This window comes from Methylorubrum rhodesianum (assembly GCF_014199985.1).
Taxonomy (GTDB): Bacteria; Pseudomonadota; Alphaproteobacteria; order Rhizobiales; family Beijerinckiaceae; genus Methylobacterium; species Methylobacterium rhodesianum.
The window spans coordinates 456288-561883 of record NZ_JACHOS010000001.1; the positions used below are offsets into that span (position 1 = coordinate 456288).

General features: G+C 68.6%; 103 protein-coding genes, 1 tRNA gene and 4 pseudogenes (1 of these 108 only partly in view). 42 read left to right on the forward strand and 66 right to left on the reverse strand.

Features of this window, described 5'->3' with window-relative positions; genetic code table 11:
• The 12 genes from HNR01_RS27995 to HNR01_RS01975 all read right to left on the reverse strand — a co-directional run.
• On the reverse strand, positions 1 to 181 hold the 5' portion of the coding sequence (locus HNR01_RS27995) for a curlin repeat-containing protein (RefSeq protein ID WP_183666290.1). The gene continues 149 nt to the left of window position 1, outside the view; only the first 181 of its 330 coding nucleotides appear in the window; it begins with the start codon at positions 179 to 181; its stop codon lies off the left edge, out of view.
• A gap of 414 nt (positions 182 to 595) precedes the next feature.
• Complete coding sequence (locus tag HNR01_RS01925) at positions 596 to 898, reverse strand: cytochrome C oxidase subunit IV family protein (protein ID WP_183666292.1); 303 nt, start codon at positions 896 to 898, stop codon at positions 596 to 598.
• On the reverse strand, positions 895 to 1584 hold the full coding sequence (locus HNR01_RS01930; RefSeq protein ID WP_183666294.1) for a cytochrome c oxidase subunit 3: 690 nt from the start codon (positions 1582 to 1584) through the stop codon (positions 895 to 897). Before HNR01_RS01930 ends, HNR01_RS01925 begins: the two co-directional genes overlap by 4 nt.
• The gene (gene ctaD / locus HNR01_RS01935; RefSeq protein ID WP_017483035.1) at positions 1581 to 3272 is read right to left on the reverse strand and encodes a cytochrome c oxidase subunit I; all 1692 of its coding nucleotides are present in this window, start codon (positions 3270 to 3272) and stop codon (positions 1581 to 1583) included. The genes HNR01_RS01930 and ctaD overlap by 4 nt, the downstream gene beginning before the upstream one ends.
• 34 nt (positions 3273 to 3306) lie before the next feature.
• Entirely contained in the window at positions 3307 to 4395 is a 1089-nt protein-coding gene (gene coxB, locus HNR01_RS01940; RefSeq protein ID WP_183666296.1) for a cytochrome c oxidase subunit II, read from the reverse strand.
• On the reverse strand, positions 4395 to 4883 hold the full coding sequence (locus tag HNR01_RS01945; protein WP_017483037.1) for a hypothetical protein: 489 nt from the start codon (positions 4881 to 4883) through the stop codon (positions 4395 to 4397). The genes coxB and HNR01_RS01945 overlap by 1 nt, the downstream gene beginning before the upstream one ends.
• The gene (locus HNR01_RS01950; RefSeq protein ID WP_183666298.1) at positions 4876 to 5832 is read right to left on the reverse strand and encodes a hypothetical protein; all 957 of its coding nucleotides are present in this window, start codon (positions 5830 to 5832) and stop codon (positions 4876 to 4878) included. The genes HNR01_RS01945 and HNR01_RS01950 overlap by 8 nt, the downstream gene beginning before the upstream one ends.
• Positions 5829 to 6356 carry a c-type cytochrome gene (locus HNR01_RS01955; RefSeq protein WP_183666300.1) on the reverse strand — a complete coding sequence of 176 codons (528 nt, stop codon included), beginning with the start codon at positions 6354 to 6356 and terminating at the stop codon, positions 5829 to 5831. The genes HNR01_RS01950 and HNR01_RS01955 overlap by 4 nt, the downstream gene beginning before the upstream one ends.
• A complete protein-coding gene (locus HNR01_RS01960) occupies positions 6353 to 6871 on the reverse strand; it encodes a DUF3341 domain-containing protein (protein WP_183666302.1) in 519 nt (172 codons plus the stop codon). The genes HNR01_RS01955 and HNR01_RS01960 overlap by 4 nt, the downstream gene beginning before the upstream one ends.
• Positions 6868 to 8238, reverse strand: coding sequence for an NrfD/PsrC family molybdoenzyme membrane anchor subunit (nrfD, locus tag HNR01_RS01965; protein ID WP_183666304.1), 1371 nt, complete (start codon positions 8236 to 8238; stop codon positions 6868 to 6870). Before nrfD ends, HNR01_RS01960 begins: the two co-directional genes overlap by 4 nt.
• Positions 8235 to 11045 (reverse strand): 4Fe-4S dicluster domain-containing protein, encoded by a 2811-nt coding sequence (locus HNR01_RS01970; protein WP_183666306.1) that lies wholly within the window; start codon positions 11043 to 11045, stop codon positions 8235 to 8237. Before HNR01_RS01970 ends, nrfD begins: the two co-directional genes overlap by 4 nt.
• On the reverse strand, positions 11033 to 11692 hold the full coding sequence (locus HNR01_RS01975; protein WP_183666308.1) for a cytochrome c3 family protein: 660 nt from the start codon (positions 11690 to 11692) through the stop codon (positions 11033 to 11035). The genes HNR01_RS01970 and HNR01_RS01975 overlap by 13 nt, the downstream gene beginning before the upstream one ends.
• 845 nt (positions 11693 to 12537) lie before the next feature.
• Between HNR01_RS01975 and HNR01_RS01980 the strand changes: the two genes are divergently transcribed.
• Positions 12538 to 13368 carry a hypothetical protein gene (locus tag HNR01_RS01980; RefSeq protein ID WP_183666417.1) on the forward strand — a complete coding sequence of 277 codons (831 nt, stop codon included), beginning with the start codon at positions 12538 to 12540 and terminating at the stop codon, positions 13366 to 13368.
• 23 nt (positions 13369 to 13391) lie between these two features.
• On the opposite strand, the gene HNR01_RS01985 is transcribed toward HNR01_RS01980, so the two are convergent.
• The 10 genes from HNR01_RS01985 to recQ form a co-directional block, all read right to left on the reverse strand.
• Positions 13392 to 13607 (reverse strand): hypothetical protein, encoded by a 216-nt coding sequence (locus tag HNR01_RS01985; RefSeq protein WP_153873322.1) that lies wholly within the window; start codon positions 13605 to 13607, stop codon positions 13392 to 13394.
• A 185-nt stretch (positions 13608 to 13792) separates the two neighbouring features.
• On the reverse strand, positions 13793 to 14677 hold the full coding sequence (locus tag HNR01_RS01990) for an SMP-30/gluconolactonase/LRE family protein (RefSeq protein ID WP_183666419.1): 885 nt from the start codon (positions 14675 to 14677) through the stop codon (positions 13793 to 13795).
• A 110-nt stretch (positions 14678 to 14787) separates the two neighbouring features.
• The gene (locus HNR01_RS01995) at positions 14788 to 15690 is read right to left on the reverse strand and encodes an NAD(P)/FAD-dependent oxidoreductase (protein ID WP_183666310.1); all 903 of its coding nucleotides are present in this window, start codon (positions 15688 to 15690) and stop codon (positions 14788 to 14790) included.
• A gap of 72 nt (positions 15691 to 15762) precedes the next feature.
• Positions 15763 to 16098: a Grx4 family monothiol glutaredoxin gene (grxD, locus tag HNR01_RS02000; protein WP_017483048.1), complete on the reverse strand. Its 336-nt coding sequence runs from the start codon at positions 16096 to 16098 to the stop codon at positions 15763 to 15765.
• Positions 16099 to 16170: 72 nt separating this feature from the next.
• Positions 16171 to 16407 carry a BolA family protein gene (locus HNR01_RS02005; RefSeq protein ID WP_017483049.1) on the reverse strand — a complete coding sequence of 79 codons (237 nt, stop codon included), beginning with the start codon at positions 16405 to 16407 and terminating at the stop codon, positions 16171 to 16173.
• A 27-nt stretch (positions 16408 to 16434) separates the two neighbouring features.
• Complete coding sequence (gene purL, locus HNR01_RS02010) at positions 16435 to 18660, reverse strand: phosphoribosylformylglycinamidine synthase subunit PurL (RefSeq protein WP_183666312.1); 2226 nt, start codon at positions 18658 to 18660, stop codon at positions 16435 to 16437.
• Positions 18661 to 18849: 189 nt separating this feature from the next.
• Positions 18850 to 20034, reverse strand: coding sequence for a hydrolase (locus HNR01_RS02015; RefSeq protein WP_183666314.1), 1185 nt, complete (start codon positions 20032 to 20034; stop codon positions 18850 to 18852).
• A 146-nt stretch (positions 20035 to 20180) separates the two neighbouring features.
• A complete protein-coding gene (gene recD2, locus HNR01_RS02020; RefSeq protein ID WP_183666316.1) occupies positions 20181 to 22382 on the reverse strand; it encodes an SF1B family DNA helicase RecD2 in 2202 nt (733 codons plus the stop codon).
• A 120-nt stretch (positions 22383 to 22502) separates the two neighbouring features.
• On the reverse strand, positions 22503 to 23189 hold the full coding sequence (locus HNR01_RS02025) for a hypothetical protein (RefSeq protein ID WP_017483053.1): 687 nt from the start codon (positions 23187 to 23189) through the stop codon (positions 22503 to 22505).
• Between the two features lie 206 nt (positions 23190 to 23395).
• The gene (recQ, locus tag HNR01_RS02030) at positions 23396 to 25243 is read right to left on the reverse strand and encodes a DNA helicase RecQ (protein ID WP_183666318.1); all 1848 of its coding nucleotides are present in this window, start codon (positions 25241 to 25243) and stop codon (positions 23396 to 23398) included.
• Positions 25244 to 25343: 100 nt separating this feature from the next.
• Here recQ and HNR01_RS02035 point away from each other — a divergent pair, with 100 nt between their 5' ends.
• Both HNR01_RS02035 and HNR01_RS02040 read left to right on the forward strand, forming a co-directional pair.
• Positions 25344 to 25583 (forward strand): type II toxin-antitoxin system VapB family antitoxin, encoded by a 240-nt coding sequence (locus HNR01_RS02035; protein ID WP_183666321.1) that lies wholly within the window; start codon positions 25344 to 25346, stop codon positions 25581 to 25583.
• Complete coding sequence (locus HNR01_RS02040; RefSeq protein WP_183666322.1) at positions 25583 to 25987, forward strand: type II toxin-antitoxin system VapC family toxin; 405 nt, start codon at positions 25583 to 25585, stop codon at positions 25985 to 25987. Before HNR01_RS02035 ends, HNR01_RS02040 begins: the two co-directional genes overlap by 1 nt.
• Positions 25988 to 25990: 3 nt before the next feature.
• On the opposite strand, the gene recF is transcribed toward HNR01_RS02040, so the two are convergent.
• The 4 genes from recF to rpsT form a co-directional block, all read right to left on the reverse strand.
• Positions 25991 to 27145 carry a DNA replication/repair protein RecF gene (recF, locus tag HNR01_RS02045; RefSeq protein ID WP_153873316.1) on the reverse strand — a complete coding sequence of 385 codons (1155 nt, stop codon included), beginning with the start codon at positions 27143 to 27145 and terminating at the stop codon, positions 25991 to 25993.
• Between the two features lie 40 nt (positions 27146 to 27185).
• Positions 27186 to 28307, reverse strand: coding sequence for a DNA polymerase III subunit beta (dnaN, locus tag HNR01_RS02050; protein WP_183666324.1), 1122 nt, complete (start codon positions 28305 to 28307; stop codon positions 27186 to 27188).
• Positions 28308 to 28647: 340 nt separating this feature from the next.
• Complete coding sequence (dnaA, locus tag HNR01_RS02055; protein ID WP_017483059.1) at positions 28648 to 30153, reverse strand: chromosomal replication initiator protein DnaA; 1506 nt, start codon at positions 30151 to 30153, stop codon at positions 28648 to 28650.
• Positions 30154 to 30828: 675 nt separating this feature from the next.
• Positions 30829 to 31095 carry a 30S ribosomal protein S20 gene (rpsT, locus tag HNR01_RS02060; RefSeq protein ID WP_017483060.1) on the reverse strand — a complete coding sequence of 89 codons (267 nt, stop codon included), beginning with the start codon at positions 31093 to 31095 and terminating at the stop codon, positions 30829 to 30831.
• Between the two features lie 284 nt (positions 31096 to 31379).
• Here rpsT and HNR01_RS02065 point away from each other — a divergent pair.
• Positions 31380 to 31454: transfer RNA gene (locus HNR01_RS02065), tRNA-Thr, on the forward strand.
• An 838-nt stretch (positions 31455 to 32292) separates the two neighbouring features.
• Positions 32293 to 33144: a PAS domain-containing protein gene (locus HNR01_RS02070; RefSeq protein ID WP_183666326.1), complete on the forward strand. Its 852-nt coding sequence runs from the start codon at positions 32293 to 32295 to the stop codon at positions 33142 to 33144.
• A gap of 112 nt (positions 33145 to 33256) precedes the next feature.
• Here the strand turns inward: HNR01_RS02070 and HNR01_RS02075 are convergent, their stop codons facing one another.
• The gene (locus HNR01_RS02075) at positions 33257 to 34048 is read right to left on the reverse strand and encodes a Crp/Fnr family transcriptional regulator (RefSeq protein WP_183666421.1); all 792 of its coding nucleotides are present in this window, start codon (positions 34046 to 34048) and stop codon (positions 33257 to 33259) included.
• A gap of 445 nt (positions 34049 to 34493) precedes the next feature.
• Here HNR01_RS02075 and HNR01_RS02080 point away from each other — a divergent pair, with 445 nt between their 5' ends.
• The 3 genes from HNR01_RS02080 to HNR01_RS02090 are packed head-to-tail and all read left to right on the forward strand — an operon-like array spanning position 34494 to position 37880.
• Entirely contained in the window at positions 34494 to 36437 is a 1944-nt protein-coding gene (locus tag HNR01_RS02080; RefSeq protein WP_183666328.1) for a sensor histidine kinase, read from the forward strand.
• A complete protein-coding gene (locus tag HNR01_RS02085) occupies positions 36391 to 36837 on the forward strand; it encodes a response regulator (protein WP_026105321.1) in 447 nt (148 codons plus the stop codon). The genes HNR01_RS02080 and HNR01_RS02085 overlap by 47 nt, the downstream gene beginning before the upstream one ends.
• A complete protein-coding gene (locus HNR01_RS02090; protein ID WP_183666330.1) occupies positions 36834 to 37880 on the forward strand; it encodes a response regulator in 1047 nt (348 codons plus the stop codon). The genes HNR01_RS02085 and HNR01_RS02090 overlap by 4 nt, the downstream gene beginning before the upstream one ends.
• 336 nt (positions 37881 to 38216) lie before the next feature.
• Here the strand turns inward: HNR01_RS02090 and HNR01_RS02095 are convergent, their stop codons facing one another.
• Positions 38217 to 38483 carry a hypothetical protein gene (locus tag HNR01_RS02095; protein ID WP_017483067.1) on the reverse strand — a complete coding sequence of 89 codons (267 nt, stop codon included), beginning with the start codon at positions 38481 to 38483 and terminating at the stop codon, positions 38217 to 38219.
• 131 nt (positions 38484 to 38614) lie between these two features.
• Positions 38615 to 40576: a cytochrome C oxidase Cbb3 gene (locus HNR01_RS02100; protein ID WP_183666332.1), complete on the reverse strand. Its 1962-nt coding sequence runs from the start codon at positions 40574 to 40576 to the stop codon at positions 38615 to 38617.
• Between the two features lie 285 nt (positions 40577 to 40861).
• Here HNR01_RS02100 and HNR01_RS02105 point away from each other — a divergent pair, with 285 nt between their 5' ends.
• Positions 40862 to 41608 carry a sigma-70 family RNA polymerase sigma factor gene (locus HNR01_RS02105; protein WP_017483069.1) on the forward strand — a complete coding sequence of 249 codons (747 nt, stop codon included), beginning with the start codon at positions 40862 to 40864 and terminating at the stop codon, positions 41606 to 41608.
• Positions 41609 to 41655: 47 nt separating this feature from the next.
• On the opposite strand, the gene HNR01_RS02110 is transcribed toward HNR01_RS02105, so the two are convergent.
• The 4 genes from HNR01_RS02110 to ilvN all read right to left on the reverse strand — a co-directional run bounded on the left by HNR01_RS02110 (position 41656) and on the right by ilvN (position 45863).
• Positions 41656 to 42495 (reverse strand): class II glutamine amidotransferase, encoded by an 840-nt coding sequence (locus HNR01_RS02110; RefSeq protein ID WP_017483070.1) that lies wholly within the window; start codon positions 42493 to 42495, stop codon positions 41656 to 41658.
• Positions 42496 to 42628: 133 nt separating this feature from the next.
• A complete protein-coding gene (locus tag HNR01_RS02115) occupies positions 42629 to 44398 on the reverse strand; it encodes an N-acetylglutaminylglutamine amidotransferase (RefSeq protein ID WP_183666335.1) in 1770 nt (589 codons plus the stop codon).
• Positions 44399 to 44612: 214 nt separating this feature from the next.
• On the reverse strand, positions 44613 to 45257 hold the full coding sequence (locus HNR01_RS02120) for a glutathione S-transferase family protein (RefSeq protein ID WP_183666337.1): 645 nt from the start codon (positions 45255 to 45257) through the stop codon (positions 44613 to 44615).
• A 63-nt stretch (positions 45258 to 45320) separates the two neighbouring features.
• Positions 45321 to 45863 (reverse strand): acetolactate synthase small subunit, encoded by a 543-nt coding sequence (gene ilvN, locus HNR01_RS02125; RefSeq protein WP_017483073.1) that lies wholly within the window; start codon positions 45861 to 45863, stop codon positions 45321 to 45323.
• Between the two features lie 106 nt (positions 45864 to 45969).
• Between ilvN and HNR01_RS02130 the strand changes: the two genes are divergently transcribed.
• The gene (locus HNR01_RS02130) at positions 45970 to 46875 is read left to right on the forward strand and encodes a methyltransferase domain-containing protein (RefSeq protein WP_183666339.1); all 906 of its coding nucleotides are present in this window, start codon (positions 45970 to 45972) and stop codon (positions 46873 to 46875) included.
• Between the two features lie 66 nt (positions 46876 to 46941).
• On the opposite strand, the gene HNR01_RS02135 is transcribed toward HNR01_RS02130, so the two are convergent.
• From HNR01_RS02135 to HNR01_RS02150, 4 genes are all read right to left on the reverse strand, one after another.
• A complete protein-coding gene (locus HNR01_RS02135) occupies positions 46942 to 48717 on the reverse strand; it encodes an acetolactate synthase 3 large subunit (RefSeq protein ID WP_183666341.1) in 1776 nt (591 codons plus the stop codon).
• A gap of 335 nt (positions 48718 to 49052) precedes the next feature.
• Positions 49053 to 50708 carry a methyl-accepting chemotaxis protein gene (locus HNR01_RS02140; RefSeq protein ID WP_210313017.1) on the reverse strand — a complete coding sequence of 552 codons (1656 nt, stop codon included), beginning with the start codon at positions 50706 to 50708 and terminating at the stop codon, positions 49053 to 49055.
• Between the two features lie 180 nt (positions 50709 to 50888).
• On the reverse strand, positions 50889 to 52385 hold the full coding sequence (locus tag HNR01_RS02145) for a protein adenylyltransferase SelO (RefSeq protein WP_183666344.1): 1497 nt from the start codon (positions 52383 to 52385) through the stop codon (positions 50889 to 50891).
• A gap of 367 nt (positions 52386 to 52752) precedes the next feature.
• Entirely contained in the window at positions 52753 to 53256 is a 504-nt protein-coding gene (locus tag HNR01_RS02150; RefSeq protein WP_003598253.1) for a YciE/YciF ferroxidase family protein, read from the reverse strand.
• 325 nt (positions 53257 to 53581) lie between these two features.
• Here HNR01_RS02150 and HNR01_RS02155 point away from each other — a divergent pair, with 325 nt between their 5' ends.
• Positions 53582 to 54874, forward strand: coding sequence for an MFS transporter (locus HNR01_RS02155; RefSeq protein WP_183666346.1), 1293 nt, complete (start codon positions 53582 to 53584; stop codon positions 54872 to 54874).
• A gap of 226 nt (positions 54875 to 55100) precedes the next feature.
• Here the strand turns inward: HNR01_RS02155 and HNR01_RS02160 are convergent, their stop codons facing one another.
• On the reverse strand, positions 55101 to 55481 hold the full coding sequence (locus tag HNR01_RS02160; RefSeq protein WP_210313018.1) for a hypothetical protein: 381 nt from the start codon (positions 55479 to 55481) through the stop codon (positions 55101 to 55103).
• Between the two features lie 435 nt (positions 55482 to 55916).
• Here HNR01_RS02160 and HNR01_RS02165 point away from each other — a divergent pair, with 435 nt between their 5' ends.
• The 7 genes from HNR01_RS02165 (at position 55917) to HNR01_RS02195 (ending at position 65186) form a co-directional block, all read left to right on the forward strand.
• Positions 55917 to 56246, forward strand: coding sequence for a hypothetical protein (locus HNR01_RS02165; protein WP_183666351.1), 330 nt, complete (start codon positions 55917 to 55919; stop codon positions 56244 to 56246).
• Positions 56247 to 56351: 105 nt separating this feature from the next.
• Complete coding sequence (locus tag HNR01_RS02170; protein ID WP_246417359.1) at positions 56352 to 56729, forward strand: hypothetical protein; 378 nt, start codon at positions 56352 to 56354, stop codon at positions 56727 to 56729.
• Between the two features lie 219 nt (positions 56730 to 56948).
• The gene (locus HNR01_RS02175) at positions 56949 to 57347 is read left to right on the forward strand and encodes a hypothetical protein (RefSeq protein WP_183666355.1); all 399 of its coding nucleotides are present in this window, start codon (positions 56949 to 56951) and stop codon (positions 57345 to 57347) included.
• Between the two features lie 82 nt (positions 57348 to 57429).
• Positions 57430 to 59157, forward strand: coding sequence for an efflux RND transporter periplasmic adaptor subunit (locus HNR01_RS02180; RefSeq protein WP_183666357.1), 1728 nt, complete (start codon positions 57430 to 57432; stop codon positions 59155 to 59157).
• Positions 59158 to 59169: 12 nt separating this feature from the next.
• Complete coding sequence (locus HNR01_RS02185; RefSeq protein ID WP_183666359.1) at positions 59170 to 62388, forward strand: efflux RND transporter permease subunit; 3219 nt, start codon at positions 59170 to 59172, stop codon at positions 62386 to 62388.
• A 526-nt stretch (positions 62389 to 62914) separates the two neighbouring features.
• A complete protein-coding gene (locus tag HNR01_RS02190; protein WP_017483083.1) occupies positions 62915 to 64411 on the forward strand; it encodes a tyrosine-type recombinase/integrase in 1497 nt (498 codons plus the stop codon).
• A 232-nt stretch (positions 64412 to 64643) separates the two neighbouring features.
• Positions 64644 to 65186 (forward strand): metallophosphoesterase family protein, encoded by a 543-nt coding sequence (locus HNR01_RS02195; protein WP_238254715.1) that lies wholly within the window; start codon positions 64644 to 64646, stop codon positions 65184 to 65186.
• On the opposite strand, the gene HNR01_RS02200 is transcribed toward HNR01_RS02195, so the two are convergent.
• The 6 genes from HNR01_RS02200 to HNR01_RS02225 form a co-directional block, all read right to left on the reverse strand.
• On the reverse strand, positions 65183 to 65749 hold the full coding sequence (locus tag HNR01_RS02200) for a hypothetical protein (protein WP_157228086.1): 567 nt from the start codon (positions 65747 to 65749) through the stop codon (positions 65183 to 65185). The genes HNR01_RS02195 and HNR01_RS02200 overlap by 4 nt on opposite strands.
• An 88-nt stretch (positions 65750 to 65837) precedes the next feature.
• Complete coding sequence (locus HNR01_RS02205) at positions 65838 to 66113, reverse strand: hypothetical protein (protein ID WP_017483086.1); 276 nt, start codon at positions 66111 to 66113, stop codon at positions 65838 to 65840.
• The gene (locus HNR01_RS02210; RefSeq protein ID WP_017483087.1) at positions 66110 to 66619 is read right to left on the reverse strand and encodes a hypothetical protein; all 510 of its coding nucleotides are present in this window, start codon (positions 66617 to 66619) and stop codon (positions 66110 to 66112) included. The genes HNR01_RS02205 and HNR01_RS02210 overlap by 4 nt, the downstream gene beginning before the upstream one ends.
• 505 nt (positions 66620 to 67124) lie before the next feature.
• Positions 67125 to 67337: a hypothetical protein gene (locus HNR01_RS02215; protein ID WP_017483089.1), complete on the reverse strand. Its 213-nt coding sequence runs from the start codon at positions 67335 to 67337 to the stop codon at positions 67125 to 67127.
• Positions 67334 to 67525 (reverse strand): hypothetical protein, encoded by a 192-nt coding sequence (locus HNR01_RS02220; protein WP_017483090.1) that lies wholly within the window; start codon positions 67523 to 67525, stop codon positions 67334 to 67336. The genes HNR01_RS02215 and HNR01_RS02220 overlap by 4 nt, the downstream gene beginning before the upstream one ends.
• A complete protein-coding gene (locus tag HNR01_RS02225) occupies positions 67522 to 67926 on the reverse strand; it encodes a hypothetical protein (RefSeq protein ID WP_017483091.1) in 405 nt (134 codons plus the stop codon). The genes HNR01_RS02220 and HNR01_RS02225 overlap by 4 nt, the downstream gene beginning before the upstream one ends.
• A gap of 257 nt (positions 67927 to 68183) precedes the next feature.
• Between HNR01_RS02225 and HNR01_RS02230 the strand changes: the two genes are divergently transcribed.
• On the forward strand, positions 68184 to 69065 hold the full coding sequence (locus HNR01_RS02230; RefSeq protein WP_017483092.1) for a hypothetical protein: 882 nt from the start codon (positions 68184 to 68186) through the stop codon (positions 69063 to 69065).
• Between the two features lie 58 nt (positions 69066 to 69123).
• Positions 69124 to 69717: a hypothetical protein gene (locus HNR01_RS02235; protein ID WP_017483093.1), complete on the forward strand. Its 594-nt coding sequence runs from the start codon at positions 69124 to 69126 to the stop codon at positions 69715 to 69717.
• A 173-nt stretch (positions 69718 to 69890) separates the two neighbouring features.
• Here the strand turns inward: HNR01_RS02235 and HNR01_RS02240 are convergent, their stop codons facing one another.
• The 7 genes from HNR01_RS02240 to HNR01_RS02270 all read right to left on the reverse strand — a co-directional run bounded on the left by HNR01_RS02240 (position 69891) and on the right by HNR01_RS02270 (position 73733).
• A complete protein-coding gene (locus HNR01_RS02240) occupies positions 69891 to 70172 on the reverse strand; it encodes a hypothetical protein (protein WP_017483094.1) in 282 nt (93 codons plus the stop codon).
• Between the two features lie 333 nt (positions 70173 to 70505).
• On the reverse strand, positions 70506 to 71324 hold the full coding sequence (locus HNR01_RS02245; RefSeq protein WP_183666361.1) for a universal stress protein: 819 nt from the start codon (positions 71322 to 71324) through the stop codon (positions 70506 to 70508).
• Positions 71325 to 71395: 71 nt separating this feature from the next.
• A complete protein-coding gene (locus HNR01_RS02250) occupies positions 71396 to 72385 on the reverse strand; it encodes a glucokinase (protein WP_017483096.1) in 990 nt (329 codons plus the stop codon).
• Positions 72386 to 72416: 31 nt separating this feature from the next.
• The gene (locus HNR01_RS02255; protein WP_017483097.1) at positions 72417 to 72665 is read right to left on the reverse strand and encodes a hypothetical protein; all 249 of its coding nucleotides are present in this window, start codon (positions 72663 to 72665) and stop codon (positions 72417 to 72419) included.
• A gap of 41 nt (positions 72666 to 72706) precedes the next feature.
• Positions 72707 to 73051 (reverse strand): c-type cytochrome, encoded by a 345-nt coding sequence (locus HNR01_RS02260; protein WP_017483098.1) that lies wholly within the window; start codon positions 73049 to 73051, stop codon positions 72707 to 72709.
• Positions 73048 to 73422, reverse strand: a complete 375-nt coding sequence (locus HNR01_RS02265; protein ID WP_017483099.1) for an SPW repeat protein — start codon at positions 73420 to 73422, stop codon at positions 73048 to 73050. The genes HNR01_RS02260 and HNR01_RS02265 overlap by 4 nt, the downstream gene beginning before the upstream one ends.
• A gap of 71 nt (positions 73423 to 73493) precedes the next feature.
• A complete protein-coding gene (locus HNR01_RS02270) occupies positions 73494 to 73733 on the reverse strand; it encodes a biotin/lipoyl-containing protein (RefSeq protein WP_017483100.1) in 240 nt (79 codons plus the stop codon).
• A gap of 184 nt (positions 73734 to 73917) precedes the next feature.
• Here HNR01_RS02270 and HNR01_RS02275 point away from each other — a divergent pair, with 184 nt between their 5' ends.
• The 7 genes from HNR01_RS02275 (at position 73918) to HNR01_RS02305 (ending at position 78445) form a co-directional block, all read left to right on the forward strand.
• Entirely contained in the window at positions 73918 to 74436 is a 519-nt protein-coding gene (locus tag HNR01_RS02275; protein WP_017483101.1) for an ion channel, read from the forward strand.
• Positions 74437 to 74519: 83 nt separating this feature from the next.
• On the forward strand, positions 74520 to 74735 hold the full coding sequence (locus HNR01_RS02280) for a hypothetical protein (RefSeq protein WP_017483102.1): 216 nt from the start codon (positions 74520 to 74522) through the stop codon (positions 74733 to 74735).
• A gap of 10 nt (positions 74736 to 74745) precedes the next feature.
• The gene (locus HNR01_RS02285) at positions 74746 to 75003 is read left to right on the forward strand and encodes a hypothetical protein (protein ID WP_017483103.1); all 258 of its coding nucleotides are present in this window, start codon (positions 74746 to 74748) and stop codon (positions 75001 to 75003) included.
• Entirely contained in the window at positions 75000 to 76328 is a 1329-nt protein-coding gene (locus HNR01_RS02290; protein ID WP_183666364.1) for an NRAMP family divalent metal transporter, read from the forward strand. The genes HNR01_RS02285 and HNR01_RS02290 overlap by 4 nt, the downstream gene beginning before the upstream one ends.
• Positions 76329 to 76398: 70 nt before the next feature.
• A complete protein-coding gene (locus HNR01_RS02295; RefSeq protein ID WP_026105328.1) occupies positions 76399 to 76854 on the forward strand; it encodes a response regulator in 456 nt (151 codons plus the stop codon).
• A 48-nt stretch (positions 76855 to 76902) separates the two neighbouring features.
• A complete protein-coding gene (locus HNR01_RS02300) occupies positions 76903 to 77550 on the forward strand; it encodes a BON domain-containing protein (RefSeq protein ID WP_017483106.1) in 648 nt (215 codons plus the stop codon).
• A gap of 82 nt (positions 77551 to 77632) precedes the next feature.
• Entirely contained in the window at positions 77633 to 78445 is an 813-nt protein-coding gene (locus tag HNR01_RS02305) for a universal stress protein (RefSeq protein WP_017483107.1), read from the forward strand.
• 336 nt (positions 78446 to 78781) lie between these two features.
• Here HNR01_RS02305 and HNR01_RS02310 read toward each other — a convergent pair whose 3' ends face one another.
• The 4 genes from HNR01_RS02310 to HNR01_RS02325 all read right to left on the reverse strand — a co-directional run bounded on the left by HNR01_RS02310 (position 78782) and on the right by HNR01_RS02325 (position 81092).
• Positions 78782 to 79642, reverse strand: coding sequence for a universal stress protein (locus tag HNR01_RS02310; protein ID WP_017483108.1), 861 nt, complete (start codon positions 79640 to 79642; stop codon positions 78782 to 78784).
• 15 nt (positions 79643 to 79657) lie between these two features.
• Positions 79658 to 79990: a c-type cytochrome gene (locus HNR01_RS02315; protein WP_017483109.1), complete on the reverse strand. Its 333-nt coding sequence runs from the start codon at positions 79988 to 79990 to the stop codon at positions 79658 to 79660.
• On the reverse strand, positions 79990 to 80805 hold the full coding sequence (locus HNR01_RS02320) for a universal stress protein (RefSeq protein ID WP_017483110.1): 816 nt from the start codon (positions 80803 to 80805) through the stop codon (positions 79990 to 79992). Before HNR01_RS02320 ends, HNR01_RS02315 begins: the two co-directional genes overlap by 1 nt.
• A 77-nt stretch (positions 80806 to 80882) precedes the next feature.
• Positions 80883 to 81092 (reverse strand): hypothetical protein, encoded by a 210-nt coding sequence (locus HNR01_RS02325; protein ID WP_157228087.1) that lies wholly within the window; start codon positions 81090 to 81092, stop codon positions 80883 to 80885.
• A 238-nt stretch (positions 81093 to 81330) separates the two neighbouring features.
• On the opposite strand from HNR01_RS02325, the gene HNR01_RS02330 reads away from it, so the two are divergent.
• The 3 genes from HNR01_RS02330 to HNR01_RS02340 are packed head-to-tail and all read left to right on the forward strand — an operon-like array spanning position 81331 to position 82279.
• Positions 81331 to 81552: a hypothetical protein gene (locus HNR01_RS02330; RefSeq protein ID WP_017483112.1), complete on the forward strand. Its 222-nt coding sequence runs from the start codon at positions 81331 to 81333 to the stop codon at positions 81550 to 81552.
• Positions 81549 to 81713 (forward strand): hypothetical protein, encoded by a 165-nt coding sequence (locus HNR01_RS02335; RefSeq protein WP_017483113.1) that lies wholly within the window; start codon positions 81549 to 81551, stop codon positions 81711 to 81713. The genes HNR01_RS02330 and HNR01_RS02335 overlap by 4 nt, the downstream gene beginning before the upstream one ends.
• 35 nt (positions 81714 to 81748) lie before the next feature.
• Positions 81749 to 82279, forward strand: coding sequence for a cytochrome b (locus tag HNR01_RS02340; protein ID WP_017483114.1), 531 nt, complete (start codon positions 81749 to 81751; stop codon positions 82277 to 82279).
• Positions 82280 to 82505: 226 nt separating this feature from the next.
• Here HNR01_RS02340 and HNR01_RS02345 read toward each other — a convergent pair whose 3' ends face one another.
• From HNR01_RS02345 to HNR01_RS02360, 4 genes and pseudogenes are all read right to left on the reverse strand, one after another.
• The gene (locus HNR01_RS02345; RefSeq protein ID WP_017483115.1) at positions 82506 to 83225 is read right to left on the reverse strand and encodes a Crp/Fnr family transcriptional regulator; all 720 of its coding nucleotides are present in this window, start codon (positions 83223 to 83225) and stop codon (positions 82506 to 82508) included.
• Between the two features lie 209 nt (positions 83226 to 83434).
• Positions 83435 to 84420 (reverse strand): annotated as a pseudogene (locus HNR01_RS02350) (zinc-dependent alcohol dehydrogenase family protein).
• A gap of 9 nt (positions 84421 to 84429) precedes the next feature.
• Positions 84430 to 85077, reverse strand: coding sequence for a BON domain-containing protein (locus HNR01_RS02355; RefSeq protein WP_017483116.1), 648 nt, complete (start codon positions 85075 to 85077; stop codon positions 84430 to 84432).
• A gap of 28 nt (positions 85078 to 85105) precedes the next feature.
• Positions 85106 to 85306 (reverse strand): hypothetical protein, encoded by a 201-nt coding sequence (locus HNR01_RS02360; RefSeq protein ID WP_017483117.1) that lies wholly within the window; start codon positions 85304 to 85306, stop codon positions 85106 to 85108.
• A 131-nt stretch (positions 85307 to 85437) separates the two neighbouring features.
• Here HNR01_RS02360 and HNR01_RS02365 point away from each other — a divergent pair, with 131 nt between their 5' ends.
• From HNR01_RS02365 to HNR01_RS02375, 3 genes are all read left to right on the forward strand, one after another.
• Positions 85438 to 87990: a phosphoketolase family protein gene (locus tag HNR01_RS02365; RefSeq protein WP_017483118.1), complete on the forward strand. Its 2553-nt coding sequence runs from the start codon at positions 85438 to 85440 to the stop codon at positions 87988 to 87990.
• A gap of 9 nt (positions 87991 to 87999) precedes the next feature.
• Positions 88000 to 89148: an acetate/propionate family kinase gene (locus HNR01_RS02370; protein WP_183666366.1), complete on the forward strand. Its 1149-nt coding sequence runs from the start codon at positions 88000 to 88002 to the stop codon at positions 89146 to 89148.
• Positions 89149 to 89266: 118 nt separating this feature from the next.
• The gene (locus tag HNR01_RS02375; protein ID WP_017483120.1) at positions 89267 to 89497 is read left to right on the forward strand and encodes a polyhydroxyalkanoate synthesis regulator DNA-binding domain-containing protein; all 231 of its coding nucleotides are present in this window, start codon (positions 89267 to 89269) and stop codon (positions 89495 to 89497) included.
• A gap of 257 nt (positions 89498 to 89754) precedes the next feature.
• On the opposite strand, the gene HNR01_RS02385 is transcribed toward HNR01_RS02375, so the two are convergent.
• The 4 genes from HNR01_RS02385 to HNR01_RS02400 form a co-directional block, all read right to left on the reverse strand.
• Complete coding sequence (locus tag HNR01_RS02385) at positions 89755 to 90231, reverse strand: hypothetical protein (RefSeq protein WP_017483122.1); 477 nt, start codon at positions 90229 to 90231, stop codon at positions 89755 to 89757.
• 11 nt (positions 90232 to 90242) lie between these two features.
• On the reverse strand, positions 90243 to 90893 hold the full coding sequence (locus HNR01_RS02390) for a BON domain-containing protein (protein WP_183666367.1): 651 nt from the start codon (positions 90891 to 90893) through the stop codon (positions 90243 to 90245).
• 51 nt (positions 90894 to 90944) lie between these two features.
• Positions 90945 to 91289, reverse strand: a complete 345-nt coding sequence (locus tag HNR01_RS02395) for a DUF1476 domain-containing protein (RefSeq protein ID WP_026105329.1) — start codon at positions 91287 to 91289, stop codon at positions 90945 to 90947.
• Between the two features lie 383 nt (positions 91290 to 91672).
• A protein-coding gene (locus HNR01_RS02400; RefSeq protein ID WP_183666369.1) for an IS3 family transposase occupies positions 91673 to 93024 on the reverse strand; the annotation gives its coding sequence in 2 pieces (ribosomal slippage) (positions 91673 to 92688 and positions 92688 to 93024; 1353 coding nt in all).
• A gap of 127 nt (positions 93025 to 93151) precedes the next feature.
• On the opposite strand from HNR01_RS02400, the pseudogene HNR01_RS02405 reads away from it, so the two are divergent.
• Positions 93152 to 93376, forward strand: a pseudogene (locus tag HNR01_RS02405) (sigma factor-like helix-turn-helix DNA-binding protein); the annotation flags it as partial.
• A gap of 63 nt (positions 93377 to 93439) precedes the next feature.
• On the opposite strand, the gene HNR01_RS02410 reads toward HNR01_RS02405, so the two are convergent.
• The 3 genes from HNR01_RS02410 to HNR01_RS02420 all read right to left on the reverse strand — a co-directional run bounded on the left by HNR01_RS02410 (position 93440) and on the right by HNR01_RS02420 (position 98157).
• Positions 93440 to 93655: a hypothetical protein gene (locus HNR01_RS02410; RefSeq protein ID WP_017483128.1), complete on the reverse strand. Its 216-nt coding sequence runs from the start codon at positions 93653 to 93655 to the stop codon at positions 93440 to 93442.
• A 118-nt stretch (positions 93656 to 93773) separates the two neighbouring features.
• Positions 93774 to 96914, reverse strand: coding sequence for an efflux RND transporter permease subunit (locus tag HNR01_RS02415; protein ID WP_017483129.1), 3141 nt, complete (start codon positions 96912 to 96914; stop codon positions 93774 to 93776).
• Positions 96915 to 96921: 7 nt separating this feature from the next.
• Entirely contained in the window at positions 96922 to 98157 is a 1236-nt protein-coding gene (locus HNR01_RS02420) for an efflux RND transporter periplasmic adaptor subunit (RefSeq protein WP_017483130.1), read from the reverse strand.
• A gap of 322 nt (positions 98158 to 98479) precedes the next feature.
• Here HNR01_RS02420 and HNR01_RS02425 point away from each other — a divergent pair, with 322 nt between their 5' ends.
• From HNR01_RS02425 to HNR01_RS02455, 8 genes and pseudogenes are all read left to right on the forward strand, one after another.
• Positions 98480 to 99157 carry a response regulator transcription factor gene (locus tag HNR01_RS02425; RefSeq protein ID WP_017483131.1) on the forward strand — a complete coding sequence of 226 codons (678 nt, stop codon included), beginning with the start codon at positions 98480 to 98482 and terminating at the stop codon, positions 99155 to 99157.
• On the forward strand, positions 99150 to 100532 hold the full coding sequence (locus tag HNR01_RS02430; RefSeq protein ID WP_017483132.1) for a sensor histidine kinase: 1383 nt from the start codon (positions 99150 to 99152) through the stop codon (positions 100530 to 100532). The genes HNR01_RS02425 and HNR01_RS02430 overlap by 8 nt, the downstream gene beginning before the upstream one ends.
• A gap of 504 nt (positions 100533 to 101036) precedes the next feature.
• Positions 101037 to 101791 (forward strand): annotated as a pseudogene (locus HNR01_RS02435) (peroxidase family protein); the annotation flags it as partial.
• Between the two features lie 106 nt (positions 101792 to 101897).
• Positions 101898 to 102248, forward strand: coding sequence for a transposase (locus tag HNR01_RS27450; protein ID WP_017482586.1), 351 nt, complete (start codon positions 101898 to 101900; stop codon positions 102246 to 102248).
• A pseudogene (locus tag HNR01_RS02440) lies at positions 102236 to 103045 on the forward strand (IS3 family transposase); the annotation flags it as partial. The gene HNR01_RS27450 and the pseudogene HNR01_RS02440, both read left to right, overlap by 13 nt.
• A 206-nt stretch (positions 103046 to 103251) precedes the next feature.
• A complete protein-coding gene (locus tag HNR01_RS02445; protein ID WP_017483136.1) occupies positions 103252 to 104055 on the forward strand; it encodes a Dps family protein in 804 nt (267 codons plus the stop codon).
• A gap of 31 nt (positions 104056 to 104086) precedes the next feature.
• The gene (locus HNR01_RS02450; RefSeq protein ID WP_026105331.1) at positions 104087 to 104674 is read left to right on the forward strand and encodes a cytochrome b; all 588 of its coding nucleotides are present in this window, start codon (positions 104087 to 104089) and stop codon (positions 104672 to 104674) included.
• A gap of 5 nt (positions 104675 to 104679) precedes the next feature.
• The gene (locus HNR01_RS02455; RefSeq protein WP_017483138.1) at positions 104680 to 105375 is read left to right on the forward strand and encodes a VIT1/CCC1 transporter family protein; all 696 of its coding nucleotides are present in this window, start codon (positions 104680 to 104682) and stop codon (positions 105373 to 105375) included.
• Positions 105376 to 105596 lie beyond the last annotated feature (221 nt).

Here is a 105596-nt window from a genome sequence, read left to right on the forward strand (position 1 = left end):
CGTAGAAGGCATTGCCCTGGCCCGGCGTCGGCACGCTGTCGGAGGGCGGTGAGACGCGGTTCATCGTGTTCCGCAGGGCGCCGTTCTCGATATCCTGCATCGTCACGTCCGACCGTGCCATCAGGGCGGACAGGTCCTGCGCCGACGCGGAGACCGACATCGGTACCAGGGCAGTGAACACGGTAACGAGCGGAACGATTCTTCGCATCGGATGGCATCCTTTTCGCCGCCCGACCATCGGTTTTGTCCGTTAAGAAAGCTTCAAGAGACACGCGGTCTTTAGACAAGGCCGGCTGTTTTCGGGATCGACGATCACGACCTCAAATGATTGCGGGCGGCTCGGACGATCGAATCCTGAAAATGAGTCCAGACTAGAGGAGGCTCCCCCGACATGCCTGATCCTGGAACGGCCGGGCAGTCGCATCGGGGCCTGTGCCACTTCCTGCCCAGCGGTTCGGCCGCCGCTCCGACCTTCCGCGGCGCTGATGGCCTGAACTCAGCATCGCCGAGTCCGGCGCCCCGACCGTCGGGCCACTCGGGTTCCGCCTGGAACGCAGTGGGCACGAAAAGACCCGCAGGATCATCGAACGCGGCATCAGGAGTTGGCGAGGCGGCTCAGCGTGTCGGTCAGGGTCAGTGCGAACAGGATGGCGAGCCAGAACAATCCGCAAGCCGCCGCCAGCCGAACTAGGGCATCGGCCCGGTCGAGCCGCATCAACAGCAGCGCCACGAGGGCGGCCTGGGTCGCGGCGATGCCGAAATTGATGGGCGCCGCCCAGGATGCGGGGGCGGCGTAGGCGGCGAAAAGGCTCAGGGCCAGAAATGCGAGCAACAGAACCCAAACGATAAGGCCCCGCCGCCAGATCCTGCCGATCGACGTCCGCGACCGCTCACTCATCCGGCGCGTCCATCGAGATAGAGCATGGGGTAGAGGACGATCCAGATCATGTCGACGAACCCCCAGTAGAGCATCGCCACCTCGACCTGCGGACTCTCGAACAGAAAGCCGGGCTCGCGCCATTCTTTCCAGATCAGGCGAACGACGAGGGCGATCCCGATCGAGAGATGGATGGCGTGGATCGAGGTCGCGAGCCAGTAGAAGCCGAAGAACAGCTGCGTTGTTGGCTCCTTCAGCGCGAAGCTCGCCCCGGGCAGGAGGTGCTTCTCGATGTCCTCGCGATACTCCACGCCCTTCACCGCCATGAAGGCGAGGCCGAGAAGGACCGTGGCGCCGAGGCACCAGAGCGTCAGACGCTGAAGGCCCTTCTGTTCGGAAGCCTGCGAAGCGATGGCGGCGCAAAGCCCACTCGTGAGGAGGAGGGCGGTGTTGAGCGTGCCGTAGACGATGTTGGTCTCGCGCGCCGCGATCGCGAAGTCCGCCGCGTGCTCCAGCCGCATCGCCGTGTAGAGCAGGAACAAAGCCCCGAAGAACAGCACCTCGCTAGCGATGAAGATCCAGATGCCGAAGGTCGCCCCGGCACGCTGGTAAGCGAAGGCCCGGTCACCCGCGAGACCGAGTTCGTCCCACGGCTCGCGGAGGTGCCGCTCGGCGGTCTTCTCGATAAGATCGCCACCCGCGCTCACGTCAGCGCCCCCTTCTCGGCGATGCGCGGCTCGTCACCCGGCGGCGTGGCCTCCGGATGGTAGTCGTAGGGCGGCGCGAGAACCTGCGGATTGCCGAAGAAGTTCTGCCGCGGCGGCGGCGAGGTGGTGCGCCATTCGAGGCCCGTGGCGTTCCAGGGATCGTTGAGGGCGCGGCCTCCGAAGAACAGCGACCAGGTGAGGTAGCCGAGGGGCATCAGATAGGCCACGGCGAGCACCGCCGCGCCGGAGGAGGAGAGCACGTTCCAGACCTGGAACTCCGGCGGATAGGTGTAGTAGCGCCGCGGCATGCCGAGATAGCCGGCGATGAATTGCGGGAAGAAGGTCAGATTGAAACCGAAGAACATCAGAAGAGCGGCGAAGCGTGCCCAGCTCTCCGGGTACATCCGCCCCGTCACCTTCGGCCACCAGAAGTGCAGGCCGGCGAAGTAGGCCGACACGGAGGCACCGACCATAATGTAGTGGAAGTGCGCGACGACGAAGTAAGTATCCTGCACGTGCACATCGATCGGTACGGAGGCCAGGAAGAGACCGGTCAGGCCGCCCATGGTGAACAAGCCCAGGAAACCGAGTGCGTAGAGCATCGGCGACTCGAAGCCGATCTGGCCGCGGTAGAGCGTGGCGGTCCAGTTGAACACCTTGATGGCGGAGGGCACCGCCACGATGAAGGACAGGAACGAGAACACCAGGGCGGCGAACGGCGACATGCCCGAGGTGAACATGTGGTGGCCCCAGGTGAAGAAACCGATCACCGCGATCGCCACCAAGGCGTAGACCATGAAGGAATAGCCGAAAATGCGGCGCCGGGCGTAGCAGGTGATGACCTCCGAGATCACGCCCATGGCCGGAAGGATCATGATGTAAACGGCCGGGTGCGAGTAGAACCAGAACAGGTGCTGGAACAGGATCGGGTCGCCGCCGCGGGCTGGATCGAAAATCGGCAGGTTGAAGGTGCGCTCGGCGATGACGAGGACGAGCGTCAGAGCCAGCACGGGCGTGGCGAGCACGAAGATCAGGCTCGTCGTGTACATCGCCCAGACGAAGAGCGGCAGGCGGAACCATGTCATGCCCGGCGCCCGCAGGTAGTGGACCGTGGCGATGAAGTTGACGCCCGTCGCGATGGTCGAGAAGCCGGAGACGAATACCCCGAGCACGGCCAGCGTCACGAAAGTGTTCGAGAACACCGTCGAGTAGGGAACGTAGAAGGTCCAGCCGGTATCGATGCCGCCCGCCAGCACGGCCGCCAGCGTCAACAGCCCGCCGGCCATGTTGAGGTACCACGAGATCAGGTTGAGCTTGGGAAAGGCGAGGTCGCGCGCGCCGATCATCAGCGGCAGCAGGAAATTCCCCATCGTCGTCGGGATCGACGGAATAAGGAAGAACCACACCATGACGATGCCGTGTAGCGAGAACAGCTTGTTGTAGGTGTCCGCGCCGACGATGTTGCCCTCCGGCGTGAACAGTTCCAGCCGCACGAGCGTGGCGGCCGCGCCGCCGATGAAGAAGAAGAAGGTGATCGACAGCGCGTAGAGGATGGCGATGCGCTTGTGATCGGTCGTGAACAGCCAGGAAGCAACGCTGCGCCCCTCGGCGAGATAGCTGACCGGCAGTCCGAGATCCAACTCCCGGGGGTTGGCGAGCGTCGAGGCATCGGAAGAGGCGCCGCTCATCGGGCGAGACTCCGGGCGGCGTGAGGCATGGGCGTCATGGTGGGGTGTCTCCCGAAGCGGGCGCGCCGGGCACCATGGCGGGGCTGCGCAGAGACTGGTTCGGCGCGGATTCCGGCGGCGTCTGTCCGGGTGCGCAGATGTTCTGCGCCGGCGCGAGGTTGAGCGAGCCGATCAGGTCGAACCGGTCGGTGCCGTGGCGGATATAGGCGGTCAGCGCCTGGATCTCGCCGTCGGAAAGCTTGCCCTCGTAGCTCGGCATGATCGGCTCGTAGCCGGCCACCACGTCGCGCTCGGGCTGGAGGATCGAGTCGCGGACATAGGCCTCGTCCACGGTGGCGGTACGCCCGCCCTCCAGCGGCACCGACTGGTTCCAGATCCCGGCCAGTGAGGGCGCGTGCACCTTCGATCCCGCATTGTGGCAGCCCGAGCATCCGCGCTCCGAGAACAGCCGCGCACCGAGTTCGGCGAGACCGTCGCGCTCGGGCTGCCTCGTGAGCCACTGCGCGTAGTCCTGCGGCTCCATCACGATGATCCGGCCGACCATGCGCGAGTGATCGGTGCCGCAATACTCGGTGCAGAGCAGGTGGTAGGTGCCCGTCTTGGTGGCCTGGAACCACGTTTCCGTCTGCTGGTAGGGCAGGGCGTCGCGCTTGAGGCGGAAGGCCGGCACGTAGAACGAGTGGATCACGTCCTGCGAGGTCAGGAGCAGGCGGACCGGCGCGCCGACGGGAACGTGCAGTTCGTTGATCTCTCGGGTGCCGCTCGGACCCTGCGTCTTCCACATCCACTGCTTGCCGACGACATGGATCTCGATGGCGTCCTTCGGCGGCGAGAAGGCACCGATTTCGACCGAGGCCGCCCACCAGAAGATGAAGACGAAGATGAACAGGGTCGCGGCGGTCCAGCCGACCTCGAACTCCCGCGAGACGATGGTCGGCATCTCGCCGCGCTTGGCCGACGAGCCGCGGCGGTACCGGATCGCGAAGGTCACGACGAGGCCGACGACGAGGAGGACGATGGCCGAGGAGATCAGCAGGAGGCCGATGAAGATGGCATCCACCTTCGCCGCCTGGACGGAGGCGGATTCCGGTCGCAGGAAGGCGGGGATCAGCGCGTCGAGCATCACGGCGTCCCTGTCCCCGGCCCGGCACCGGACGAGAGGACGGGACCTGACGCTCCGCCGCGGCTGCCGAGCGGAGGCGTGCGCTCCGGCTGGATCGGTGCCGCGTAGGCCGCGTTGCCGCGCACGGCCAAGCGCCGCATGGCCTCCTCGATCGGCATGCGGGCGATCCCCTTCTCGCGGTCGATCCAGGCATAACCAGCGAGCTTGGCGCGCTGGTCCCTCAGCATCGCCGCAAGGTCGGCCTCGGGGCTTTGCTGCAGCCGGGGCGCCGGGAAAACCCGTGCCTGCTGGACAAGCGGTCCGAGACCCTGGCGGTTGTAGTAGAAGCGTAGGCCCCCGATGGTGACGGCCGTGAAGAGGACGATGAACAGTCCGGTCAGCAGCAGCGGCTTGAGCCGGATATCAGGAGCCTCCGTGCCGGGCGGCGCGTGGCCGACGACATCGTCGTGGACCCTCGTGTGGAGCTGACCACGCGCCGCATCAGACATGACGAGGCCTCGCGACGCGACGGACGATGAGCCGGGAGACGGAGCCCGAGAGGAGCACCAGCGCGAAGAGGGCGAGCACGGCGACTGCCGCAGCGGCGGCGGCACCCTCGCCGTAGGCCGGCAGGACGAGCCAGGCGAAGTGAACGGTCACGCCGATCAGCAGGAGCAGGCCGACGCCGCGCAGCAGCGCAGGGCTCTTCCGCACGGCCGAGAACAACAGAGCCAGGAAGGGAACGATTCCGCCGAGGAACAGGGTGGCGACGAGGACGCCGCCCCAGGGGCTCGCACCGCGCTTGAGGTACCACTCCGCCTTGGGCGGAAGGTCGCCGTACCATGCCACGATATAGGACATCAGCTCGAGGTAGAGCACGCCGAGGAGCGTCGCGAGCATCAGGCCGGCGAGGTCGGAGGCGCCGCGTGCGTCGAGGCTCGGCGGGCTCACAAGCGCGGCGAAGGCCAGGGCCGCCAGGATCTGGTGGAACGCGACGTCGGCGGCAAAGGCCGAGGAGTTGAAGCCGGGCTCGACCGAGAGGATCCAGTCGATCGAGACAAGGCTGATGGTCAGGCCGTAGAAGGTCAGGCCGAGGCCGGCGACCAGAGTGCCGGCACGTCCGGACAGGAACAAGCCCGCGAGCACCGACCAGCCGAGCAAGGTCACGGCCGCGCGGACGAGGAACAGCACCGGGTCGAGATAGAGCCGCAGGACATCCGGCGCGGCGCCGGTCCCGGCGGCCCAGGGAAAGGCCGCATGGAGCCCGAGGGCGACGCCGAGGAAGGTGAGCGCGGCGAGCGGCACGAGGGCCGTCGCCGGTCGCAGGGCGGGCGCCAGGGTCTCGCCCCAGCGACCGCCGGTCACCGCATGGATCATTACGAGGACGAGGGCGCCGAACGGCACCGCGCTCCACACGATCCAGGCGAGGAGCCAGCCGCGAAACAGGGCATCGCTCACGGCAGCTTCTCCGCGAGATCGGGGGCTTCGGCGACGCGGGCGCCCTGCGAAAGCTGCAATGCGCGGATGTAGGCGGCGATCGCCCAGCGGTCGCGGGGCTCGACCCGGTTGGCGTAGACGTACATCACCCCGTAGCCGCGGGTGATGACGTCGACGAAGTAGGCGGCCGGGGCCGCCCGCAAGCGGTCCTCGTGATAGGAGGGCGGGGCGGGAAAGCCGCGCTGCACCACCATGCCGTCGCCGTGGCCGGTATAGCCATGACAGGGTGTACAGATGGCGTCGTAGCGCTGGCGTCCGCGCTCCAGCAGCGCGGCATCGACGGGCGGCGGCTCGCGCAAGGCGGTCTCGCGGGCGAGTGCGCCGACCGCCACGGTGCCTTCCGGCGGACGGCGCGCCTCGGCGTGGTCGGGAAAGAGCGGTGCCTTGCCATAGACCTCGTAGCGGTTCTGCACCCGCATCGACTGGTCTTCGCAGGCAGCCAAAGCGGCCAGCAGCGGCAGCAGAAGGGGGAGCACGCGCCTCACGGGTGCATCTCCGCGACGAGAAGGGCACCGGCCCGTTCCAAACTGCGGCGCAGGGCGCTCGCATCCGCGTCCTTCGGCGCGATGAGGAGCAGGAAGCGGTCCTGGCTCGCGCGTTCGAATTGCGGGATCGCGAAGAGCGGATGGTGCAGGCGCGGCAATCCGCAAACCCAGAACAGGGTGACGAGTCCGGCAATGGCCGCGATCAGCACTCCGAACTCGAACGGCACCAGTAGGAAGACCGGCCAGGAATGGAGCGGACGCCCGCCCGTGTTGAGTGGGTAATCGATCACCGACGAGTACCATTGCAGGGCGTACATCGCCGCCGCCGCCCCGAAGCCGGCCAGAGCCATCACCGGCCGCACCGGGTTGCGTTTCGGCGCGAAGGCGTCCGTGAGGTCCGGTACCGGGAACGGCGTGAAGGCGTCGAGGGTACGGTGGCCGTCGGCGGCAGCGAGCCGCATCGCCCGCACCAGTGCCTCGGGGCTATCGAATTCGGCGAGCAGCGGGGCGCTCATGCCGTGCCCCTTCTCGCCGCGCCCTCGTCATGGGCAAGTTGGCTGACCTCATGGATCGAGACGATCGGGAAGATCCGCGCGAGCACGAGGAAGCCGAACGCGAACAGACCGAGCGGCGCGATCAGGATCACCACGTCGTAGACGCTGACGTGATAGGTCCGCCACAGGCTGACGGCGTGACCGTGCGACAGCGTATTCCAGACGATCAGGATCCGCTCCAGCCACATGCCGAGATTGATCACGATCGAGATGATCGCGAGCGCCCAAAGGTTGAGGCGTACGCGGGCGAACCAGAGCGCCTGCGGCGCGAGGCAGTTGCAGAACAGCAGGCTGTAATAGAGCCAGCGATAGTCGCCAGTGAAGAAGTAGCTGATGACCGTACGGTCGGCGTGCTCGCCGCCGTACCAACCCATGAACCACTCCGTGGCGTAGGAGATCGTCATGACGAGGCTGGCGAACAACATCACCTTCGCCATGGCATCGAAGTGGGACGGGGTGATCACCGCCTGCAGGTTCAGGCCCCAGCGGATGACAATGGCCAGCACCACCACCATGGCGAAGCCCGAATACATCGCGCCGACGACGAAGTAGGGCGGGAAGATCGATTCCTGCCAGCCGGGCATCAGGCTCGCCGCAAAGTCGAGGCCGACGATGGAGTGGACCGAACAGACCAGCGGGACGGCGAGCGCCGCCATGGTCTTGTGGAAGGTCTCGTAGGCGGCCCAGTGCCGGGCCGAGCCGCGCCAACCGAGCGCCATCGCGCCGTAAATCCGCCGTCCCATACGCGATCGCGCCCGGTCGCGCATGGTCGCGAGATCGGGCAGCAGGCCGGTGAACCAGAAAATCAGTGAGAACAGCAGGTAGCTGAGGATCGCCCAGAAGTCCCAGACCAGCGCCGAGCGCCATTGCGGCCAGAGATCCATGGTGTTGGGGTAGGGCGCGAGCCAGTAGGAATAGAGCGGACGCCCGAGATGGATGATCGGGAAGATACCGGCGATGGCGGCCGCGAACAGCGTCATCGCCTCGGCGAAGCGGTTGATCGAGGCGCGCCAGTGCTGGCGCGTCAGCAGCAGCATCGAGGAGATCAGCGTGCCCGCGTTGCCGATGCCGATCCACCAGACGTAGTTGGCGATCGAGAACCCCCACACCACCGTCGTGTTCACGCCCGACAGGCCGATGCCGACGGTGAGCACCGCGCCGATGGCGACCACGGTGGCGAGCACCAGGGGCATCACCCCGAGGAAGGCGATGACCCAGGCGCGGCCCGGCCCGCGCCGCTGGATCGGGTCGGCGACCGCGGCGCAGATCTCGCCGTAGCCGAGGCGATCACGGTCGATCCATCGGTGCGGCTGCGCCGGCCCGCTCACGAACGATCCTCCTTCAGGTCTGAATTCGGGGCGCGGAGGTTCGCGAGGTAGGTCGTGCGCGGGCGGGTGTTCAGTTCCTCCATCAGCGCGTAGTGGCGCGGGTCCTGCCGCATCTGCGCTATGGCGCTGCCGGGCTTGGCAAGATCGCCGAAATGGATCGCCCGCGTCGGGCAGGCGGATTGGCAGGCGGTGGCGACCGCCTCCATCTCGCGCCCGTCGCGCGCGGCCGCCTGCCGTTCAGTGGCGATGCGCTGGATGCAGTAGGTGCATTTTTCCATGACGCCGCGGGCGCGGACCGTGACGTTGGGGTTGCGCTGCGCCTTCACCGACTCCGCGCCGAGATTGGCGTAGGGCTGGCCGTCGGCGTAGCCGAAGAAGTTGAAGCGGCGCACCTTGTAGGGGCAGTTCGCCTCGCAGAAGCGGGTGCCGACGCAGCGATTGTAGACCTGCAGATTCAAGCCCTCTCCGTCATGGACCGAAGCCGCGACGGGGCAGACCGGCTCGCAGGGCGCGTGCTCGCAATGCATGCAGGGCACGGGCTGGAACCCGGCCCGCGGTGCTTCCGGGCTCCCTTCGTCGTAGATGTCGATGCGCAGCCAATGCATCATCCGGCCTCGCGCGATCTCCTCCGGGCCGACCACGGGGACGTTGTTCTCGGACTGGCAGGCGACGACGCAGGCGTTGCAGCCGATGCAGGCATCGGTGTCGATCACCATCGCCCAGGCATGGCCGTCGGCATCCCCCTTCCATGGCGCGAGCAGGCTCGGCTGAGCCGCGCCGACGCCCTTTGGCTCGGTGCTGGCGAGCGCGGCGAGGTCGATCTGCCGGTACAGCTTTTTGGTCTCGCCCTCGATCTCGACATAGTTCTGCGTGCGCAGGATCGTTTCGGTTCTGTCGGATTTCGCGAGATCGACGCCGGTCACGAGCCAGGGCGAGGCGGCGCTCGCGAGAGCGTACGCGTTCGCGCCGATGCCATTTCCGATGGCTCCGGCCCGCTCGCGGCCGTAGCCGAGCGTCAGCACGCCGACGCCCTCGGCGACACCGGACTCGATGACGACCGGCACCTCGATCGAGCGTCCACCCGCGCTCGCGCGCACCACGTCGCCAGCCTCGAGCCCGCGTCGCCCTGCCTCCGCGCGGGACAGCGCGAGCGCGTTGCCCCATACCTGCTTCGAGATCGGCTTCGGACATTCCTGAAGCCACGCATTGTTGGCGAAACGCCCGTCCCAGAGACAGGGGTCCGGCCGCAGCTCGACCGTCAGGCCCTCGCCCCGGCCGCCGTCGGGCAAAGCAATCAGGCGCGGCTCGCCGGGGTCGAGGATCGCCGCCGCCGTGCCCTCGATGAGGCCGTCATGGAGGCCGCGGCGCCACCAGCCCTCGAAGTCGACTCCGCCGCGTTCGCGCCACGTCTCACGGACGAGAGCGTAGCCCGCCGTCGCCGTGCGGCCGGAGAAAAGTGGGAGGATCTCGTGGAGCGAGCGCCCGTCGTAGAGGGGGCGCAGCAGCGGCTGAACGAGGCTCACGGTCCCGTCCGTGGCGCGAAGGTCCGACCAGCTCTCCAGTTCGTGGGTGAGCGGCAGGTGCCAGTGGGTGGCGCCCGCCGTCTCGTCGCCGTGCAGACCGGCATGGACGCTGAACCGGGCACGCCCGATGCGCTTGGCGAGATCGAGATCGGCCGGCGCCGTCGCGACCGGATCGCCACCCAGGATCGCGAGGCAGGTCACGTCGCCGCGGTCGAGGGCGTCCGCCAGCTCGAGGAGGCTTGCCGGCCTGCGTCCCTCGATGCCTTCGGGCGGCAGGATGAAGTCCACCGGCGCCCGCAGGCGCGCGTTGATCCAGTGCGCGAGGGCGTGACACTCCGGTGCGAGCGCGACTCCGACCAGCACCAGCGCGCGGCCCTGCTGTGCCATGAGGTCGTCGGCGGCAGCCTGGGCGAAGAGCCGCGTCGCCTCGGACAGGGCGGGCGCGGGCAGTCCGGCGCCGAGGGCGTTGGCGACGATCGTCAGGATCGCCGGCTGATCGAACGGATCAACGGCCCGGCGCGCATCCGCCTTGACGCCGGTCAGCGTCAGGGCGGCCTCCGCCACGTAGAGCCGGCCGAACCGCGCCGTGTCGCGCCGCCGGCCGATCAGCGCGTTCGAGAGCCGGATCTGATCGGGTCCGGGCCCGAGCGGATCGGCGCCGACGCACAGGATGGTCTCGGCCCGATCGAGCTGGGGCAGGGCGCGGAGGCGTCGGCCGAATGCGCGTTCGGCTCCGCGCTCGGCATTGTCCTCATCGACTGCCTCGTGAAGATGCCACACGGCCTCCGGCAATTGACCGAGCAGGAGGTCGATCTGGCGCGCGAGGGTCGGTGAGGTGACGCGGCCGGTGACGAGATGCAGACCGCGCCCGCGTGCACCGCGAACCGTTGCGAGTGGTCCGTTCACCGCCCGCTCGAACATGTCCCAGGAGGCGATGCCGTTGACCCGCTCGGTCACCGTACGCGAGCGATCGGGATCGTAGAGGTCGAGGATCGCGGCCTCGGCGAAGACGTCGGTCGCGCCGAGGCTTCCCGGATGCAGCGGGTTACCTTCGATCTTGATCGGCCGGCCGTCGACCGCGATGGCGTGGACACCGCGTGCCCAACCGCTCAGGGAGAGTGCCGTCGCGTAGCGCACCGGCACGCCGGGCAGGAGCTCTTCGGGCGAGCGCACATACGGCACGATCGTCTCGACCGGCTTCGAGCAGCCGCCCGCGGCGAGGGTGATGCCGGCACCGAGAAGGCGCAGCGCGTCGCGGCGCGAGAGCGGAGTCAGCGGTGGCATATCGAGCACTCGCTCAGCCGCTCGGGCGACTTGATGCTGCGCTCCTCCATGAAGCGGGCGCCGATCACCGCCTGATCGGCCGGCGGCTTCCAGGTCATATCGAAAACCGCCTCGTGCGGCCGGAGGTTCGGCGCGGGGTCGCGATGGCAGTCGAGGCACCAGCCCATGGTGAGCGGCGCCGACTGCCGCATCAGCTTCATTGTCTGAACCGGGCCGTGGCAGGTCGAGCAACCGAGCCCCTTGGCCACGTGAACCGCGTGGTTGAAGTACACATAGGCCGGCAGGTTATGAACCCGGTTCCAGATCAGGGGCCGCCCCTCGGCGAGGCTCTGACGCACCGGCGCCAGCATCGGCGCGTTGGTCCATTCCTGCGAGTGGCAGCTCATGCAGGTCTCGGTCGGCGGGATGCCGGCAAAGGCCGCCTTCTCCACCGACGTGTGGCAGTAGCGGCAATCGATCCCAAGACCGCCGACGTGGTGCTCGTGGCTGAACGGCACCGGCTGCTCACGGGTCACGTCCTGGGCCGTCGCGTAGGGCGAGCGCCAGAGCGTGTAGGCGAGGCCCACGGCGAGAACCGGTGCGGCACCGATCGAGGCGAGGATGACGCGGGCCACGGTGTCCGCGCCCGGATGAAAGATCTGCACCATCCCGCGCGAGACGCCCTTTCCACATTCAATCCGGCATCGGCTCAGCGCGAGACTGATCCGGCGCGGCAGCGACTGCAAGCAAAAATGCTTGGTTTTTCTTCCAGATCATCAGATCAGTTCACGATCGGACGCACCATGCAGATCATACATGCGAAATATAATGGACAAATTGAGCGCAACCTCAAGTGCAGTCACAGCATTGCCTACGGAGCGCCGCCCCATACTCCCATCTCCGCTTCGAGACGCCTTGCCCGGTGAAGACCACCGCGCCGCTGCTGACGCATCACAGTGTCAACGGCGCGGGCTGGCGCACCATCCCGAACGGCAACTTTCAGCATGCGAGAAAGATCAATCGGAGCCGTAGCGTCGTGCAAACGGCCGCAGGACGAAGGCTTGAGCGGGCACACCGACCAAGGGGCCGATGCGTCTGGGTTGGGTCGTTCCGAAAAGGTGGATGCCGGATCGGCGAAAGAATGCGTACGGAAATCGGGCCCGTGGGACGTCAGGCCAACGTGATCGGCCCTGCTGCGGACCCTGATCGGGGCAAGATCCGGAATTGTCCTCACGGCGCCAGCCGAACGGGATGATCTCAAGCGCCGGAAAGCGGGCTCGTTGCGAGCCGGTAACCTTTCAGTAAACAAACATCGTTAACAAACTTCTCGAATGCTCGCTGGAACGTCTATCGGTTGACTGTCGTCCCACTGCCGAGACCGGGCGGCGCTGATCTTCCGATTGGGGGCCCGAGCCGGTTGCGCCGACGGTCCGAAGTGCTCCGCTTCCGGGCCGGCGGATCGCGTGAATCATCGTTTGAGGCTTGGCGGCCTCGTCAGCGGAAGGCCTTTGCCATGTCGGAGACGGTCCAAGCGGGCAAGAGGGCGGCGAACGCGCCGGCCGGGACGGTGTCGCCCGAGGAGATGCTGAAGCAGGCGGTTGTTGGCGCAAAGGCCGCACCGGCCGCAGCGCCGGTCGCGCCGCCCGCTCGCAAGACCATCCGTCTCGGCGCCAATGGACGGCTTGCCGCGGCGAGCGCGGCCGCCCTGATCGGCGGTCTCAGCCTCGGTCTTCTGGCGGCGCCGCAGGATCGTTCCGGCGAGGTGCTCGCACAGGTGCAGGCCGAACTCTCGAAGGGGCGGCAGGAAACGGCCCGCCTCTCCCAGGAGCTCGACCGGGTGGCCCGCACCGCAACGGCTCTGCGCGAGGCCAGCGAGGCCGCCCGCAGCGAGACCAAGTTGCTTGCAGCCAGCCTCGGCGATCGGATCACTCGCAGCGAACAAGCACTCGACAAGCGGCTCACGGGCCTGTCCGAGACGATGACCCGCAGCGAGCGCGAGCAGAGCGAGCGCATCGCCGGCATGATCGCGCAATTGGACAAGAAGGTGCCGGCCGCCGGTTCCGCAGTCCCGACCAAGCCCGATCCGAAGACGGAGGCACGCGCGCCGGAGCCGACACAGACCGGCAGTCTCCCGGACAAACCGAAGACCGAGACCCTCGATGGGTGGGCGCTGCGTGACGTCTACGACGGTGTGGCGATTCTCGAAGACCGCCGCCGCCGGCTCGTCGAGGTCGGGCGGGGGGACTCGGTGCCGGGGATCGGACGGGTGGAGGCGATCGAACGCCGGGGCCGGCAATGGGTCGTGGTGACGCGCCAGGGCCTTATCACGCCCCAGACGTGGTGAGGCGGCGCTGCATCAGCGCCGCGTCACGTCACCGGCAGGATCACGACCGGCGTGACGGCAGCCAGCCCCGCGCCCGACGCGGCGGACTCGCGTTCAGCGAGCATGGTCGCCCGCTCGGCACGAATCCGACCACGCGCCCGCGCCTCGTCCCGCGCACGCGGTGTGGCGTGGAGTATCGTCGCGAGAAGGACCTCGCCGTCGCCCTGTTCTGTCAAACTCTTCGCATCGAAGACTGGCATGACCCGCTCCCGCCCTCGACAAGGGCACGCGGTTTGCGAGCGAAAGCTCGACCGTTTGTGAAGAACTAGCGAATTGGGGATAAGTTCCACCAATCCATCGACTTTAACCGCGCTTTCATATTTGCGCCGCAGCAGAAGCTACTGCGGTGCGAAACCGCACGCTACAGCATCAATAGTTGTACGACTCAGGTGTCGGACAGATCCAGAAGATTTGGCGCGACCCCACGGAAGTCCGTTTCGATCCGATAGAGGTGACCTGCCATCGGATCGATTGTCGGATCCCGGCCTCGCAGGCAGGTCGTGACATACAGGGTCGAGAAGTCGTCTCCCCCGAAGGCACATTTGGTCACGAGCGGCGTCGGCATCGGCACGACATAGGCGACCTGCCCATCCGGTGCGAAGCGGGTGATGCGCCCGGCGCCGTAATGGCAGATCCAGAGGTGATCCTCCGCGTCGAGCGTCAGGCCATCCGGCTTGCCCCATCCGTCTTCGAACCGGAGGACGGGACGCCCTTCACCGATCCGGCTCTCATCGAGGTCGTGGACTCGCACGACGCCGTTTGCGGTATCGATCGTATAGAGGCGGCGGCCGTCCGGACTCACGACCGGACCGTTCGTCACGGCGGCGGCGCTGCCGAAGGTCTCGAGGCGGGTCCCGTCCCAGCGATGGAAGCGGCCGGTCTCCGCTTCTTCCGCGTCATCCATGCTGCCGAAGTAGAGACAACCGTCCGGCCCGACCTGTCCGCTGTTGAGCCGGTTGCCCTCCGGATAATCGTCCGGACGCACGAGTGGCGTGCGGGATCCGTCCGACAACCGCAAGGCGGCAACACCTGATTTGAAGCCGGCGACGACGCGATCCGGGTCCCGAGTCAGGAGGGCGAAGCCGATCTTCTCATCGAGGGGCAGGCGGACGGTTTCATTCGTCGCCGGCCAGTGCCGCCAGACCGCCGGATTCTCGATATCGACCCAGAGCAGAGATCCATCGCGAACATCCCACACCACCTCCTCGCCGAGGGCGCAACCGCAGGCGACCGCAACGCGCGGCGTCTTGGGATGAACGGGTGGGGTCATCATGGCTCCGGAGTTCGAAGGGAAGGGGCGCAGGGCGCTCGCGTCGAACAACGCGCCGTTCCGCCGCTTTTTCCTTCAGGTCGCGAACCGGACGGCCGATCCGGGCCGCACTACCGGGTCGCTTCCGCCACGAACTCGGCATTGATCGCGAAGGCGGCCATCGCGCCCTCCGCGGCGGCGACGACGGCGAACTGGACGCGCCGCGACGCGTCGCCCGCCACGTAGAGACCGGGGACGTTGGTCTTCTCGTATTCCTGTGTCGGAACCACGCTTCGGGTCTCGTCGAGCTCGCAGCCGAGTTGTGCGATGAGCGGCGAGGGGCTGCAGGCGAAAGGCATCAGGAAGAGGGCGGCACAGGCCGTTTCGCTGCCATCGCGAAAACGGAGGCAGGTGGGACGTCCCCCCTGTCCCTCGAGCCGCGCGATCTCCGCCTCGTTGACGCGAACCCCGTTTCGTTCGAGCCGGTCGCGGTCCTTGTCCGAGAGTTCGCCGTCGCCGCCATTGGTGCAAAGAGTGACGTCGTGGCTCCAGCCGGTCAGCTCGAGCGCGAGACCGCACCCGCCATGCCCGCGGCCATACACGATGAGCGAACGGTCCCGGACCTCGAAGCCGTCGCAATAAGGGCAGGAATGGACACCCGTGCCCCAGTAGGTGTCGAACCCCTCGATGTCGGGGATATCCTGAGCGAGGCCGGTGGCGAGGATCAGGCGGCGTGCCCGCTCGCGGCGACCGTCAGCCAGGACGATCGTGAACCCGTCGGCCTCGCGCGCGGCATGCGTGACCGCGATCTCACGGCATTCGACGGTGTCGTACCGGTCGAGGTCGGCCCGGCCCTGCGCCCTCAGATCGAAGGGAGGGGTCCCGTCACGGGTGAACAAACCCCAGGTGCGGGGGGTCGCGGCGTTGCGCGGCTCCCCCGCATCGCAGAGCAGCACCTTGCGGCGAGCCCGTCCGAGGATCAGGGCTGCGTTGAGCCCGGCCGGGCCACCGCCCACGATGATGACGTCGTGCATAGGGAACTCCCGGCGTGTCCGCCGAGAGACAAGCCCGACGAGGGGCGAAGAGTTTCCCGAAAGGGGCGCCGCTCAGGCGGCGGTCTTCACCGGCACGCCCTTCTCGGACAGGAACTGCTGCAGTTCGCCCGACTGGAACATCTCGCGGGCGATATCGCACCCGCCGACGAACTCGCCCTTCACGTAGATCTGCGGAATGGTCGGCCAGTTGGAATAGGCCTTGATGCCCTCCCGCACCGCCATGTCGTCGAGCACGTTCACGCCCTTGAACGGCACGCCGAGGTAATTGAGGATTTGAACGACCTGTCCGGAAAAGCCGCACATCGGGAATTGCGGCGTTCCCTTCATGAAGACGACCACGTCCTGAGAGTCGATCTCGTTCTTGATGGCGGTGTTGACGTCGGTCATCGCACGGTCCTCGTTGTCTCTTCGTCTCGGCGAATGAGAAATCAGGCCTGTCCGCCCGATTTCAAGATCGGCTCAATCCTGGGGAACGCCGGTGGTCAGCGCAAGGGCGTGGAGCACGCCCCCCATCCGTCCTTGGAGCGCGCCGTAGACCATCTGGTGTTGCGCCACGCGGGTCTTGCCCTTGAAGGCGGACGAGATGACGGTCGCGGCGTAATGGTCGCCGTCGCCCGCCAGATCCTTGATCTCGACCCTGGCATCGGGCAGCGCCTCGCGGATCATCGACTCGATCTCGCGCGCATCCATCGGCATTGGGGCTCTCCGCTCGCTCTCGTCTCGTTACGCCGAAGGCGCAGCCGGCTGGCTTGCCATGTAGGCGGGGAACCAACCCTCGTGCGCGGCCTTCAGCGAGGCCACGGATATGGTCTCCTCGCCCGGCAACACCAAGTCGTCGCCGCCGACGATGCCGACGGTGGTGGCGTCGATCCCCTGCGCCGAGGCGCTGTAGAGGAGATCGGCCGCCGCCTCCGCAGGCACGGCGATCAGGTAGCGGCCCTGGTCCTCGCCGAAGAGGAAGGCGTGGACCGGCACGCCGTCGGGCGCGGCGGGGAGCGCCGCACCGATCCCGCCGGCCATCGCCATCTCGGCGAGCGCCACGGCCAAGCCGCCGTCGGAGAGGTCGTGCACCGTGTCGGCGATGCCGGAAACGATCAGGCTGCGCACGAAATCACCGTTGCGGCGCTCGACGGCAAGATCGACGGGCGGCGGCGCGCCCTCCTCGCGGCCCGCAATTTCCGAGAGGTAGAGCGACTGGCCGAGCCAGCCCTCGGTGCGCCCGATCAGCACCAGAACGTCGCCCTCACGCTTGAGCGCGACCGTGGCGTGGCGCTCCACGTCGTCCATGACGCCGACGCCGCCGATGGTCGGCGTCGGCAGGATGCCGATGCCGTTGGTCTCGTTGTAGAGCGAGACGTTGCCGGAGACGACGGGGAAGTCGAGGGCCAGGCAGGCCTCGCCGATGCCCTTCAGGCAGCCGACGAGCTGACCCATCACTTCGGGCTTCTCTGGATTCCCGAAATTGAGGTTGTCGGTGATCGCCAGCGGGCGCCCGCCCACAGCGGTGATGTTGCGCCACGCTTCCGCGACCGCCTGCCGGCCGCCCTCGACCGGATCGGCCTCGCAGTAGCGCGGCGTCACATCGGTCGTCAGCGCGAGCCCCTTGGGGCCGTCCTCGACGCGCACGATCGCCGCGTCGCCACCGGGCTTCTGCACGGTGTTGCCGAGGATGAAGTGGTCGTACTGCTCGTAGACCCAGCGCTTCGAGGCCAGTTCGGGCGAGCCGACCAAGCGCTCGAGCGCTCGCGCGTTCGGCACACTCGCCTCGACGCTCGCGGCGGCGATGACCGGCTGATGCGTGTTGGCGATGTGCGGCCGGTCGTAAAGCGGTGCCTCGTCGCCGAGCTCCTTGATCGGCAGGTCGGCGACGGTCTCGCCGTTGTGCTTGATGACGAAGCGCAGCGTATCGGTGGTGTGGCCGATGACGGCGAAGTCGAGGCCCCACTTGACGAAGATCGCCTCGGCCTCGGCTTCCATGCCGGGCTTGAGCACCATGAGCATGCGCTCCTGGCTCTCCGACAGCATCATCTCGTAGGGGGTCATCCCCTCCTCGCGGGTCGGCACCTTCTCGAGGTGCAGCTCGACGCCGAGATTGCCCTTGGCGCCCATCTCGACGGCCGAGCAGGTCAGACCCGCCGCGCCCATGTCCTGGATCGCGATGACGGCACCCGAGGCCATCAGCTCCAGGCAGGCCTCCAGCAGCAGCTTCTCGGCGAAGGGATCACCGACCTGCACGGTCGGGCGCTTCGACTCGCTGGCCTCGTCGAACTCGGCCGAGGCCATGGTGGCGCCATGGATACCGTCGCGGCCGGTCTTCGAGCCGAGATAGACGATCGGATTTCCCACGCCGGTGGCCGCCGCGTAGAAGATCGCATCGGCCCGCGCGAGGCCGACCGCCATGGCGTTGACGAGGATGTTGCCGTCGTAGCGCTTGTGGAAGCCGACGAGGCCGCCCACCGTCGGCACGCCGAAGGAATTGCCGTACCCGCCCACGCCTGCGACGACGCCCGAGACGAGGTGGCGGGTGCGCGGATGGTCCGGCGAGCCGAATCGCAGGGCGTTCAGCGCCGCGATCGGCCGCGCGCCCATGGTGAACACGTCCCGAAGGATGCCGCCGACACCGGTCGCCGCGCCCTGATAGGGCTCGATGAAGCTCGGATGGTTGTGGCTCTCCATCTTGAAGACGCAGGCTAGGCCCTCGCCGATGTCGATGACGCCTGCGTTCTCGCCCGGTCCCTGGATTACGTGGGGACCTGAGGTCGGCAGGCCGCGCAGGTGCTTTCGCGAGGACTTGTAGGAGCAGTGCTCGTTCCACATCGCGGAGACGATGCCGAGTTCGGTCAGTGTCGGCTCGCGGCCGACGAGGGCGCGGAAACGCTCGTACTCGTCGGGTGTCAGGCCGTGCTGGCGCACCAGCTCGGGAGTGATCGGAACATCGTTGCGAAACATCCGAGGGCCCTGTCCCAAACCTCTCTCGCGTGTCGTTCCGGCCCCACCCGGAGCCGGTCGGCGGCGAACCCGAGGGGCTCGCTGCGAGGCGAATTGACTTTGTGCACCGCTCTAGAGCGGATCAGTACCCGCTGCAAAGGGCGCGTACGCCCGCGGTCGGGTTGCGCACAAGCCGGTTCCGCCTTTCTCTCAGGTGAATTCCGGGCTCGCGGCCACGGCACGCTGCCCTCGACAGCGCTCCACCGCCTCATGGACCGGCTCGGGTCCCGCCACGAAGGCAATGTAGTCGAAGCTCTCCCGCGACCGGCTCGACATCAGGAGCTGAAAATGCATGCGGAACAGGTTCCAGCGCCGCCGCGCGACGAGCGCCGGCTCGACCAGATCCTCGATTTCGACGCGCATCACCGCGAAGCGACCGCGGGGCGGGGCGGGCAGGCCCGAGGCGCTGACCGGATCACGCAGATGAATCGAGAGCCAGTCCCAGTTAGCGCGGATGTCGAGCCAGCCGATCGCGCCATCGCGGCCGATCCTGTCGAGGGCGCGCCGCGTCTCCACCGCCTGCGGATCAAGGGTGATCCAGGGGATGACGCTGCCGATGGTCACCAGCGTCACCGGCGTCCCGCGCCGGCCGAAGCCGGGATCGGATGCTAGGATGCGGTCGAGGCATTCGAAGGCGAGAAAGCTCGACGAGGAATGCCCGATCACCACGATCTCGGCGGCCCGTCCCTCCGCCGCGCGGATGCGCTCGGCCCAGGGTTCCAGGCGCTCGCGCATCGCGGTCTCGCGCCCCGAGGCATGGTCGTGGGTGAAGGCGGTGTCGTCGACGAGATGGGTGACGTAGAGCGGCTTTCCACGGGTCAGCTGCGTGAGGAGCGCCAGGATCACGTAGGCGAGCACCGGAACGAGGGCCGCGCCGGCCAGGGGAGGCACCTGCGCCAACGGCGTCAGCGTCACCGCTGCGACGGCGAGCGCGAGGCTGGCGAGGACGAACACCAAGTAGAATTGATGGACGCTGGCGATGACCCGGTAGAAGCGTCGCGCCTCGCGCTGGAGCTTTTTCATGTAGCCGGCCCGCGCCAGGCGCCAACCCAATCCCGGCAGGCTTGCGAGCCGGCGGAGGTTGGAGCGGGGAAAGCGAGCGCGGACGATATCGTCCCAGCGCAGGAGGCTGTAACGCACCCGCGTCTCGACGCCGTCGGCCTCGCTTTGCACATCCCAATCGAGGCTGATGCCGTCCGCCGAACGGACCGGCTCGCCGACGGCGATCGCCATTCCGCGCCGCTCCGCCGTGAGGCGGCTCTCGCGGCGGAAAAGCCCCCAATAGGTCTCGGGCTCGCGGGGATCGAAACCCGGCAGATAGAAGACCTGCCGCACCGGCTGCGTGTGGTCGGGATTAGGAATGGCGGACCGCCGTTCTCGAAGTCGGGGAGGTCGAGCGTCTCGGCGAGGCGCTTCGTCGTCCGCTGCCTACACGATGCGGCGGGGCCGGCGCGAGGATAAATCGCTGGCCGGAGCCCGCCTTAGGCGGTCGCGAGCCATTCCCGCAGCTTCGTCCAGCGCCGTCGCGAGGCCGTTTCGCGGATCGCCATGGCGATCGCCCGGCGCTGGCCGACCAGAACCACGAGGCGCCGACCGCGGGTGACACCGGTATACAGCAGGTTGCGTGCGAGCATGGTGCGGTGCTGCGTCACTACCGGAATGACCACCGCCGGGAATTCGGAGCCCTGAGCCTTGTGGATCGTGGTGGCGAAAGCGGGAACGAGCGTGTCGAGCTCGCCGAAGGGGTAGATCACCGGGCGGCCGTCGAAATCGACAACGAGCGCCTCCTCCTCCGCATCGATGGCGCTCACCGTGCCGAGATCGCCGTTGAACACGTCGCGGTCGTAGTCGTTGCGGGTCTCCATCACCCGGTCGCCGGGGGCGAAGCGCCAGCCGAAGCGCTCGACCTGCGCCGGCGGCGACGGATTCAGCACGCGCTGCAGGGCGTGATTGAGGTTGCGGCTGCCGAGCGAGCCACGGATCATCGGGGTGAGCACCTGGATGTCGCGGGTCGGATCGAGGCCGAATCGACGCGGGATGCGCCGGGCCACGAGCTCGACGAGCCGGTCGACGCCCTCATCCGCGTCCTCGATCTCGACGAGGTAGAAGTCGCTCGCTTCCCCCTTCGGCGCGGATGCCGGCATGCGGCCGGTGTTGATGCTGTGCGCATTGACGACGATCCGGCTCTCCGCCGCCTGCCGGAAGATCTCGGTGAGGCGCGCCACCGGAATCCGGCCGGAGGCGATCACGTCGGCGAGGACTTGGCCGGGGCCGACGGAGGGCAATTGATCGACGTCTCCGACAAGGATCAGGCCGGCATGCTCCGGCACCGCCTTGAGCAGGGCGTGCATCAGCGGCACGTCGACCATCGAGGTTTCGTCGACGACGAGGAGATCACAGTCGAGGGGATTGCCTTCGCCGCGCTGAAAGCCGCCGTTGTGCGGGTCGATTTCGAGCAGGCGATGGAGGGTGCGTGCCTCCAGCCCGGTCTGCTCGGCCATGCGCTTGGCCGCCCGGCCGGTCGGAGCCGCGAGCAGCACCCGCACGCCTTTAGCCGTGAGGAGGCGCAGGATCGCATCGAGCGTGCTGGTCTTGCCGACGCCTGGCCCGCCGGTGAGCACGCACAGTTTCGAGCGCAGGACCAGCCCGATCGCCTCGGCCTGGGAGGCCGAGAGGGTCTTTCCGGTCTTGGCTTCCACCCAGGGACGCGCCAGCGCGAGATCGATGGCCGGCCAGGGCGGAGCGCCGGCGGCACGCTCGGCGAGCCGCATCGCGATGGCGCGCTCGGCGCCATGGAGGCCTTTGAGGAACAGGCAGGGTTCGTCGCTCAGATTGTCCGCAACGACCTCGCGGCCCTCGCGCAGAGCGAGCGCCGCGGCGATGCGGACGAGGTCGGGTGCCACGTCGAGCAGTTCGGCGGCGAGATGCACCAGCCGCGCGGCAGGCAGGCCGCAATGCCCCTCGTCCATCGCCGTCTGCAGCGCGTAGGACACGCCGGCAGCGAGCCGTTGCGGCGCGTCGCGGGCGAGGCCGAGGCGCAGAGCGATGGCATCCGCCGTGCGGAATCCGATGCCGCGGATGTCGCGGGCGAGGCGGTAGGGGTCCTCGGCCATCACCTTCAGCGCGTCATGGCCGTAGGTGCGGAAGATGCGGGTCGCCCGCGCCGTGCCGACGCCGTGGGCGTGCAGGAAAATCATGATTGCCCGCACCGCCTTCTGCTCGGCCCAGCCCTTGACGATGCGGGCGGCGCGCTTGCGGCCGATGCCCTCGACTTCCGTGAGACGGGCCGGCTCGGCCTCGATGATCTCGAACACGGCCTCGCCGAAACGGGCGACGATGCGCTTGGCCATCATCGGGCCGATGCCGCGCATCTGCCCCGAGGCAAGGTAACGCTCGATGCCCTCGATCCCCGTGGGCGGGGTCACTTGGAGCGTGTCGGCACGGAACTGGAGGCCGTGCTCGCGATCCGTGACCCATCGCCCCGAGGCCGTCAGCCACTCCCCGGCGGCGATCGCGGGAGCGTGGCCCACCACCGGCACGAGGTCGTGCCGGCCGCGGGCGTGAACTTTCAGGACGCAGAAGCCCGTCTCGGCGCTGTGGAACGTCACCCGCTCGACCGAGCCGGCAAGCACGTCGAGCGAGGCGGCGCCATCGATGGCGGAGGACCGGAGGGGCTTGTTCATGCGCTCGCCTCTTCAGGGCGCCGAGAGGCCGAGACCCTTCGCCGGTCCATGGCGGAGCCCCAATCGTCGCCGTGGGTCCGCCCCGGTGCCCCGCCGAAGTGACAGACCTTCGGGACCTCGTTACGCGGCGCGGCTGCCGCGACCACCTTTCTTGGCCGGCGGCCAGCCGAGCGCCCGCAGCCGCGCCTTGGCGTAGTCGCGGACCTCTTCGCGGGTGCCGTGCGGCATGGCGTTGAGGATGCCCTGCGTGCGCTCGTCGAGCATCAGGTCGGTCACCGCGTTGATCGACTCCGCCTCGTCGATCAGACGCTTGAGATCCGCCTCCTGCTCGGTCACCTCGTCGAAGGCGGGGGTTGCGTCGAAATCCTCGTCGACGGCGCGGATCGCCATCGGCTGGTTCTGCCGGAACTCGTCGGCTTCCTCCTCGGAATAGACGAGGCCGTGCAGCTCGATCAGCTTGAGGATGACCCGGTCCTTCGCCCGCTTCTCGGCCATGGCGTAGACATAGGCCGCCTGGCGGCCGGAGACGCGATAATTCACGTTCACCAAGGCCTCGCCGATCGACCACTCGATCCGCTCCTCGCCCGCCTTCTCGCCGGGCATGCGGCCGGTGACGAGGATCACCGCCTCGTCGCGCTCGCTGCGCAGCAGGGTGGGTGGGTCGAAGCGGATCTTGGTATGGGCGGCGATCCGCTCCAGGGTCTTGTGGTAGATCACGGCCGTGCCCTGCACGCGCCAGACATTGCCCGCGAAGGGCTCGCCGTAGCGCACGAGGATGTCGGCGATCTGCTTGTCGGCGGTTCTCATGGTGCGTCCCCAGGATGTGGACAGGGCCCGTGAGCGGAAGCGGGTCGCCTCTGCCGGCGACCTGTGTTCGCGTTATGTTCTTTCTGTGGACAATATGTGGATAACCCTTGCATGGCAAGTCCGCAGGCCTGCGACGGGCAGTCCCGGCGAGTCGCCGCTCGACAGGGGAGGGTGAATCGGCGCCGGGAAGGGCTGGCGGAGGCGCCTCAGCCGGCCTTCTTGGTGTCGTCGAGAAAGTCGCGGATCGCGTCGGTGAACCGCTCACCGTAGGCCTCGCGCTTGCGCTCGCCGACACCGTGGACCGAGCGCAGCGCCCAGAGATCGACGGGCTTCGAGCGCGCCATCTCGATCAGGGTGCGATCGGGGAACACCATGAAGGCGGCAATGCCCTCGGCGCGGGCGATGGTGGCACGCAGGCCGCGCAAGTGCTGGAACAATGCCTCGTCGGTCTCGCTCAGCGCATTCGCCTCGTCGTCGCGGGCCGCGGGACGGCGGCTGCGCGGCTCGGCCTTCTTGGGCTCGGGATCGGGCCTGACCTCGATCGCCTCGCGCCCGAACAGGATCGCCTCACCCTTCTCGGTCATCACGAGGCCGCCGTAGCCGTCGGTGTTCTCGGCGACCGCCCCGGCGGCGAAGAGCTGGCGCAGCAGGGCGCGCCAGGCTGCGACCGGCTTGTCGGCGCCGACGCCGAAGGTCTTCAGCGCGGCGTGCCCGTTGCGGCGAATCTGCTCGCTCTCCTTGCCGTGAACCACGTCGCAGACGTAGGCCGCGCCGAAGCGCTGGCCTGTGCGCACGATCGCCGAGAGCAGTTTCTGCGCCGCCACCGTCCCGTCGATGAGCGAGACCCCGCTGCGGCACAGGTCGCATCGGCCGCAACGCTCGCTCGTCTCACCGAAATAGCCGAGCAGCGATTGGCGGCGGCAGGCGGCGCCCTCGCACAGCGCGATCATCGCCTCGAGCTTGCGCCGTTCGACCCGGCGGCGCTCCTCGGAGATCTCCTTCTCGTCGATCTGGCGGCGGCGTAGCGCCATGTCGTCGAGGCCGTAGAGCGTCAGGGTGTCGGAGGGCAGCCCGTCGCGCCCGGCGCGGCCGATCTCCTGGTAATAGCCCTCGATGTTGGTCGGCATGTCCGCGTGGCAGACGTAGCGCACATCCGGCTTGTTGATGCCCATGCCGAAGGCGATCGTGGCGGTCATCACCACACCGTCCTCCTGCAGGAAGGTGTCCTGATTTCTCGCCCGTGTGCCCTGGTCGAGCCCGGCGTGGTAGGGCAGGGCGTTGAAGCCGTCCGCCTTCAGGCTGTCGGCGAGCTGCTCCACCCGCTTGCGCGACGAACAGTAGATGATGCCGCTCTCCGCGCGGCGGTCGCGCAGGAAGCGTTCCAGCTGCCGGGTCGGGTTGTCCTTGGGCTGGAAGGTCAGCCGGATGTTCGGCCGGTCGAAGGAGTGGACGAAGGTCTTGGGCGGCCGCCCCGCCGGAAACAGCCGCTCGGCGATCTCGGCGCGGGTCGCCGCGTCGGCCGTGGCGGTGAGCGCGAGGGTCTGGACGTTGCCGAGCGACTCGCGGGCCCGGGCGATTTCGCGGTATTCCGGGCGGAAGTCGTGGCCCCATTGCGAAACGCAATGTGCCTCGTCCACCGCGAGCCGCCGCACCCCGGCCCCGCGCAGGGCCTCCATGCAGCCCTCCATCAGCAGGCGTTCGGGCGAGACGAACAGGAGCCGCAGGTCGCCGGAGCGGATCTTGCGCCAAGTCTCCCGCGACGCCGTCTCGGCCACCGTCGAGTTCAGCGTCGCGGCCTCGATGCCGAAGGCATGCATCTGCTGCACCTGATCGTGCATCAGCGCGATCAGGGGCGAGACCACCACGGTGAGCCCTGCATCGACCAGCGCGGGCAGCTGATAGGTCATCGACTTGCCCGAGCCGGTGGGCATCACGGCGAACACGTCCGCACCGTCGAGCACAGCACCGATCACCTCGTCCTGACCCGGACGGAAATCGTCGTAGCCGAAGGTTTTTTTCAGCGCGGCGCGGGCCTCGTCGAGGCGAGCTGTCATCGGGTCACTTGCTAGGGCGAGGGGCGAACGAAGATCCAGTCCGTCTTGCGGGCCAGCCGTGTAGGCAATGGCTTAGGGCTGTCTACACATCGAGCTCGTCATGCCTCTGAACATCCGCAGCAAGGAGGTGAATCGCCTCGCCGAGAAGCTGGCATCGCGGGCTCGCGTGAGCAAGACCGAGGCGGTGCGTATCGCACTCGTGAACGAGTTGGAACGGCAGGAGCGCCGCATCCCGTTGGCGGAGCGGTTGCGCCCCCTGCTCGAGCGGGTCGATGCCGTGCCGAATACCGGACTGCCGGCGGACAAGGCGTTTTTCGACGACCTGAACGGGCAGCCGTGATGTTCGTCGATGCCTCGGCCATGGTGGCGATACTGATCGGGGGGCCGCAACGCAGCGCGTTGCTCACATGCCTGGACGGCGCCTCAGCGCCCATCACTTCCGACATCGCCGTGTTCGAGACCGTCGCGGCATTGACGCGGAGGCGAGCGCAGCCCGCAGAGGCTTCGACGGCGCAGGTCCATGAGTCCATGAAGGTTGCCGGTATCGCGACCGTGCCAATCACGGACGCCGAAGGGCGCACTGCCCTCACCGCCTTCGCTCGTTTCGACAAGGGTCAGGGTCATCCGGCGCAGCTGAACATCGGGGACTGCTTCGCCTACGCCTGCGCCAAGACGCGCAGCGTCCCGTTCCTCTTCGTCGGCGACGACTTCTCGCAGACCGATATCGCGGCCGCAGCGTCCTGAGTTTCACGCGCCGGCCGGCGCGATCCGCCCGTCGGCGATGCCGATCAGGTCGGCACGGCCTTCCAACTCCGTGAAAAGAGCCGGATCCGCGCCCGTCATCCAGACCTGCCCTTCGAGCGCTTCGAGCGCATCGAACAGGCCGGCGCGCCGCCGCGGATCGAGATGGGCGGCCACCTCGTCGAGGAGGATGAGGGGCGTGAGCCCGCTCATGGCCCGCACCAGACGGGCATGTGCCAGGACGAGGCCGATCAGCAGCGCCTTCTGCTCGCCCGTGGAAGCGGTGGCGGCGGGCACGTCCTTGGGGCCGTGCCGCACGACGAGATCGGTGGTCTGCGGTCCGATCAGGGTTCGGCCCGCGGCACGGTCGCGGTGCCGGCCCTGCACCAGAGCGCGGCGGAAGCGATCCTCCGCCTCCAGGGCCGGCCAGACGGCGACGAGGTCGTCGAGGTCGCCCTCCAGCCGCAAAGAGGCCCACGGGAAGGGCGCAGCATCGTCCCGCGTCTCGGCAATCAATCGATCGAGGCGCTCCACGGTCTCGCGCCGGGCGAGCGCCACGGCGACGCCGAGTTCGGCCACTTCGCGCTCCACCGCATCGAGCCAGCGGCCATCGTCCGGCCGCTCGTCGAGCAGGCGGTTGCGCGACCGAAGGGCTCGCTCCATCGCCGAGACCCGGGCACCGTGGCCGGCGTCAACGGCAAGGACCAGACGGTCGAGAAAACGGCGCCGGTCGCCGGCCGCTCCGCGGAACAAGCCGTCGAAATCCGGCGTCAGCCAGACGATGCGCAGAAATTCCGAGAAGGCGACGGGGGAGGGCGCGGGCGCCCCGTCGATGCGGCAGACCCGGGTGCCGCGGCCGTCATAGCCCGGCGGCTCGTAGCCGGAGCCGAGCCGGTGCTCGGCTTCCCCCGTCTCCAGCGTTGCCGACACGGCGAAGCCGCCCGGACCGCCGACACGCGCCATCGTCGCGAGATCGGCCCGGCGCAAGCCGCGCCCGGGGCAGAACAGCGAGACGGCCTCCAGGATGTTGGTCTTGCCCGCCCCGTTCTCGCCGATCAGCGCCACGAAGCGGCGCGCGGTGGCGAGATCGAGGTCGACGTGATTGCGAAAGTCGCGGGCGATCAGACGGGTGAGGCGCGTGCCTCCCGGCAGAGTGTCCATGGGGGCGATATAGCCGATCCGGCGGGCGCCGGAAGCGGACTCACACGCGCATCGGCATCAGCACGTAGAGCGCCGGCGCCCCGTCCCGGTCCTGGATCAACGTCGGTGAGCCGGGATCGGCGAGCTTGAACAGCGCCGTGTCGCCCTGCAGCTGCGCGGTGATGTCGAGGAGGTAGCGGGCGTTGAAGCCGATATCGAGGGCGGAGGCCTCGTAATCGACGTCGAGTTCCTCGGTCGCCGAGCCTGCATCGGGGTTGGTCACGGAGAGGGCAAGCCGCCCGTCGCCCATGGCGAGCTTCACCGCGCGGCCACGCTCCGAGGAAATGGTCGAGACGCGGTCGACCGCCTTGGCGAAGGCGTCGCGTTCCACGGTCAGGCGCTTGTCGTTGCCCGTCGGGATCACCCGCTGATAGTCGGGGAAGGTTCCGTCGATCAGCTTCGAGATCAGGGTGACGCCACCGGCGAAGGTCAGGCGGATCTTGGCCGGCGACAGCTCGACCTGCACGCTCTCGCCGCCATCGTCCACGAGCTTCTGGATCTCGGCCACCGCCTTACGCGGCACGATGATGCCCGGCATGCCGCGGCTGCCCTCCGGCGCCTCGGTCTCGACCCGGGCAAGCCGGTGACCGTCGGTCGCAACCGCGCGCAACTTCAGCGCGCCCTCAACCTCGACGGTGTGGAAGTAGATGCCGTTGAGGTAGTAGCGCGTCTCCTCCGTCGAGATGGCGAACTGCGTCTTTTCGATCAGCTGCTTCAGCTCGGCCGCCGGAATGGCGAACGAATGCGGCAGCTCGCCCGCGGCGAGATCGGGGAAATCGCCCTCGGGCAGCGCGCCCAGCGCAAAGCGCGACCGGCCGGAGCGAATCGTCATCTGACCCGTCTCGCCGGAGGTCTCCAGCGAGACCTGCGCGCCGTCGGGCAGCTTGCGCACGATATCGTAGATGACGTGGGCCGGAACGGTCGTGGCACCGGCATCGAGGACGTCGGCGGCGACGGTCTCGGTCACCTCGATGTCGAGGTCGGTCGCCTTCAGCTGCAGGCCGCTCTCGCCCGTGCGGAGGAGGACGTTGGAGAGGATCGGGATCGTGTTGCGCCGCTCCACCACCCGGTGGACGTGGCCGAGCGATCTCAGGAGGGCCGCGCGCTCGACTGTGACTCTCATCGGAAAACCCGTCGTCTCTTGAACAATCGGCCCGTCCGCCATCGGTCAGGCCGGATAACGGAGCCTCTCCCGCGAAGCGCCCAACCCGCCATCGCGGCCGGAGGGCTGGTCGGTGACCGGGCGTTTCGCGAAGCGCTCCGTAGCGGAACGGGCTCGGCAGCTTGGCGAAGCGCCTCTGCGAAGGCAAGGGCGACATCCGCACTGTCCCGCCCCGCGCAGGCGCGAGGCCCCAAGGCTCGGTTCGCAGAGGCCGGACCCATCCCGCCCTAAGCGAAACGGCCGGCCACGAACGCAAGGGGGGTGCCGGGACCAATCCTGTTCCACCCCTGGGATTCGGCGATCAGTCTTGGAGCATGCGCTTGAGCAGCTCGACCTCGTCGCCGAGCACCGCGTCCTCGCCGATCTGCTTCTCGATCTTGCGCACCGCGTGCAGGACAGTTGTGTGATCGCGCCCGCCGAAGCGGCGGCCGATCTCGGGAAGGGAGCGCAGGGTCAGCACCTTCGAAAGGTACATCGCGATCTGGCGCGGCTTCACCACGGCAGCGGTGCGGCGCTCCGACAGGATGTCGGACCGCGAGACGTTGTAGCGCGAGGCCACCAGCTTCTGGATGTCCTCGATCTTCACCCGCTTGGGCTCGCGATTCTTCACGAGATCGCGGATCGCGGTCTCGGCGGTCTCGACGGTGACCGGGGCGCCGGTCAGCGTGGCGTGCGCGAGAAGCCGGTTCACCGCGCCTTCGAGGTCGCGGCCGTTCGCGGTGATCGCCCGGGCGACGTAGGCCGAGACGGCGGGAGAGACTTCGAAGTTCGGGTGACTCTGCCGCACGGCATCGAGCCGGGCGGAGAGGATCGAGGCACGCAGGCCCTCATCGAGACCGCCAATCTCGACGACGAGACCGCCGGCGAGGCGCGAGCGCACGCGCTCGTCGAGCGCTTCCAGTTCCGTCGGCGGCCGGTCGGACGCGACAACGACCTGACGTCCCGAATCGATCAGCGCGTTGAGGGTGTGGCCGAACTCGGTCTGGATCGATTTGCCCTGGATGAACTGCACGTCGTCGAGAATGAGCAGGTCGATCGCCCGCAGGCGCTCCTTGAAGGCCAGCGCATTCTGCGTCTTCAGGGCGTTGACGAAGCCGTACATGAAGCGGTCGGCGGTGAGGTAGATCACCCGCCGTCCCGACTCGCGGGCAGCGTGGCCGGCGGCGTGGAGCAGGTGCGTCTTCCCGAGACCGACGCCCGCATGAACGTAGAGCGGATTATAGAGCGCGCCATCGCCGTCGCTGCGGGCGATCCGCTCCGCCGCGGCGTGGGCGAGGGCGTTGGAGCGGCCGACGACGAAGTTGGCGAAGGTGAGTCGCGCGTCGAGCGGCGCACCGTTCAGATCGACCGCTGCCGAATCACCGCGGGGCGAGGCGATCTCCGTCTCGACGAGCGGGCCGGGCCCCTGAAGGGCGGCGGGCGTCGCGGTGGCGTGGAGGCGGGTCAGCGGCCCGCTGGTCGGGTTCGTTTTGGCCGGGGAGCCGGCATTTGGGCGAGCCGGCGCAGACGGGCCGCGCACGCCGACCTCGATGCGAGCCACATCGTCGGCCTCGGCGCGGAACGTCGTCAGCACCCGATCGAGATAGTGCGACTCGATCCAGCTCTTGAGGAACCGGGTTGGCACCGTGAGGCGGGCGACGCCGCCCTGCACATCCTCCAGCTCGAGGCGGGCGAACCAGCTCGCGAACACGTCCTCGCCGAGCTCCGCCCGCAGCCGCCGCTTCACCCGCGTCCAGGCCGCGGGAATATCCACGTTCCCTCTGCCGTTTCCGCCATCGCCGTCCGACATGCTGCCGTCGAGGTGCATCACCGTGTCTCCTCGCATCCAAGCCGGCGGACCGGAGGGGATGCGTACGCATACGCCACACGAGAGAAGGCCACGCCCGACTCGGGCGGTGCCCAGAATGGCCGCGGCGCTGTCAAGAGCGACGCCGCGTGCCACCGCTAAAGATGGCTGTGTATCAACAATCCTCTATCGTTCTCCTAACAGCGGGACGATCGGGGAAAACATCTGCGCGATGACCGAGTCGTCGGCACGGGGCCGAAGAGTCGAAGGCCTGCCCGCAACTTGGGGAAGACTCCGGGTCGGCGAGCACTCATCTTACCGGACAGCCCGACCGGCAACGTTTTGTTAAGCTACACGGCCGGCCCGGCGATGCGCAACGACGACCGTTTCGCGTATGGTTAATGAGGACTTGCCGCCCCGCTCCGTGCTTCGATGCAAGGGGCGATTCGGGATAACGTCGCGCGAACTGTGGAGAAGATCGGCGGAGCGGTGCACAAAAGGGGCAGGGGCTCGGCCTGTCGCATGCCGGTGATCGAAGCCGTTCCAGCCCAATCGAGACGGCGCTGCGGTGGCGATCGCCAGCGGATGGCAGGCACGAAAAAAGCCCGGCCTAAAAGACCGGGCTCCATCCATCATGGTCCTTACAGGCCCCGGCTCCCCTTCACTCAGGGAGGTCGGAGAGCCGTCAAACGCCGATCAGGCAGCGATCGCCTTCACGCGGGCGGCGAGACGAGAAACCTTCCGCGAGGCGTTGTTCTTGTGAACGATGCCGTGCTGAGCAGCGCGCATGATCTCCGGCTCAGCGGCGCGGAGAGCAGCAAGGGCCTGGCCCTGATCACCGGTGGCGATCGCCTCCTCGACCTTGCGGACGAAGGTGCGCATCCGGGAACGGCGCGAGCGGTTGATCGCCGTACGCTTGGCGATCTTGCGGGTCATCTTCTTGGCCGACACGGTGTTGGCCATGGGCATCCTCGTCTGGTCGTGGCGGCAACGACCCAATCCGGGAGCATCCCGTGTCGGTCAGCGCAGCCTGATGATAAGCAAAGGCGAAACGACCGGGCGCAGTGCTGCGGCCGGACGTGGAGGCCGCTCTATAGCGATGCCCCCATGATCCGTCAACAAATCGACACCCCAGCCCCGCGCCTCACCGTTCCTGCATTTTCTTCAGCGGAAGAGCGTTGCCAAGCGGAATTCGATCGGCTAATGCCGCGTCCAGTTCGGCGGCGGCACCGCCCCCCCGACACCGCGCTGCGGTAGCTCAGTGGTAGAGCACCTCATTGGTAATGAGGAGGTCGAGAGTTCAATCCTCTCTCGCAGCACCATTTTCCCCGTCACATTCTGACATCTTCGCGACCGCGCCGGTCCCCTTGGGATCGAACAAGGTTTTGACCTCGGCAATCCGATCAGTCGCGGGGCTTCCATTTTCGCGAATTGCACAAAATCGGCTCAGCCGGATCTCACGGCGGCGTTCTGAGCGGGGTTTTTAAATTTCTATTCAGTACAAATGAACGCAGAGCTACAAATTTTACAATATTATATTCAATTGTCTATTTCCATCTTCGATCATTGCGACAAGCATAATGAAGACGGTGCACGATCGTCATGTCTTGTCGCGTTGTCGATCAACGCAGCCGGAAATACTCGAAGGCGTGCAGTCGCACCATCGCTATTTTGAATGTGGTGTCATCCTTGACCACCTGCAAGGCACAATCTCTGTCGTGGCGCGTTATGATGCAAGTCGAAGCCACTCTACAGGGTGGCCACTCCGTTCTTGAGCCGACACGGAGATACGCTTATCGGAAATGGAATCTGCATTTTGTATACTTTCCGAGCTGTTTTTGACAAACCAATCTGCGGCGCTATCAATATTTTCCAAACTGAAGCGCCGCATCACTATCTCTCGAGGCATTTTTCCTTAAAACGAACACCAACTGTACAGCATTGGCACAGGGTGCATTTCGGCGCGCGAAGACATGACCTGTGACTTCCGATCGAGTCACAGTCACGTGGCTCTGGGTGCTCGGGTCGGCGCTGCGGACAGCTTTCTTCAGCCCAGGAAGTAGCGATTTCACCTGCTAGGCGCGGATCAGCGGATCACCCCGCCAAACCGGCGTTGCGCGAAGAGAGCAATGGGGCCGTTCGGCACCGGCCGCGTGCCGCATGATCGAAGAAGGCGAAGCGAGGCAGACGGAGGGAAGTTCGGAGGCTCGGGGGCGGGTCATCGTCGATCTGGCCGACCTGTCGCCCTTCACCTGGGATCCAGCGACCGGTGCCGTGAACTGGGATGCGCGCCTCAAGGCCATCTGGGGGCTTCCACCGGACGCGCCTGTGGACCTGATCGCTTGGCTTTCCGCCGTCCACCCCGACGACCGCCACCGGGTGGAGAAGGCATTGGCACAGTGTCGTGATCCGGCCGGTGACGGTGTCTACAGCATCGAGCATCGGGTGATCGGATCCGGCGACGGTGTCGAGCGTCGGATCGCGATGCGCGGGCATACCCGGTTCGAGGACGGCCGGCCCAGCGGCTTCGTTGGCGTCGGTCTTGAGATCGCTGAGCCGACATCGGACGAAGCGACCGGTCGCGCGAACGACCAGGCTCTCCGACGATTCGCGGAACAGTCCGCCCATGTCCTCTGGCTGGCCGACCTCGGAAATGGTCGTCGCACGTATCTCAACCTTGCCCTCCGCGAGGTTTGGGGCCTGCCTCAGGAGGCACTCGCCTCGATCGAGAGCTGGCTCGGAACCATCCATCCCGATGATCGGGACAGCGTGAGCCGTTCGATCGAACGGGCGGCGGAGGGCCACGTCGCGGTCTTGGAGTACCGCATCCTGCGCCCGTCCGACCGCACCGTGCGACGGATCCGCGACACGTTCTTCCCGATCCGCGGTGAGGCGGGCGACACGAACCAGTCGATCGGCCGGGCTCTGGGCTTCGGCCCGTGCACCGTCCAGATCCACCGGGCCGATTCATGGAGGTACTCGGGGTCCGAACCCTGTCGGAAGACGTACTGATGGCGACAAGGGCCGGCGTACAGCCGACCTTCGGTCTCTGACCGCCCGGGCGGAGAGCAGGTGCCAAACGCAGCGCAACGAGGCCGGCAACGACCGCGTCGGGATGGCGATGCTACGCTGCGGGGCGAGCGCTGGAGCCAGGCCGAAGCGGGGTCGCCTCGACCTTCAGATAGGAGGCATCGTACTCGGCCAGGGCCTTGAGCCCATCGGGCTTCAGGATCGTGAGCTTGCGGCCGGACAGCTCGATCAGACCGTCACGACGCAGCTTCTGCAACACGCGGTTGACGTGGACGCACGACATCCCGAGCGTATCGGCGAGATCCGCCTGCGTGATGGGGAAGCTGAACTGATTCTCCGAAGCGAGACCGGTCGCCCGCAGGCGAAACAGCACCTCGCACAGGAAATGCGCCAGACGCTCGGGGCCGGATCGGGAGCCCAGATTGGTGATCCACTCCCGCAACGTCGCCGCCTCTGTCAGCCGCGCCATCTGGAGAGCCAGGGCGATTCGAGGACGTCTGCGAAGCAGATCTTCGTAATCCTGCCTTGGAACGAGCGTGAGCCGGCAGGCCGTCAGCGTTCCGAGCGCGCAATCGAGGGGCAGGCGGAACTCAAGTTCGGGTTCGAATATGTCACCGGGCAGAAGATAGGCCGTGATCTGGCGCCGCCCGTTCGTCAAGAATTTATAGCGGCAGGCAAAGCCATCGAGCACCAGGATGGCGCTTTCCGGAACGTCGGACTGATGGAGAAGGGGTGTCTGCGCCGGAAAGCGACGGCTGTTCGCGGTCAGACCTTCGAGCTCGCGAGTGTCGCTCGGACTCAGCTCCAAGAAGGCCGTGAGCCTTCGCCGGATCGGATCACCCGCCTCGTGATCGGCCGGACCGGCACGGGGCAAAACCTTCTGCAAAGCTTGGGCATCGTCGGCCTGGTTGTCACCGGTCGGCGCCGGATCGGACCCGGACGCAAGGTGTGAGGGGACGGAGTGTTCTGATTGTGACTGACGCGTGCGCATTCGATACTCGTCCGCCCCGATTGAAAGACCTTGTAGCTCCACGTCTAGCACCGCATCCGGCACTTACCTAAGGTAGTCTCGCATCGCGAGAGGGTTGTGAACGGTTTCGTGAGGGTTGTGAACGGTTTCGTGAAGTCCGTCCGGCGGCAAAGCGGCGGGAAATGAGCGTTCAACGGCCGCGTTCAGCGCGGCACGCCATGGTGTCGGGCGCTCAGGCGATGTAACTTATGCCACACTCGGGCGGTCGTGCCGCGCCCGGCCCGCATCGGCGCGGATCGCAGGATCGATCCGGCAATGCGCTTTGGGCGCGGTCCGGTAGCCCTCGAGACGCGACACGACGATGATCTCCACCGGCTACAATCCGGCTCTCGTGGCGCTGTCCCTCGCCATCGCCGTGCTCGCCTCCTATACGGCCCTCGACTTCGGCGGACGCGTGCGCGATGGCGGCGCCCGCTTGCGGTGGGCCTGGCTCGTCGGCGCCGCCCTCGCGATGGGCGGTGGCATCTGGTCGATGCACTTCGTCGGGATGCTGGCCTTCGAGATGGGCCTGCCCGCCGCCTACGATCTCGGTCGCACGCTGCTGTCGCTGCTCATCGCCGTCGCGGTGACCGGAGCGGCGCTGGCCTGGGTCGGACGCAGGCAGGCGGCGCGCTGGGACGTCCTCGTGGCCGGCCCCATCATGGGCATCGGCGTGGCAGCGATGCACTACACCGGGATGGCCGCGATGCGGATGCCCGGCAATCTGGCCTACAGCCTGCCGATCGTGGCGCTGTCCGTCGGAATCGCCGTCTTGGCCGCGACCGTCGCCCTGTGGCTGACCTTTCGGCCGACAGGCATATGGCAGCGGTTCGCGGCGGCGCTGGTGATGGGCGTGGCGGTCGCCGGGATGCACTATACCGGCATGGCGGCGGCCACCATCACCGCGGAGGAGTCGGGCGCCCACTCCGCGCATCTTGCGGCGACGAGCGTCGATCAGCAAAACCTCGCCCTCTATGTCGCAGGCGTGACCTTCGTCATCCTGTTTCTCGCGATGCTCGCCTCCGCGTTCGACCAGCAGCGCATCCAGGGCGAGTTGCGGGCGAGCGAGGAGCGCTTCCGAGCCGCCGTGGCAGCGGTGCGCGGCGTGCTGTGGACCAACGATCCGCAGGGGCGGATGACCGGCGAGCAGCCCGGCTGGGCCGCACTGACCGGGCAAACGCGCGCCGAGTACCAGAATTACGGCTGGGCCGACGCCGTTCATCCGGACGATCGGCAGCCCAGCGTCGAGGCCTGGAACGCGACGGTCGCCGGCCGCAGCACCTTCGTCCACGAGCATCGGGTGCGCGCCCGGGACGGGCTGTGGCGACATTTCTCCATCCGCGCGGTGCCGGTGTTCGATGGGCATGGCGCCATCCGCGAATGGGTCGGTGTCCACACCGATATCACGGAGCAGCGCGAGGCCGAGGCGGAACTACGGGAGTCGAACGAGGAGATTCAGCGCTACGCCTACATCGTCAGCCACGACCTGCGCGCGCCGCTCGTCAACGTGATGGGCTTCACAAGCGAGCTGGAGGCGGTGCGCGAGGAGTTGCAAACCCTTCTGCGCGACCATCCGCAGGGCGCGCGGATCAACGACGACATCGCCGAGTCGCTCGGCTTCATCCAGGCGGCGATCATCAAGATGGAACGGTTGATCGCGGCGATCCTGAAGCTGTCGCGCGAGGGACGGCGCCGGTTCGATCCCGAGCCGCTCGCGATGACGCATCTCGTTCGCGGCATCGCCGATGCCCAGCGCCATCAGGCGGACCGCAAGGGTGCGACGGTGAGTGTCGCCGAAGAACTCCCCGAGATCGTGGCCGATCGCCTCGCCGTCGAGCAGGTGTTCGGCAACCTGATCGACAACGCGCTCAAGTATCTCGATCCGGCTCGCCCCGGAACGGTCGAGGTCACGGCCAGCCCCGCGCCCGGCAACCGCATTCGTTTCGCCGTGTCGGATAACGGCCGTGGCATCCCACCTCAGGATCATGGCCGCATCTTCGAGCTGTTCCGGCGCTCAGGAGCGCAGGATCAGCCGGGGGAGGGCATCGGGCTCGCCAGCGTGAAGGCTCTCGTGCGCGCGCTCGGTGGCCGCATCGAGGTCTCCTCGCAGCCGGGTGCCGGCACAACCTTTATCGTGACGCTGCCCCGCGGGCCGGTTACAGACCGCAGCGCGGCGATAACGCATTGTCCGACACGATGTCCCTGGCCGCGGAGTGACCATGCAGCCGCCCTTCCATGCCGTCAGCATCGTGATGATCGAGGATGACGAGGGTCACGCCCGGCTGATCGAGCGCAACATCCGCCGCGCCGGCGTGAACAACGAGATCGTGCCCTTCCGCGACGGCACCTCGGCGCTCGAATTCCTGTTCGGTGCCGATGGCAGCGGCGAGGTGAGCGGCCGGCGCCATCTGCTGATCCTGCTCGACCTCAACCTGCCGGACATGACCGGCATCGACATCCTCGAGCGGATCAAGGCCAACCCGCACACCAAACGTTCCCCGGTCGTCGTCCTGACGACCACCGACGACAGCCGCGAGATCCAGCGCTGCTACGATCTCGGGGCAAACGTCTACATCACCAAGCCGGTCAATTACGAAGGCTTCTCGAACGCGATTCGTCAGCTCGGGCTGTTCTTCTCGGTCATCCAGGTTCCCGAGATTCCATGAGCGACGCGCGCCCGGCCCCGGCCCTCATCCTCTACATCGACGACGACCCCGGCCTCGGCCGGCTCGTTCAGCGCTCGCTCCGAGCGCGGGGCTATCAAGTCGAACTGGCCGTGAGCGGCGAGGAGGGGCTGGCGCGGGCGCGGACCGGTGGCGTCGATCTTATCGCGCTCGACCACCACATGCCCGACCGGACGGGACTCGATCTGCTGCCGCTGCTCCGAAACCTGCCGGAGGCACCGCCGATCATCTACGTCACCGGCTCGGAGGACAGCCGGGTCGCGGTGGCGGCGCTCAAGGCGGGTGCGGTCGATTACGTCTGGAAGGACCTTCAGGGACAGTTCCGCGAACTGCTCGGGGAAGCGATCGACACGGCCCTACGCCAAGAGGCGCTGCGGCGTGACAAGGAGCGGGCGGAGGCCGCCGTTCGCGAGGCGCGGGACCGGGCGGAACTCCTGCTGCGCGAAGTCAACCACCGTGTCGCGAATTCGCTCACGCTCGTCGCCGCGCTCGCCCGGATGCAGACCAATGCGGTGGCGGACCCGGCCGCGAAGCAGGCCCTAGAGGAGATGCAGGCCCGCATCTCGGCCATCGCCGGCATCCATCGGCGCCTCTACACCTCGCAGGACGTCGAGGCGGTGGAACTCGACGCCTATCTGGCGGGGCTCGTCGAGGAACTGCAGCTGGCCATGAAAGCGTCCGGCCGCGACCATGCCATCCGACTACAGGCGGAGCCGATTCGTCTGGCGACCGACAAGGCGGTTTCCCTCGGGGTGGTCGTCACCGAACTGGTCACCAACGCCTACAAATATGCCTACCCGTCCGAGACCCAGGGCGAGATCCGCGTGCGGGTGATGCGTGAGGGGCCCGATACGCTCTCGCTTGCCGTGGAGGATGACGGCATCGGCTGGACGGGGGAGGGCGAGGCGAAGGGGACCGGCCTCGGATCACGCATCATCAGGGCCATGGCCTCCAACCTGCGCTCGGTGCTGACCTACGCTCCCGGCCGGATCGGAACGCGGGCCATGCTGTCGTTTCAGACCTGACGTCGAACCATCCACTGAAGAGACCGAATCCGCGCGCCACCCACGGGCCGCGCGAACGTCCGATCACAGTCTCCGCTCCGATCGGGCCGACATCGGCTTCATCCGGAAACGGCCGAGAGGCTAATCGATCCAGGACGCTCACGCAGAACGGAGTGTTCGACGCAAAGCTTCCGCCGAATTTTCTTGATCCAATCAATGAACCGGGCCAGCCGGAATCGGTTACCGGGAAGGCAGGTCAGCTGCCTGTTTCTCCCGAGACTTCGACCCGCCCGACCCTGTCGGTGCGGGCTTCTTTTTTCGCGAAGCCGAGCGGTTGGCAGATCGACAGACTGTCTTTCAGAAACGGCGGCAGCGGACCGCCTCATCGGAAAGGGAGGTATGGACGACTTGACCGCCCGCCGCCTCGCAGGCTGAGCGAAACGACCGTTCGGACCGATGGAACCCCCAGATGGCGATCATCGGCGCCACCATGATGAACACGGTCATCCCCATGATGAAGGCGGGAAACCATCCCGGCATCGGCCGGGAGGAGGGCGGCTCCGGGCGAATCGGTGGCATGGGGGCCAGGAAGGCCAGGAGCGGGAGCAGGTCCAGGGCGCTCAAGGTTCGGGCTCTCCCGCGAGGGCGGTACGGGCCGCCGAGACAGGTCGATTGGATTCTAACGCATCGCGGCGGCCTGTGGTCACCCGGAGGACGAAAGGCGATGCGTCGCAGGAGTCGTGCGCCGGCAGGCGTCAGGGGAGTGGGACCTGCTCGGTCAGGCCGTTGATCGAGAGCAGATAGGCGACGAGATCCGTCTGCTCTTCAGCGCTCACGCCGGCGGCTGAATCCGCCCAGTAGGCGTGACCCTCGCCCGTGACGCGGGCCGTGCGCGCCTTCTGAGAGGCGGCATTCGCCGCGACGACCTTCGCGCGCAGGCCGCGATCGACCAGGGCCCGCAGACTATTGGCCGGATCGGGCGCAATGCCCGCGTCGAGCGTGCCTGGAACGCCGAGGTGCTTCGCGAGGTCGGGACCGACCGCGACGCCGGAATCGTGAAGATAGGGTGCGCTCCAGGCGAGGCCGACGAGGTTCTGCACCTTGTACCCGCCGGCCGTCCCCGCATGCGCCCAGGCGAGTTGCACCTGCTTGAGGGCCGTTCCCTCGAGCGGGATCGGCACGAGCTTGGGATTCGGCGGGAGCGGAAACGGTGTGTCGGTCGCGAAGATCGCCGGGGGCGCGAGGCGCGCCTCCATCCTCACGGTCGAGCGTGCGCGGCTCGGCTGCGTTCCGATCTCCTCCACCGGAACGACGCGGTTGTTGCTCAGTGCCGGCCCGGAATGGCATCCGGCACAGCCCACGCGCTCGAACACCGCGCGGCCGCGCCCAACCTGCCCGGCCTCCACCGAGTCCGCCGGCGCACGCAGCAGGTTCTGAAACGCCGACATCGCGTTGTTGGCATAGTTGGCGGGCTCTCCCGGCACGGAGGCGAGGAGGCCGTTATCGGTCATGTAGTTGGTGGCGGGGAAACTCGGCAGCACGGCGTAGCTGTTGAGACCGGGTGTTCCCGGGGTCGGGTCGGCCGCGTCCAACACCTCCGTCGGGCGCTTGCCCGAGGCCGGATCGTAGCGAAGGGGTCCGGCCGCCGCGCCCTGGAGGACCGTGCCGAGATAGACCTGCGGATCGAGCCCGAACAGGGTCCTCGCCGCCTGCGTCTGCTGGGTCGTATCGGAATTGGCGGCGTGAACGTTGTTGTTGAGCGCGGACAACCCCTTGAACGGTCCGATCCCGGCGCGCCCGCTCCAGCTATACGGCTCGGCATAGGCCGAGAAGCTCGAGGGAATCGAGGTCGGGTTGGTCTCGCGATCGGCGGAGGAATCAAAGCTGCCGGCGGGCCAGCTCGCGACCTCCACCTTGGCCGCAGCCTCGAAACGGGCACGGTCCGGGAGCGCGGCCTTCGCGCCGCCCTCGGTGATCACTTGGCGTGCTGCATCGCCGGGATGGGTGGAGGGATCGGCGCTGCCATGCATGAAGTAGGCGGTCGCGTTGCTCGCCAGCGCCATCAGCAGGCCGGCATTGAGGTCGGTGTTGGGCGCGCCCTCCACCACCTTGCCCGAGGCGGGATCGACGGCGGCATGGCAGAGCGCGCAGGTGATCCCCATGCGCAGGCGACCGCGGTCGTAGAAGGTGCGGATGCCGAGGATGAAGGCCGAGTTTCGCGGCACGTCGAGCCCCGTCGGGACCAGTTCCCCCGTCTTCCAAACCCTGTCGCCCACCGTCACGTCGCGGGCCATGCGCACCTGAAGATTGGCCGTGCCCCTCCCTCCGAGGAGAGCGATGGCGCGGGCGACCTCGTAGGGTGTCACCCCGCCCTCGAGCATTCCCATCACGTCGGAGAGGAACACCTCGTTGCCGAAGGTCTCCCGATAGAAGGCTTCCCGGCCGCGCCGCACCAGCGCCTCGTCGATCGCGACGGCGCCGCGTTCGGCGGACAGGACGCCGCGTCCCTCCGGCGTAGCCTCCAGCTGCTCAGCCTCGTCCCGTGCGACTCGTCGCCCGAGGATGTCATAGGCGGTGCTCAGCGGGTAGCGCGCCGGATTGAGGAGATCGCCTTCGTCCGGCATCGGCGCATAGCTGAAACGGGCCACTGAGCCCGCCGCGATCACAGCACCGATGCCGATGACGAGGAGCATGAGGACACGAAGTGGCCATGCCATTAGGGCGCATTTTCCTTGCGACAATGGGAGTGAGGGATGCGCTGCAGCAAATTTGTCCGCGGCAAATCGTTCGGCGTAACTGAAATTAACGTAGGCTAGGCCGTTTTAGTTTCGACGCTTACGATGCGCAGGGCTCAGAAGCCCGACACATTCACAGGTTAATCACAGCGATGCGCTCTTTAGCATACCGATAATCTATGTTGGCGCGAGAGACGGCAAATCGCGGGACAAGTCCGTCGCGGGGTCACGAGCCCTGCCCAAGTCCGTGATCTGCCACAGGACCTGATGCCACAGACTGCCTTCGACGATCTTGCCTCGCCCCTTGAAGACGAGGTGCCGACGCTACCCCCTGAGGTCCAGCAACGCCTCGGAGCCCTTCTCGCCGAAGCCTACGCGCGAATGCCGGGCAATCCGAGCACGGAGGCTGGCCGCTTCGATGCCCTGCTGGCTCGGTTGGAAACGGTCCTCGTCGCCCAGGAAGGCAAGGACGAAGAATCATTCCGGGCTGCCATCATCGAGATGACGCCGCGCCTCTACAACTTCGCCATGTCGCTGACGAAGAACCCGTCGGCCGCCGACGACCTCGTTCAGGACACCTTCCTGCGGGCTTGGCGGAGCCGCTCGCGCTTCACCGTCGGCACTAATCTGGGCGCGTGGCTGTTCACGATCATGCGCAACGCCTTCTATTCGCGCCATCGCAAGGAAGTGCGCGAAGTCGCCGACAGCGACGGCGATTACGCCGAGCGCCTTGCCGCCGCGCCCGAGCAATCGGGCCATGTCGATCTGATGGATGCGCAGACGGCGCTCGCCAAGCTGCCGCTGCCGATGCGGCAGGCGCTGATCCTCGTGGCGATCGAGAACCTCAGCTACGAGGAGGCGGCGACCGTCATGAACTGCCGCATCGGCACGGTGAAGAGCCGTGTCTGGCGCGCACGCGAGCAGCTCGCGCAGATCCTGGGCTACAGCGCGGCCGATGTCGGCTCCGACGGCATGACGCTTTCGGCCGTCGGCGGCTCGACCTGGATGGCGTGACCGTCCTCAGGTGAGGGGCGCCGGGCGAGGCCCGGCGCCGTGCCGGTTCACGCGCTCATCTGCAATTGCAGCTGCGGCAGGCGGGATGTCCGGGCGAGGCCGAATTCCTTCAACGACACGACTTCGACAAGCGCGTCCTTTCGGGCGATCACGACGCTGTTGTCCGGCACCGGCGTCCAGGTCGCGTGCTCCTTGTCGAGCGGCTCCGACACCACCACGACGCCGTCGGCCGACTGCCGGTAATACATGCTGTTGGCCGCATCGTTGGCCGCGTAGCGGAAGGCATAGAGATCGCGCCCATCGGCAAGCGCCGCGGTGAAGCGGAACGGATGACCGCCCTCGATGCCGCCGACCAGCTCCGTCACCTTGGCGAGCGCCAGGGCGGTGGCGGTGATCGGGTCGCGCTTGACCTCCGAAGCCATCAGGCCCTGACCGAGGATCGCCAGGAAGAGCGCCTCCGAATCCGTCGTACCGTTGCGCGAGGGATAGAGTTCGTCCGGAATCAGCGCCTCGATCGGCCGGCGCAGCCGCGCCCAGTCGCCGACATAGCCGTTATGCATGAACAGCCATGGCCCGCAGGCGAAGGGATGGCAGTTCGGACGGGTGATCGGCGTGCCGGTGGCCGCCCGCACATGGGCGAAGAAAAGATGCGAGTGCAGGTGGCGGCAGATGTAGCGCAGATTCTCGTCGGACCAAGCCGGCTGGACCTCGCGGAAGCGGCCGGGCTCGGGATGATCGCCGTACCAGCCGAGGCCGAAGCCGTCGCCGTTGGTGCTCGCGGTCGATTCGAGCGCCTTGATGCTCTGTGAGACCAGCGAGTGCGCCGGTTCGGTCACATAATGTTCGAGCGGGATCGTGCGGCCTCGATAGGCGATCCAGCGACACATCGTTTCACGTCTCCCGCAGCGTTCCAGCGCATCGCGCATCAGGGATGATCGTGGAGAATCCACGTCACCTTGAGCGCAGCCGCCCGCGCCGGTCCGGCACGTCGGGTCATGCAGGCAACGCGGGAACGGCCGATCAGATGCCGTGCGATTGCAGCCACGCTTCGAGCAGGGCGACCTGCCAGAGCTTGGAATTGCCTTTCGGCGTCAGCGTCCCGTCGGGATCGGCGAGGAGGTGATCGACGTAAGGACGATTGAAGATCCCGCGCTCGCGGGCGGCCGGACGGTCGAGAACGTCGCGCACGAAGTCCATGAACGGCCCTCGGATATGCTTGAGCGCCGGAACCGGAAAGTAGCCCTTCGGTCGGTCGATCACCTCGGCCGGCACCACCGCGCGGGCGGCCTCCTTCAGGATGAACTTGCCCCCGTTACGCACCTTCAACTCGGCGGGGATGCGGGCGGCGAGTTCGACCAGTTCGTGATCGAGGAAGGGCACGCGCGCCTCCAGCCCGCAGGCCATGGTCATGTTGTCCACGCGCTTGACCGGATCGTCGACGAGCATGATCCGCTGATCGAGTTCGAGGGTCTTGTCGATCGCGCTCGCGCTGCGCGACTCGGCGAAGAAGCGGGCGATGTAGTCGCGGCTGTAATCCTCATCGACGAAGTCAGGGCTCAGCGCCGTGCGCATCTCCGCGTGATCGCGGTCGAAATAGGCTTTGGCGTAGTCGGCGGTCGGGTCGGTCGAGCCCATCAGCTTCGGATACCAGTGGTAGCCGCCGAACACCTCGTCGGCGCCCTGACCACTCTGGATCACCTTCACGTGTTTCGACACTTCCTGTGACAGCAGAAGAAAGGCCACCGCGTCGTGGCTCATCTGCGGCTCGGCCATCGCATGGATCGCTGCCGGCAGGGCCTCGAGCGTGCGGGAGCCATCGACGACGAGCTTGGCGTGATCGGTGCCGAACCGCTCGGCGATGATGTCGGAATACTTGAACTCGTCGCCCTCGACGCCGTTCACCGCATCGAAGCCGACCGAGAAGGTCTTCAGTCCGCTCTGGCCGTTCCTGGCCAGGAGCGCGACGATGACCGATGAATCGAGACCGCCGGAGAGCAGCACGCCGGTCGGCACGTCGGCGATCTGACGGCGCGCGACCGCGATGCCGAGCGAATCCAGCACCGCCGCACGCCAATCCGACTCGGTCATGTGACGGTCTTCGTCGCGCGGACCGACGGTCAGCGTCCAGTAGGTCTCCTCCCGGCGGGAGCCGTCAGGCTCGAAGATCAGGGTCGTCGCCGGATGGACCTTCCTCACACCCTTGAGGATCGTCAGCGGCGCCGGCACGCCCGCGTGCCAGCTCATGTAGTGGTGAAGCGCGACCTTATCGATCGTTGTGTCGACTTCTCCCGCCGCGAGCAGGGCCGGCAGCGAGGAGGCGAAGCGGAAGCGCTTCCCGGTCTCGGCGTAGTAGAGCGGCTTGATGCCGAGCCGGTCGCGGGCGAGCGTCACCCGACCCGTGTCCCGCTCATGAACCGCGAAGACGAACATGCCGAGGAAGCGCTTCACGCAGTCCCGGCCCCAGGCGTGGAAAGCCTTGAGCACGACTTCGGTGTCGCTGGTCGAGAAGAAGCGGTACCCCTTGGCGACGAGCTCGTCGCGCAGATCCTTGTAATTGTAGATGCAGCCGTTGAAGACGATCGACAGTCCGAGGTCGGCATCGACCATCGGCTGCTGGCCGGCTTCCGACAAGTCGATGATCTTCAAGCGGCAATGGCCGAACAGGACACCTCCCTGGCCGTAGATCCCGCCGGCGTCGGGGCCGCGGGGACGCAGAACCGTCATCATCGCCCGCACGGCGCCCGGATCCGTCGCCCCGCCGAAATTGATCTCTCCGCAGATCCCGCACATCGCCGCTGGCCGTCCTCGTCCCGTACTCGGTGCCCGATCCCGAGCGTCAGAACCGAGCGGCGCCCGACACGTTCCCTTCCGCCCGCGAAACCCTGACCCTCGTTCGATACCGGGCGGCGAGGCCGCTCGGCTCACGTCCGCCAAGCGATTTTCGAGCCATCATCGGATGTGACGGCGTGGGCGGGTCAACGACGGATCGCCGCCGGACGGGACTTCAGGCCGGCAGCGTCAGCCCCTCGCGGGCGAAGACCGCCCGAACTGCCGGGCGTTCGGCCATGCGGCGGGCATGGTCGGTCCAGGCCGGGAAGCGAGCCGGCATGTCGAAGCCGACGACGGGACCGCGGGCCCAGATCCAGAACACCATCAGGTAGGGATCGACGACGCTGTAGCGCTCGCCGAGCGCCCAGCCGCCGCTCGAGAGACGCACCTCGGTCATGGTGCAGAGATCACCGAAGGTGTCGGCGCCCTTGGCGCGAATCTCGGGAAAAGCGGCCTCGTCGGCGCTGTAGCGCTCGGGCCGGCGGATATGGGCGTAGGCGATGTGGTGCCCGGTCGAGAGCCACGCCATCCATTCGTCGGCGACCGCCTGTCCGCGCAGGTCCGCGGGAAGCAGGCCGGCCTCCGGATGCGAGCGGGCGAGATGGCGCAGGATCGCCGCGTTCTCGGTCAGCACCCATCCATCCTCGTAGAGCGCCGGGACGCGTCCGCGCTCGTTGACGGCGAGATATTCCGGTGCCCGCTGGTCGCCCTTGGCGAGATCGAGACGGACCGTCTCGTAAGGTGCGCCGATCTCCTCCAGCACGATGTGGGAGGCGAGCGAGCAGGCGCCGGGAGCGTAGTAGAGGGTGCGGGCGGTCATGGGCCTTCGTATCGCTGCGGACGACGCGTTCCGAAGAATAGCGCCGTCCGCGGGGATGCCCAGTTACAGCGGCTCCGCGCCGCGCCCCATGGCGGCGATGCCCGTGCGGGAGATTTCCACGAGGCCGATCACCGTGAGCAGACGGATGAAGCGGTCGATCTCCTCGGTGGAGCCGGTCAGCTCGAACACGAAGGAGTTCAGCGTGGCATCGAGGGTGCGGGCGCCGAAGGCGGCGGCGAGGCGCAGGGCCTCGCTCCGGTGCTCGCCGGTCCCGGCCACCTTCACAAGGCAGAGCTCCCGCTCCAACGCCTGCCCCTGAAGCGTGAGATCGACGACGCGGTGGACCGGCACGAGGCGATCGAGCTGCGCCTTGATCTGATCGATCACCCCATTGGTACCGGTGGTGACGATGGTGATGCGCGAGAGGTGACGCGCCTCTTCCGTCTCCGACACGGTCAGGCTCTCGATGTTGTAGCCGCGGCCGGAGAACAGGCCGGCGATGCGAGCGAGCGCACCGGGCTCGTTGTCCACGATCACCGCCAGGGTGTGACGGTTGACGGTCTCGACCCGCGTCGGCTCAGGGTAGTGGGTGTTCATCGCGTTCATCGTCTGGCGTTCCTCAACTTGAACCCTGTTCTATCTTGCTTCCGCCACCTCAGGTCAGCACCGCGATGCTGGACCCGCCTGCCGGTGGCGTGATACCGGCCGCGCCATGGATCGGCGCCAGCGTGTCTTGAATCTCGTCCTGCCGCAGGGCCGAACCGGCGTCGAGATCGGCCCCCTCACGAACCCTCTCATCCGTAAGGACGAGGGGGACGTGCTCTATGCCGACCACCTGCCGACGGACGAATTGCGCCGCCAGTATGCGGGGCATCCGACCCTCGGCCCGGCCGGCACCGACGGCATCCATCCCGTCGATATCGTGCTGGGGGAGGGCGGCTTGGCCGTCGCGCTCGGTCAGCGCGGGCCGGTCGATTACATCGTGGCCTCGCACGTCGTCGAGCATGTGCCCGATCCCATCGGCTGGCTGCGCGAGGCGGGCGACGCCCTGCGTGAGGGCGGCGTGTTCTGCCTCATCGTGCCCGACAAGCGCTTCACCTTCGACCACTTCCGGGCGCCGACGACCGCCGGCGCACTGGTCGCCGCCCATCTCGCCGGCCTGCGCAGGCCACCGCTCGCCACGGTCTACGAGCATTTCGCCCGGACGACCCCGGTCGATGCCGGAGCGGTCTGGGACGGCCGACCCGTGCCCCTCACGCCGATCAGCGGCGGACCCGCCGAAGCGCTCTCCATCGCCGCGGGCCTCGCCGAGACCGGCGCGTCCATCGACGTGCATTGCGCGGTGTTCACGCCCTTCAGCTTCGCCGAGATTCTCGCGGAGCTGATCGGCCTCGACCTGCTGCCGTTCGAGTGCGCCGCCCTCGAGCCGACCCGCCCGCGGGAGAGCGAGTTCTTCGTGCTCCTGCGCAAGCGCACGGACCGTCCGGCGGCGGCGCGCGCCGCCACCGTGCCGCGCCTCGACCCGGACCGCCACGGCGCGGTGCCGCGGCCGACTTGGCCGCAGCGGATCGGTCAGCGGCTTCCGCGCCGCTGGCGCCGGGCCCTCCGCAGAGGGTAGGCCCGCCACCGCCGTTGGAAGCGTCCGATCCATGGCTCCGCACCGCGCGACAGAATGCCGGCCCGGTCAGACCAGCATCTTGCCCTCGGCCGAGATGACGTCCCCGAGCTCCACCCCGGTCTCGCCGAGATAGTCCGACAGCAGCATCTCGTTATGCGCCTTGCCCGACGGGATCATCGGGAAGCAGTTCTCGGTCTTGTCGACGACGCAATCGAAGATCACCGGGCCGTCATAGGCCAGCATCTCCTGGATCGCTCCGTCGAGCTCGCCCGGCTTCTCGCAGCGGATGCCCTTGGCACCGTAGGCCTCCGCCAGCTTGACGAAGTCGGGCAGGCTCTCCGAGTAGCTCTGCGAGTAGCGCGAGCCGTGCAGCAGCTCCTGCCACTGGCGCACCATGCCCATGTACTCGTTGTTCAGGATGAAGATCTTGACCGGCAGCCGGTACTGCACCGCCGTCGAGAGCTCCTGCATGTTCATCAGGATCGAGGCTTCGCCCGCGATGTCGATGACGAGACCGTCCGGGTTGGCGAGCTGCGTCCCGATCGCCGCCGGCAGGCCGTAGCCCATGGTGCCGAGGCCGCCCGAGGTCATCCAGCGGTTCGGTTCGTCGAACTTGAAGTACTGAGCCGCCCACATCTGGTGCTGGCCGACCTCCGTGGTGACGAAGGTCTTGCGGTCCTTGCACGCCTCGTAGAGGCGCTGAACCGCGTATTGCGGCTTGATGATCGTGCCCGAGGGCCAGTAGGCGAGGCAGTCGCGCGACTTCCAACGGCTGATCTTGTTGAACCAATCCTCCATCCGCGCCTTGTCGGGCTGCTTCGGCAGGGCACGCCACTGGGCGAGCATCTCCTCCAGCACCGCGGCGCAGTCGCCGAGAATGCCGACATCGACCTTCACGACCTTGTTGATCGAGGAGGCGTCGACATCGACGTGGATTTTCTTGGAGTACGGCGAGAAGGCGTCGAGGCGACCGGTGATGCGGTCGTCGAACCGCGCACCGATGTTGATCATCACGTCGCAATCATGCATCGCGAGGTTGGCCTCGTAGGTGCCGTGCATGCCGAGCATCCCGAGGAACTTGTCGTCGGAAGCCGGGAAGGCGCCGAGGCCCATCAGCGTGGACGTGACCGGGAAGCCGGTCTCGGCGACCAGCTCGCGCAGCAGGCGAGAGGCTTCCGGCCCGGAATTGATGACGCCGCCGCCGGTGTAGAAGACCGGCCGGCGCGCACCCGCCATCAACTCGACCGCGGCCCGGATCTTCTCCGGGTCGCCCTTGACCGGCGGGTTGTAGGTCTTGTGTCCGCTGTGGCTCGGGCGCTCGTAGACGCCGGTGGCGAACTGCACGTCCTTGGGCAGGTCGATGACGACCGGGCCGGGACGGCCGTGGCTCGCGACGTAGAACGCCTCGTGCAGGATGCGCGGCAGATCCTCGATCGATTTGACGAGGTAGTTGTGCTTCGTGCAGTGGCGGGTGATGCCGACGGTGTCGCATTCCTGGAACGCGTCCGAGCCGATCAGATGCGTCGGAACCTGGCCGGTGACGGCGACGAGCGGGATCGAGTCCAGCATCGCGTCGGTCAGGCCGGTGATGATGTTGGTGGCACCCGGACCGGAGGTGACGAGGACGACGCCGACCTTGCCGGAGGAACGGGCATAGCCCTCAGCCGCGTGAACCGCGCCCTGCTCATGGCGCACCAGCACGTGCTGGATCGTGGTCTCGTCGAAGAGCGCGTCGTAGATCGGAAGCACGGCACCGCCCGGATAGCCGAACAGGGTGTCCACGCCCTGATCCTGGAACGCCCGGATGACCATCTGGGCCCCGGTCATGACCTCGCCGCTCATCGACTCCTCCATCAATCCGTTCTTCGTCTTCCGATCCGCATGCCGGCCCGTTGGATTTTGCGCAATAAAAAAGGGCCCCTAGGGGACCCTGCATGCGCCACCGACCGGGCCTGTCGGGCTTGATCTCAAGCCCGCCCCGTCCGTGGCGCTTCCACTACGATAAGAACCGTGCGCATCGTCGATCCGTTCGCCGCTTCCTCGCCGACTTCTGGCGAGTGAGTCTCAGCAAGTGAGGGGCGCGGATTAAGCGATACGCACCCTGCCGTCAATCCGCGCCGCTCGAATTTGCGGCGGCATAGCTCGCATTCGGATGCGGCCGCGCCGCCTCATGGCGTTCAGGCCGCCCGCACCGTCCGCAGGAAGCGAGCGACCTCGGCGCTGAGATGCTCCGATTGCCGCGACAATTCGGAGGCGGAGGACAGCACCTGGGTCGCCGCCGCCCCGGTTTCCTCCGAAGCCCGTGCCACGCCGGCGATGCTCGAGGTGACGGCGCCGGTGCCACTGGCGGCCTGAGCGACGTTTCGCACGATCTCCTGCGTCGCCGCGCCCTGTTGCTCGACCGCGGCCGCGATCCCGTTGGCGACATTGCTGATCTCGCGGATACGAGCGGTGATGCCGCCGATGGCCGTGACGGCCTGTCCGGTCGCTCCCTGAACGCGGTCGATCTGGCCCGAGATCTCCTCGGTCGCGCGCGCCGTCTGGTTGGCGAGCTCCTTCACTTCCGACGCGACCACCGCGAAGCCGCGGCCGGCCTCGCCGGCGCGGGCCGCCTCGATGGTGGCGTTCAGCGCGAGCAGGTTGGTCTGTCCGGCAATGGTCGCGATCAGGCCGACCACATCACCGATCCGGCTGACGACGGTGTCGAGTTCGTGGACCAGGATCGCGGTGCGGTCCGCCTCGGAAACGGCACTCGCGGCGAGGTCGGACGAGTTCGAGACCTGGCGGCCGATTTCCTGCACCGATGCGCCGAGCTGCTCGGCGGCGGCCGCGACGGTGCCGACATTCGAGGCAGCCTCCTCCGCCGCGCCGGCGACGTGTCCGGAACGGCTCGCGGTCTGCCGCGCCGTCGCCGCCATGGTCTCGGCCGTGACCTTCAGCTCCGTGGCGGAGGACGCCACCGTGTCGACGATGCCGCCGACGGCGACTTCAAAGCCTTCCGCGATAGCGCCGAGGGCGCGCTTGCGCTCTTCCTCGGCGGCGGCACGCGCCAATTCGCCTTCCCGCTCGAGTTCGCGGGTACGGATCAGGCTCTCCTTGAACACCTGAACCGCGGCAGCCATGGCACCGATCTCGTCCCGGCGGGTGAGACCCGGAACCTCGGCCGTGACCTCGCCCTCGGTCAGTTGCGTCATCGTCCGGCCCAGCCCCTCGAGCGGACGCAGGGTCCGGCGGATGGTGAGCCAGAGCAGCACCATCGCTGCCACGATCATGCCGCCACCGACCAGTGCCGCCTGACGGGTCATCCGGTCGAGTCCGGCCAGAACGTCCGCCCGCTTCAGGCCGACATAGAGAATGCCGGTGACATGGCCGTCCGCGCCGCGAACCGGCGCATACAGGGTCAGGTAGGGCGTGCCGAGGATATCCGCCTCGCCTCGATAGGTCTCACCGCGACCGAGAACGGTGTCGTGGACGGGCCCGGGGGCGAGCCGGGTTCCGACCGCGCGGCTGCCGTCGGCCTTGCGCACCGTCGTGGCGGTCCGGACCTCGCCCGAGAAGACGGTTGCGGTCCCCCCGGTGACGCTCTCGACACGATCGACGGCGGCGTTGAGGTCCGCGCTCGCGCCGGCGACGCCCTCTATGCCGGCCCGGAGAAGACGCATGGAGCTATCGAGTGAATCGTCGGCCCGGGCGTGCATCACCGCGCGCGCCTCGAACAGCAGTTGGCCGCCCACCGCGAGGGACGCGACCAAGACGAAGAGGCTGCCCAATAGAGCAACCCGAGCCGCGAGGGACAATCGAACCGTCAGGGGCGAGCGGACGGCATTCGCCATGATGAATTCCTCGAGCACATCGCAGAAGATGACAGATCGAGGATCGGAGTTAAGGACGTATCGTTACCGAATGATTGAGGGACAAGAAATCTTTTCAGGGCTCAGAATAAACATAAGATGCGGAAATTATATTCCTCAGAGCTTCAATGTGACAGGATAGTGCAAGGAAGGAATTCTTCCTCAGGTCCCGCAGAAGGTGCGATAGTCGCGCCCGCCACCTTCCGGGGCCTCCGCATATCGGGCGAAGTCGGGCTGGTCTTCGTAGGGACGGGCCAGGACGCTCAACAAGGTTTCGAACGGTGCGAAATCCTGCCGCTCGACCGCCGCCTCGATCATCGCCTCCACCTGATGGTTGCGCGGGATGAAAGCGGGATTGACCATCCGCATCAACGTCCGCTGGGCCGCGGCGTCGCCCGGTTCGTCGGCGAGCCTGCGGCGCCAGCGCTCGGCCCACCGGTCATAGGCGGTCGGATCGATGAAGAGGCTCCGCACGGCCTCGATCGCCTCCGGCTCGGGATCGCTCCCGAGGTCCGGCACGGCCGCAGCGAGGCGGCGGAAGGTGAGGGTGAAGTCGGCCTCGTTCTCGGCCATGGTCTTCAGCAGATCTCCGGCGAGGACGGTGTCACCGTCGCGGGTCGTGGCGAGCCCGAGCTTGCGGTTCAGGCCGCTGTGATAGGCATCCTCGAACAATCCGGCGAAGCCTGTCAGTGCGGCCTCGGCCTCTGCGACAGCCCGTGTCTCGTCATCCGACAAGAGCGGCAACAGCGCTTCCGCGAGCCGGGTGAGGTTCCATAAGGCGATGCGCGGCTGGTTGCCGTAGGCGTAGCGGCCATGTCGATCGATCGAGCTGAAGGCGGTCGCCGGATCGTAGGTGTCGAGGAACGCGCAGGGACCGTAGTCGATGGTCTCGCCGGCAATCGACATGTTGTCGGTGTTCATCACGCCGTGGATGAACCCGACGGTGAGCCACCGGGCCACCAACTCGGCTTGGCGGCGGACGACAGCTTCGAGCAAGGCGCGGTAGGGGTTCTCGGCCTCGGCGGCCGCGGGATCGTGGCGGGCGATGGTATGGTCCGCGAGCATACGCAGGCCCTCGACATCGCCCCGAGCGGAGAAGAACTGGAACGAGCCGACGCGGATATGGCTCGACGCGACGCGGGTGAGGACGGCCCCGGGCAGCACCGTCTCACGGATCACCCGCTCCCCGGTGGCGACCGCGGCGAGGGCGCGGGTGGTCGGAATGCCGAGCGCGTGCATCGCCTCGCTGACGAGATACTCGCGCAGCACCGGCCCGAGCGCAGCGCGACCGTCGCCCCGGCGAGAAAACGGCGTCGGGCCCGAACCCTTGAGCTGGATGTCGCGGCGGCGCCCGTCGCGACCAACGACTTCCCCGAGCAGAATGGCACGCCCGTCGCCGAGTTGCGGTACGAATTGCCCGAACTGGTGCCCGGCATAGGCTGCCGCGAGCGGTTCCGCCCCCGCGGGAACACCTTGCCCCGCGAGGACCGAGCCCCCCTCAGAGCTTTCAAGTCGCTCGGGATCGAGACCGAGATCGACGGCGAGCGCCCGATTCAACCGCACCAATCTCGGCGCCTCGACCGGTGTCGGCGCGACGCGGGCGAAGAAGCGGTCCGGCAGGCGCGCGTAGCTGTTGTCGAAGGGGAATAGAGCGGTCATCGGTGTACCGGCGCAGGATCAGGGGCTCGGCGGATCAGTGGGGATCGCGAGGAGGGGTGCAAGGTCCACACCCCTCGCTCGGCGGCATCCGACAGGAAGGGGGCCGGAAGCGACTGCTTTAGACGCAGGAGCGCGCTCCGCGATCGGCCGCCCCCGATTTAAAGGCGACAGCCGACCGGTCGCGCAGCTTCTGCGCCTCAGCCCGTCCCTGGCTGGCTCGAAGGCCGCGCCTCTTCCTCGGCCGGCGGGGGAGGGGAATGCGGCCCGGGCCGCGGATCGGCGCGCGGCCGCTCCATCCCTGGGATCGGCCCCTGCGCGGGTGGCTTGGGACGCTCTTCGGACTCCGGACGCTCCCTCTCCTCCATGATCAAGCCGCCTTCTGATTCACGCGGCTCTCGGCTAGCGCCGTAAGCTTCTGGTCAGTCGCCTTCTCCTCGTCGAGCGTCTGCTGGAGCACGGCGGCGCAATCGTCTCGGCCGAGCCGCTTGGCCCACGCCACGAGCGTGCCGTAGCGGGCGATCTCGTAATGCTCCACGGCCTGCGCCGCTGCGAGCAACGCCGCATCGAGCACCTCCTTGTCAGCGACCTCGCCGGCGGTCTCGTTGGCCTCCTTGATGATCCCGTCGATGGCCGGACAATTGACCGCCTTCGGCTTGTGGCCGTGCATCTCGAACACCTGCTCAAGGCGCTTGATCTGCCCCTCGGTCTCACGCAGATGCGTCTCGAAGCCCTGGCGGAGCTGCGCGTTCGTCGCTTTCCCGATCATCGTCGGCAGAGCCTTGGTGATCTGGTTTTCGGCGTAATAGACGTCCTGCAACGTGTGTACGAAGAGGTCGTCCAGCGACTTGATGTCTTTCGTGAACAGACCCATGGCGTCCTCCTGTCAGTGATTCTGAGGGCCATGCGGGAACAGGGCCCGTGACGGGAGAAGCCGGGCCGCGCGGGCCCGGTTCCGCATGACGGCGCACGACGTTGCATTCGCAGTGAACCGCTTCACATCGCCCTTCCGATCGATCGCCCCGATCGGACCTCGCGAACCAAGCCGCCCTCGGGCGGCAATGCAGGCGGCGGCACCCGAGTTGGCGGTTCGTCTATCCGGCCGTCGGCAACCTCGCTACGACAGCCGAGCACGGAGCTCACGACGGCCGGCTCGGCGCGCAGCGCCGTCCGGATTAAGCAAGGAGCAGGTTGACGGGATGGCGGATGCGCTCGCGGGCAAGGTGGCGCGGCGCCTGCTGCCCTTTCTCATGCTGTGCTACTTCTTCGCCTATCTCGACCGGGTGAATGTCGGCTTCGCCGCTCTCACCATGAATCGGGACATTGGCCTGTCGGCTACGGCCTACGGCTTCGGGGCGGGACTGTTCTTCCTCGGCTACGTCGCCTTCGAAGTTCCGAGCAACCTGATCCTGGAGCGAGTCGGCGCGCGGATCTGGATCGCGCGGATCATGGTGACATGGTCGCTGATCTCCGCCTCGACCGCCTTCGTGACGAGCGAATGGTCCTTCTACCTCGTCCGGGTCCTCCTCGGACTTGCGGAGGCCGGCTTCTTTCCCGGCATCATCCTGTATCTTACCTACTGGTTTCCCAGCGCGCAGCGCGCGGGCATCGTCGGCATCTTCATGATGGCCGTGCCGCTCTCGGCCGCCATCGGTGCGCCGCTGTCCGGCCTCGTCATGAGCTTCACCGACGGCTGGCTCGGTCTGGCCGGGTGGCAGTGGCTCTACCTGCTCGAGGCCGCGCCCAGCCTTTTGCTCGGCCTCGCAACCCTGTTCGTCCTCACCGACCGGCCCGAGCAGGCCGCCTGGTTGACGCCCGAGGAGCGAGCGCGCCTCGTCGCACGGATGGCGGAGGATCAACGCCTGCAGCCGAACCGGACAACGCATTTCGGAAGCGCCCTCCTCGATCCGCGGGTGCTCGGGCTCGGGCTCGTCTATTTCGGGCTCAGCACCGGTCTCTATGCGGTCGGATTGTGGTTACCGCAGATCGTCAGCAGTTTCGGCTTCACGACGACCGCGACCGGTTTCGTCACCGCCATCCCGTACATCGTGTCGGCGGCGGGGATGCTCGCCTGGACGCGCCGCTCCGATCGAAGGGGAGAGCGGGTCCGCCACGTCGCGATCCCGACCGTGGTAGCCGGCCTCGCCCTGATCGCCGCGAGCCAGGCCGGAACGCCATTCCTCACCATCGCCGCGCTCAGCGTGGCGGCGTTGGGGGTGTTCGCGGCGCTACCGACCTTCTGGACGCTGCCGACGCGGTTGCTCACCGGAACCGCGGCCGCGGGCGGCATTGCACTGATCAATGCTCTCGGCAGTCTCGGCGGCTTCGTCGGACCGTCGCTCATGGGCTGGGTCCGCGACGCGACAGGGCGGTTCGGCGACGGATTCGCTGCCGTGGCCGTGGTTCTCATTCTCGCGGGAGCATTGGTGCTGCGCATCGGCCGGGACACCGAACGGTTCACGGGGTCGACCGTCAACGCCGAGCGGGCGTGAGGTTGACGTCTCCGGGAAGCGTGATCCCGGTCGCGGCATCGTTCCTCGACTGACGTGGGAGCGCAGGCATCCGAGCAGACCGGATCGGGTCTGCGCTCGATCGAAGCGGAGCCTGGATCCATCGTTCCGGAAGAAGTGACCGGATGCGATGTCGGTCGTCGCGCTTTCCGGCCCAGGCCGAGTTGTTCCTCCCAGCCCGCCGGTGCCAGGGAATCTGAGCGAGAGGTCAGCTGGTCGTGGGGGATCGCGAGGCACGGGAGGGTGGCAGCACCGATGACACGATCATCGGACTGACCGGACGTTGCACGCGCACCGCCCGCTGCAGCGCGGCGTGGACCTCACCCGAGATCACAGCCGTCGCCTCGCCGCGTTTGTTGCCTGTCGTCGGCTCGACGGCAGGCGTCACCGCCATCGGCTCCGGCGCCACCTTCGGCACAGGTTTCGCCGCAGGCCGCGGCAACAACCGGGAAACCCCGAAGAGGATGAGGCCCAGACATCCCCACCCGAGTGATGCGACCGAGGGCTGCCCGGCGAGCATCATCACCACGAGGCCACCGATCGCCGCGGCGACGCCTGCCAGTCGAAGTTCGGAGTCCGGAAGATTCATGCTCTCGTTGTACGACGCCTCGGTTGCCGGGACGTGCACGTGACCTCTCGAAATTGAGACACCGGCTCGCCGTCGCATGACCGAGGGCGTGTCACCGTGACGGCATGGCGACGCGCCGCAGGCGGCCCGATCTGCGCGCGATCACAAGTCTGTCAGAAGCGACGACGGAAGCTTGACGATCAAGCGTTTCCCCGGACGAAGTGGGGCCGCTGCGCTGATCATGTCGGGCCAGCGGATGGTGGGTCGGCACTTCCAACGTGCTGGCCCACTCATTCCCCCGATCCCGCTCAAAGCTGCGGTCGGATGTGCAGCACATTCCTATCCACGTGTGATCGGACCGGATCGGGACGCCTGTCCCGGCAGGGCGGACGGGCGCCTCTTCCTGCAGCCTCAGACCGATCGCCTCCTCAGATCCATCGCCGATCCGAGTGCCGGATGCCGGCCTTTCTCGACGTTCAGGGGTTTCAAAGAGGCGCTGCGCGCGACCCCACGGTGATGGCGAGACGCTCGATCCGCCCCAAGACTCAAGCGCAAGTTGTTATTCCTCCCTTCACTTCGGCCGCTTCGAATGGCAAGTGGAGGCCGAAATCGGACTTTGTCCTGTTCCGCAGCGGCCTGACTCCGCGGCAAGCGATCGAAAGAAGATGGCCGCGACCGTCATCGTGCTGCGAACACGGCATCTCGGACGATTTCATCGCGTTGTCTTGCGGCGACCCGGCAGGACGTGATGATCCGACTTCTCCATTGGTCGCGACGATCGAGTGATCTCGTTTGCGGACGGGAGAGAGGGCGAACCGGATGCATGGAAGACGGCCCGCAACCGCCCCGGAGACGCTCCGCAACGCGCTGGCGACCCGCCTTTCGCGCGAGATGACGGAAGCCGAGCGCCACGGATTCGGAACGGCGACGGTCTGGCTCACACGCGAGGAGGCCGACCTGATCTGTGAGGCCCTACGGATGGCTGCGGGAAGCGACGCTGCGCGGCTGGACTTTCTCGACCGTTGCACTGCCGCCCTGACCGCTCACGACGGAACGGTCCGACACTGGCGCATGTCCATCGATCAGGACGGCGTGATGCTCGACGCAGCGTCGGCGATGCGCCGAGATGGCTTTACCGCCGATGGACACGCCTCTTGCCGAAGTGCCATCGACGAGAGGATGGACGAGTTGGAATCCGCACGGTCCGAACCGGCCGAGGATTGGCACATCCGCGAGCGACGCCCGACGGACAGGCCGAAGCGAGCCTGACCGAATCCGGCCCCGATCCGGGCGGATGGAATTGGTGCATCTCTTCGATGTTGGATCGCCTTTCGTAAGGGGAGATGCGCGGACAGCCCCTGGCGAACCGCCCGGTCCCATCGGCCTTGCCGAAGCGCGGCACGTCCGGAGGGCGACGAGGCGGCCCCGGTCTGGTGCCGGAAAAAAGCTCATGCTCAATCCGCCAGGAAATGTTATGGACGCCGCATCATGTCGGCCACCCGATCCCTTTGGCGCTCGCTGCTGACGGTCTTCCAGATCGTGGCGTTCGTCGCATTCGCGCTCGCGGGTGCCGGGCACTCGCACGCCGGGACGTCAGATGTCGGGACGTCGCATGTCGGCCATGGGGCCGTCGCCGCCGTCGAGCATCCGGAAGCCTCGGGACCCGCGTCCCTCGGTCAGATCGCGGATCATGCGGAGCCGAACGACCACGGGGCGACGTCCGGTCCATGCAGTCTGTGCTGCTGCCATACGTCCTTCCTCCGCCAGGATTCCGCTGCCGTGACGGTCGCCGCTCAGCCCGGGCGGACATTGGCCGGCATCTCAACGGTCGCGTTCGACAGCGTGGCCCCCAAGACACCTTCAGAACCCCCTCGAACCGTCGCCTGAGGTTCGCGCTTCGACGCGCGCTCTGAGCGGCTGCCGATGAAGGCTGCCGCCAGCCTCCCTCCTGCGAAGGCTCGGTTTTCCCATGCGTGTTTTCTCCGCCTCCGCCCTGCGGATGGCTGTTCTTGCGCTCGGCCTGTCGGCCGTAGCGCCGACGATATCCGCTGCCCATGAGGGCCACGACCATGGCGCCGAGGCACAAGCGGCGCCGACGACGGCCGCACCGCGCGGCTCGTCGAGCACCGAAGCGCTCGAACTGGTTGCCATCGCCCGCAACGGCCGGCTGGTCGTGTTCCTCGATCGCGCCGGCTCCAACGAACCGGTGACGGACGCCGTCGTCGAGGCGGAAACGCCGGAAGGACCCGCCAAAGCTCTGCCGCTTCCGGACGGCAGCTACGGGTTCGATGCCCACTGGAGCGAGCATTCCGGCGAGCACGACGTGCTCTTCACCGTGACGGTGGACGGAAGCGCCGATCTGTTCCCGGTCAAGCTGACTGTTCCGGAAGCGCCGCCGGCACCGCCCTCGGCCGGCGCCTCGACCTGGGCGGCCGGGCTCGCGGCGGCCCACGATTTTCAGCGCCACCTCAAAGAGGCCGACCCGTTGCCGCTCGCCGTCGGCGGGGCCGGCTTCCTCCTCGGCGTCGCCTTCACGCTGCTGATGCGCAGGCGGCGCTACCTGCCTGCCACGGCCCTGGTCGTCATTGTCGTGACCCTCGCTCTCGCACCGCGCGCTTTCGCGGCCGACGGCCACGACGGCCGTGAGCCCCTTGCCCACCAGGGCTTGCCGATGGCCGCACCATCCGCCGGCGGACAGGACTTGGCCCGACGCCAGCCGGACGGGACGATCTTCGTGCCGAAGCCGACGCAGCGGGTTCTCGCGGTCCGGACCGTCGTGACGGCTTCGGACACGCTTCGCCGCACCGTCGAGCTGCCGGGCCGCATCGTTCCCGACCCGAGCGCCAGCGGCGTCGTTCAATCCTCCGTCGGCGGCCGCCTCTCCCCGCCGGAATCCGGCATCTTCCCGCGCCTGGGTACGCGGGTGCGCAAGGGAGAAGTCCTGGCCTACGTGACGCCGCCGGTGCAGGCGGTGGATGCCTCCGACATGCGACAGCGCCAGGGGGAGCTCGATCAGCAGATCGCCATCACCGAGCGCCGAGTCGAGCGCTACCGCAAGCTCGCGCCGGGCGGCTCCGTCTCGCAGGTCCAGCTCGAGGACGCCCAGGCCGAGCTCAAGGGCCTGCTCGACCGCCGCGCCGCCCTCGACAATATCCGTCAGCAGCCTGAGGCTTTGAAGGCGCCCGTCGACGGGGTCATCGCCGAAGCGAATGCGGTCGCGGGCCAGATGGCGAGCCCCGGCGTCCAGGTGTTCCAGATCGTCGACCCGGCCCGCCTCTGGGTGGAGGCCCTGAGCTTCGATGCGCTGGCCGGGGGGCAGGACGCCACGGCCCGGATGGCCGACGGGCGAGTGCTGCGGCTCGCCTATATGGGGGCGGGCTTGGCCGACCGCAGCCAAGCGGTGCCGATGCACTTCGCCGTGCTCGGCGCGCCGCACGAGCTGCGCACCGGACAGTTCATAACGGTGCTGGCTGCCATCGACGATCAGCAGGAGGGGCTCGCCCTGCCGCGCACCAGCGTGGTCCGTGGCGGCAACGGGCAGAGCATCGTCTACGAGCACACCGCGCCCGAACGGTTCGAGCCGCGCGAGGTGCGGGTCGAACCGCTCGATGCGGGGCGAGTGCTGGTGGTGTCGGGGGTCGCTCCGGGTCAGCGGATCGTCACCCAGGGCGCCGAACTCCTCAATCAGGTCCGCTGAGGAGACGCGCCGATGTTCACGCTCCTCGTCACGCAGTCCCTGCGCAACCGTCTGCTCGTGCTGGCGCTCGCCGCCGTGCTCGTCGTCTACGGCGCCTTCACGGTGACCAAGCTCCCGGTCGACGTCTTCCCCGACCTTAATCGTCCGACCGTTACGATCATGACAGAGGCGGAAGGGCTCGCGCCCCAAGAGGTGGAACAGCTCGTCACCTTCCCGATCGAGACCCAGATGAATGGCCTGCCCGGCGTCACGCGGGTGCGCTCGGTCTCGGGCGTCGGCCTGTCAGTCATCTACGTCGAATTCGACTGGGGCACCGACATCTACCGCAACCGCCAGCAGGTCTCGGAACGCCTGGCGATGGTGCGGCCGCAGCTGCCGCCCACGGTGAACCCGATGATGGGGCCGGTCTCCTCGATCATGGGCCAGATCGTCATGGTCGCCCTCAGCGGCGGCTCAGTCTCGCCGATGCAGTTGCGCGAGCTGGCCGACTTCACCATCCGGCCGCGCCTGCTCTCGATTCCCGGCGTCGCGCAGGTCATTCCGATGGGCGGCGAGGTGCGCCAGTTCCGCGTCGCGCCGCAACCCACCGCCCTGCGGGCGCTCGGCGTCACCCATGCGCAGCTCGAAACCGCCCTCGCGCAGTTCGGCACCAATACCGGCGGCGGCTTCACGGACCAGTACGCCCGCGAGTACCTGATCCGGAATCTCGGACGGACCATGAACCTCGACGACCTCCGCAACATGGTCGTCGCCACGGTCAACAACCGGCCGGTCTACCTGCGGCAGGTAGCCGACGTGTCCTTCGCGGCCCGGGTTAAGCGCGGCGACAGCGGCTACATGGGCGCGCCCGCCGTCGTGATCTCGGTGGAGAAGCAGCCGGGCGTCGACACGGTCCGCCTGACCCGCGAGGTCGAGGCGGCGCTCGCCGAGATCACGGCCAGCCTCAACGCCTGCGGACCCGACGCCGAGAAGCGCGGCACGGATCGGCTCGGCACCGAATCGGCCGGCGAGGGCTGCGCCTTCAAGGGCGTGCGTGCCGACCAACTCATCTTCCGCCAAGCCAACTTCATCGAGACGTCGATCCGCAACGTCGAAACGGTGCTGATCGAGGCGGTCGTGGTGGTCGCCGTCGTCCTGTTCGCTTTCCTGCTGAACGTCCGCACCACCGCGATTTCGCTCACCGCGATACCGGTCTCGATCCTGGCGACCGCCGTGGTGTTCCACCTGTTCGGGCTCTCGATCAACACGATGACGCTCGGCGGCCTCGCCATCGCCATCGGTGAGCTCGTCGACGACGCGGTGGTCGACGTGGAGAACATCTTCCGACGCCTCGGCGAGAACCGCAGGGCCGGCAATCCGCGGAGCGTCTTCGAGGTGGTGATCGCCGCCTCGAACGAGGTGCGCTCCGGCATCGTCTACGCCACGATGGTGATCGTGTTGGTCTTCGTCCCGCTCTTCGCGCTGTCTGGGATCGAGGGCAGGCTGTTCGCGCCGCTCGGCCAAGCCTACATCATCTCGATCCTGGCGAGCCTTCTCGTCTCGATCACCCTGACGCCGGTGCTCGCCTACTATCTGCTGCCCGGGCTCAAGCGCCTGGAGGAGCACGACAGCCGCTTCCTGATACTGCTCAAGCGCGGCAACGCCGCTCTGCTGCGGGCTCTGCTCGGACACGCCCGGCCGGTGATCGCGGTGGCGGTCCTGGCCGTGGCGACGGCCGGGCTCGCGGCCATCTTCCTACCGCGCGCCTTCCTGCCGCCGTTCAACGAGGGCTCGTTCACGGTCAACATGACGTTCAATCCCGGCATCTCGCTCGCCGAGAGCAACCGCATCGGCCTCGTGGCCGAGCGCCTGCTCCTCGATATGCCGGACGTGAAGTCCATCGGCCGTCGCACGGGCCGGGCCGAACTCGACGAGCACGCGGAGGGCGTGCACTCTTCCGACCTGGAGATCGATCTCAAACCGGAGGCCCGGCCGAAGCCCGACCTCGTCGCCGACATCCGCGGGCGTCTCGCGGTGCTGCCGGTCAATGTCAATGTCGGCCAGCCCATCTCGCACCGGCTCGACCATATGCTCTCGGGCGTGCGGGCCGAGATCGCGCTCAAGATCTTCGGCGAGGATCTCGATACCCTGCGGGCTCTCGCCGAGGGCCTGCGGCAGCGCTTCGCCGACATCCCCGGCATCGCCGATCTGCAGGTCGAGAAGCAGGTGCTGATTCCGCAGCTCGAGATCCGCGTCGACTACAACCGCGCGGCCCTCTACGGCGTACAGCCCGCCGCCCTGGTCGAGCAGCTGAGCCGCCTCTCGAATGGTCAGGTGGTCTCGCGCGTGGTGGACGGCTACCGCCGTTTCGACGTCGTGATGCGCCTCTCCGATGCGATGCGGACCACGCAGCGCCTCGGTGACCTCTTGATCGAAACGCCGTCCGGCTGGGTCCCGGCGCGCCAGATCGCCGACATCCGAGAGACCGATGGGCCGAACCAGATCCTGCGGGAGAACGCCCGCCGTCGTATCGTCGTGCAGGCCAACACGCAGCCCGGGGCCGACATGGGCAAGATCGTTCAGGCCATCGAGGAGAACGTCGCCGCGGCGAATCTGCCCAACGGTCACACCACGCGCCTGGAAGGCTCGTTCCAGGCGCAGGCCGAGGCCAGCCGGACCATCGGTCTCCTCTCGCTTCTGTCGCTCGCACTGGTCTTCGCGCTGCTCTACAGCCGCTACCGATCGGTGACTTTCACGCTGATCATCCTGGGCAGCATCCCGCTCGCCCTGATCGGCTCCGTCGCCGCGCTTTGGCTGGCCGGCCAGCCCCTTTCAGTGGCGTCGATGATCGGCTTCATCACGCTGACCGGGATCGCCACTCGCAACGGCATCCTGAAGATCAGCCACTACCTGAACCTGGCCATCCTCGAAGGCATGCCGTTCGGGCGAGAACTGGTGATCCGGGGCAGCCTTGAGCGGCTCGCGCCGGTGCTGATGACAGCCCTTTCCGCCGGCGTCGCGCTGGTGCCGCTGCTGATCGGCGCCGACGCCCCAGGCAAGGAGATCCTGCACCCGGTGGCGGTTACGATCTTCGGCGGTCTGATCAGCGCCACGCTGCTCGACACGGTGCTGACGCCGATCCTCTTCCTCACCTTCGGTCGCGAGCCGCTCGAGCGGTTGAGGCAGAATGCCGGTCGACGCTCAGAGGTGTCCCCTGGGACGAGGCAAAACGCGCCGCTCGAGGCGTTCTGACGAAACGTCCGGCCCTCCGACGAGGGCCGGATGCATCAAAGCCCTGCCCGCGTCTGCGCGGGTATCTTGGCCGACACCGCTGGGAGAGCCTTGAGTCGGGACACGGCAGGGCGTTGAGCGAAAGCGCCGAGCCATCGTTCGCGAAACGCGGGGTCGGTGCCTACAACAGTTCACGCGCCGTTTGCGGGATCGACAGCCGGTCGGGATCCGCGCGCACTTTTGGGTATGGAGGAAATTACCGTCACGCCTCAACCCCGCGCGATAAGGCCGAGGTGCAACTGCCGATGGCGTGCTTGGGATGATTGGTGGGCGCACTAGGGTTCGAACCTAGGACCCGCTGATTAAGAGTCAGCTTCCCGACCGGTTTTGGGCGGCTTCTGGTGCCAGGAACGTGTAGCTAACGGGCGTTAACTTCCGCGAGCATCCACAGGGACTTAGCCAGCGGCGGCGGTTTTCCCTCGACGGCGGGCCCCGGCCGGGTGATTTTCGCGGCCCCGCCCAAAGCCGCCCAAGGAATCCCGCCCAAATGGCCCGCGCCAAGCCCGCTGCGAAGAAGGCCGCACCGGCCCGCGCCCGGATCGACTGGCCGCCCCGCGGGCCGGTCGACATCACGGGGACATTCATCACCCGGTGCCGGGAGGAGCAGCGCCCCGGCGTGCCGGCCGTCGACGTCCGCGACCTGCGCGCCCCGGGCCTGCTGCTGCGGGTCTCGCCCCGGACGATATCGTGGGGCTGGAAGGCGGAGCGCCTCAAGAGGACGGTACGCCTTGACCTCGGGCCGGTGGAGCGGCTGACCGTCGCCCAGGCCCGCCAGGTCGCCGGGGAGGCCATGGACCTGCTTCGCTCCGGCAACGGCTGGCCGACCCTGCTCTGGCTCAACCGGCGCCTGGCCGAGCTCGGCCTCATGCGGATCGAGGAGGTGTTCCCGAAGAACGTCTACCACCACCCGACGCCCGCGCCCCCGCCGCGGCCCCGGGGCTGGACGTACGATCAGGCCGTCGCCGCCTACCTCGCCGCCCACGAGCCCGAGTGGCGCAAGGCCGCCCACGAAGACGCGCGCAAGAACCTGCGCCACCCCGTCCTCAAGCGGTTCGCCGGCATGCCGGTGGCGGCCGTCACGCCCGACGACCTGGCGACGGTGCTGGCCGCGAAGAACCGCTCGCACCACCGCCAGGCCGAGGCCCTGTTCGTGCGGCTGCGCCACTTCTACGGCTGGCTTGCGACGCCGGGGCCGAGGCGGGACAGCGGCGTCGCCAAGGGCCACCTCGACGACCTGCAGCGGCCCAAGCGCCCGAAGGCGCGCGAGGGCGAGGCGCCGCGGCAGCAGGTGCGCTGGCCGACGATGGAGCGCGTCGGGCTGCTCGTGGCGCTCGCCCGCACCGACCTGCTCGACCCTCGCCTGGCCGCCGCGGTGCTGCTCCTGGTCGCGACGGTCCAGCGCCGGCACGCCATCGTGTCCGCCCGGCTCGACGAGTTCTCCGATGCCGGCGATGGCTGGGGCGTGTGGCGCCTGCCGCCCGTGCGGCGCAAGACGGGCGAGACGGGCCGGGCGCAGGCGCACCACGCGGTGCCGCTGCCGCCGCCGGTCTGGGCGGCGGTCCGGGGGCAGTTCGGGGAGGGGCCGTGGCTGTTCCCGGGGATGCGGCCGCGCCGCGCCGGCGCGCCGGTCGGCTACCTGTCCGAATCGGCGCTGACGCACCTGCTCGCGGCGCTCCCGGTCGACACTAGCCCGCACGACCTGCGCCGCGCCCTGCGCTCGCATGGCCGCCGGGCCCTGGGCCTGGCGCCGTCGGTCCTGGACATGATCATCGACCACGCCGAGGGCGTCGCGTCGGGCAACGTGTCCGAGCGGCACTACGTCGACGACGACCGCATGGACCTGAAGCGGCCCGCGATGAGGGCGTGGTGGGACCTAGTCGAGGAGCACGCCGGCAAGGCGAAGTTCGACCTCGACGAGGTGCGGGCCGGGTTCCTGGCTGCACGCGCTAGGCAGAAGGGGAGGGAGCCCACGGTACAAACCTAAGGCAGAATCCCGGATCCGCCTTAGGTTTGTCCCACCAGACCGCCCCGGCCAGGCATTCGTTCACCCTGCCGCGAGCCCGCGCTGGACCGCCACGCCGCGAGCTGCGATCGTCACGATTCCTGCCCCGCCTGAGACCTTCCCGATGTCCCGAAAACCCTGGGCCCCGCCGCCCGTCCCGACATCCCGGAGGCCCTGAGCGCGCGACGCCGGCCTCCGATTTTTGGAGGCCTCCGTGCCCGACACCTGGTTCACCGCCGACACGCATTTCCTGCACGCCGGGGTCATCCCGGCCTGCCGGCGCCCGTTCTCGTCCATCGCCGAGCACGACGCGTCGCTGGTCGAGGCCTGGAACGCGACCGTCCGGCCCGCCGACACCGTCTACCACGTGGGCGACTTCGCCTTGGGCCCGGCCGAGGCGGCCGAGCGCATCTTCCGCCGGCTGCACGGGCGCAAGTGCCTCGTCGCTGGCAACCACGACAAGCGGTCGCGCAAGCTCCCCTGGGCGGAGCAGCACGACGGGATCCGCGAGATCTCGGTCGAGGGGCGGCACCTGGTGCTGTGCCACTATCCCATGCGTAGCTGGCCGCGGGCGTTCCGGGGCAGCCTGCACCTGTACGGGCACGTGCACGGCACGCTGCCGGGCACGACGCAGTCCTGCGACGTAGGCGTCGACGTCTGGAGCTACCGGCCGGTGTCGCTCTCGAACATCGTGGATGCGATGGCCCTGAGCGACACCGTGCCGGAGGAGGTCGCCCGGGCGCGGAACAGGGGCTAGCCCCGCCCGAGATGAGCCTCGGCGACGATCCCGAGCTCGACCAGGTCCTCGCCCTCGGGCTCGGCCTCCCGCTCCGGGGCCGGCGATGACACCCACTTCCGGTGCGGTTGGAGGGCATGTCGGATGGCCTCGGCGCGGGTCGTCGTCGCGCGAACGACCCGCCAGTCCGACCGTATGGCGATCCAACGCCGGTTATCGACGAGCCAGTCCTCCCACGGCATCCCCGGGTCGGGATGGCGGTCGTCGAGGTACAGGCAACGGTATCGGAGCCGGTGCTCTTCACCCGGCGGGTCTCGGGGCATGCGGAGGATGAGCGCGAGCTCACGCTCCCTCTGGTCGAGGGCCGGGTCCGGGTTGAGGACGAGGAGGCCCTGCCGTGGGCGGCGCTCGGGATGCACTGCCTGTGGCAGTCGGCTCTGCGCGTAGAGCCGGTGCGCCCAAGGATCGCTGTGTTCTTCGAGCACGACCGGCATGGGCCGCCACCAGCCCCAGCCGATGTCGGCGAGGTGCATATACTTAGCCCCGGGCACCTTCGGCCATTCGACCGTGTAATCCTCAGGCATGCCGCCCTCCTCGCTCTCGACGGGGACGGCGTAGCAGGCGCGCGTGAATCGACCCGTCGGGAATCGCGTCAAATGCGATGAGGCTCGTTCAACCCGCGGCAACCCTAACCGCCACGGCGCGAGCGGCGGCCGCCTCGAATTCCAGGCTGTCCGCTAGGTCCGTGAGCAGGCGCGCGACGGCGGGCCCGACCCATCCGGGGATCTCGCGGGCGCCCGACGCCCAGCGGTCGACGCCGCGGGGATCCAGGCTCTCGCGGGGGCCGTCGGGGTGCATGGCGCCGAGCATCCGGGCGAGCGGGCGCTTCCACTCTTCGTCGCTGCCCGAGAGCAGGCGGCCGGCGGGGGCGAGGTCGGCGGGCGTCATTGCAGTCCCTCCAGCGCGGCGAGGTCCTCGGGGGTCTCGCGCCGGCGGCGCACGGTCCGGCACAGCGCGTCGAGGGCCGAGTCCAGGCTCACCGCGCACTCGCCGACGATGAGGCGCGCTTCCCGGTCGACGGCGGCGTAGCGGCCGCCCCCGGCTCCCGCGGCGTGGCCGTCGGCGGCGAGCTCGCCCCGGTGCCAGGCGTGGGCGGGCCAGGCGCCGGGCGGCGTCTCGACGAGCAGGCCGACGAGGTCGCCGGTCTCGTCGTCCGTGACGCGCGCGGCCCATGCCGGCGTGGCGTCGCGGAGGGGCGAGGAGAGGTAGAGGTCCTCGCGCCACGGGTCCGGGAGCGGCGCGAGGATGACGTTCATCGGGTGCCACGTCTCGACCGGGAACCGGCGCAGCCCGGCCAGGTCGCTGTGGCCCGGCCGGATGACCGTGCGGCCGTAGCCCCACCGGATGCGGCGGCGGATCGGCCGGGTGAAGGCGGGGGCGGTGACGGCGGCCATGCTCACCTCGCCTGCATGAGCAGGTCGCGGAGCCAAGCGCCGTCCGTGGGGCGGCGCGCCGGCGCCGGGGCGGCCGGGGGCTCGTAGTCGGGGAGCGCGTGCAGCCACGCGATGTCCTCGGCGGTCATCTCGCCCGGGACGGCGGCGGGACGGCGGGCAGCGCGCGCCTCGGCGGCCGCCAGGGCGACGGCGAGGGGGCGGCGGCGCGAGCTGCGGCACCGGCCGACGGGCCTGCGGGCGGGACGGCGGGACGCCCGGCCTCGCTGGGACGGTCCGCTCCGGCGTCTCGGGCGGGCCGTCCGCCGCGGCCGCCGACGTTCGCCTCAGCGCGGCCAGCGCTCCGCGTCCGGCCACGGACGCCGGTCCGCCGGCCGCCACCGGCGCTCGCACGAGGCCGGCCCGAGGATCGATGATGGCGGGCGGGGCCGCGGCCGCGCCGGCGGCGGGGATCCCGGGGGCGGCCCCGGCACGAGCCTCAGGCGCGGCGGGTCCGGCGGGGGCGTCGTCATGGGACCTCGGGGCGGGTGCGGGGACGCGGCGGATCGGGGTGCGCGGCGCCGGGGCGGCCGCCTCGCCCGGCAGCGCGGACGCGGGCGACGAGGGGGTGCGCGGGGTCGCCGGCGGCGGCGGCCAGGGCGGCCGCCAGGGCGGCGACGAGGCGCTCACGCAGGGCGGCGCCGACGAGAGCGTCGAGGCCGTCGAGCAGGGGAGGGCTCACGGGCGGGGCTCCTCGATGGCGGTCCAGCGGGGCGCCTCGAACCGGACGAGGCCGGCGATGCGCAGGCGCTGCAGGACGGTCGAGACCTGCTTGACCCCGAGCCCGAGGCCGGGCGCCAGGTGCATCGGGAGCGCGCCCGCGGGGACGGCGCGCAGGGCGGCCAGGACGGCGGCGTCGCGGTCGGTCACGGGCGCCCCCTCACGTAGGCCCGGCCGATGCCGAGCGCCGACAGGATCTTCGCGCCCGGCGGGCGGCGGCCCGAAAGCACGTCTGCGAGGTAGCCGGGTCCGACGCCGTGGCGCCGGGCCCAGCGGGCGGCGGAGGGCGCGCGCTCGACGGCGGCGCGGAGCGAGAGTGGGCCGAGCATGGCGTCCCGCACGGCGGCGTCGGACACGAGCTGGCGCCCGGGCATGCGCTCCGTTCGGGGCCGCGGTACGATGCTCACGCCCGCCAGGCCGGCCCAGCGATGCGCCGTGCACTCCGCGACGCCCAGCCGGCGCGCGACGGCGCCGACGCCCACCGTGCTCGCGACGACACGGCGGACTTGCGCCGCCGTCACGCCCGAGCCGACCTCCCTCCACACCCGCATAGACCCCTCCACGAATCGACGCGCGACGCCGCGCCCAAGCATTCAAGCACGTTCGTCAGATGACGAAAGGGGAGTTGAGGGCACAAACTTAACGCGGACGACTGGATGAGCATGGAGCACTCAGAATTTACTCATTTAATGAGCATCCGGTTGGGGTCCAAAATTGACACCAGGACTGAACGAGATCTTGCGGCTGCCCCCGCGAGTGCTAGCATTCGTCATGTGCCGTAGTCGCGGCACAGCACAGGGAGGACGCGATGCCGGAGCTGTACAGGACGACGCGGGACTGGCAGGGGCCGCCGGAGGGCCTGGGCCTGGAGTGGCAGCCGCCGCGCGAGCTGCGCGTGTCGGGCGTCCTGAAGTGCCTCTGGACGGCTGAGGCCCCGTCGCAGGACTACGACGACGCGCTCGCCGGCCCCGAGGGGCGCCACCTGAAGGCCATCGGGTTCTCGCACGATCGCATGAGGTCCGGCCTGCCCTGCCTCTGGGAAGGGCCGGACTACGACCGCGAGCAGGCGGCCGTCCTCCTCAACACGGCCGCCCGGGGGTTGGCCGCCCACCGAGAGCGGGTCGCTCGCGAGCGCGCCCAGGCGGCCGCCGCGGCGGAGCGCCGGAGGGCCGAGGACCTCGCCCTCGCGGAGCGCGCCATCGCCGCCACGCGCGAGTCGCTGCGGACGCAGGGGTGGGCGTGGGCCGTGCGCGACGACGTCGAGCTCGCGGAGCGTCGCATCGCCAGGGGACCGGCTGGCTTGGAGCGCTACCAGAGCGAGCACCTGCTCGACCTCGTCGTGCGCGCGCAGGCCAACATCGACCGCGCGATGCGCGCGATGGAGATCCCGTACGAGCCCGAGGCCGAGCGGGCCGCCCTGCCGGAGGTGCAGGCCGCGGCGCATGAGGGCTGCCGGCTCCTGACCGCCCGCGACGCGGACCGGGCCTCGGTCGTCAACAAGTCCGGATGGGGCCGGAACAGCACGGTCCGGGGGCACATCCTCGCCGGCCTCCCGGCGCTGAATGCCGTGCTCGCCTCGCACGCGCTGCGGGCGCTCCGGACGCACCGCAAGCAGCTCCCCCCGGAGCTGGCGCTCAGGGTGTTCGGCCTCGACCTGCCCGACCTGCTCGCGGCGGCCGCGGCGGCGTGATTGTGGGTTGCGGGGGCGAGGCGATCATCAAAGCGTCGCCCCCGACAGGAGATCTCCAATGCGTTCCCTTGCCCGCCTGTTCGCCGCCCTCGCCGCCGTCGCCCTCGCGCCCCTGGTCTTCGTGTGGGAGGGCGGCCGCTGGGTCCTCCGGACTGTCGCGGGCGTCCGGCCGGATCCCGTCTTGCCCACCGCCGTCGCGGCCGAGGAATATCTCGACGCTGCCGCGGCCGTCCCCGCGCCGAGGCTGCCGACTGTCGCCGGCGTCCCTGCGACGCACCCGGTCGGCGTCGCGCTCGTCATGCACGCCCGGCACCTGACCGCCGGCGGCGACCCTGTCGACCTGTCCGGCCTGCCGGTGCCGGTCGCGACGTGGCTGCACTCCCTCTCGCCGGACGAGCTGACCGTCCTCGCCCGGACGCTCCCCCATCAGGCCGAGGCCCTCGCCGCCGGGCGCGGACGCGTCCCCGGGCTGCCTGGCTCCCACGACGCGGACGTGTCCGCGGAGCCCGTGACACATCCCCAGGCGGCCGATGTGGACGCGTCCGCGCCCGCATTCCACTGGCCCTACCGGGGGACGCCCGCGGACCGCGCGATGGCCGACCTGCTCGCGCACGTCGAGGGCGTCAGGGCGAGGCAGGCCAGGGTCGCCTAGGCCGCCCCAGCCCCCGAAAGCAACGAGGCCCGCCGGGGTGACCGGCGGGCCTTTTGGTTGTCCGACGTGCGCCCGCGCGGGGCCGACGTGCGTTCCATGTGCGTCTCTCTGCGGCCCCGCGTAGGCGCACCGGGAAAGCCGCAAGCGAAAAAGCGAGGGGCGCCGACGATTTCTCAGGCGCGCCTGGCAGGCCGGCGGGCCTCCGCCTTGGACGCCCGGATCCTCAGGCCGGCCACCTCAGCGCGGGCGGCGGCGAGCTGGCGGGCGAGCTCGGCCTCACGGGCGCGGGAGGCCAGGAGGGCCTGGCCGAGGCGGTGGACGGCTGCCTCCGACCGGGCCTCGGCACGGTCCCACGCGGCCCGCTCAAGGGCAGCCTTGGCGGCCCCGTCGGCGGCGAGCAGGGCGTTGAGCAGGCCGGTACCGACCTCGCCCGTCACTGCATGCCCGTGGCTCATGTCCGCCTCCCTCTCTCAGGAGGCCTATAGATTCAGGGTCCAGGCTCCCTGTCCAGCTGCGCTTGGCGAGAGGGTTACTGGATCCCTGGGCGTCGAATGCTCGGGACGCGTCCGGGCTCCTTCTCGACCCTGGCCGGATAGCCCCCCCGTTACTTCGGGGATCTGTAACGGAAATCCGAGGCGCCGCGGCGGGCGGCCTGAGTGCGCCCGACACGCACCAGTCAGTAATGCGCCATGAGCTGACCTTTGCCGTCAGCCATTCGAAGGGCTGGTCATCGACCGAGAGCAGACGCGCGCCTATAGGACCGGGTGGTCACGACTGTAGCGACCTCCTCAGTGGGACATCAGGCAACAGACGGTCGTCTCGCTCAGCAGGTCGCGCGTGACCCCGCCGAAGAACCACTCGCGTAGGCGGCTGTAGCCGTAGCCGCCCGTTACGATAAGGTCCCCGTCGATCGCGCGGACGGCCTTCTGCAGGTCCTCGGCGACGCTCCAGCCCGAGCGCGCCGCCAGATGCCCGCTGGCGTTGACGTCGTGCAGGGCGAGGTAGCGGACGACGTCGTCCACCTCCGCCCGGTCCCCGTCGTCCGTCATTCGAAGCACCTGGACCGCCTCCGCGCGCCTGAGCAGGGGCAAGGCGTCCGAGAGCGCCCGGCGGGTCTGCGGCGTGTTCTTCCAGCCGACGACGATGCGCCTAGCCTCCAGGTGCTCGATGCCGGCCGAAACCACGAGGACGGGGCGGCCCAGGCCCATGAGCGCGTCGCCGAGGTCGACGGCCATGCCCGGCCTGACGCTCTCGTCCTCGGCGTAGCGACCGACCACGACGAGGTCCGCGGCCCGGGACTGCCCTGCCAGGAACGGGACCGGACCGGCGATGTCGGAGCGCCACTCGACGCAGTCGTTCAGGCAGGAGCCATGGCGGAAGACCTGTTCGGCGGCTGCGCACCTGTCGAGGGCGGCTTGGCGGATCTCCTCGATGACCATGCCCATGGGCACGGCGGTCTCGCCGTAGCCCTGCGGGTAGTCGGGCATGCAGGCGGCGGCCCCGACGAGGCGGGCGCCGAGGCGGTGAGCCAGGTCCGCGGCGAGACGGACCCCCGTCCTGGCGTGGCGCCCGTCGTCGACCGCGACCATGATGCTGGCAATTGACACGGGAGCCTCCCTCGACCCGGAACGGGCAACAACAGGATGCGAGCGCCCGTGCCGGTCGGCGTTGATCTGCCTCAAGCCCGCCAGTCCTGGCCGGGGAACAGGAATCGGTCCGCCGCGCGCAGGAGCGCCGCCAGGCCGTCGATGGCCGGCTCGGGCCTCGTGATCACGAAGCGGGGGATGGCCTGCATCACCTCGCTGAACGGGGGCTTGTCCTCGAAGGCGTCCCGGAACGCCTCCCCCTTCAGGGCCTCGACGATACGCGGCGCGATCCCGCCGGCCAGGTAGACCCCGCCCGTCGCCGAGAACATCAGGGCGAGGTCGCCGGCGAACCGGCCCAGCAGGCGCGCGAACTGACGGACGGCCTCCCGCGCGAGCGGGTCGCCGACATTGGCCGCTTCGAGCACCTTCGGCGGCGATTGCCAGGCGGCCACGCCGCGCCCCGCCGCCAGCGCCCGCGCGAGCTTGGCGAGGCCGGGACCGGACAGCAGGGCTTCGGCGGTAAGCCTCCCCTCCGCCGGCATCAGGGCCTGCCACGGCAGTTCGTCGCGCTCGCACGGGCCGAAGCCGACATGGCCGGCCTCGGTCGTCTGGACCAGGAGGCGGTCGCCCGCCGGCACCAGGGCCGCGGCGCCGAGGCCGGTGCCTGCCCCGAGGACGAGGCGGGGCCCCCTTCCGGCCGCGACGGGCCCGATCCGCGCCAGGTCGGCCGCGTTCGCCTCGTCGAGCACGTGCAAGGCGGCCGCCTGCGGCACGTAATCGTTGACCAGCCGCGCCGCCTCCAGCCCGAGGGCGACGCCGATGTCGCCGAGGTCGAACAGCCAGGGCGCGTTGGTCATGCGCGTGGCGTACCCGTCGACGCGCCCCGCGACGGCGAGGAAGGCGGAGCGCGGCCGCGGCGTCCCCGGACCGTCGAGGTAGGCTTGCAGGGCCGCGATGGGCCCGGGGAAGCCGGCTGTCGGCACCTTCCGGATCGGGCCGGGGCATGCTCCCGGCGCGGGGAGCATGGCGAAGCGGGCGTAGGTGCCGCCGATGTCGGCCAGGAGCACGGGATAGGGCAGCATGCCGACGGGTCTCCGCTATGGGCGCGGTGGCCTAGCCGAGGGGCTTGCAGCAGGTGGCATGAGGCTGCCGGCAGAAGGTCAGACCTTCCTCGTCCCAGACCACGATGCAGCCGTGGCCCAGCGCGAAGTTCCGTACCCGGCCGAGGAGCGCGTCGTCGACGCCGAACAGGCGGTCGCAATCCGCGTTCGTCAGGCGCAGGGCCTGCCCGGCCCCGAGGCCGTCCAGGGATACCTGCAGGGCCGGAAGCGTGACCGTGGGCTGAACCGTCATCTCGTTCATCACGGCCGCTCCGTAAATATCCCAGGCTCACGGACGTGAGGCTAAGGCCCTTTCAGGCTGAGGATGTAGTCGATGACCGCGTCCATCTCATCGCGGTCGGGGCGCAGGCTCGGCATCCGTTCGTGGTGGCTCTGCAGGAAAACCGCGAGGGCCGGCCCCGTCGTTGAAGGCATGTTGGCGACCCGCAGGAAGGCGGGGCCGGAAAACTCGCCCGCCTGCGACCCGCGGCCGATGACGTGGCACTGGCTGCAGAGCTGCGTGGCAATGGTCCAGCCACGAACGCGGCGGTCCTCGATCCCACCGGCCATGACCGGGGAGCCGACGAAGGCAGCGAGCAGGCTGCCCAGTGCGAGGGTTCCGGACCGCCGTGGCGAGGGAGCGGTCATGAAGCCCTCGCGATCCTGAGGCGGGTCAGGGCGGCGCCTATGGCGACGGCCCCCGCGGTAACGTGCGCCCAGGTCGCGGCGTCGTTAACTGCGAACCCGAGGAGCCACGGCGCCAGGACCGTCCATGCCCCGGCGAGCGCGACCGCGCGCTCGAAGGACGGGCGGAAACGAAATTGGTTGATCCCCGTGAGCGAGAGGATCACCAAGCCCGGCAGCAGCGCCGAGAAGGCGGCCGGGCCTTGGTCGGCGAAGACCAGGACCCAGGCGGCCAACACCAGCGCGGTACCGGCCAGGTGTTCGAGGGCGCCGACGAGGATCTCGTCCGTGCCCCAGCCCGGAGAGGGCGTGACCCGCATACGTGCCTGGGACATGACCTGCCTCCACCATGTTCGATTGGCATTGTCGTCGCGGCCGCCGACGGGCGCTTGCCCGCCGCGGGAACTCAGGCGTGGACCTCGGCGATGATGCAGCCGGGGTCGACCACCTCGCTCGCCGGCGCCAGCACCTCCAGGCGGCCGCTGGCGGGGGAGACGATGTCGTGCAACGCCTCGCCGATGCGCACGGCGGCCACGGCCTCGCCGGCCCGCACAGTTGTTCCGTCCGCGACAAGCCAGCGCTCCAGTACGCCCTCGGGCAGCATGCCTGTGGTCCAGAGACCCTCGGCTACGTGGATGTCCGCCATGACCGCCTCCTGGCTCGGGGCGCGCGACAGGGTCGCCGGCCGGCAGGGGACGGCATCGGATGGAGGTCCGCCTTGATCTGGATCACGGCGTGACGGGCGGGCATCCCGCGGCCTTGAGGCAGGTCAAGGCGGCTCCCGGACGCTTTGGCAGGTTCACCACAGGCTCCTTCCTCGGACCGGAACCATGCTCGTCGTCCTGGCCGCCAGCGTCGTGCTCGTCGCGGTCACCATCCTGGTGCTTTACGAGACGCTCCGCCTCACCTCGGAGCACCTCGCCGAGTTGCCCGTGCCGCCGCGCTGGCGCATCGTCGCCGTGGTGCTCGCCGCCTTCGTCGGGCATACGGTGGCGGTCTGGATCTACGCCGCCGCCTACTGGCTCCTCGTCCTGCGGCTCGGGCTCGGTGCCTTCTCGGGCGTGCCCATCGAGAGCTTCGAGGACTGCCTCTTCGTCTCGGTGGTGGCCTACTCCTCGCTCGGCTACGGCGACCACGCGCCGGTCGGCCATGCCCGGCTGTTGACCGGCGTCGAGGCGCTAAACGGCCTGCTCCTGATCGGCTGGTCGGCCTCGTTCACCTACCTCGCCATGGAGCGCTACTGGCCGATGCACGGCAAGGCACGCGCCCACCGCGCCGCGAAGGCCCACCGTCCGGCGGACGGCGAGCCCGGCCGCGAGCGCCTCTTCCCGCCGGCGACCGGCACCTGAGCGCCGGTGGCCTTGCGCTGGATCAAGGCCGGCCACCCCGGCCGGCCCCAGGTTTCGCCCCAACCAGCAAGCGGAGGCGAACCATGCACGAGTATCTCGTCACCTTCCATAAAACCGTCCTGGACGACACCGGCCACGACCATCGCATCCTGCAGCGGCAGGCGGTGGTCCACGCCCGCTCGGACGTCGCAGCCGCTTACGCGGCCAAGGCGATGCTCTGCGAGGCCGACGGCGTCGTCGATTGGCGACTGCGGGCCGACACCTGCGAGGTCGTCGAACTCAGCCAGCACGCCGCCTGAGGAGGTGGGGATGAGCCACGAACTCACCGAACCCGTGCACTGGCAGGGGCGGCAATGGGCGGTCACCGGCTACGGGATCGAGGCCCTCGACGGGATGTACCACGTCCCGTTCTCCGACATCCCGGACATCGATGCCGCCCCGCCCCGGTGGCTGGAAGACCTGTGCCACCGCTACGGCACCGACCGCGACGACCTCGCCGCCGCCCTGCGAGTGGCGCGCACGGTCCGGCCCGGAGCGGAGGCTGCGCCGTCGAAGTCGGCCGCATGAGCACCGCTCACCTCCCCGCGGCCGAGAAGGCCGACGACCCGGAGGTTCCGAGCCCCGCCGTCGGGCCGTCGAAGCCGCGCCTGCTGAGGGTCCTCGGCCCCGGCTTGATCACGGGTGCCTCGGACGATGACCCCAGCGGCATCGCGACCTACGGCCAGGCCGGGGCCCAGCTCGGCTACGGCCTCAGCTGGACCATGCTCTACACCCTGCCGCTGATGGCGGCCGTGCAGATGGTCTCGGCCCGGATCGGGCGCACCACCGGCCACGGCATCGCGGGCGTACTGCGCGAGCACTACCCGAATGGCCTGCTGCAGTCCGTCGTCCTGCTCCTGCTGGTGGCCAACATCCTCAACCTCGGGGCCGACCTCGGCGCCATGGCGGACGCCCTGAACCTGCTGCTGCCGGGCCCGCGCTGGCTCTATGTCGTGCTGTTCGCCGGCATCTGCGCCTTCATGCAGCTCGTGCTGCAGTACACCCGCTACGTCGCCGTCCTGAAGTGGCTGACGCTGAGCCTGTTCGCCTATCTGGGCGTGGTGATCTTCGCTCGCGTCTCCTGGTGGGACCTCGGGCTGGCCCTGGCCGTTCCGCAGCTCGACCTCAGCGGTGGCGGCCTGACCACGCTGGTGGCCCTCTTCGGGACCACGATCAGCCCCTACTTGTTCTTCTGGCAGGCAGCCGAGGAGGCCGAGGACCTGCACGCCTACCCACGCCGGCGCGACCTCCTGCACGCGCCCGAGCAGGGCGGAGCCGCGCTCCACCGCATCGAGGTCGATACCCTCGTCGGCATGGCCTTCTCGAACTTGGTGGCGCTCGCCATCATGGTCACGACCGCGGCGGTTCTTCACCCGCGCGGCATCACCGACATCCAGACCTCGGCGCAGGCCGCGGAAGCGCTGCGCCCGCTGGCCGGCCCCTTCTCCGCCACGGTCTTCGCCCTCGGCATCGTCGGGACCGGGCTGCTGGCGGTCCCGGTGCTCGCGGGCTCGGCGGCCTACGCGGTCGGCGAGGCGCGGCGCTGGCCCGTGGGCTTCGGCCGCCGCCTCCTGGAGGCGCGGGCCTTCTACGGCACGGTGGCGCTCGCCACGCTGGTGGGCATGGTCATCAGCCTGGGTGCCGTCGACCCGATCCGCGCGCTCTACTGGAGTGCGGTCGTCAACGGCGTCATCGCGGTCCCCGTCATGGCCGTAATGATGCTGGCGGCGGCGCGCGCCGACATCATGGGCGCCTTCGCGGTGCGCGGTCCGCTCAGGCTGCTCGGCTGGACCGCCACGGCCTGCATGCTGCTCGCCGTCCTCGCCATGTTGGCCACCGCCGCGCTCCCTTGATCCAGCGCAAGGCGGCTTGGCTCGCCCGGTCCATTCTTCATGCACCGCAACCGGGAACGGGAATCGTGCGATGCAGGCATGTGGCGGAGAGAGGCAACCCACCGTCCTGGTGGCCGAGCCTCAGGCGCTGCCGGGCATGTGGCTGGAGGACGTGCTCACTGGCGCCGGCTGCGCCGTCAGCGGCCCCTACGGCACCTGCGAGGATGCCGCTGCGAGCCTAGACCGAAGCCCCCCGGACTTCGCGGTGGTGAGCGTCGACCTCAACTGGGGTCCTGGCTTTCCGCTCGCCTGCGCACTGCGCCGGCGCGGCATCCCCTTCGCCCTGATCGCCGGCAACGCCCGGGTGCCGGGCGCCTTCGCGGACGTGCCCGTGTTCGACCGGCTGTTCGATGCCCGGGACATGGTCTCGGCCGTGGCCGCCTCCTGCGCCGTCCCGGGCTGCCCGCGGACTTGCCCGATGCTGGGTAGGATCGCGGCCGGAGAGGAGCTTGCGCTGGATCAATGTCCGACGGCCTGCCGCGCCTAGCGTCGGCTCCGGCCAGGTACGACCTGGGCCTCATCGAGGAGACGGACCATGGGCGACAAGCTGATTCGCCAGAACGTCATCGACGAGCTCGACTTCGACCCGAGCATCGACGCCGCCCACATCGGCGTCGCCGTGGAAAACGGCATCGTCACGCTCACCGGCCACGTCGGCAGCTACACCGAGCGCGTCGCCGCCGAGAAGGCCGCCCAGAAGGTGCGCGGCGTGCGCGGGGTGGTGGAGGAGATCCAGGTCCGCTTCGGCGGCGAGACACCGCCGCGCGACGAGGACATCGCCCAGCGCGCGGTGCAGATGCTCGACTGGTCGGTGACCGTGCCCAAGGGCGCCGTGCAGGTGAAGGTCCAGAACGGCTGGGTGACGCTCTCCGGCAAGGTCGACTGGCAGTACCAGCGGGAGGAGGCCTACCGCGCGATCCGGCGCCTCGCAGGGGTCGCCGGCATCATGAACACCATCGAGGTGACCCCGAAGGCGAGCGTGCCCGACGTGCGCTCGAAGATCATGGCGGCGCTCAAGCGCAACGCCGAGCTTGAGGCCGACGCCATCAAGGTGACGGTGAAGGACGCCAAGGTCGTCCTGGAGGGCAAGGTGAACGCCTGGTACGAGCGCGAGCTCGCCGAGAATGCCGCGTGGTCGGCCCCGGGCGTGCGCGCCGTCGAGGACCACCTCACGCTGGGCTGAGCCCCGCCGGATGGGTGTGGTCCCGGACCATACCCATCAAGCATTCCCAACCCCGTCTTTGCCTGCCGGCCGGAGACCTCCCATGACCTTTGCCAGCATCATGGTGGCGATGGACCTGACGACGGAGGCGCGCGACCGCGTGCGCCTGGCCGGCCACCTCGCCGACGAGTTCCGCGCCCGCCTGATCGGCGTGGCGGCCGAAACGCCGGCCTACGCCGTGCCGCCGGTGGGACCGACGCCGGCGAGCGCCTACGCGCTGACCGCCTCGAACGAGACCGTGCTGAATGACCTCAGGCAGGCGCACGCCGCCTTCGAGGAGGCGGCCGGCAATCGCAGCCGCGTCGAGTGGCGCTCCAACATCGAGCTCCCGCTGCCCTTCCTCGTCGCGCAGGCCGCCGCCGCCGACCTTGTCGTGGTCGGGCGCAAGACCGAGCCCGGGACCATGCTGTTCTCGGTCGACCCGGGGGACCTCGTCATGCGTCTCGGGCAGCCGGTCCTGGTGGTGCCGCCCGAGGTCGACCACCTCGACGCCAAGCGTGTCGCAGTGGGCTGGAAGGACACCCGTGAGGCGCGCCGGGCGGTCTGGGACGCGCTGCCCTTCCTCAAGCGGGCGTCCCAGGTCGTCGTGATCTCCGTCGACGACGGGGACGGCGCGGCCGATCCGCAGGACATCGTCGGGTTGCTGCAGGTCCACGACGTCTACGCCACGTCCGTCCGGAAGGACGCTTGCGGCTCCGCAGCCTCCGAGGCCCTCGTGGACGCCGCTTCCGAGCAGGCCGCCGACCTGCTCGTCGCGGGTGCCTACGGCCACGGTCGGCTCCGCGAATGGGCCTTCGGCGGCGTCACTCGCGACCTTCTGGCATATGCCCCTATCTGTTGCCTGATGAGCCACTGATGTCCGCCGTCGCGCGTACAGCCGCGGCACGCGCTGCCCAACTGGGCCTCGCCGCGGTCATGGCGAGCGCATCGGCTATCCATGCACAGTCGAGGCCGGGCTCACCCGATTCGAGAGGAACCTTTGTTGAGCCGGCAAACGCGCCCCATCGTCACTGCTCCGGCTCCTGCCTGAAGAGCGGAACCCTGCGGTGGTTCTGCAAGCCCCACCAGACCTGCAGCTTGGACTGCGGCACGGCGCCCCCGCATATGCACTGCCACGACCTGCAGCGGCGAGTGGAGGCACAGGCCTGGGCTAGAGCGTCCGTCGGCTCCGCCTCCTTGCACTCACGGTCGGTCAGTGGGCCATGAGCATTGGGATGTGCGCGTGCTCGATGACATGGCGGGTGACGCCGCCGAGCAGGAACTCGCGCACGCGGCTGTGGGTGTAGGCGCCGAGCGCCAGCATCGAGGCGTTCCGCAGCCCCGCCTCGGCCAGGATGGCCGCGCCGACCGAAGTCCCATCCTCGACCTCCAGGGTGGCGGCCTCCGCCACGATGCCGTGCCAGCGCAGGTAGGCGCACAGGTCGGCCGCCCGCGCCTCCTCGAAGCGATCGGTGCGCGCATGCACGACAGTGACCCTGGCGGCCTCGTGCAGCAGCGTGATGGACTGGCCGATCAGGCGCGTCGCCTCCAGGCTGCCGTTCCAGGCGACCACGACGTGGTCGAGCAGGTCGTAGGGCACGCTCTCACCGACCATGAGCGTCGGGCGCCCGACCGAGAACAGGGCAGTGTCGAGCGCGCGGCCGGTGAAGGGCTCATCCGGGTTCGGGCGGTCGACGATGACGAGGTCGTTGATCCGGCCGGCGAGGGTGAGCAGAGGCTCGACCTCGCCAGAGAGCTCGGTCCAGGTCACGAAAGTAGCGTCGAGCCGGTCGCCCTCCGGCATGAACGCCACACCCTCGCGCTCGCACCAGGTTTCCAGGGCTGCCTTGCCCTCGGCCGCGGCCTCGCGCACGCCCCGCGCGATGGCCTCGATGGTCGCGCAGTCCATCGGCACGAGGCTCGCCATGCTGGCCATGACGTGCTCGGGGCCCGGCGCCATGAAGGCGACGCCGATGTGGGCCCGCAGGCGCCGGCCCAGGCGCAGGGCGGCGTCGAGCCGGCGCGTGGCGTCGAGACCGGGCGCGGTCGGGACGAGGAGGCAGCGCAGGAACATCGGGGATCTCCTCGCTCAGCGTTCCAGGGTCTTCAGGTAGGCGATCAGGGCCTCGACCTGGTCCGGGTCGAACCGGAACTCGGGCATGCTGGGGTGTCCGGTGCGGATGCCCTCGGCGAGCGCCTCGCCGAGATCCTCGACGGGGTAGCGCATGTGCAACTCACGGAAGGGCGGCGCCGCGAGCAGTGGACTTCCTCCGACGCGCCCCACCGCGTGGCACCGGGCGCAGTTGGTCCGGGCGAGCGTCTCGCCTTGCTTCACCTGCCGGTCCCAGGCAGTGGCGGGGCCGGCCATCAGGTTCGACAGAAGCGTGAGGGCGCCGATCAGGTTGAGGGCTGCCGGACGCATCAGTGGCTCATCAGGCAGCAGACGGGCGTGGTCTGCAGGACGTCACGGGTTGCACCCCCGAAGATCCACTCGCGTAGGCGGCTGTGCCCGTAGGCTCCCATCACGACGAGGTCCGCCTCCTCGCGACCGGCGAACCGGAGGATCTCGTCCGCGGCGCTGACCTCCGGGCTCCGCAGCAGGTGCGTGGTGACAGCCACAGAATGGTCGGAGAGATAGGCGGCCACGTCCTCGGCGCCCTCCCGGTCGGCATCGGGGCCAACCACCGCGACGAGGACCTCGTCGGCCCGGGTCAGGAACGGCAGCGCGTCGTGGACTGCGCGGCGCGCCTCGCGCGTGTCCTTCCAGGCCACCACGACCCGCTTTGCCGCGAGGCGTTCGATGCCGGGCGGCGCGACCAGCACCGGCCGCCCGACCTCCATCAGGAGCGCCCCGGCCGCGACGCCCATCGGGCCCGGGTCGCCGTCTGCCGGCCCCTGCCGGCCGACCACCACGACGTCGGCGGCCCGCGCCTGCCCGACGAGGTAGGCCAGGGGCTGGGCCGGCGCCGAGCGCCAGGCCGTCCCCTCCGCGGCCCCGGCCTCGCGCTCGAACAGGGCCTTGGCTTCCGCGAGCTGCTCGGCCGCCAGGCGCTCCTCGATGGCCCAGACCCGCTCGACCTCCAGCATGTCGCCGACCGGCATGGGGGCCAGGACCGGGCGCGCGGCGACCCCAATCAGCCTGGCCTCGAACCGCTCCGCGAGGCCGGCCGCCAGCTGGACCCGGTCCGCGGCCGCGGCCCCGAGGTCGACCGAGACCATGACGTTGGAGATCTTCATGACCGCCTCCCGCTGCCGGGCTCACCGGCTTGCCGGAGAGATCCTGCGCGCGGCGGCGGCCAAAGCCTTGATCCATCTCAACGGGACGCCGGCCTCGCGCAGGCGGACAGGTCCCGTACTGGGACGACGAAGAACGGGGGCGATCCGTCGGGCTTCAACGTCACGCTGAGGCATTCCGTCCCCAGCGCCTGGGTATCGGCGGCCGCGCAGCCGACATCCCATCCGGCCAGCTCGTAGACCACGGTTCCCGCAGTGGCACCGGGCTCGATCTCGCTGTCGCGGACCATGCGGTAGGCGCGCGGCCGCCATGGATGCCCGCCGAGCATTCTCCGGATTAGCCCCGAAAATCCCCTCATGTGAGCACCACCATCGCCTTCGGCCGGGCGGGGGTGGCCGCCCCGCCGCCTCGCCATTTGTCCGGGGAACGACTTGCGCAATCCGAGTAGATTACACTAATTCTAATTCAAGATGAGAGCGCGAGGGAGACCTGCCGGCTGGCGCGCCCTGACCCCCGGGCAACGGGCGATGTTGCTGCGCCTGCATCGCGACGGCCCCCTGGTCTCGCTCGCCCCTTGGGAAATGCGCACCATCCGCTCGTTGCTCGCGCGGGGGCTCGTCAGGCCGAGGATGCGCGGCGGGAGCGACATCGAGACGGCCGGCCTGTGGTTCCTTAGCGGCAAGGGCGAGCGGGCGCTGCCCCGTGCGGCGGCGGACGCCGGCGGCGCGGAGGCTCGAACCGGTCCATGACCATGAACTGGCTGATCGACCGGCTGCTTGTCCTCGGGATCGTCCTCGTGGTGGCCGGAGCCGTCGCCGCCCTTTCCGCGGCAGGGTTCGGCCGCGTCGGGGAGACCTGCGGGCTCGCTGCCCTCGTGGCGAGCCTCGTCACCGTCTGGCTCCGCCGGTGAGCCGGTCCCATTCCCGTGACGAAGGCAAACGCTCGATGCGACCGACAGAACCCAGCTATGACCGTGGCACCGTCACCCTGCACTGGCTGACAGCCGCCCTCGTGACCGTGCTCTGGTTGATCGGGACCTTCCTGGAAGACCTCCTGCCGAAGGGAGTTTTGCGCTCGGGGGTATGGTCGGCGCATTTCGACCTCGGACTTGTCCTCGCCGTCGTGCTCGTCGCGTTCATGGCGTGGCGCCGAACGGGCGGCCGCAGGCTGCCCATCGAGGATGCCGGGCCGCTGCACCGCGTGGCCAAGGGCACCCACGCGGCGCTGTACCTGCTGCTGCTGCTCATCGTTGCCCTCGGCATCGCGAACGCCTTCGTGCGCGGCGTCCACCTGATCGGACCCGTCGACCTGCCCAAGCTCGGTGATCCGGAATGGCGGAAACCGCTGACGCGCTGGCACGGCCTCGCCGCCCACCTGCTGATGGCCCTTGCCCTCTTCCATTCCGCGGCCGCGCTGGCGCACCATTACCTGTGGCACGACGCGGTCCTGCGCCGCATACTGGCCTGGAGGCGCTGACGGACCCGGCGCCGCCCGCGCCGGGGAATCAAGTCGCTGGGCCGGCCTAGGGGCGGCTCGGGCGCGACCGTGGAGCTCTCGCCCGGGCAGGGACTAAGGGTTGGATGGGCAACCCGGCCAGCCTCGCCGAGGAACGACTTTGCCGGGTACGGGGACTACACGCGCAGGGTGAGCTACCGGCTGGTCCCCAGCCTTCGGTGAGGGCGAACGGGAACCTCGGGCGCCCTCACGCGACCTCGCGCTCTAGGTGCAGGTAGTTCGGGTTGAACAGGGCGACGCGCTGGAGCGCCTTGAGGTCCGGGATGGTCAGCGTCCTGTTCCTCAGGATGATCAGCCCTCGCGTGCGCAGCTCCTGGAGGACCCGGTTGGTGTGGGCGGTCGAGATGCCGAGGGTGTCGGCGAGCTCGGTTTGGGTGAGCGGCCACGGACACTTCGGGCCGTCAGCCAACCCGACGCATTCCAGGCGTACGAAAAGTTCGCAGAGGAGATGGGCCGTGCGTTCCAGCGAGTCCCGCTGCCCCAGGTTCAGCGTCCATTCGCGCAGGATCTCCTCCCTGACCAGCGTCTCCCACCAGAGGCCCCGAAGCAGGCGCGGATGGTTCAGCGTCATGGCGCCGAGCGTATCCGTCGAGACCTCCACCAAGCTCACGGCCGTGATGGCCGCGAGCGCGTGGTCCATGGCACGCAGGATCGGGACGTTCAGGTCGCACAAGTCGCCGGGGAGGACGAACCCGACGATCTGCCGCCGGCCGTCTTCCAGCATCTTGTAGTGGCAGGCCCAGCCCGAGAGGATCAGGCGCATGACCCTGGGCGGCTCGCCCTCTCGAACGATGTCCGTGTGCGGCGCATAGGTTCGATGCGGGAGGGCCGCGAGGTCGTCGAGGACCGCCTTGTCTGCGGCCGTCAACCGGGTGAAGTGCTCCAGCTTCCGCGCCAGCGGGTTCATCGTGCCGACCCTCCATGGCGAACGCCGCGGCATGGAGGGCCGTCCGTGACCCGCCCGCATTGACGTGGCTCAACCCGAGGGCTCGTCGCGAACGCGGGCAACACCGAAACCCATGGCCTCCTTTGGTGCGAATACTCTGAGCGAACCGGCACGGCCGGTCCAAGGCTCCTGGAGTGGACGCGAGCGAGGGCCCCGGCTGACCTCGGCCATCAGGGCACGAGCACGGCCGCGCCATGCAGAATTCCGGAGCGGTGGGCCCCAATAGCCTCGTTGGCCTGCGCGAGCCGGTAGGTGCGCGTGCGGGTGACGATGCCTGCCTGCGGCGCGGTCTCGAAGAAGGTACGGGCGTCCTCGCGGGTGAGGTTGGCCACCGAGCGCACGGACCGCTCGCCCCAGAGCAGGTCGTAGGGGAAGGCCGGGATGTCGCTCATGTGGATGCCGCCGCAGACCACCCAGCCGTCATTGCGCACGGCCCTGAGGGCCGCCGGCACCAAGCTCCCGTCGGGCGCGAAGACGAGGGCGGCGTCGAGCCGCTCGGGCGGCGCCTCGTCCGAGCCCCCGGCCCAAACCGCCCCGAGCGAGCGGGCGAACTCCTGCGCCTCCCGGTCGCCGGGGCGGGTGAGCGCGAATACGCGCCGTCCCTGCCAGCGGCCGACCTGGGCGACGATGTGGGCGGCCGCCCCGAAGCCGTAGAGCCCGATGCTCAGGGCATCCCCGGCCATCTGCAGGGTGCGCCAGCCGATCAGCCCGGCGCAGAGGAGCGGTGCCGTCGCGACGGGGTCCAGGCTCGGGTCGAGCGGAATGATGAAGGCCGCCTCGGCCACGAGGTGGCTCGCGAAGCCGCCGTCGCGCGTGCAGCCGGTGAAGCCGGGGGCGTCGCAGAGGTTCTCCCGGTCGGTCTTGCAGTAGGTGCAGTGGCCGCAAGTGTGTCCCAGCCAGGGCACGCCGACTCGGCTGCCAGGAAGCGGCGCCGTTACGCCCGCGCCGGCCGCTTCCACAATGCCGACGACCTCATGGCCCGGGACGATGGGGTAGACAGCCTGGGGCAGGTCTCCGTCGATGACGTGAAGGTCCGTGCGGCAGACGGCGCAGGCCCCGGAGCCCGGATCCGGACCTCGCCGGGTCCGGGCTCCGGGGCCGGCCGCTCCTCGGGCACCAGGGGGGCGCCGACCCCCTGCAGCACCATCGCCAGCATCGACGAACCTCAGCAGGCGAGCGTCAGTCGGTCCTCGACGGCGCGCACGCCCGGCGCGGCCCAGGCGGCGCGCTCGGCGAGCTCGCGCTCGCGCCAGACTTCGACGCAGCCGTCGAGGGTCACCCTGTCGCCGTCGACCAGGACCTGGATGGTGTCCGGGTCCCGGGCGCTCCGCCTTAGAGCCGCGAGGATGCGGGACTTGACCTCGGCGGCCTGGGCCGGCGGCTTCACGGCGATGCTGTTGACGATGTCGGTGACGCCGGCGAGACGGCGCAGGGCCTTATCGACAGCCGCCTTCTGGTGGTAGTACGGCACGCACCCTTCGAGCGTGACGCAGCCCTTCGCGACCTTCAGCGTGACCGAGCCCTCTGGGATGCGGACGTCCCATTCGAGCACCCGGGCGCAGCGCTCGGCCAGGGCCTCGTCGCCGATGCTGGGGTTGTCGGGGTAACGAACCTCGATCCGCTCGACCACGCCCCGGACGCCACGGACCCGGAGTACGACGCGCTCGGCGATGCTCTTCTCCGCGTAGTTCCGGACATGGCCGGTCAGGGTCACGATGCCGTTCTCGACGGTGACGCCGATCTGCGCCGCGTCGATCATTGGGGCGTATTCCAGCTCGTCGAGCACGTGCCGGTGCACGGTGATGTCGTCCATCGCCCGTCTCCTCGTTTGGGTGTGATGCTCAGAGGACCAGCCAAAGCAGCGCCGGCGTCGCCGCCGACGCCACGATGGCCAGGGCCAGGGCCTGCAGGCTCCCGATGCTCCGGTAGCGGTAGCCGTCCGCGACCACCCGTTGGCCCGCGTCGTTTCGCGGCGCCAGCCTGACCGGCACCCGCACGCGGCGCACCGTCTGGATGTAGGTGGTTCGAAGCACCAGGGTCATCGTTCGCTCCTGCCGTTCTGACGGGAGCCATCCTGGCGGCGCGCCCCGAGGGCGCCTTGATCCACCTCAACGCCGCCTGCCCCGTCCGCCGGCACGGTCGACGCCGAGACCAGCTCCGCCGGGAGGCCGACATGGACGCGACGCTTGGAACGAGGGAGCGCCACGAAGGCGGTCGTCGGGGCGACGGACGCGCACCGGCGTTCGTGCCCGGGCCGCTCGGACCGGACAGCCTCAAGCGCATCGACGCCTACTGGCGCGCCGCGAATTACCTGTCGGTCGGGCAGATCTACCTCATGGGGAACCCGCTGCTGCGCGAGCCGCTCAAGCCCGAGCACGTCAAGCCGAGGCTCCTCGGGCACTGGGGCACGACGCCCGGCCTCAACTTCATCTATGCCCACCTGAACCGGGTCATCAGCCAGCGCGACCTCGACATGATCGCGGTCTGGGGGCCCGGGCACGGCGCGCCAGGGCTCGTGGCCAACGAGTACCTGGAGGGCACCTACGGCGAGATCTATCCGGACGTGGCGCGCGACGCGGAGGGGATGGGCCGACTGTTCCGGCAGTTCTCGTTCCCAGGCGGCATCCCGAGCCACGCCTCGCCCGAACTGCCCGGCTCGATCCACGAGGGCGGGGAACTCGGCTATTCCCTGGCGCACGCCTTCGGTGCGGCCCTCGACAACCCAGGCCTGACGGTCGCCTGCGTCGTGGGCGACGGCGAGGCCGAGACGGGCCCGCTCGCGGCGGCCTGGCACTCGAACAAGTTCCTCGACGCCCGCCATGACGGGACGGTCCTGCCGATCCTGCACCTCAACGGCTACAAGATCGCCAACCCGACCGTCCTCGCCCGCATGCCGCCGGAGGAGCTGCGGAGCCTTCTCGTCGGCTACGGCTACGAGCCGACCTTCGTCGAGGGGGACGAGCCGGCCCCGATGCACCAAGCCATGGCCACGGCCCTCGACGCGGCCTTCGACGCCGTCGCAGAGATCCGGAGGCGCGCCGGCCGAAGCGAGGCCGGGCGACCGCGCTGGCCCATGATCGTGCTGCGCAGCCCCAAGGGATGGACGGGACCGAAGACCGTCGACGGCAATCCGGTCGAGGGGACGTGGCGCTCGCATCAGGTGCCCGTGGCGGCCACGCGGGAAAACCCGGCGCATCTCGCCATCCTGGAAGCCTGGATGCGCTCCTACCGCCCCGAAGAACTGTTCGCGGAGGACGGCTCGCTCGTGCATGACCTCGCCGCGCTGCCGCCGAAGGGACAGCGTCGCCTCTCGGCCAACCCGCACGCCAACGCGCACCAGAGCGCTCCCTTGCGCCTGCCGGACCTCCGGCGCTTCGCCGTCGCCGTGCCAGAGCCCGGCCGCACCAAGTTCGAGGCCACCCGCGCGCTCGGGGCGTACCTGCGGGACACGCTCACCCTCAACGCGGAGGCACGCAACTTCCGCATCATGGGCCCCGACGAGACTGCCTCGAACCGGCTCGACGCGGTGTTCGAGGTGACGGGCCGCGCGTGGCAGGAGGCGGTACTGCCGGGCGACGACCACCTCGCCCGGGATGGGCGCGTCATGGAGATCCTGAGCGAGCACCTCTGCGAGGGCTGGCTCGAAGGATACGTCCTAACCGGCCGGCACGGCCTGTTCGCCACCTACGAGGCCTTCGTGCACGTGGTCGACTCGATGGTGAACCAGCACGCCAAGTGGCTGAAGTCCTCGCGCGACCTGCCCTGGCGTCGGCCGGTGCCGTCCCTTAACATCCTGCTCTCGTCCCACGTCTGGCGGCAGGACCACAACGGCTTCAGCCACCAGGATCCCGGCTTCATCGACTTCGTCGCGAACAAGCGCGGCGACACGGCCCGGATCTACCTGCCCCCGGACGCGAACACCCTGCTCTGCGCCATGGACCACTGCCTGCGGACCTACGACCGCATCAACGTCGTCGTGGCCGGCAAGCAGCCGGCGCTGCAGTGGCTGAACCTGGACGAGGCTGCGAGGCACTGCGCGGCCGGTGCCGGGATCTGGGACTGGGCCTCGAACGAGGGCGAGGACGAGCCCGACGTAGTGATGGCCTGTGCCGGCGACGTGCCGACCCAAGAGACGCTCGCGGCGGTCCACTGGCTAAGCCACCACGTCCCGGAGCTGCGTGTCCGGGTGGTGAACGTCGTCGACCTGATGACCCTCCCGGCGCGCGAGACACACCCGCACGGGCTCGACGACCCGACCTTCGACAGCCTGTTCACCCGCGACCGGCCGGTGGTGTTCGCCTACCACGGCTATCCCTGGCTCATCCATCGGCTGACCTACAAGCGCACGAACCACGGCAACTTCCACGTGCATGGCTTCATCGAGGAGGGCACGACCACCACGCCCTTCGACATTTGCGTGCTGAACCGGCTCGACCGCTTCCACCTCGCGCAGGCCGCCCTGCGCGCCGTCGCGGGGTTGCGAACGCGGGCCGAGCATGCCGAGCAGGCACTCCGGGACGCGTTGGCCCGCCACCGCGAGTACGTCTGCCAGACGGGTGACGACCTGCCGGAGGTGCGGGATTGGGCTTGGCCGGAGCGGTATGCCCACGAGCATCCCGACCGCCGCCGCATCGAGGGCGACATCATGCAGTGCGGCCCGGCCGAAGCCGGCACGGGGGAGCTCCGGCCGGGCGAGACCGTGGACGACTGGACCATCATCGCCTGAGGCCGGGCGATGATCCTCGTCCTCAACGCCGGCTCCTCCAGCCTGCGCTGTGCCCTGTTCCGGTCAGGGGCAGACGCACCGGCCTGGCGGGCGCACGTGGCCGGGATCGGGCATGAGCCGAACCTCACCGTCGACGGCGCCTCTCAGGAGGGCGAGCGTCCCCCGGAAGACGACCATGCGACCGTCGCCCGCTGGCTGTTCGCGCGGCTGCCCGCGGCCCCGACCGCGGCGGCGCATCGCGTCGTCCATGGCGGCCTGCGCCACGCGGCGCGGGTGCGCCTCGACGCGGAGGTGATGGCGGCGCTGGAGCAGCTCGTGCCGCTGGCGCCGGCGCACCAGCCGCAGGCGCTGGCCTGCATCCGGGCGGTCGCGGAGACGTGGCCGCACCTGCCACAGGTCGCCTGCTTCGACACGGCCTTCCATCGGACGCAGGACAGGCTCGCGCAGCTCTACCCGCTGCCGCGCGCCCTCATCGACGTGGGACTCGTGCGGTTCGGCTTCCACGGCCTGTCCTACGCCCACGTCGCCCGGACGTTTCCGCATGGCCGGGTCCTGGCGGCCCATCTTGGACACGGGGCCAGCCTGTGCGCGATCCGGGACGGGCGCAGCGTCGCCACCACGATGGGCTTCACGACGCTCGACGGACTGATGATGGGCACCCGCAGCGGCGCGGTCGACCCGGGCTTGGTGCTGCACCTGATCCGGGAGCATGGCCTCACCCCCGACGCGGTGGCCGAACTCTTGAATGAGCGCTCGGGCCTCCTTGGCGTCTCCGGCATCAGCGACGACGTGCGGGTGCTTAAGGCTAGCGGGGCTCCGGAGGCGCGCGAGGCCCTCGACCTGTTCGCCTACAGGATCGTGCGCGAGGCGGGCTCCCTCATCGCGGCGCTCGGCGGGCTCGATGCCCTCGTCTTCACTGGCGGCATCGGCGAGCACTCGGCGCAGGTTCGGGCCGCCGTCTGCCGCGGTCTAGCCTTCGCCAACGTGACGCTTGACGAGGCTGCCAACGACCGCTGCGAGGAACACATCGGAGTCCAGAGGGCGGCGGTCGAGGTCCGGATCGTGCCCGCGGACGAGGAGCGCGAGATCGCCCTATCGATGGCCGGCTTTCTGGCTAAGAACCACAACGGCCGGGACCCCTTGTCGTTCGGGCGATGATGATCCCGGCCAAGCCGCCGCGTAAGGGGCAAAGACGTTGCGCAACTTGCAAGCACAATTTAATTATTCCAACTAAAGAAAGCTGTCAGAAGGGGGCTTCGTCCGTGCCCTTGTGAGAATGACCCGCAGGAAGCCCTCATCCATTCGCCACCTGAGACGGTACAGCGGTTGCAGGCTCTACGACCCCGAGAGCCAGGCTTACCTGTCGGCGCGTGACGTCGAGCGGCTCATCCGTCAGGGCGTCAGGATCAGCGTGCGCGAGGCCGAGACGGGGCAGGACGTGACCCACGAGATCCTCCCGCCGAACCTGCAGCAGGGGGCATGCCGGGCAGGAAGACCCCGCACATGACGGCCCCGGTCCGCTGGTCGAGGACTTCGAGGGACGGCTGCCGTGGCCAAACGCCGGAGGCAACGTTCAGGGCGTGTCCGTCTTGCTCGACCAGTCCGCCGGCGGCTGCAGGCACCGCAACGACATGCGGCCAATCTTGTGGGTATCTGCGACCGGCAAGTCGAGCCAGAAGGCGCGCCACAAGGCGAGCCATGCCGGCTCCGGCAAGGGCAGTTCCGGGCGGGGAGATCCCGCCGGCAGGGTTCGGGACATCGGGATCATGGATGGCCTCCCACGCCTGCCGCGTCGACGCGGACGACCTTGAACGTGCGGTACTCCTCCTCCCCCGCCTCGCGGATCGAGACGTACTCGCCCTCGACGAAGGCGTGCGTGCCAAGCCGGTAGGCTGCCTCGTCGTCCTCGTTCGTCCAGTCCTCGTAGTCGATCAGCCAAGTGGCGCCGCCCTCGCCGCCGGCGCGGTGCACGAGCCGGCCGTGCCGGTCCGGCTCGCCCGTCCAGAAGCGGCGGGCACGGCAGTGGTCGCGGGCCTCGTGCCAAAGCGCCGTGTCCAAGCGGCCGTCGGGACCGAGCGGGGCCACGATGTCGTAGCCGCGGCCCGCGCTGCCCTCCGGATGCTCCGGGCAGCGTGCCAGCGTCAGGGTCACCCGGCGCAGCCTGGCCGTGACGTCCGGATTGCCGGCACGCTGCGCGAACCGGGGAGCGATGGCATCAATGCCGTGCGTTCCATGAGACATGGCGGATTTCCTCAGCTCAGGGCGACGATGCGGTCCTCGACGGCTCGCACGCCCGGCACCGACCAGGCCGCGCGCTCAGCCGCCTCGCGGTCGGCCCAGGCCGTCACGGCACCTTCCAGCGTGACCTTGTCGCCCTCGACCCGAACCTTGATTCCATCGGCCTCGAACATCGCGCCGCGCTTGAACGCTTCCAGGATCTTGTCCTTGACCAAGGCGGGCCTGACCTCGGGCTTGACCTGGATGAGGTTCGATACGCCGACGACGCCGGAGAGCTTGCGCACGGCAGCCTCGGCCCCCATTGCCTGGTACTGCCAGGGCACCGCGCCGGTGAGCGTGATCCAGCCCTTGGCGACCTTCACCTGGATGGCCTGCTTCGGCAGGTGCACCGACCAGTCGATGATGGCGAGCGCCCGGGCGGCGATCTGGTCGTCCTCGATCTTCTTGGCCTCAGCGTACCGGACTTGGATCTCCTGGGCGATGGCGCGCACGCCCTTGACGCGGCGCACGGCGTTCTCGGCCTCGACCTTCTCGGCGTAGCTGCCGACGTGGCCCGTCAGGGTGACGACCCCGTCCGAGACGGCGACGCCGATCTCGGCCGCGTCGAGGCTGGGGTCGAAGTCGAGCTCGTCAAGCACGTCGCGGCGCAGGTCCTTGTCGGTCATGGCATCTCTCCCGGTGGCTGGCATGGTCGCAGCGGTGGGAGTGTGGGCGCCCTAGGCGGGTCGGCCTTGATCCAGCGCAAGCCCGACGCGCTGCTCGGCCCGGGCGATGGCGGCGCAGCGCTCCATTTCCGTGCGCAGGGCTGGGAGCGTCTCCTCGACGCCCGCCGCCTTGAGGTCAGCCTGGAACTCGGCGACCAGTGGCTCGTCGGCGGTCAGGACGCCCCGGTCGGTGAAGTCCTCGACGAAGCGCGCGGCCGCGTCTTTCCCCAGCCGCATCCGCTCGCAGGCCCAGGTCGCCAGGAGCAGGTTGCGCCGGGTGCGCACCTGGAAGCGCACCTCCTCGTCGTGCGCGAAGCGGCGCTCGAAGGCCTGCTCGCGTTCGTCGAACGTGGTCATCGTGACCTCCATCTCGGCCGCCGGGCCCATGACCGCTAGGGCCGTCGTCGGATTGGACATCCTCAGACAACCGCGACACCGGGCCTTGAGACAGATCAATGGAGGCTCGGTGCCGGCCAAGTGCGGGGCTCCCCGACTTTTGACCCAGATCAAGGCCGACGCCGCAGGCTCGTTTTTCAGTGGCCGAGGATCGCACCGGACCCGGCACTGTTCCCGGAGCCAGCCATGTCCGAATGCCCACGGGCCACCGCCAGGTCGCTCCCACCGAAGGACCGGCGCATTCCGGAGGAGCCGCCATCCGGCGAGGATTGTCCGTCGTCAGATGATTTGAGACAGGCTGCGGGCCTCAGGAACGGAGGCACTGGTCCACCTGGGTTGAGAAGTTAGGCAGCCTGCGCGTGGTGGCGCAAGCGGCGGTCGGTGAGAGTCTGGCGCTTGATCCGCTCCCGCTCGCGCAGGATGGCCTCGCCCCGGCCGAAGTAGACGTCGGCCGGCGTGAGATTGTTCAGGCTCTCATGAGCTCGGACGTGGTTGTAGTGCTCCACGAACGCCCCGACCCGCGCCTCCAACTCGCCGGGCAGATAGGCGTGTTCGAGCAGGATGCGGTTCTTCAGCGTCTGGTGCCAGCGCTCGATCTTGCCCTGAGTTTGGGGATGGCGGGGAGCACCGCGGATGTGGGTCATGCCGCGGCTGCCGAGCCAGTCGGCCAGGTCACCCGCGACGTAGCTCGATCCGTTGTCGGTCAGCAGCCGCGGCCGGTGCACCACCTGCACCTGATCGAGCCCGGCGGCGCTGAGCGCCAGGTCGAGCGTGGCAGTGACGTCGCTGGCCTGCATCGTGGCGCACAGCTTCCAGGCCACGATGAAGCGGGAGAAGTCGTCGAGCACCGTCGACAGATAGTACCAGCCCCAGCCGACCACCTTCAGGTAGGTGAAGTCGGTCTGCCAGAGCTGGTTGGAGGCCGTGGTCTTGTCACGGAACTCGTCGGCTGCCTTGACAACGATGTAGGCTGGGCTGGTGATCAGGTCGTGCGCCTTGAGCAGGCGGTAGACCGTGGCTTCCGAGACGAAGGAGCGCTGCTCGTCGGTGAAGCGCACGGCCAGCTCGCGTGGGCTGAGCTCCGGCTGCTCGAGCGCGAGGACGACGATCTGCTCGCGGATCGCCGTGGGCAGGCGGTTCCAGACCCGGCTGGGCCGAGAGGGTCGGTCGGCCAGGGCCTCGGGTCCCCCTTGCTGGTAGGCGTCGTACCAGCGGTAGAATGTGGCGCGCGGGATGCCGAGTTTCTCCAGGGTGGCGCGCACCGGCAGAGAGGACTGCTCGACCAGCCGGATGATCTCCAGCTTCTCAGAAGCCGAGTACCTCATGCCTCGTCTTCCCCAGCTCCGCTCATACTTTTTTTGAGCAGGCGGTTTTCCAGGGTGAGATCGGCCACGACCTCCTTGAGGGCACGAGCCTCACGGCGCAGGTCCTTGACCTCGTCCGAGGTGGCGGCGCGGGCCGTGTCGCCGGCCAGCCGCTTCTTGCCCGCTTCCAGGAACTCCTTGGACCAGCCGTAGTACATCGAGGTGGCAATGCCTTCGCGTCGGCACAGCTCTGCGATGCTGTCCTCGCCGCGCAGGCCCTCCAGCACGATGCGGATCTTCTCCTCGGCCGAGAACTGGCGGCGGGTGGCGCGGCGGATGTCCTTGATCACCGCCTCTGCCGGCTTCCGTGCCGGCCCGGATGTCTGCTTCATCTTCGCTCCTTGGGGGCTACGATGAACCAGTCATCCTCCGTTCGTGAAGGGCCTCACTCTGTCTCACGGCCGCTGACGGCGGACAGGCACACATGCCGCGACGCTCGTCGCCCCGCCCGAGCAGGAAGGGGTGGTGAGCTTGAGGGGCCTCCAGGATCGGCTCGCCGGCATTCCCGAGGCCCAGCGGATCGCCCTGATGATGGTGGGAGCGGAGGGCTATACCTACGAGGAGGCCGCAGAGGTGCTCAAGTGCAAGGTCGGCACGGTGAAGAGCCGGGTCAGCCGGGCCCGCGCCTACCTCTCTGAGGTCCTCGGACTCGGCGATGCGGCGTCCACCGATGCACTTGCTTGATCCGAGATCCGCCACGCCACCCTCAGGTCAAGTCGGGTAGCCGTCGAATTTGTGACTCCCGGCTTACGGCTTGACGACCATCGGAAACCGGGCGGCCAGGGTTCCGCAGAGGGCGTCGTGGTTGCGTATGGACTTCCAGCGCTCGAACTCGGCCGCGCCCGTATGCATCGCCTCGGCGCCGCGGCGGCTACCAAGCGCATCGAAGCAGGTGCGTGCCCGATCCACGATGGCGGGATTGTAGGACGCGAAACCGCAGGCTGCCGACGCCTTGCGGAGCATCCCGTGCATCCTAAGGAATCCGGCGCAATCGAAATCCGCGGAGGGCGCGGGTCGGGCGCCAGCAGCCAGAATTAGGACCCCCACCAGGACGGTAGGCCCGTTGCCGGTCCGAAGGCCTCTAGCCATCAACGCCCGCGCGCTGGCCGCCTTTCGCTCCCAGGCCGGATGGCTCGTCGTCGTCGCGACGGCGCCAGGGGAGCCGGAGATGCGCCAGGTACGAATAGACGGCAGGAAGCACGACGAGGGTTAGCAGGGTTGCGGTGACGAGGCCGCCGATTACCACCGTGGCCAGGGGACGCTGCACCTCGGCGCCGGCACTCGTCGAGAGCGCCATCGGTAGGAACCCCAGCGCCGCCACCAGCGCCGTCATCAGGACCGGCCGCAGGCGCATCTCGGCGGCTCGGGTCGCTGCCTCTCGGGCATCGAGGCCGACCCGTTCGAGGTCGCGGATGTAGCTCGTCAGCACCACGCCGTTCAGGATGGCGATGCCGAAGGTGGCGATGAAGCCGATGGCCGCCGAGATCGAGAACGGCAGGTCGCGCAGGTACAGGGCGACGATGCCGCCGGTCGCGGCGACGGGTACGTTCAGGAAGATCAGCCCTGCGAGGCGGACGTCGCCGAACATCACCACGAGAAGCACCAGGATCGCCGCCATCGCCGCTGGGACCACGACGGAAAGCCGAACGGTCGCCTCCTGCAGGTTCTGGAACTGCCCGCTCCATTGCAGCGAGTAGCGCGGCGGCAGGGTGACCTGGGCTTTAACCGCGGCTTGCGCGTCAGTTACGAAGCTCTGCACGTCCCGCCCGCGCACGTTGGCCTGGACAGAGATCCGCCGCTGGAGCTTCTCGCGGCTGATCTGGGCGGGACCGGTCGCCACGTCCACGGAGGCCACAAGCGAGAGCGGCACCAGTGCCTTGCCGTTGCGACCGACCGGCAGGTCGCGGATGCGTTCGATGTCGCTGCGGTCCCCGGACTTCAGCCGGACCACGATATCGGTGATGGAGTTGTCGTCACCGTAGATCATGCCGGCGGTGCGGCCGCCGATGCTCTCCACCACGTCGAGGACGTCGCTGACGTTGACGCCGTAGCGGGCGGCCGCCGCCCGGTCGACCTGGATGGAGAGCGCGGGCATGCCGGCCTGCGCCTCGGCCTTCACGTCGGCCGCCCCCGAGACGCCGGAGACCGCGCGGACGATGGCGTCCGCCTTGTCCTTCAGCGCCTTGAGGTCGTCGCCGTAGAGGCTGATCGCGACGTCGCCGCGCACGCCCTCTAGCAGGTCGTCCATCCGCATCTGGATCGGCTGCGAGAAGGCGTAGGAGACCCCCGGCACCTCCGCGCGCAGACGTTTGTCGAGGGCGGCGACGAGCCCCTCCTGGGTGGTCGCCGTCGTCCAAGTCGAGGGGTCGGTCAGCGTGATGAAGCTATCGGTGGATTCCACCCCCATGGGGTCCGTGGGGATCTCGGCGCTGCCCGTGAGCGAGACGACCCGCTTCACTTCTGGGAAGCTTTTTAAGGTCTGCTCTATGCGATGCATGACCTTGAGGGAAGCATCGAGGTTGATGCCCGGCAGCTTCTCCGAGGTGATGACGATGGAGCCTTCCGAGAGCTTGGGCAGGAACTCGCCGCCCAGGCGCGTCGCCAGGAAGCAGCTCCCGCCGAACAGGGCGAGCGTCACCAGGGCAGTGAGACCGGTGCGGCGCTCGGCAAGGCGCAGGACCGGCGTGTAGGCACTGCGCGCCCAATGGACGAGACGGGTCTCGCGCTCGCCGATGCCGGGGCCGGCCAGCACGATGGCGGCCAGGGCCGGCATCAGCGTCATCGTCAGGACGAGCGAGCCGGTGAGCGCCAGGATGACGGTCAGCGCCATCGGCCGGAACATCTTGCCCGCGACCCCTTCGAGCGCGAGGATCGGCAGGTAGACCATGATGATGATGGCGACGGCGAACAGGATCGGACGCGCCACCTCTACGGTCGCCTTGCGGATGACCTCCTCGGCCGGGCGTTCGGGATGCTCGCCGCGGGCACGTAGAACGTTCTCGATCATCACCACGGCGCCGTCGACGATGAGGCCGAAATCGATGGCGCCCAGACTCATCAGGTTGCCGGAGAGCCCGAACAGCCGCATGCCCGCGAAGGCCATGAGCATCGACAGGGGAATGGCGGCCGCCACCACGAGGCCGGCCCGGAGGTTGCCGAGCAGCAGGAGCAGGACGACGATGACGAGCACCGCCCCCTCCATGAGGTTGTGCTCGACGGTGCGGATGGTCCGCGCCACCAGGGTGCTACGGTCGTAGTAGGGCACGATCTCGACGCCCGGCGGTAGCTGCGGGCGAAGGGCCTCGATGGTCTGCTTGACGCGCTCGACCACCGCGCTGGCGTTCTCGCCCTGCTGCATCATGGCGATGCCGACGACGGTCTCGCCCGCCGCATCGTGGGTGACGGCGCCGAGGCGGACCTTGGGCGCCTCGACCACCTCGCCCAAGGTTGCGACCGTCACCGGCACGCCGCCCGGACCCGTCGTCACGACGACATTGGCGAGGTCCTTGGTGTCCTTGGCGAGGCCGAGGCCGCGGATGACCTCCTGTTGGTCGTTGTGCTCGATGTAGGCGCCGCCCCGCGCGGCATTGTTCTCGGACAGCGCCGTGTAGACCTGGCCCATCGTTACGCCGTAGCGGTGCAGGCTCTCGGCGGCGATGCGGACTTCGTAGGTCGGCATCTGGCCGCCATAGACGTTCACGTCGGCGATGCCGGGGGTGAGCTTGAGCTTGGGCGCGATGGTCCATTGCAGGATGCGCTTCAGCGCCATCGGCTCGTAGCCCGGTCCCCGGACCTCGAACTGGTAGATCTCGCCCAGCCCCGTCGCCATCGGCCCCATCTCGGGATCGCCGACGCCGGCCGGCATCATGGTCTTCGCCAGCGGCAAGCGCTGGAACACCTGGGACCGAGCCTCGGTGATCGACATGGAATCGTCGAAGGTGACGTAGACGGCCGAGACGCCGTAGCGCGAGGTCGAGCGGAGACCGGTCAGCCCCGGTGCGCCGGCCATGGCGTTCTCGACCGGAAAGCTGACCAGCCGCTCGACTTCCAGGGGGCCGAGGCCAGGCGAAAGGGTCAGGACCATTATCTGCTTCGGGGAGATGTCCGGGACCGCGTCAATGGACAGGCCTTCAAGGTTGACGATGCCACCGACGGCCCCGGCCAGGGCCAGGACCAGGACCAGCCAGCGGCGGCGGATGAGGAGGGCGAACCAGGCGTTCATCGCGACCTCAATCCGTCGAGCCGAGCAAGGCGCGCAGCATGATCGCCTTGAGGCCGAAGCTGCCCTGCGTCGCCACTGTCTCATCCGCTTGGACACCGGATTTGACCTCGACCCAGTCGGCGCGCTGCACCCCAAGGGTGAGGTCCCGCTTCTCAAAACGGTCGTTGCCGGTGCGCACGAAGGCGATGGGGCCAGCTTCCGTCTGCTGGATCGCGGCGGACGGCACCGTGAGGCCCTCGCGCCCGAGATCGGCGGCGATCTCCACGGAGACGAACATGTTGGCGCGCAGGCTCCCGTCGGGATTGGCGACCTCGATCCGGGCCGGGGCGGTGTTGGTCATCGGGTCGATGGCGGCATTGACCGACCGCACACGGCCCTCGAAGCGCGGATGCGCCGTGACAGGGGCCTCGATGGTCGCTCGGTCGCCCGCCTTAACGGTCGAGATGTCGGTTCCGTAGAGGTTCGCCAGCACCTGGATCTGCGACGGGTCGGCCACCGTGAAGGCATCGCGGTTCGTATCGACCACCTCACCCAGGGTAATCCCAGCGGCCGTCACGACCCCGTCGATGGGCGAGACGATGGCGCTGGTACCGGGGGCCTGTCCAGGCGCGGGCGCGAGACGCTCGTACTGAGCGCGGTAGAGGTCGACCTGGGCTTGCGCCGAGAGGGTGGCTGCATGCGCTTTCGCGAGATCGACTTGGCGCCGGTCGACCTCGGCCTGGGCGACCCCGCCCATCTTCACGAGGTCGCTGCCGCGTTTCAGGTTGGTCTCGGCGACCTTTTCCGTCGCCTGGGCCTCTCCGAGGCTGGCCTGCGCCGCGGCGAGGCCGTTGCGAGCGTCGAGGACGCCGGAGGCATCGAGGGTGGCCAGCGTCTGGCCGGCCTTCACCCGGTCGCCGGGTTGCACGGCCAGGCTCAGGACCCGGCCCGCGGTGCGAGGCTTGAGGCGGGTGACCCGGCGCTCGTCGAAGGCGACCATGCCGGGGGTCCGAACGGGCAGGATGATCCGGCGGGTCTCGGATTGCTCGAAGGCCAGTCCGAGGCGGCGTTGCCCATCGGCATCGAGGCGGACGACGTTGTCCTCGGTCGGCTGTTCGGAAGCGGCCCCATTCGGGTGCGGCGCAGTGTCGGGGGCAGCCGCAAGCCCGATGAGGCCCAGCACGGGTTCGAAGTAGGGCTTGGCGGCCTCGCGATACCACCAGCCGGCCAGTGCGACCGCGATCAGGCAAGCGAACACGGCCAACAAGGACCAACGCCTCATCCCCCTGGGGGGCTGACCGGATAGGGCGGACGCAGCGGAAGAACCTGCCACCCTCGATGTCTCGGAGACCGAGCGCTCACGCGCCTGGCGATGACCGGCGATCCCTCCCTCGCCGTTCCCGAGCACGTCCGTCTCCGCCTCCAGCAGCACGCTATCGTCCGTCGATTAGATTAGATTCATTCTAGGAGATAGGACGAGCCGACACCCGCACCATTAAATTCGCGTTCACACTCGTGGTCATGCGACTGGTTCCGGACCACATCAGGCAGTGGGATAGGGGCGTTGAGCCCGGGAGTGGACCGGGTTGGCTAAGCTGCTTCTGATCGAGGACGATGCCGCGACGGCCGAGGAAATCCTTGGCGACCTGCATGGGCGTGGGCATGAGGTTGCCTGGGCCGCCACCGGCCCGGACGGTGCGGCCGCAGCCCGTTCGGGAGGATGGAACGCCATCATTCTCGACCGGATGCTTCCTGGCCTGGACGGACTTACCCTGCTGCGAGACCTCCGGGGCGCCGGGGATCGCACACCCGCCCTTGTCCTGAGCGCGCTCGGCGATGTCGACGAGCGTATCCGGGGCCTGCGCGCCGGGGGCGACGACTATCTCGGCAAGCCCTTCGTCCTCGCCGAACTCGCGGCCAGGATCGAGGCCTTGCTACGGCGTCCGACCGACGTCCGTGAGACGGTAATCAGGGTGGGGACGCTGGAGCTCGACCTCATAGCCGGCACCGGTCGCAGGGGTCAGCGCGATCTCGACCTCCTGCCGCGCGAGCTCAAGCTGCTCGAATACCTCATGCGACGGCCCGGGCAGGTCGTGACCCGGGCGATGATGTTCGAGGAAGTGTGGAACTACCGGTTCACTCCCAAATCAAACCTCATCGACGTGCATCTCGGACGCCTGCGCAAGAAGCTTGAGGCCGAAGGCGAGCCGATGCTCATCCATAACGTCCGGGGAGAGGGCTTCACCCTGTCTCCCGATGTCTAGGCTCGTCCATTCCTTCGCATTCCGCTGGGCGCTCGCCATCGCCCTATGGTCTACCCTGCTGTCGCTACTCCTGTTCGCCTTCGTGTACTGGCAGACCGCGGCGTTTATGCAGGACGAACTCGCCCAGGTCCTGCGCCACAAGGCGCACTATGCCGCCCGTGAGCCTGCGAAAGCGGTCAACCGCATCGAGACATGGATCAGCGAGGACCTGCACAGCGTCCACTTCGCCGGCCTGTTCGGGGCCGACGGTAGCAAGCACGCAGGAAACCTCGATGCGCGGCCGCCAAGCCTGCCGGTGGATGGCGAGGTCCACCGGATCGGGGCGCAGGTCGCCATCGCGGGACGGCGCCTGAACGAGGAACTCTGGTCGGCGGCCGTGGCCTTGAACGACGGCAGCATCGTGGTCGTGGCGCACGACACCGACGAGATCGACCGCGCGAAGGCTACCGTGATCCGAGCGCTCGGCCTCGCCCTCGTGCCGACCCTGGCCTTCTCGATACTCGGCGGCGTCCTGCTCGCTGGACGCGCCAAGCGCCGCTTGGCGTCCACGGAGGCGGCGGTCGCACGCGTGATGCGGGGCGACTTGCGCCAGCGCCTGCCGGTCGGCGAGGCGGGAGACGAATTCGACCGCTTGGCGCGTGACGTCAATGGCATGCTCGCCGAGATCGAACGCCTCATGGAGGAGGTGCGCGGGGTGGGCGACGCCGTCGCGCACGATCTTCGGACGCCGCTCACCCGCTTGCGGCTGCGTCTTGAGCGGGGCCGGGACCAAGCCCGCGACATCAAGGAACTGCGCCAGGCGGTGGACCAGGGCCTCGTCTGGATCGACCAGACCCTCGACATGGTGACGGCGGTCCTGCGCATCGGCGAGATCGAGCACGGACGGCGCTGCGCCGCCTTCGGCCCGGTCGACCTACGGCTCGTGGTGAGTGAGGCCGCTGAGTTGTTCGAACCCTTGGCCGACGAGAAGGGAATCGCCCTCGGCATCCGCATTGAGGGGGAAGAGTCCGCCGTTCGGGGCGACCGCAGCCTTATTTTCGAGGCAATCTCGAACCTCCTCGACAACGCAATCAAGTTCACCCCGACCGGAGGCCGCGTCGAGATCGGCCTCGCTCGGCGCGACGGCGTTCCCGTGGTGTCCGTGGAAGACACGGGTCCGGGCATTCCCGCCGACGAACGTAACCATGTTTTCAAGCGGTTCTATCGTGCGGAACGTGCCAGGCAGACGCAAGGCAACGGGCTCGGCCTCGGCCTCGTTGCGGCCATCGCCAAGCTGCACCGATTTCCACTCAGCGTCGGTGATAGTCCCCATGGGGGATGCCGCTTCGAGATGGCATGTCCGGAGGCGGAACGTCATGCGTCGGTGACAGGCTGAACGTCGGGTCTGTCGTCGAATGGCAAGCACGGCGTTGGGAGAGGCGTATCACCGGGCGCCCTCCGTCAAGACGCGCGAAGAAAAATGAATATAATTTTAAGAATTGTGCCAATCTGGATTTGGGTGCGAGATCGCTCGGATGATGTCGAAGCATTCTTATGCGGCCCGGAAGTGGGCCTGCGCGATCCTTGCCTTCACGGCGATGCAAACGTCAGGGACAGCGGGTTCCAGCCTAGTCCGAAACGACCCTCCATTGTCCTTCTCAGAGCCGGTCGGTGTTCCCCACAAGCACTGTGCGGGTTCCTGCATCAGTCGGGGTTCACTGCAATGGTATTGCAGGGCGGACCAGACTTGCGAGTTGAACTGCTCGACAGCCCCGCCGGCAATGGAATGCCATGGCGGCGAGGACTGAAGGCCTCCGGACGGGAATGGCCAAGGCTTGGGCGCCATGGGTGCTCCCGGGGCCAACGGCATGACCCGCTTCGCGTCGGGCCCTCGATGACCAATAGCGGTCGGCTGGCGCTCGCGCCCCAGAAGGACTGGGCGATCAACCGGCGCACCGTGCCGGTGGTGGCCGCGCTCCGGCAAATCGCCGACACGTTCAACGGACGGGGGGCGCCAGGAGGGTGTCCCTCGCCGATCTCATCGTGCTCGACGGCTGCGCCGCCGTCGAGAAGGCGCTCGCCGACGGTGGCCATCCCGCGACGGTGCCCTTCACCCCGGGTCGCGTCGACACCCGGCAGGAGCTGACCAACATCGAGATGTTCACGTGGCTCAAGTCCGTCGTGGACGGCTTCCGGAACTACGTGGCCGACGATTACGCGCCCATCACGTCGGGACGCGTCTCGCCGGAAGAGCTCTTCCTGGACAAGGCGTATCTCCTGTCCCTCGCCCCCGAGTGGGTCGCCTTGGTCGGCGGCCTGCGGGCCCGCGGGGCCAACCACGACGGCTCGAAGCACGGCCTCTTCACCGACCGGGTCGGCGTGCTGTCGAACGACTTCTTCGTAAACCCGACCAGCGTTGACCTCGAATGACGCAAGACCGACGAGACGGGCATGGCCTTCGAACTCGTCGACCGGGCCAGCGGCGCGGCGAAGTTCACCGCGACGCGCTGCGATCTGGTGTTCGGGTCGAATGCCCAGCTCCGCTCTGTGGCCGAGGTCTATGCCGGCAGCGACGATGAAGCCCGGTTCGCAGAGGATTTCGTCAAGCTCTGGGACAAGGTCATGATGCTCGACCGCTACGACGTCCGATCCTGATTGATTCAGGCTAAAAAAGGCATCCCTTTGGAGTGCGCCCCTGGGAGTGGACGGCGCTGGACCTGAGGATTGACCCGCCGCGCTGGGCTTCCGGAGGATGGAAGTCATGGCTCGGTATCGAACCCACAGTGTCGCGTTCAAGCGGCAGGTCGTGCAGGCGTATCTCGCGGGCGAGACGCTCCGCGGCCTCGCCCTGCGTCACGATCTTTCGCGCAATCTGATCCGGGTCTGGATCGCCAAGCACGAGGCGGGCGCCCTCGACGAGGACGTGCAGGCTGCCGACCTCCTGCAGGAGTACGAGGCCCGCATCGCGATGCTGGAGCGCTTGGTCGGACGGCAGACGCTGGAGATCGAGTTCCTCAAAGGGGGGCTTCAGCCCGCACGAGCGCAGAAAAGCGTGACTATGTCCGTCGTTGCCGGCCCGCCGGTCTCTCGGTCAGCCGAGGATGCACGCTGATGGGCCTGCCGCGCTCGACCTTCTACGACCAGCCGGCGATCAGCACGGATGCAACCGAGCTGCTGGCCCGCCTGACGGACCTGTGCGACGCGTTCGAAGGCTACGGTTATCGACGCGTCGGAGCGGCGTTGCGCCAGCAGGGGATCGTCGTCAACGGCAAGAAGCTGCGCCGCCTGATGCGCGAGCACGGCCTGCAGCCGCGCCTGCGCCGACGGTTCAAGGCAACGACCGACAGCGACCACGACCTGCCCGTCTTCCCGAACGTGGCGGCCGAGCGGGTGCCGGACGGCCCCAACCAGCTCTGGATCGCCGACCTGACCTACATCGCCGTCCCGAACGGCTTCGTCTATCTGGCCGTGATCCTCGATGCTTGGTCGCGCAAGGCCGTCGGCTATGCCGTGAGCCGCTCGCTCGAAGCGCGCACGGCCGTGGCCGCGCTGGAGGCCGCCCTGGCGGCGCGCTCGCCGCCCAAGGGCTGCGTGCATCATTCCGACCGCGGGTCGCAGTATGCCTCTGCTGCCTACCGGAAGGTCCTGGCCGAGCATGGACTGGTCGGCTCGATGGGACGCCGCGGCAATCCCTATGACAACGCCAAGGCCGAGAGCTTCATGAAGACGCTCAAGGTCGAAGCGGTGTACGTGACGGAGTACGAAACCTTCGCCGATGTCGCGGCTGACCTTCCGCGCTTCATCGACGAAGTCTACAACGCCAAGCGGCTGCATTCCGCGCTCGGCTATCTGAGCCCCGTGCAGTTCGAGGAGCAACACGCCCGGCAGCGGGTCAAACCCCTCGCCTGAGCCTGTCTACCGATAGGGGCGCACTCCACTTGGGGAGCGAATGGCGGGGCATTCAGGGTAGGATGCCCCGCCATTCTCATGTCCGCGGGGCATGCGGCGAAATCCTAAATTCGATGTCATTTTCGAACGCTTCCAAACTGCGTTCGTTTTCCAGGTCCTCATCGCTCGCCCGGGCGGTGCACACACCAGGATCAGATCAACTGCCCATGAAGAATGCCCGTTTCCTCTCGGCTATGCTCCTTGTCGGGACGGCCCTGCCGCTTCCCGTTCTCGCCAACGGAACGCCAACCCTCGCGCCGCCGCCCCCGAGCGCGATGAAGGTTCTCTCGCGGATCGACCTTGCCCAGGCCGATCAGCAGACCGCCAAAAGCACCGACGATGTCCGTGGCGCCTCGCAGACCAAGACGACCAGCTCGCAGCCGGTCGGCGCCTTCCCGACCAACGAGATGACGACGCTTCCGGTTATCGGCCTCGACGGCGACGCCGAGGCAATCAAGAAGGATGTCGCAGCCCTCCAGCAGACCCTGACCGAGCTGCAGCAGCTCCAGCTCCAGACCAAGCAAGCGCATTGGAACGCCTCCGGCACCCTGTACTACCCGCTGCACCTGCTTCTGCAGGAGCACTACGAGGGCCTGTCCAAGTACGCCGACACCATCGCCGAGCGCCTGCTCGCCGTCGGATCGTCGGCCGACGGCCGCGCCAATACCATCGTGAAGACCTCTGGCGTTTCGGAGATTCCCGGCGGCTTCCTCGACGACGCCCAGATCCTGTCATGGTTCATGAACGCGTACAAAAGGGTCGGCGAGGAGGTGAGCGCGGCCATCAAGGCCACGGAGAAGGTCGACCCGACGACGTCCAACCTCCTTCAGGAGGTCGAGCACGGCATCGCCAAGTACCAGTGGCAGATGCGCGCCCAGGTCCAGCGCACCAAGACCGATCCGAACACGGGCTGGGACCTCAACGACAACAAGCCCATCGACCTTGCGCCGCAGGCACCTTCGAAGCCCTGATGCACCGGGCACACGCCCCTGCCATCCAAGTTTGGGGCGTGCGCCGTATGAGACCGGATACGACACGAGCTCACGAGAGACGTCCTACGACGGAACCACTATCGCCCTGCACTTGCTCACGGGCGGCCTAGTGCTGGTCCTATGGCTCATCGGCACCTTGCTGGAAGACCTTGTGCCCAAGGGCACTCTCCGTTCCGGGATCTGGTCCGCCCACTTCGTCCTGGGCTTTGCGTTCACCGGTGTCATCGTCATGTTGCTGATCTGGCGGCAAACGAAAGGGCGTCAGCTTCCGGTCGATGATCCAGGCCCCCTGCATGTTCTCGCCAAGGCGACCCATCTTGCGCTCTACCTATTGCTCCTGGTCATCGCGGGCCTTGGGATCGCGAATGCCTTCGTGCGCGGTGTCACGTTGATCGGCCCGCTCGCTCTGCCGGCCCTCGGCGACCCGGAATGGCGCCGGCCGCTGACCCACTGGCACGGGCTCGCTGCCAACGTCCTGATGGCGGTCGCCGCCTTCCACGCCGCGGCCGCCCTGGGCCATCACTACCTCTGGCACGACGCCGTACTGCGTCGCATCCTCCCGGGACGCGCTTCTTCCGCCCCATACGAGAGATCCTGAGTACGATGCGTGCGTCCCATAAGGAAAACCACCTCATCGACCGTGTGGGCTGGCTGCGTGCCGCCGTCCTCGGCGCCAACGACGGCCTCGTCTCGACGGCGAGCCTCATTGTCGGCGTCGCCGCGTCCGCCGCAGCCTCCGGGGAGATCCTCGTCGCCGGGACGGCCGGTCTAGTCGCCGGGGCGATGTCGATGGCGGCCGGCGAGTACGTCTCGGTGAGTTCGCAATCCGATACCGAACAAGCCGATCTCGCAAGGGAACGACGCGAGCTCGCTGAGGACCCTGCGGCCGAGCGTGAGGAACTTGCGGGAATCTACGTCGCCCGCGGTCTCGACCACGACCTTGCCCTCAGGGTCGCGGACCAACTCATGGCGAAGGACGCGCTCGGCGCCCATGCCCGGGACGAGCTCGGCATCTCCGAATTTACCACGGCGCGCCCGATCCAAGCGGCCCTGACGTCGGCGGCGACGTTCTCGGCCGGGGCGGCTCTGCCGCTGCTCGTGGCCGCGCTCTCACCGGCTAACATCGTCGTCTACTCGGTATCCGCCGCTTCGCTGGTGTTCCTGGCGGTACTCGGCGCGCTTGGGGCCAAGGCTGGGGGCGCCGCCATCCCGCGGGCGACCGCGCGGGTGGCCTTCTGGGGCGCCGCCGCGATGGCCGTCACGGCCGGCATCGGCCACCTCGTCGGCAAAGCCGTATAGGGAAGCGACGTTCCTATGCTGGGATGGCGCGATGCATGCCGCCTCATTCCGCTTCGGCTAGCCACTTCCGCAGTAGCGTCGGCGGGCCGGCATACCCTGATGTGATGGCCGCCGCTTTTGCTTTCAAAGCAGATGGGGTGGATGGCTCCCGCTCCGACTGACGGCATCTGAGTGCCAGGATGTGGTTGCTGTCGAAGCAGCCACGCAGATGCAGGAGCCAT

What these genes read in the sequence shown, in the direction of transcription:
- HNR01_RS02395 (WP_026105329.1), bottom strand. Translation starts at nt 91,289, where the DNA reads ATGACCACGTTCGACGAACGCGAGCAGGCCTTCGAGCGCCGCTTCGCG.
- HNR01_RS02280 (WP_017483102.1), top strand. Translation starts at nt 74,520, where the DNA reads ATGCACGAGTATCTCGTCACCTTCCATAAAACCGTCCTGGACGACACC.
- HNR01_RS02345 (WP_017483115.1), bottom strand. Translation starts at nt 83,225, where the DNA reads ATGAACCCGCTGGCGCGGAAGCTGGAGCACTTCACCCGGTTGACGGCC.
- dnaN (WP_183666324.1), bottom strand. Translation starts at nt 28,307, where the DNA reads ATGAGAGTCACAGTCGAGCGCGCGGCCCTCCTGAGATCGCTCGGCCAC.
- HNR01_RS02335 (WP_017483113.1), top strand. Translation starts at nt 81,549, where the DNA reads ATGACCATGAACTGGCTGATCGACCGGCTGCTTGTCCTCGGGATCGTC.
- HNR01_RS02415 (WP_017483129.1), bottom strand. Translation starts at nt 96,914, where the DNA reads ATGAACGCCTGGTTCGCCCTCCTCATCCGCCGCCGCTGGCTGGTCCTG.
- HNR01_RS02080 (WP_183666328.1), top strand. Translation starts at nt 34,494, where the DNA reads ATGATCTCCACCGGCTACAATCCGGCTCTCGTGGCGCTGTCCCTCGCC.
- HNR01_RS02180 (WP_183666357.1), top strand. Translation starts at nt 57,430, where the DNA reads ATGCGTGTTTTCTCCGCCTCCGCCCTGCGGATGGCTGTTCTTGCGCTC.
- HNR01_RS02105 (WP_017483069.1), top strand. Translation starts at nt 40,862, where the DNA reads ATGCCACAGACTGCCTTCGACGATCTTGCCTCGCCCCTTGAAGACGAG.
- HNR01_RS02175 (WP_183666355.1), top strand. Translation starts at nt 56,949, where the DNA reads ATGTCGGCCACCCGATCCCTTTGGCGCTCGCTGCTGACGGTCTTCCAG.
- HNR01_RS01990 (WP_183666419.1), bottom strand. Translation starts at nt 14,677, where the DNA reads ATGACCCCACCCGTTCATCCCAAGACGCCGCGCGTTGCGGTCGCCTGC.
- HNR01_RS02295 (WP_026105328.1), top strand. Translation starts at nt 76,399, where the DNA reads ATGCAGGCATGTGGCGGAGAGAGGCAACCCACCGTCCTGGTGGCCGAG.
- HNR01_RS02445 (WP_017483136.1), top strand. Translation starts at nt 103,252, where the DNA reads ATGAAGAATGCCCGTTTCCTCTCGGCTATGCTCCTTGTCGGGACGGCC.
- HNR01_RS02040 (WP_183666322.1), top strand. Translation starts at nt 25,583, where the DNA reads ATGTTCGTCGATGCCTCGGCCATGGTGGCGATACTGATCGGGGGGCCG.
- HNR01_RS02140 (WP_210313017.1), bottom strand. Translation starts at nt 50,708, where the DNA reads ATGGCGAATGCCGTCCGCTCGCCCCTGACGGTTCGATTGTCCCTCGCG.
- HNR01_RS02235 (WP_017483093.1), top strand. Translation starts at nt 69,124, where the DNA reads ATGCGTTCCCTTGCCCGCCTGTTCGCCGCCCTCGCCGCCGTCGCCCTC.
- purL (WP_183666312.1), bottom strand. Translation starts at nt 18,660, where the DNA reads ATGTTTCGCAACGATGTTCCGATCACTCCCGAGCTGGTGCGCCAGCAC.
- HNR01_RS02225 (WP_017483091.1), bottom strand. Translation starts at nt 67,926, where the DNA reads ATGCGGGTGTGGAGGGAGGTCGGCTCGGGCGTGACGGCGGCGCAAGTC.
- HNR01_RS02155 (WP_183666346.1), top strand. Translation starts at nt 53,582, where the DNA reads ATGGCGGATGCGCTCGCGGGCAAGGTGGCGCGGCGCCTGCTGCCCTTT.
- HNR01_RS01975 (WP_183666308.1), bottom strand. Translation starts at nt 11,692, where the DNA reads ATGGTGCAGATCTTTCATCCGGGCGCGGACACCGTGGCCCGCGTCATC.
- HNR01_RS02370 (WP_183666366.1), top strand. Translation starts at nt 88,000, where the DNA reads ATGATCCTCGTCCTCAACGCCGGCTCCTCCAGCCTGCGCTGTGCCCTG.
- HNR01_RS02185 (WP_183666359.1), top strand. Translation starts at nt 59,170, where the DNA reads ATGTTCACGCTCCTCGTCACGCAGTCCCTGCGCAACCGTCTGCTCGTG.
- HNR01_RS02070 (WP_183666326.1), top strand. Translation starts at nt 32,293, where the DNA reads ATGATCGAAGAAGGCGAAGCGAGGCAGACGGAGGGAAGTTCGGAGGCT.
- HNR01_RS02100 (WP_183666332.1), bottom strand. Translation starts at nt 40,576, where the DNA reads ATGGCATGGCCACTTCGTGTCCTCATGCTCCTCGTCATCGGCATCGGT.
- HNR01_RS02120 (WP_183666337.1), bottom strand. Translation starts at nt 45,257, where the DNA reads ATGACCGCCCGCACCCTCTACTACGCTCCCGGCGCCTGCTCGCTCGCC.
- HNR01_RS02260 (WP_017483098.1), bottom strand. Translation starts at nt 73,051, where the DNA reads ATGACCGCTCCCTCGCCACGGCGGTCCGGAACCCTCGCACTGGGCAGC.
- HNR01_RS02270 (WP_017483100.1), bottom strand. Translation starts at nt 73,733, where the DNA reads ATGGCGGACATCCACGTAGCCGAGGGTCTCTGGACCACAGGCATGCTG.
- HNR01_RS02365 (WP_017483118.1), top strand. Translation starts at nt 85,438, where the DNA reads ATGGACGCGACGCTTGGAACGAGGGAGCGCCACGAAGGCGGTCGTCGG.
- HNR01_RS02190 (WP_017483083.1), top strand. Translation starts at nt 62,915, where the DNA reads ATGGCCCGCGCCAAGCCCGCTGCGAAGAAGGCCGCACCGGCCCGCGCC.
- HNR01_RS01970 (WP_183666306.1), bottom strand. Translation starts at nt 11,045, where the DNA reads ATGCCACCGCTGACTCCGCTCTCGCGCCGCGACGCGCTGCGCCTTCTC.
- HNR01_RS02320 (WP_017483110.1), bottom strand. Translation starts at nt 80,805, where the DNA reads ATGAAGATCTCCAACGTCATGGTCTCGGTCGACCTCGGGGCCGCGGCC.
- HNR01_RS02265 (WP_017483099.1), bottom strand. Translation starts at nt 73,422, where the DNA reads ATGTCCCAGGCACGTATGCGGGTCACGCCCTCTCCGGGCTGGGGCACG.
- HNR01_RS02115 (WP_183666335.1), bottom strand. Translation starts at nt 44,398, where the DNA reads ATGTGCGGGATCTGCGGAGAGATCAATTTCGGCGGGGCGACGGATCCG.
- rpsT (WP_017483060.1), bottom strand. Translation starts at nt 31,095, where the DNA reads ATGGCCAACACCGTGTCGGCCAAGAAGATGACCCGCAAGATCGCCAAG.
- HNR01_RS02005 (WP_017483049.1), bottom strand. Translation starts at nt 16,407, where the DNA reads ATGCCGATGGATGCGCGCGAGATCGAGTCGATGATCCGCGAGGCGCTG.
- HNR01_RS01925 (WP_183666292.1), bottom strand. Translation starts at nt 898, where the DNA reads ATGAGTGAGCGGTCGCGGACGTCGATCGGCAGGATCTGGCGGCGGGGC.
- HNR01_RS02340 (WP_017483114.1), top strand. Translation starts at nt 81,749, where the DNA reads ATGCGACCGACAGAACCCAGCTATGACCGTGGCACCGTCACCCTGCAC.
- HNR01_RS02085 (WP_026105321.1), top strand. Translation starts at nt 36,391, where the DNA reads ATGCAGCCGCCCTTCCATGCCGTCAGCATCGTGATGATCGAGGATGAC.
- HNR01_RS02130 (WP_183666339.1), top strand. Translation starts at nt 45,970, where the DNA reads ATGGATCGGCGCCAGCGTGTCTTGAATCTCGTCCTGCCGCAGGGCCGA.
- HNR01_RS01980 (WP_183666417.1), top strand. Translation starts at nt 12,538, where the DNA reads ATGTCGGAGACGGTCCAAGCGGGCAAGAGGGCGGCGAACGCGCCGGCC.
- recQ (WP_183666318.1), bottom strand. Translation starts at nt 25,243, where the DNA reads ATGACAGCTCGCCTCGACGAGGCCCGCGCCGCGCTGAAAAAAACCTTC.
- HNR01_RS02135 (WP_183666341.1), bottom strand. Translation starts at nt 48,717, where the DNA reads ATGAGCGGCGAGGTCATGACCGGGGCCCAGATGGTCATCCGGGCGTTC.
- HNR01_RS02230 (WP_017483092.1), top strand. Translation starts at nt 68,184, where the DNA reads ATGCCGGAGCTGTACAGGACGACGCGGGACTGGCAGGGGCCGCCGGAG.
- HNR01_RS01945 (WP_017483037.1), bottom strand. Translation starts at nt 4,883, where the DNA reads ATGTCTGATGCGGCGCGTGGTCAGCTCCACACGAGGGTCCACGACGAT.
- HNR01_RS02160 (WP_210313018.1), bottom strand. Translation starts at nt 55,481, where the DNA reads ATGAATCTTCCGGACTCCGAACTTCGACTGGCAGGCGTCGCCGCGGCG.
- HNR01_RS02110 (WP_017483070.1), bottom strand. Translation starts at nt 42,495, where the DNA reads ATGTGTCGCTGGATCGCCTATCGAGGCCGCACGATCCCGCTCGAACAT.
- HNR01_RS02210 (WP_017483087.1), bottom strand. Translation starts at nt 66,619, where the DNA reads ATGGCCGCCGTCACCGCCCCCGCCTTCACCCGGCCGATCCGCCGCCGC.
- HNR01_RS02255 (WP_017483097.1), bottom strand. Translation starts at nt 72,665, where the DNA reads ATGAACGAGATGACGGTTCAGCCCACGGTCACGCTTCCGGCCCTGCAG.
- HNR01_RS02025 (WP_017483053.1), bottom strand. Translation starts at nt 23,189, where the DNA reads ATGAGAACCGCCGACAAGCAGATCGCCGACATCCTCGTGCGCTACGGC.
- HNR01_RS02300 (WP_017483106.1), top strand. Translation starts at nt 76,903, where the DNA reads ATGGGCGACAAGCTGATTCGCCAGAACGTCATCGACGAGCTCGACTTC.
- HNR01_RS02250 (WP_017483096.1), bottom strand. Translation starts at nt 72,385, where the DNA reads ATGCTGCCCTATCCCGTGCTCCTGGCCGACATCGGCGGCACCTACGCC.
- HNR01_RS02355 (WP_017483116.1), bottom strand. Translation starts at nt 85,077, where the DNA reads ATGGACGACATCACCGTGCACCGGCACGTGCTCGACGAGCTGGAATAC.
- HNR01_RS01985 (WP_153873322.1), bottom strand. Translation starts at nt 13,607, where the DNA reads ATGCCAGTCTTCGATGCGAAGAGTTTGACAGAACAGGGCGACGGCGAG.
- HNR01_RS02205 (WP_017483086.1), bottom strand. Translation starts at nt 66,113, where the DNA reads ATGACGCCCGCCGACCTCGCCCCCGCCGGCCGCCTGCTCTCGGGCAGC.
- ctaD (WP_017483035.1), bottom strand. Translation starts at nt 3,272, where the DNA reads ATGAGCGGCGCCTCTTCCGATGCCTCGACGCTCGCCAACCCCCGGGAG.
- recF (WP_153873316.1), bottom strand. Translation starts at nt 27,145, where the DNA reads ATGGACACTCTGCCGGGAGGCACGCGCCTCACCCGTCTGATCGCCCGC.
- HNR01_RS02315 (WP_017483109.1), bottom strand. Translation starts at nt 79,990, where the DNA reads ATGCGTCCGGCAGCCCTCAACCTGATCGGCGCCCTCACGCTTCTGTCG.
- HNR01_RS02360 (WP_017483117.1), bottom strand. Translation starts at nt 85,306, where the DNA reads ATGACCCTGGTGCTTCGAACCACCTACATCCAGACGGTGCGCCGCGTG.
- HNR01_RS02290 (WP_183666364.1), top strand. Translation starts at nt 75,000, where the DNA reads ATGAGCACCGCTCACCTCCCCGCGGCCGAGAAGGCCGACGACCCGGAG.
- HNR01_RS02240 (WP_017483094.1), bottom strand. Translation starts at nt 70,172, where the DNA reads ATGAGCCACGGGCATGCAGTGACGGGCGAGGTCGGTACCGGCCTGCTC.
- HNR01_RS27450 (WP_017482586.1), top strand. Translation starts at nt 101,898, where the DNA reads ATGGCTCGGTATCGAACCCACAGTGTCGCGTTCAAGCGGCAGGTCGTG.
- HNR01_RS01995 (WP_183666310.1), bottom strand. Translation starts at nt 15,690, where the DNA reads ATGCACGACGTCATCATCGTGGGCGGTGGCCCGGCCGGGCTCAACGCA.
- HNR01_RS02305 (WP_017483107.1), top strand. Translation starts at nt 77,633, where the DNA reads ATGACCTTTGCCAGCATCATGGTGGCGATGGACCTGACGACGGAGGCG.
- HNR01_RS02165 (WP_183666351.1), top strand. Translation starts at nt 55,917, where the DNA reads ATGCCGGCCTTTCTCGACGTTCAGGGGTTTCAAAGAGGCGCTGCGCGC.
- HNR01_RS02090 (WP_183666330.1), top strand. Translation starts at nt 36,834, where the DNA reads ATGAGCGACGCGCGCCCGGCCCCGGCCCTCATCCTCTACATCGACGAC.
- dnaA (WP_017483059.1), bottom strand. Translation starts at nt 30,153, where the DNA reads ATGCACCTCGACGGCAGCATGTCGGACGGCGATGGCGGAAACGGCAGA.
- HNR01_RS02170 (WP_246417359.1), top strand. Translation starts at nt 56,352, where the DNA reads ATGACGGAAGCCGAGCGCCACGGATTCGGAACGGCGACGGTCTGGCTC.
- ilvN (WP_017483073.1), bottom strand. Translation starts at nt 45,863, where the DNA reads ATGAACGCGATGAACACCCACTACCCTGAGCCGACGCGGGTCGAGACC.
- HNR01_RS02325 (WP_157228087.1), bottom strand. Translation starts at nt 81,092, where the DNA reads ATGGTCCGCGACAGCGAGATCGAGCCCGGTGCCACTGCGGGAACCGTG.
- grxD (WP_017483048.1), bottom strand. Translation starts at nt 16,098, where the DNA reads ATGACCGACGTCAACACCGCCATCAAGAACGAGATCGACTCTCAGGAC.
- HNR01_RS02275 (WP_017483101.1), top strand. Translation starts at nt 73,918, where the DNA reads ATGCTCGTCGTCCTGGCCGCCAGCGTCGTGCTCGTCGCGGTCACCATC.
- HNR01_RS02150 (WP_003598253.1), bottom strand. Translation starts at nt 53,256, where the DNA reads ATGGGTCTGTTCACGAAAGACATCAAGTCGCTGGACGACCTCTTCGTA.
- HNR01_RS02410 (WP_017483128.1), bottom strand. Translation starts at nt 93,655, where the DNA reads ATGCTCCGCAAGGCGTCGGCAGCCTGCGGTTTCGCGTCCTACAATCCC.
- HNR01_RS02455 (WP_017483138.1), top strand. Translation starts at nt 104,680, where the DNA reads ATGCGTGCGTCCCATAAGGAAAACCACCTCATCGACCGTGTGGGCTGG.
- HNR01_RS01960 (WP_183666302.1), bottom strand. Translation starts at nt 6,871, where the DNA reads ATGAGCGCCCCGCTGCTCGCCGAATTCGATAGCCCCGAGGCACTGGTG.
- HNR01_RS02430 (WP_017483132.1), top strand. Translation starts at nt 99,150, where the DNA reads ATGTCTAGGCTCGTCCATTCCTTCGCATTCCGCTGGGCGCTCGCCATC.
- HNR01_RS02385 (WP_017483122.1), bottom strand. Translation starts at nt 90,231, where the DNA reads ATGTCTCATGGAACGCACGGCATTGATGCCATCGCTCCCCGGTTCGCG.
- coxB (WP_183666296.1), bottom strand. Translation starts at nt 4,395, where the DNA reads ATGCTCGACGCGCTGATCCCCGCCTTCCTGCGACCGGAATCCGCCTCC.
- HNR01_RS02330 (WP_017483112.1), top strand. Translation starts at nt 81,331, where the DNA reads ATGTTGCTGCGCCTGCATCGCGACGGCCCCCTGGTCTCGCTCGCCCCT.
- HNR01_RS02145 (WP_183666344.1), bottom strand. Translation starts at nt 52,385, where the DNA reads ATGACCGCTCTATTCCCCTTCGACAACAGCTACGCGCGCCTGCCGGAC.
- HNR01_RS02390 (WP_183666367.1), bottom strand. Translation starts at nt 90,893, where the DNA reads ATGACCGACAAGGACCTGCGCCGCGACGTGCTTGACGAGCTCGACTTC.
- HNR01_RS02035 (WP_183666321.1), top strand. Translation starts at nt 25,344, where the DNA reads ATGCCTCTGAACATCCGCAGCAAGGAGGTGAATCGCCTCGCCGAGAAG.
- recD2 (WP_183666316.1), bottom strand. Translation starts at nt 22,382, where the DNA reads ATGAACAAGCCCCTCCGGTCCTCCGCCATCGATGGCGCCGCCTCGCTC.
- HNR01_RS02285 (WP_017483103.1), top strand. Translation starts at nt 74,746, where the DNA reads ATGAGCCACGAACTCACCGAACCCGTGCACTGGCAGGGGCGGCAATGG.
- HNR01_RS02200 (WP_157228086.1), bottom strand. Translation starts at nt 65,749, where the DNA reads ATGCCTGAGGATTACACGGTCGAATGGCCGAAGGTGCCCGGGGCTAAG.
- HNR01_RS02375 (WP_017483120.1), top strand. Translation starts at nt 89,267, where the DNA reads ATGACCCGCAGGAAGCCCTCATCCATTCGCCACCTGAGACGGTACAGC.
- HNR01_RS02310 (WP_017483108.1), bottom strand. Translation starts at nt 79,642, where the DNA reads ATGTTCCTGCGCTGCCTCCTCGTCCCGACCGCGCCCGGTCTCGACGCC.